Source organism: Tropicimonas sp. S265A (assembly GCF_049800835.1).
Taxonomy (GTDB): Bacteria; Pseudomonadota; Alphaproteobacteria; order Rhodobacterales; family Rhodobacteraceae; genus Dinoroseobacter.
In genome coordinates, this window is record NZ_JBNAFU010000001.1 from 1 (window position 1) to 110,609 (window position 110,609).

General features: G+C 62.3%; 109 protein-coding genes, 2 tRNA genes and 2 pseudogenes (1 of these 113 running past the window's edge). 60 read left to right on the top strand and 53 right to left on the bottom strand.

Annotation, left to right across the window (positions count from 1 at the left end; genetic code table 11):
* Window positions 1-3: 3 nt before the first annotated feature.
* From acs to ACP15N_RS00030, 6 genes are all read right to left on the bottom strand, one after another.
* Entirely contained in the window at window positions 4-1,989 is a 1,986-nt protein-coding gene (acs, locus tag ACP15N_RS00005) for an acetate--CoA ligase (RefSeq protein WP_425090164.1), read from the bottom strand.
* A 139-nt stretch (window positions 1,990-2,128) separates the two neighbouring features.
* Window positions 2,129-2,884: an ABC transporter ATP-binding protein gene (locus ACP15N_RS00010; protein WP_425090165.1), complete on the bottom strand. Its 756-nt coding sequence runs from the start codon at window positions 2,882-2,884 to the stop codon at window positions 2,129-2,131.
* 10 nt (window positions 2,885-2,894) lie between these two features.
* Window positions 2,895-3,650, bottom strand: coding sequence for an ABC transporter ATP-binding protein (locus ACP15N_RS00015; RefSeq protein WP_425090166.1), 756 nt, complete (start codon window positions 3,648-3,650; stop codon window positions 2,895-2,897).
* Between the two features lie 12 nt (window positions 3,651-3,662).
* Window positions 3,663-4,871, bottom strand: a complete 1,209-nt coding sequence (locus ACP15N_RS00020) for a branched-chain amino acid ABC transporter permease (RefSeq protein ID WP_425090167.1) — start codon at window positions 4,869-4,871, stop codon at window positions 3,663-3,665.
* Window positions 4,872-4,874: 3 nt separating this feature from the next.
* The gene (locus ACP15N_RS00025) at window positions 4,875-5,906 is read right to left on the bottom strand and encodes a branched-chain amino acid ABC transporter permease (protein ID WP_425090168.1); all 1,032 of its coding nucleotides are present in this window, start codon (window positions 5,904-5,906) and stop codon (window positions 4,875-4,877) included.
* A gap of 117 nt (window positions 5,907-6,023) precedes the next feature.
* The gene (locus ACP15N_RS00030) at window positions 6,024-7,412 is read right to left on the bottom strand and encodes a substrate-binding protein (protein ID WP_425090169.1); all 1,389 of its coding nucleotides are present in this window, start codon (window positions 7,410-7,412) and stop codon (window positions 6,024-6,026) included.
* A gap of 217 nt (window positions 7,413-7,629) precedes the next feature.
* Between ACP15N_RS00030 and ACP15N_RS00035 the strand changes: the two genes are divergently transcribed.
* The 5 genes from ACP15N_RS00035 (at window position 7,630) to ACP15N_RS00055 (ending at window position 13,571) form a co-directional block, all read left to right on the top strand.
* Window positions 7,630-8,919, top strand: a complete 1,290-nt coding sequence (locus tag ACP15N_RS00035) for a short-chain fatty acyl-CoA regulator family protein (RefSeq protein ID WP_425090170.1) — start codon at window positions 7,630-7,632, stop codon at window positions 8,917-8,919.
* A 117-nt stretch (window positions 8,920-9,036) separates the two neighbouring features.
* The gene (locus ACP15N_RS00040; protein WP_425090171.1) at window positions 9,037-9,402 is read left to right on the top strand and encodes a response regulator transcription factor; all 366 of its coding nucleotides are present in this window, start codon (window positions 9,037-9,039) and stop codon (window positions 9,400-9,402) included.
* A gap of 4 nt (window positions 9,403-9,406) precedes the next feature.
* Window positions 9,407-9,709, top strand: a complete 303-nt coding sequence (locus ACP15N_RS00045) for a hypothetical protein (protein WP_425090172.1) — start codon at window positions 9,407-9,409, stop codon at window positions 9,707-9,709.
* Window positions 9,709-12,399, top strand: a complete 2,691-nt coding sequence (locus ACP15N_RS00050; RefSeq protein WP_425090173.1) for an ATP-binding protein — start codon at window positions 9,709-9,711, stop codon at window positions 12,397-12,399. The genes ACP15N_RS00045 and ACP15N_RS00050 overlap by 1 nt, the downstream gene beginning before the upstream one ends.
* An 86-nt stretch (window positions 12,400-12,485) precedes the next feature.
* On the top strand, window positions 12,486-13,571 hold the full coding sequence (locus ACP15N_RS00055) for a FliM/FliN family flagellar motor switch protein (RefSeq protein ID WP_425090174.1): 1,086 nt from the start codon (window positions 12,486-12,488) through the stop codon (window positions 13,569-13,571).
* Window positions 13,572-13,574: 3 nt separating this feature from the next.
* Here ACP15N_RS00055 and ACP15N_RS00060 read toward each other — a convergent pair whose 3' ends face one another.
* Entirely contained in the window at window positions 13,575-14,003 is a 429-nt protein-coding gene (locus ACP15N_RS00060) for a TIGR01244 family sulfur transferase (protein ID WP_425090175.1), read from the bottom strand.
* A 131-nt stretch (window positions 14,004-14,134) separates the two neighbouring features.
* On the opposite strand from ACP15N_RS00060, the gene ACP15N_RS00065 reads away from it, so the two are divergent.
* Both ACP15N_RS00065 and ACP15N_RS00070 read left to right on the top strand, forming a co-directional pair.
* A complete protein-coding gene (locus ACP15N_RS00065; protein WP_425090176.1) occupies window positions 14,135-14,455 on the top strand; it encodes a TraR/DksA family transcriptional regulator in 321 nt (106 codons plus the stop codon).
* Between the two features lie 48 nt (window positions 14,456-14,503).
* Complete coding sequence (locus tag ACP15N_RS00070) at window positions 14,504-14,731, top strand: hypothetical protein (protein ID WP_425090177.1); 228 nt, start codon at window positions 14,504-14,506, stop codon at window positions 14,729-14,731.
* 45 nt (window positions 14,732-14,776) lie between these two features.
* Here ACP15N_RS00070 and ACP15N_RS00075 read toward each other — a convergent pair whose 3' ends face one another.
* On the bottom strand, window positions 14,777-14,992 hold the full coding sequence (locus ACP15N_RS00075) for a hypothetical protein (RefSeq protein WP_425090178.1): 216 nt from the start codon (window positions 14,990-14,992) through the stop codon (window positions 14,777-14,779).
* 147 nt (window positions 14,993-15,139) lie between these two features.
* On the opposite strand from ACP15N_RS00075, the gene ACP15N_RS00080 reads away from it, so the two are divergent.
* On the top strand, window positions 15,140-15,424 hold the full coding sequence (locus ACP15N_RS00080; RefSeq protein WP_425090179.1) for a DUF2312 domain-containing protein: 285 nt from the start codon (window positions 15,140-15,142) through the stop codon (window positions 15,422-15,424).
* Here ACP15N_RS00080 and ACP15N_RS00085 read toward each other — a convergent pair whose 3' ends face one another.
* A complete protein-coding gene (locus ACP15N_RS00085) occupies window positions 15,425-16,300 on the bottom strand; it encodes a hypothetical protein (protein WP_425090180.1) in 876 nt (291 codons plus the stop codon). It lies immediately after the preceding gene.
* A 157-nt stretch (window positions 16,301-16,457) separates the two neighbouring features.
* Between ACP15N_RS00085 and ACP15N_RS00090 the strand changes: the two genes are divergently transcribed.
* Window positions 16,458-16,533, top strand: a tRNA-Thr gene (locus ACP15N_RS00090).
* 21 nt (window positions 16,534-16,554) lie between these two features.
* Here ACP15N_RS00090 and ACP15N_RS00095 read toward each other — a convergent pair.
* On the bottom strand, window positions 16,555-17,430 hold the full coding sequence (locus ACP15N_RS00095; protein ID WP_425090181.1) for a 3-keto-5-aminohexanoate cleavage protein: 876 nt from the start codon (window positions 17,428-17,430) through the stop codon (window positions 16,555-16,557).
* A 199-nt stretch (window positions 17,431-17,629) separates the two neighbouring features.
* On the opposite strand from ACP15N_RS00095, the gene ACP15N_RS00100 reads away from it, so the two are divergent.
* From ACP15N_RS00100 to ACP15N_RS00115, 4 genes are read left to right on the top strand one after another with little or no spacing between them, the layout of a single operon-like run.
* Window positions 17,630-18,523 carry a metal ABC transporter substrate-binding protein gene (locus ACP15N_RS00100; protein ID WP_425090182.1) on the top strand — a complete coding sequence of 298 codons (894 nt, stop codon included), beginning with the start codon at window positions 17,630-17,632 and terminating at the stop codon, window positions 18,521-18,523.
* Window positions 18,524-18,526: 3 nt separating this feature from the next.
* The gene (locus ACP15N_RS00105; RefSeq protein ID WP_425090183.1) at window positions 18,527-19,441 is read left to right on the top strand and encodes a manganese/iron ABC transporter ATP-binding protein; all 915 of its coding nucleotides are present in this window, start codon (window positions 18,527-18,529) and stop codon (window positions 19,439-19,441) included.
* The gene (locus tag ACP15N_RS00110) at window positions 19,438-20,298 is read left to right on the top strand and encodes a metal ABC transporter permease (RefSeq protein ID WP_425090184.1); all 861 of its coding nucleotides are present in this window, start codon (window positions 19,438-19,440) and stop codon (window positions 20,296-20,298) included. Before ACP15N_RS00105 ends, ACP15N_RS00110 begins: the two co-directional genes overlap by 4 nt.
* Window positions 20,295-21,167, top strand: a complete 873-nt coding sequence (locus ACP15N_RS00115) for a metal ABC transporter permease (protein ID WP_425090185.1) — start codon at window positions 20,295-20,297, stop codon at window positions 21,165-21,167. Before ACP15N_RS00110 ends, ACP15N_RS00115 begins: the two co-directional genes overlap by 4 nt.
* Here the strand turns inward: ACP15N_RS00115 and ACP15N_RS00120 are convergent.
* From ACP15N_RS00120 to ACP15N_RS00130, 3 genes are read right to left on the bottom strand one after another with little or no spacing between them, the layout of a single operon-like run.
* Window positions 21,140-22,126: a glucokinase gene (locus tag ACP15N_RS00120; RefSeq protein WP_425090186.1), complete on the bottom strand. Its 987-nt coding sequence runs from the start codon at window positions 22,124-22,126 to the stop codon at window positions 21,140-21,142. The genes ACP15N_RS00115 and ACP15N_RS00120 overlap by 28 nt on opposite strands.
* Window positions 22,127-22,163: 37 nt before the next feature.
* Window positions 22,164-23,477 carry a GH1 family beta-glucosidase gene (locus ACP15N_RS00125; RefSeq protein ID WP_425090187.1) on the bottom strand — a complete coding sequence of 438 codons (1,314 nt, stop codon included), beginning with the start codon at window positions 23,475-23,477 and terminating at the stop codon, window positions 22,164-22,166.
* Complete coding sequence (locus ACP15N_RS00130; RefSeq protein ID WP_425090188.1) at window positions 23,474-24,505, bottom strand: LacI family DNA-binding transcriptional regulator; 1,032 nt, start codon at window positions 24,503-24,505, stop codon at window positions 23,474-23,476. Before ACP15N_RS00130 ends, ACP15N_RS00125 begins: the two co-directional genes overlap by 4 nt.
* A 262-nt stretch (window positions 24,506-24,767) precedes the next feature.
* Here ACP15N_RS00130 and ACP15N_RS00135 point away from each other — a divergent pair, with 262 nt between their 5' ends.
* From ACP15N_RS00135 to ACP15N_RS00155, 5 genes are all read left to right on the top strand, one after another.
* Window positions 24,768-26,126 (top strand): ABC transporter substrate-binding protein, encoded by a 1,359-nt coding sequence (locus ACP15N_RS00135; RefSeq protein ID WP_425090189.1) that lies wholly within the window; start codon window positions 24,768-24,770, stop codon window positions 26,124-26,126.
* Window positions 26,127-26,192: 66 nt separating this feature from the next.
* Entirely contained in the window at window positions 26,193-27,197 is a 1,005-nt protein-coding gene (locus ACP15N_RS00140) for a carbohydrate ABC transporter permease (RefSeq protein WP_425090190.1), read from the top strand.
* Between the two features lie 10 nt (window positions 27,198-27,207).
* Window positions 27,208-28,365, top strand: a complete 1,158-nt coding sequence (locus ACP15N_RS00145; RefSeq protein ID WP_425090191.1) for a carbohydrate ABC transporter permease — start codon at window positions 27,208-27,210, stop codon at window positions 28,363-28,365.
* A gap of 21 nt (window positions 28,366-28,386) precedes the next feature.
* Complete coding sequence (locus tag ACP15N_RS00150) at window positions 28,387-30,033, top strand: alpha-amylase family glycosyl hydrolase (protein ID WP_425091578.1); 1,647 nt, start codon at window positions 28,387-28,389, stop codon at window positions 30,031-30,033.
* Window positions 30,034-30,069: 36 nt separating this feature from the next.
* Window positions 30,070-31,191: an ABC transporter ATP-binding protein gene (locus tag ACP15N_RS00155; RefSeq protein WP_425090192.1), complete on the top strand. Its 1,122-nt coding sequence runs from the start codon at window positions 30,070-30,072 to the stop codon at window positions 31,189-31,191.
* A 110-nt stretch (window positions 31,192-31,301) separates the two neighbouring features.
* On the opposite strand, the gene ACP15N_RS00160 is transcribed toward ACP15N_RS00155, so the two are convergent.
* From ACP15N_RS00160 to ACP15N_RS00170, 3 genes are read right to left on the bottom strand one after another with little or no spacing between them, the layout of a single operon-like run.
* Window positions 31,302-32,687 (bottom strand): TRAP transporter large permease, encoded by a 1,386-nt coding sequence (locus tag ACP15N_RS00160; protein ID WP_425091579.1) that lies wholly within the window; start codon window positions 32,685-32,687, stop codon window positions 31,302-31,304.
* A 31-nt stretch (window positions 32,688-32,718) separates the two neighbouring features.
* The gene (locus ACP15N_RS00165) at window positions 32,719-33,339 is read right to left on the bottom strand and encodes a TRAP transporter small permease subunit (RefSeq protein ID WP_425090193.1); all 621 of its coding nucleotides are present in this window, start codon (window positions 33,337-33,339) and stop codon (window positions 32,719-32,721) included.
* Window positions 33,340-33,395: 56 nt separating this feature from the next.
* A complete protein-coding gene (locus ACP15N_RS00170) occupies window positions 33,396-34,409 on the bottom strand; it encodes a C4-dicarboxylate TRAP transporter substrate-binding protein (protein WP_425090194.1) in 1,014 nt (337 codons plus the stop codon).
* 98 nt (window positions 34,410-34,507) lie between these two features.
* Between ACP15N_RS00170 and ACP15N_RS00175 the strand changes: the two genes are divergently transcribed.
* The 7 genes from ACP15N_RS00175 to ACP15N_RS00205 all read left to right on the top strand — a co-directional run bounded on the left by ACP15N_RS00175 (window position 34,508) and on the right by ACP15N_RS00205 (window position 44,803).
* Window positions 34,508-35,287: an HpcH/HpaI aldolase family protein gene (locus ACP15N_RS00175; protein WP_425090195.1), complete on the top strand. Its 780-nt coding sequence runs from the start codon at window positions 34,508-34,510 to the stop codon at window positions 35,285-35,287.
* An 86-nt stretch (window positions 35,288-35,373) separates the two neighbouring features.
* On the top strand, window positions 35,374-36,828 hold the full coding sequence (gene guaB / locus ACP15N_RS00180; RefSeq protein WP_425090196.1) for an IMP dehydrogenase: 1,455 nt from the start codon (window positions 35,374-35,376) through the stop codon (window positions 36,826-36,828).
* Between the two features lie 6 nt (window positions 36,829-36,834).
* A complete protein-coding gene (locus ACP15N_RS00185; RefSeq protein WP_425090197.1) occupies window positions 36,835-38,010 on the top strand; it encodes an RsmB/NOP family class I SAM-dependent RNA methyltransferase in 1,176 nt (391 codons plus the stop codon).
* Window positions 38,011-38,132: 122 nt separating this feature from the next.
* A complete protein-coding gene (locus ACP15N_RS00190) occupies window positions 38,133-40,439 on the top strand; it encodes an ATP-binding protein (RefSeq protein ID WP_425090198.1) in 2,307 nt (768 codons plus the stop codon).
* A gap of 178 nt (window positions 40,440-40,617) precedes the next feature.
* Window positions 40,618-41,700 carry a recombinase RecA gene (gene recA / locus ACP15N_RS00195; protein ID WP_425090199.1) on the top strand — a complete coding sequence of 361 codons (1,083 nt, stop codon included), beginning with the start codon at window positions 40,618-40,620 and terminating at the stop codon, window positions 41,698-41,700.
* A gap of 145 nt (window positions 41,701-41,845) precedes the next feature.
* A complete protein-coding gene (alaS, locus tag ACP15N_RS00200; protein ID WP_425090200.1) occupies window positions 41,846-44,512 on the top strand; it encodes an alanine--tRNA ligase in 2,667 nt (888 codons plus the stop codon).
* Between the two features lie 3 nt (window positions 44,513-44,515).
* The gene (locus ACP15N_RS00205) at window positions 44,516-44,803 is read left to right on the top strand and encodes a DUF1330 domain-containing protein (RefSeq protein WP_425090201.1); all 288 of its coding nucleotides are present in this window, start codon (window positions 44,516-44,518) and stop codon (window positions 44,801-44,803) included.
* Window positions 44,804-44,807: 4 nt separating this feature from the next.
* On the opposite strand, the gene ACP15N_RS00210 is transcribed toward ACP15N_RS00205, so the two are convergent.
* From ACP15N_RS00210 to ACP15N_RS00235, 6 genes are all read right to left on the bottom strand, one after another.
* Window positions 44,808-45,152 (bottom strand): hypothetical protein, encoded by a 345-nt coding sequence (locus tag ACP15N_RS00210; protein ID WP_425090202.1) that lies wholly within the window; start codon window positions 45,150-45,152, stop codon window positions 44,808-44,810.
* Window positions 45,149-45,691, bottom strand: coding sequence for a hypothetical protein (locus tag ACP15N_RS00215; RefSeq protein WP_425090203.1), 543 nt, complete (start codon window positions 45,689-45,691; stop codon window positions 45,149-45,151). The genes ACP15N_RS00210 and ACP15N_RS00215 overlap by 4 nt, the downstream gene beginning before the upstream one ends.
* 56 nt (window positions 45,692-45,747) lie before the next feature.
* Window positions 45,748-46,077 (bottom strand): DMT family transporter, encoded by a 330-nt coding sequence (locus ACP15N_RS00220; RefSeq protein ID WP_425090204.1) that lies wholly within the window; start codon window positions 46,075-46,077, stop codon window positions 45,748-45,750.
* Window positions 46,078-46,152: 75 nt separating this feature from the next.
* Entirely contained in the window at window positions 46,153-46,881 is a 729-nt protein-coding gene (locus ACP15N_RS00225; RefSeq protein ID WP_425090205.1) for a VIT1/CCC1 transporter family protein, read from the bottom strand.
* Between the two features lie 56 nt (window positions 46,882-46,937).
* Window positions 46,938-47,171 (bottom strand): hypothetical protein, encoded by a 234-nt coding sequence (locus ACP15N_RS00230; RefSeq protein ID WP_425090206.1) that lies wholly within the window; start codon window positions 47,169-47,171, stop codon window positions 46,938-46,940.
* Between the two features lie 8 nt (window positions 47,172-47,179).
* A complete protein-coding gene (locus tag ACP15N_RS00235) occupies window positions 47,180-47,833 on the bottom strand; it encodes an alpha/beta hydrolase (protein ID WP_425090207.1) in 654 nt (217 codons plus the stop codon).
* A gap of 177 nt (window positions 47,834-48,010) precedes the next feature.
* Between ACP15N_RS00235 and ACP15N_RS00240 the strand changes: the two genes are divergently transcribed.
* The 13 genes and pseudogenes from ACP15N_RS00240 to ACP15N_RS00300 all read left to right on the top strand — a co-directional run bounded on the left by ACP15N_RS00240 (window position 48,011) and on the right by ACP15N_RS00300 (window position 57,368).
* Window positions 48,011-48,469 carry an Rrf2 family transcriptional regulator gene (locus ACP15N_RS00240; protein ID WP_425090208.1) on the top strand — a complete coding sequence of 153 codons (459 nt, stop codon included), beginning with the start codon at window positions 48,011-48,013 and terminating at the stop codon, window positions 48,467-48,469.
* A 2-nt stretch (window positions 48,470-48,471) separates the two neighbouring features.
* Window positions 48,472-49,518 carry a cysteine desulfurase family protein gene (locus ACP15N_RS00245; RefSeq protein ID WP_425090209.1) on the top strand — a complete coding sequence of 349 codons (1,047 nt, stop codon included), beginning with the start codon at window positions 48,472-48,474 and terminating at the stop codon, window positions 49,516-49,518.
* An 81-nt stretch (window positions 49,519-49,599) separates the two neighbouring features.
* Window positions 49,600-51,111: a Fe-S cluster assembly protein SufB gene (sufB, locus tag ACP15N_RS00250; RefSeq protein ID WP_425090210.1), complete on the top strand. Its 1,512-nt coding sequence runs from the start codon at window positions 49,600-49,602 to the stop codon at window positions 51,109-51,111.
* A gap of 27 nt (window positions 51,112-51,138) precedes the next feature.
* Window positions 51,139-51,342 (top strand): hypothetical protein, encoded by a 204-nt coding sequence (locus ACP15N_RS00255; RefSeq protein ID WP_425090211.1) that lies wholly within the window; start codon window positions 51,139-51,141, stop codon window positions 51,340-51,342.
* Complete coding sequence (locus ACP15N_RS00260; RefSeq protein ID WP_425090212.1) at window positions 51,339-51,539, top strand: hypothetical protein; 201 nt, start codon at window positions 51,339-51,341, stop codon at window positions 51,537-51,539. The genes ACP15N_RS00255 and ACP15N_RS00260 overlap by 4 nt, the downstream gene beginning before the upstream one ends.
* A gap of 118 nt (window positions 51,540-51,657) precedes the next feature.
* Window positions 51,658-51,858: a hypothetical protein gene (locus ACP15N_RS00265; RefSeq protein WP_425090213.1), complete on the top strand. Its 201-nt coding sequence runs from the start codon at window positions 51,658-51,660 to the stop codon at window positions 51,856-51,858.
* A pseudogene (locus ACP15N_RS00270) lies at window positions 51,855-52,163 on the top strand (heavy metal-binding domain-containing protein); the annotation flags it as partial. The gene ACP15N_RS00265 and the pseudogene ACP15N_RS00270, both read left to right, overlap by 4 nt.
* A 255-nt stretch (window positions 52,164-52,418) precedes the next feature.
* Window positions 52,419-52,988 (top strand): annotated as a pseudogene (locus tag ACP15N_RS00275) (FkbM family methyltransferase); the annotation flags it as partial.
* 4 nt (window positions 52,989-52,992) lie between these two features.
* Entirely contained in the window at window positions 52,993-53,748 is a 756-nt protein-coding gene (gene sufC / locus ACP15N_RS00280) for a Fe-S cluster assembly ATPase SufC (RefSeq protein WP_425090214.1), read from the top strand.
* On the top strand, window positions 53,748-55,031 hold the full coding sequence (locus tag ACP15N_RS00285) for a SufB/SufD family protein (RefSeq protein ID WP_425090215.1): 1,284 nt from the start codon (window positions 53,748-53,750) through the stop codon (window positions 55,029-55,031). Before sufC ends, ACP15N_RS00285 begins: the two co-directional genes overlap by 1 nt.
* Entirely contained in the window at window positions 55,031-55,528 is a 498-nt protein-coding gene (locus ACP15N_RS00290; RefSeq protein ID WP_425090216.1) for a YIP1 family protein, read from the top strand. The genes ACP15N_RS00285 and ACP15N_RS00290 overlap by 1 nt, the downstream gene beginning before the upstream one ends.
* The gene (locus ACP15N_RS00295; RefSeq protein ID WP_425090217.1) at window positions 55,525-56,148 is read left to right on the top strand and encodes a Yip1 family protein; all 624 of its coding nucleotides are present in this window, start codon (window positions 55,525-55,527) and stop codon (window positions 56,146-56,148) included. Before ACP15N_RS00290 ends, ACP15N_RS00295 begins: the two co-directional genes overlap by 4 nt.
* Window positions 56,148-57,368, top strand: a complete 1,221-nt coding sequence (locus ACP15N_RS00300; protein WP_425090218.1) for a cysteine desulfurase — start codon at window positions 56,148-56,150, stop codon at window positions 57,366-57,368. The genes ACP15N_RS00295 and ACP15N_RS00300 overlap by 1 nt, the downstream gene beginning before the upstream one ends.
* A 3-nt stretch (window positions 57,369-57,371) precedes the next feature.
* Here ACP15N_RS00300 and ACP15N_RS00305 read toward each other — a convergent pair whose 3' ends face one another.
* Window positions 57,372-58,424 carry a hypothetical protein gene (locus ACP15N_RS00305; protein ID WP_425090219.1) on the bottom strand — a complete coding sequence of 351 codons (1,053 nt, stop codon included), beginning with the start codon at window positions 58,422-58,424 and terminating at the stop codon, window positions 57,372-57,374.
* Between the two features lie 137 nt (window positions 58,425-58,561).
* Here ACP15N_RS00305 and ACP15N_RS00310 point away from each other — a divergent pair.
* Window positions 58,562-58,638, top strand: a tRNA-Arg gene (locus ACP15N_RS00310).
* Window positions 58,639-58,749: 111 nt separating this feature from the next.
* On the opposite strand, the gene ACP15N_RS00315 is transcribed toward ACP15N_RS00310, so the two are convergent.
* Together ACP15N_RS00315 and ACP15N_RS00320 are read right to left on the bottom strand one after the other, a co-directional pair.
* On the bottom strand, window positions 58,750-59,730 hold the full coding sequence (locus tag ACP15N_RS00315; protein WP_425090220.1) for a lysylphosphatidylglycerol synthase transmembrane domain-containing protein: 981 nt from the start codon (window positions 59,728-59,730) through the stop codon (window positions 58,750-58,752).
* Window positions 59,727-61,190, bottom strand: coding sequence for an alkaline phosphatase family protein (locus ACP15N_RS00320; protein ID WP_425090221.1), 1,464 nt, complete (start codon window positions 61,188-61,190; stop codon window positions 59,727-59,729). The genes ACP15N_RS00315 and ACP15N_RS00320 overlap by 4 nt, the downstream gene beginning before the upstream one ends.
* Before the next feature lie 80 nt (window positions 61,191-61,270).
* On the opposite strand from ACP15N_RS00320, the gene ACP15N_RS00325 reads away from it, so the two are divergent.
* Both ACP15N_RS00325 and ACP15N_RS00330 read left to right on the top strand, forming a co-directional pair.
* Window positions 61,271-62,863, top strand: coding sequence for a GMC oxidoreductase (locus ACP15N_RS00325; RefSeq protein WP_425090222.1), 1,593 nt, complete (start codon window positions 61,271-61,273; stop codon window positions 62,861-62,863).
* A gap of 58 nt (window positions 62,864-62,921) precedes the next feature.
* Window positions 62,922-64,376: an NAD(P)/FAD-dependent oxidoreductase gene (locus ACP15N_RS00330; RefSeq protein ID WP_425090223.1), complete on the top strand. Its 1,455-nt coding sequence runs from the start codon at window positions 62,922-62,924 to the stop codon at window positions 64,374-64,376.
* Between the two features lie 5 nt (window positions 64,377-64,381).
* Here ACP15N_RS00330 and ACP15N_RS00335 read toward each other — a convergent pair whose 3' ends face one another.
* Window positions 64,382-65,359 carry a glycosyltransferase gene (locus ACP15N_RS00335; protein WP_425090224.1) on the bottom strand — a complete coding sequence of 326 codons (978 nt, stop codon included), beginning with the start codon at window positions 65,357-65,359 and terminating at the stop codon, window positions 64,382-64,384.
* 85 nt (window positions 65,360-65,444) lie between these two features.
* Between ACP15N_RS00335 and ACP15N_RS00340 the strand changes: the two genes are divergently transcribed.
* Together ACP15N_RS00340 and ACP15N_RS00345 are read left to right on the top strand one after the other, a co-directional pair.
* A complete protein-coding gene (locus ACP15N_RS00340) occupies window positions 65,445-66,977 on the top strand; it encodes a GMC family oxidoreductase (protein WP_425090225.1) in 1,533 nt (510 codons plus the stop codon).
* Entirely contained in the window at window positions 66,974-68,449 is a 1,476-nt protein-coding gene (locus tag ACP15N_RS00345; RefSeq protein ID WP_425090226.1) for an ArnT family glycosyltransferase, read from the top strand. Before ACP15N_RS00340 ends, ACP15N_RS00345 begins: the two co-directional genes overlap by 4 nt.
* 22 nt (window positions 68,450-68,471) lie before the next feature.
* Here the strand turns inward: ACP15N_RS00345 and ACP15N_RS00350 are convergent, their stop codons facing one another.
* The 8 genes from ACP15N_RS00350 to ACP15N_RS00385 all read right to left on the bottom strand — a co-directional run bounded on the left by ACP15N_RS00350 (window position 68,472) and on the right by ACP15N_RS00385 (window position 77,352).
* Window positions 68,472-69,782, bottom strand: a complete 1,311-nt coding sequence (locus ACP15N_RS00350; protein ID WP_425090227.1) for a hypothetical protein — start codon at window positions 69,780-69,782, stop codon at window positions 68,472-68,474.
* Window positions 69,779-71,320 carry a VWA domain-containing protein gene (locus tag ACP15N_RS00355; RefSeq protein WP_425090228.1) on the bottom strand — a complete coding sequence of 514 codons (1,542 nt, stop codon included), beginning with the start codon at window positions 71,318-71,320 and terminating at the stop codon, window positions 69,779-69,781. Before ACP15N_RS00355 ends, ACP15N_RS00350 begins: the two co-directional genes overlap by 4 nt.
* Entirely contained in the window at window positions 71,317-72,306 is a 990-nt protein-coding gene (locus tag ACP15N_RS00360; RefSeq protein WP_425090229.1) for a VWA domain-containing protein, read from the bottom strand. Before ACP15N_RS00360 ends, ACP15N_RS00355 begins: the two co-directional genes overlap by 4 nt.
* On the bottom strand, window positions 72,303-72,794 hold the full coding sequence (locus ACP15N_RS00365; protein WP_425090230.1) for a DUF4381 domain-containing protein: 492 nt from the start codon (window positions 72,792-72,794) through the stop codon (window positions 72,303-72,305). Before ACP15N_RS00365 ends, ACP15N_RS00360 begins: the two co-directional genes overlap by 4 nt.
* On the bottom strand, window positions 72,791-73,768 hold the full coding sequence (locus ACP15N_RS00370; RefSeq protein ID WP_425090231.1) for a DUF58 domain-containing protein: 978 nt from the start codon (window positions 73,766-73,768) through the stop codon (window positions 72,791-72,793). Before ACP15N_RS00370 ends, ACP15N_RS00365 begins: the two co-directional genes overlap by 4 nt.
* A 9-nt stretch (window positions 73,769-73,777) precedes the next feature.
* Window positions 73,778-74,761, bottom strand: a complete 984-nt coding sequence (locus ACP15N_RS00375) for an AAA family ATPase (RefSeq protein ID WP_425090232.1) — start codon at window positions 74,759-74,761, stop codon at window positions 73,778-73,780.
* The gene (locus tag ACP15N_RS00380) at window positions 74,758-75,714 is read right to left on the bottom strand and encodes an HAD family hydrolase (protein WP_425090233.1); all 957 of its coding nucleotides are present in this window, start codon (window positions 75,712-75,714) and stop codon (window positions 74,758-74,760) included. Before ACP15N_RS00380 ends, ACP15N_RS00375 begins: the two co-directional genes overlap by 4 nt.
* A gap of 72 nt (window positions 75,715-75,786) precedes the next feature.
* Window positions 75,787-77,352, bottom strand: a complete 1,566-nt coding sequence (locus ACP15N_RS00385) for an arylsulfatase (protein WP_425090234.1) — start codon at window positions 77,350-77,352, stop codon at window positions 75,787-75,789.
* Between the two features lie 187 nt (window positions 77,353-77,539).
* On the opposite strand from ACP15N_RS00385, the gene ACP15N_RS00390 reads away from it, so the two are divergent.
* The gene (locus ACP15N_RS00390) at window positions 77,540-78,547 is read left to right on the top strand and encodes an AraC family transcriptional regulator ligand-binding domain-containing protein (protein ID WP_425090235.1); all 1,008 of its coding nucleotides are present in this window, start codon (window positions 77,540-77,542) and stop codon (window positions 78,545-78,547) included.
* Window positions 78,548-78,653: 106 nt separating this feature from the next.
* On the opposite strand, the gene ACP15N_RS00395 is transcribed toward ACP15N_RS00390, so the two are convergent.
* Window positions 78,654-79,223 carry a YcbK family protein gene (locus tag ACP15N_RS00395; protein WP_425090236.1) on the bottom strand — a complete coding sequence of 190 codons (570 nt, stop codon included), beginning with the start codon at window positions 79,221-79,223 and terminating at the stop codon, window positions 78,654-78,656.
* A 301-nt stretch (window positions 79,224-79,524) separates the two neighbouring features.
* Between ACP15N_RS00395 and ACP15N_RS00400 the strand changes: the two genes are divergently transcribed.
* From ACP15N_RS00400 to ACP15N_RS00415, 4 genes are read left to right on the top strand one after another with little or no spacing between them, the layout of a single operon-like run.
* On the top strand, window positions 79,525-81,126 hold the full coding sequence (locus ACP15N_RS00400; RefSeq protein WP_425090237.1) for a L,D-transpeptidase family protein: 1,602 nt from the start codon (window positions 79,525-79,527) through the stop codon (window positions 81,124-81,126).
* A gap of 48 nt (window positions 81,127-81,174) precedes the next feature.
* The gene (lpxD, locus tag ACP15N_RS00405; protein WP_425090238.1) at window positions 81,175-82,266 is read left to right on the top strand and encodes a UDP-3-O-(3-hydroxymyristoyl)glucosamine N-acyltransferase; all 1,092 of its coding nucleotides are present in this window, start codon (window positions 81,175-81,177) and stop codon (window positions 82,264-82,266) included.
* A gap of 54 nt (window positions 82,267-82,320) precedes the next feature.
* Window positions 82,321-82,590 carry an acyl carrier protein gene (locus ACP15N_RS00410; protein ID WP_425090239.1) on the top strand — a complete coding sequence of 90 codons (270 nt, stop codon included), beginning with the start codon at window positions 82,321-82,323 and terminating at the stop codon, window positions 82,588-82,590.
* Between the two features lie 2 nt (window positions 82,591-82,592).
* Entirely contained in the window at window positions 82,593-83,804 is a 1,212-nt protein-coding gene (locus ACP15N_RS00415) for a beta-ketoacyl-[acyl-carrier-protein] synthase family protein (RefSeq protein WP_425090240.1), read from the top strand.
* 52 nt (window positions 83,805-83,856) lie between these two features.
* On the opposite strand, the gene ACP15N_RS00420 is transcribed toward ACP15N_RS00415, so the two are convergent.
* A complete protein-coding gene (locus ACP15N_RS00420) occupies window positions 83,857-84,462 on the bottom strand; it encodes an invasion associated locus B family protein (RefSeq protein WP_425090241.1) in 606 nt (201 codons plus the stop codon).
* A 387-nt stretch (window positions 84,463-84,849) separates the two neighbouring features.
* Between ACP15N_RS00420 and ACP15N_RS00425 the strand changes: the two genes are divergently transcribed.
* Entirely contained in the window at window positions 84,850-86,442 is a 1,593-nt protein-coding gene (locus tag ACP15N_RS00425; protein WP_425090242.1) for a helicase HerA-like domain-containing protein, read from the top strand.
* Here the strand turns inward: ACP15N_RS00425 and ACP15N_RS00430 are convergent.
* Window positions 86,439-87,737, bottom strand: coding sequence for an HlyC/CorC family transporter (locus ACP15N_RS00430; RefSeq protein ID WP_425090243.1), 1,299 nt, complete (start codon window positions 87,735-87,737; stop codon window positions 86,439-86,441). The genes ACP15N_RS00425 and ACP15N_RS00430 overlap by 4 nt on opposite strands.
* A gap of 90 nt (window positions 87,738-87,827) precedes the next feature.
* Between ACP15N_RS00430 and ACP15N_RS00435 the strand changes: the two genes are divergently transcribed.
* Window positions 87,828-88,637: a metallophosphoesterase family protein gene (locus tag ACP15N_RS00435; protein ID WP_425090244.1), complete on the top strand. Its 810-nt coding sequence runs from the start codon at window positions 87,828-87,830 to the stop codon at window positions 88,635-88,637.
* Here the strand turns inward: ACP15N_RS00435 and ACP15N_RS00440 are convergent.
* From ACP15N_RS00440 to ACP15N_RS00450, 3 genes are read right to left on the bottom strand one after another with little or no spacing between them, the layout of a single operon-like run.
* Complete coding sequence (locus ACP15N_RS00440) at window positions 88,634-89,560, bottom strand: site-specific tyrosine recombinase XerD (protein WP_425090245.1); 927 nt, start codon at window positions 89,558-89,560, stop codon at window positions 88,634-88,636. The genes ACP15N_RS00435 and ACP15N_RS00440 overlap by 4 nt on opposite strands.
* Window positions 89,557-91,101 (bottom strand): hypothetical protein, encoded by a 1,545-nt coding sequence (locus ACP15N_RS00445; protein WP_425090246.1) that lies wholly within the window; start codon window positions 91,099-91,101, stop codon window positions 89,557-89,559. Before ACP15N_RS00445 ends, ACP15N_RS00440 begins: the two co-directional genes overlap by 4 nt.
* Window positions 91,091-91,228: a hypothetical protein gene (locus tag ACP15N_RS00450; RefSeq protein WP_425090247.1), complete on the bottom strand. Its 138-nt coding sequence runs from the start codon at window positions 91,226-91,228 to the stop codon at window positions 91,091-91,093. The genes ACP15N_RS00445 and ACP15N_RS00450 overlap by 11 nt, the downstream gene beginning before the upstream one ends.
* Before the next feature lie 83 nt (window positions 91,229-91,311).
* Here ACP15N_RS00450 and ACP15N_RS00455 point away from each other — a divergent pair, with 83 nt between their 5' ends.
* Window positions 91,312-91,932, top strand: coding sequence for a shikimate kinase (locus ACP15N_RS00455; RefSeq protein ID WP_425090248.1), 621 nt, complete (start codon window positions 91,312-91,314; stop codon window positions 91,930-91,932).
* A gap of 75 nt (window positions 91,933-92,007) precedes the next feature.
* The gene (aroB, locus tag ACP15N_RS00460; RefSeq protein WP_425091580.1) at window positions 92,008-93,126 is read left to right on the top strand and encodes a 3-dehydroquinate synthase; all 1,119 of its coding nucleotides are present in this window, start codon (window positions 92,008-92,010) and stop codon (window positions 93,124-93,126) included.
* Between the two features lie 104 nt (window positions 93,127-93,230).
* Here aroB and ssb read toward each other — a convergent pair whose 3' ends face one another.
* Window positions 93,231-93,740, bottom strand: a complete 510-nt coding sequence (gene ssb, locus ACP15N_RS00465; protein WP_425090249.1) for a single-stranded DNA-binding protein — start codon at window positions 93,738-93,740, stop codon at window positions 93,231-93,233.
* A 144-nt stretch (window positions 93,741-93,884) separates the two neighbouring features.
* Here ssb and ACP15N_RS00470 point away from each other — a divergent pair, with 144 nt between their 5' ends.
* A complete protein-coding gene (locus ACP15N_RS00470) occupies window positions 93,885-94,487 on the top strand; it encodes a lytic transglycosylase domain-containing protein (RefSeq protein ID WP_425090250.1) in 603 nt (200 codons plus the stop codon).
* Here ACP15N_RS00470 and ACP15N_RS00475 read toward each other — a convergent pair.
* A complete protein-coding gene (locus tag ACP15N_RS00475; RefSeq protein WP_425090251.1) occupies window positions 94,484-95,305 on the bottom strand; it encodes an enoyl-CoA hydratase in 822 nt (273 codons plus the stop codon). The genes ACP15N_RS00470 and ACP15N_RS00475 overlap by 4 nt on opposite strands.
* Window positions 95,306-95,333: 28 nt before the next feature.
* Here ACP15N_RS00475 and ACP15N_RS00480 point away from each other — a divergent pair, with 28 nt between their 5' ends.
* Window positions 95,334-95,756, top strand: coding sequence for a PaaI family thioesterase (locus tag ACP15N_RS00480; RefSeq protein WP_425090252.1), 423 nt, complete (start codon window positions 95,334-95,336; stop codon window positions 95,754-95,756).
* 45 nt (window positions 95,757-95,801) lie between these two features.
* On the opposite strand, the gene ACP15N_RS00485 is transcribed toward ACP15N_RS00480, so the two are convergent.
* Window positions 95,802-96,020, bottom strand: a complete 219-nt coding sequence (locus ACP15N_RS00485) for a DUF1127 domain-containing protein (protein ID WP_425090253.1) — start codon at window positions 96,018-96,020, stop codon at window positions 95,802-95,804.
* 93 nt (window positions 96,021-96,113) lie between these two features.
* Here ACP15N_RS00485 and ACP15N_RS00490 point away from each other — a divergent pair, with 93 nt between their 5' ends.
* The 6 genes from ACP15N_RS00490 (at window position 96,114) to ACP15N_RS00515 (ending at window position 101,860) form a co-directional block, all read left to right on the top strand.
* Window positions 96,114-97,538, top strand: a complete 1,425-nt coding sequence (locus ACP15N_RS00490; RefSeq protein WP_425090254.1) for a PLP-dependent aminotransferase family protein — start codon at window positions 96,114-96,116, stop codon at window positions 97,536-97,538.
* Between the two features lie 178 nt (window positions 97,539-97,716).
* Window positions 97,717-98,178 carry a 50S ribosomal protein L13 gene (gene rplM / locus ACP15N_RS00495; protein WP_425090255.1) on the top strand — a complete coding sequence of 154 codons (462 nt, stop codon included), beginning with the start codon at window positions 97,717-97,719 and terminating at the stop codon, window positions 98,176-98,178.
* A 1-nt stretch (window position 98,179) separates the two neighbouring features.
* Window positions 98,180-98,677 (top strand): 30S ribosomal protein S9, encoded by a 498-nt coding sequence (gene rpsI, locus ACP15N_RS00500; RefSeq protein ID WP_425090256.1) that lies wholly within the window; start codon window positions 98,180-98,182, stop codon window positions 98,675-98,677.
* A gap of 155 nt (window positions 98,678-98,832) precedes the next feature.
* Window positions 98,833-99,144: an antibiotic biosynthesis monooxygenase family protein gene (locus ACP15N_RS00505; RefSeq protein WP_425090257.1), complete on the top strand. Its 312-nt coding sequence runs from the start codon at window positions 98,833-98,835 to the stop codon at window positions 99,142-99,144.
* Window positions 99,145-99,320: 176 nt separating this feature from the next.
* On the top strand, window positions 99,321-100,790 hold the full coding sequence (locus tag ACP15N_RS00510) for an alanine/glycine:cation symporter family protein (protein ID WP_425090258.1): 1,470 nt from the start codon (window positions 99,321-99,323) through the stop codon (window positions 100,788-100,790).
* Window positions 100,791-100,903: 113 nt separating this feature from the next.
* On the top strand, window positions 100,904-101,860 hold the full coding sequence (locus ACP15N_RS00515; protein WP_425090259.1) for an endonuclease/exonuclease/phosphatase family protein: 957 nt from the start codon (window positions 100,904-100,906) through the stop codon (window positions 101,858-101,860).
* Between the two features lie 6 nt (window positions 101,861-101,866).
* On the opposite strand, the gene ACP15N_RS00520 is transcribed toward ACP15N_RS00515, so the two are convergent.
* The 10 genes from ACP15N_RS00520 to guaA form a co-directional block, all read right to left on the bottom strand.
* On the bottom strand, window positions 101,867-102,484 hold the full coding sequence (locus ACP15N_RS00520; protein ID WP_425090260.1) for a TetR/AcrR family transcriptional regulator: 618 nt from the start codon (window positions 102,482-102,484) through the stop codon (window positions 101,867-101,869).
* The gene (gene ppk2, locus ACP15N_RS00525) at window positions 102,477-103,346 is read right to left on the bottom strand and encodes a polyphosphate kinase 2 (RefSeq protein ID WP_425090261.1); all 870 of its coding nucleotides are present in this window, start codon (window positions 103,344-103,346) and stop codon (window positions 102,477-102,479) included. Before ppk2 ends, ACP15N_RS00520 begins: the two co-directional genes overlap by 8 nt.
* A 61-nt stretch (window positions 103,347-103,407) precedes the next feature.
* Window positions 103,408-104,364 (bottom strand): alpha/beta fold hydrolase, encoded by a 957-nt coding sequence (locus tag ACP15N_RS00530; protein WP_425090262.1) that lies wholly within the window; start codon window positions 104,362-104,364, stop codon window positions 103,408-103,410.
* The gene (gene metA, locus ACP15N_RS00535; RefSeq protein WP_425090263.1) at window positions 104,339-105,256 is read right to left on the bottom strand and encodes a homoserine O-acetyltransferase MetA; all 918 of its coding nucleotides are present in this window, start codon (window positions 105,254-105,256) and stop codon (window positions 104,339-104,341) included. Before metA ends, ACP15N_RS00530 begins: the two co-directional genes overlap by 26 nt.
* 38 nt (window positions 105,257-105,294) lie before the next feature.
* Entirely contained in the window at window positions 105,295-106,176 is an 882-nt protein-coding gene (locus ACP15N_RS00540) for an ATPase (protein ID WP_425090264.1), read from the bottom strand.
* Between the two features lie 36 nt (window positions 106,177-106,212).
* Window positions 106,213-107,115 (bottom strand): DMT family transporter, encoded by a 903-nt coding sequence (locus ACP15N_RS00545; RefSeq protein WP_425090265.1) that lies wholly within the window; start codon window positions 107,113-107,115, stop codon window positions 106,213-106,215.
* 109 nt (window positions 107,116-107,224) lie between these two features.
* Complete coding sequence (locus ACP15N_RS00550; protein ID WP_425090266.1) at window positions 107,225-108,376, bottom strand: OmpP1/FadL family transporter; 1,152 nt, start codon at window positions 108,374-108,376, stop codon at window positions 107,225-107,227.
* A gap of 101 nt (window positions 108,377-108,477) precedes the next feature.
* The gene (locus ACP15N_RS00555) at window positions 108,478-109,365 is read right to left on the bottom strand and encodes a DMT family transporter (protein WP_425090267.1); all 888 of its coding nucleotides are present in this window, start codon (window positions 109,363-109,365) and stop codon (window positions 108,478-108,480) included.
* 4 nt (window positions 109,366-109,369) lie between these two features.
* Window positions 109,370-109,642 carry a putative quinol monooxygenase gene (locus tag ACP15N_RS00560; RefSeq protein ID WP_425090268.1) on the bottom strand — a complete coding sequence of 91 codons (273 nt, stop codon included), beginning with the start codon at window positions 109,640-109,642 and terminating at the stop codon, window positions 109,370-109,372.
* On the bottom strand, window positions 109,633-110,609 hold the 3' portion of the coding sequence (guaA, locus tag ACP15N_RS00565) for a glutamine-hydrolyzing GMP synthase (protein ID WP_425091581.1). Its footprint extends 580 nt past the window's final position; the window shows 977 of its 1,557 coding nt (coding positions 581-1,557); the start codon falls outside the window, past its right edge; its stop codon occupies window positions 109,633-109,635. The genes ACP15N_RS00560 and guaA overlap by 10 nt, the downstream gene beginning before the upstream one ends.

The window sequence follows — 110,609 nt, forward strand, 5'->3', positions numbered from 1 at the left end:
CCCTCAGTCCTTTTTGTTCATTCTGTTGTTGATGAGGTCGTCGACGACGGATGGGTCTGCGAGGGTTGATGTGTCTCCGAGGGCGCCGAAGTCGTCTTCGGCGATCTTGCGCAGGATGCGGCGCATGATCTTGCCGGAGCGGGTTTTCGGCAGGCCGGGGGCCCATTGGATGAGGTCCGGGGCGGCGATGGGACCGATCTCGGTGCGGACCCAGGTGCGCAGCTCCTTGCGGAGCTCCTCCGAGGGTTCCTCGCCGTTCATCAGGGTCACGTAGCAGTAGATGCCCTGGCCCTTGATGTCATGCGGGTAGCCGACCACGGCGGCTTCGGCCACCTTGGCATGCGCCACCAACGCGGATTCCACTTCGGCGGTGCCCATCCGGTGGCCCGAGACGTTGATCACGTCATCGACCCGGCCGGTGATCCAGTAATAGCCATCCGCGTCGCGGCGGCAGCCATCGCCCGAGAAGTAATACCCCTTGTAGTCAGAGAAGTAGGTCTTCACGAAGCGCTCGTGATCGCCGTAGACCGTGCGCATCTGGCCCGGCCAGCTGTCCTTGAGGCAGAGCACGCCCTCGGCCGTCGTCTCGTGGATCTCCTCGCCCGAATGGGGGTCCAGGACCACCGGCTGGACGCCGAAGAACGGGGTCGTGGCCGAGCCGGGCTTGAGCGCCGTGGCGCCCGGCAGCGGGGTCAGCAGGTGGCCGCCGGTCTCGGTCTGCCACCAGGTGTCGACGATCGGGCATTTGCCCTTGCCGACGAGGTCATTGTACCAGTTCCAGGCCTCGGGGTTGATCGGCTCGCCGACCGTGCCCAGCACCCTGAGCGTGCTCAGGTCGCACTTCTCGACGAACTCCGGCCCTTTGGCCATCAGCGCGCGGATCGCGGTGGGGGCGGTGTAGAACTGGGTGACCTTGTGCTTGTCGCACACTTCCCAGAACCGGCTGGCATCGGGGTAGGTCGGCACGCCCTCGAACATCACCGTGGTGCCGCCATTGGCCAGCGGCCCGTAGACGATGTAGCTGTGGCCCGTGACCCAGCCCACATCCGCCGTGCACCAGTAGATGTCGCCCTCATGCACGTCGAAGACGTATTTCTGGGTCATCGCCGCATAGAGCAGGTACCCGCCCGAGGAATGCACGACGCCCTTGGGCTGGCCGGTGGAGCCGGAGGTGTAAAGGATGAACAATGGGTGTTCGGCCTCGACCTCGACCGGGCGCTGGACCTCGTCCGCCTCCAGCATCAGCTCGTTATAGTCGAAATCGCGCCCGTCGACCCAGGTGGTCTGCCCGCCGGTGCGCTTGACCACCAGCATCTTGACGTCGTCCTTGGTGTGCAGCAGGGCGGCATCCGCGTTGGACTTGAGCGGGGTCTGACGGCCGCCGCGCGGGGCGTAGTCGGCGGTGATCACCAGCTTGGCATCCGCGCCATTGATGCGCGCGGCCAGCGCGTCCGGCGAGAAGCCCGCGAACACGATCGAGTGGATCGCGCCGATGCGCGCGCAGGCCAGCATCGCATAGGCCGCCTCGGGGATCATCGGGAGATACAGGATCACCCGGTCGCCCTTGCGCACGCCGAGGTCTTCCAGAACGTTGGCCATCTTGCAGACCGAGCGGTGCAGCGCGGTGTAGGTGATGTGCTGCGCGGGCTCTTCGGGATCGTCGGGCTCGAAGATGATCGCGGTCTGGTCGCCGCGGGTCGCCAGGTGCCGGTCAATGCAGTTGGCCGCCACATTCAGCGTGCCATCCTCGAACCAGCGCACATGCACGTCGTCATGCGCAAAGGACGTGTCCTTCACCTTCGTATAGGGCTTGATCCAGTCCAGAGAGCGCCCATGCTCGCCCCAGAACCCCTCCGGATCCGAAACCGAAGCCGCATACATCTCAGCATAACGATCCGCATCAATATGCGCGGTTTTTACGAATTCTGGGCTTGGCGGATAAACGTTTTCGTCGGCATCCAGCATGATGTCCTCCCTGGGTCTGGCCATGGTCTGGCGATGCGCGATTTTGCGCCGTGCGGGTGGATCGCATCAAGGGGTAGGGTGACGCGGAGGCGGTTCTCAGCGTCATTCTTTGGTCGTAAATGCGCCCGCAGCACGGGCGCAGTGTTTTGTTGCTGACGGCGTGTCAGATCGCGAGGTACTCCGCGCGAAGCTCAGCGTTTTCAAGTACTTCCGCCGCGGTGCCGTCGAAGACAATCGACCCGGTATCCAGAATGACCGCGCGATCGGCCAGTTGCAAGGCGCGGACCGCGTTCTGCTCGACCAGGATCGTGGTCATGCCCTGTTCCTTGATAACGCGCAGCGTTTTCTCGATCTCGTCCACGATTACGGGGGCAAGCCCCTCGTAGGGTTCATCAAGCAGCAGCACCTTGATATCGCGCGCCAGCGCCCGGGCAATGGACAGCATCTGCTGTTCGCCCCCCGACAGGGTGACCCCCTCCTGCTTGCGACGCTCGCCCAGGCGCGGAAAGAGGCTGTATAGTCTGTCCAGGGACCATCCAATTGGCGGCGCGATCTGGGCCAGTTGGAGGTTTTCTTCCACCGTCAGTCCGGGAATGATGCGCCTGTCCTCGGGAACAAGGCCAAGGCCGACCGTGCTGGCCTCGTGGCTTTTCATGCTGTGCAAGGGCTGGTGGTCCAGCCAGATCTCGCCGTGGTTTACCTGCGGATCGTCAAGCCGGGCAATGGCCCGCAAGGTTGTCGTCTTGCCGGCACCATTGCGGCCCAAGAGCGCGAGGATCTCGCCCTCGTGGACATTGAAGTTGATACCTTGCACGATGTAGCTTTCGCCGTAGTAGGCGTGCATATCCCAGACCGACAGAAACGCCGGGGCGGTCTCGGCCTTGTTGCCTTGCTTTGAGAAATCGGGACGAACGTTCATTTCATACCCCTTAATGCGTTTCCCCGAGATACGCTTCGCGCACCTTGGGATGGCCTTTGATGTTTTCGGGCAGGTCTTCGACCAGCGGCGTGCCTTGGGCGAGTACCGTGATCCGGTCCGCAAGCGAGAAGACCACGTGCATGTCGTGTTCGATGATGCAGATGGTGATGTCGCGCTCTGTCTTGATCTCCTTGAGCAGATCGATCGTGTTGTTGGTATCGGCGCGCGCCATCCCGGCGGTCGGTTCGTCCAACAGTAGCATGCGCGGCTCCTGCACGAGACACATCGCCATTTCCAGACGCCGCTTGTCGCCGCGCGACATGGCCGCTGCGTGCATGTCACGTTTGTCCAGCATGTTGACATCGCGCAGAATGCCTTCGGCTTTCTCGAAGATGTCGCGCTGGCTGCGCACGGCACTGATCGCGTTCAATTCGAATGCACCGTCACGCTTGGCAAAACACGGGATCAAAACGTTCTCCATGACGGTCAGGTCGGCGAAGATTTCCGGTGTCTGGAACACGCGGCTTATGCCCATCTGACAGATTTCGTGCGGTTTGCGGCCCAGCACGCTTTGACCGTCGAACATCACCGAGCCGGTGTCGGGGATCAGCTTGCCGACGAGGCAGTTCAGCAAGGTCGACTTGCCTGCCCCGTTCGGGCCGATGATCGCGTGAACGGTGTTTTCCTGCACGCTGAGGTTGACGTCCGACAGGGCCTTGAGCCCGCCGAAATTCTTGCCCACACCTTTGACTTCAAGGATACCCATATCTCTGTCTCCTTATTCCGCGGGTGTGGAGGAGGGTTTCGTTTTCCCCTCGTCAGTCTTGGATTTCTTCCCGCGCCCGAACAGGCGCGCGATGCGCTGTCCGCCTTCGACCAGACCGCCGGGCAGGAAAATCACGACCATCATGAACATCAGGCCGAGGGTCAGGTGCCATCCCTTTCCGATGAAAGGATAGATGATGGCGACCACGAAATCCTCCAGGCCGTCGGGCATCCAGTAGAACCACTCGTGCAGGATGGTCGAGTTGATCTTGGAGATGATGTTTTCCATGTACTTGATCATCCCGGCGCCAAGCACAGGGCCGATAAGTGTGCCCGCACCGCCGAGGATGGTCATCAGCACGACCTCACCGCTGGCCGTCCAGAACATCCGCTCCGGGCCAACCTGCGTGTCCATCGCCACCATCAGACCGCCGGCCAGACCGGCATACATCCCCGAAATCACGAATGCGGCAAGTGTGTAGGGTTTGGAGTTCAGACCTGTGTAGTTCAGACGGTTCTGGTTGGACTTGATAGCGCGCAGCATCATCCCGAACGGCGACCGGAAGATACGGATTGCGATGTAGAAGCTGATGAGCATCACGATCGCCGCAAGATAGTAGCCCGCATTGAAGGTGAAGAGCCAGTTTCCGACGTTCAATTCAAAGCTCGAACTCATCTCGAGACCAAAGAAGTTTGCGCGCGGAGTCGCCCCTTCTGCCAAGGCACCGTCGAGAATGCGCGGGTCTGCAACCTTGGGCTGCAAGCCCGTTTCCCCGCCCGTGAGTGGTGTCAGGACAGAGTAGGCCAGCGCGAACGACATTTGCGCGAAGGCCAGCGTCAGGATCGAAAAGTAAATGCCTGTCCTGCGCAACGAGATCCACCCGACGACAACAGCGAACACGCCGGCGATCACAACCGCCATGAAGATTGCGGGAATGACGTTCATCGTCAGCAGCTTCATCATCCAGATCGCGGCGTAGGAGCCGACACCCAGGAAGGCCGCGTGCCCGAAGGACAGGTACCCGGTCAGGCCGAACAGAATGTTGAAGCCGATGGCAAAGATGCCGAAGATCACAAAGCGCTGCATCAGATCGGGATAGCCTGCATTGAACTGGGCAAGCTCGGAGCCCTCGGGGAAGGGATTCAGGATGAAGGGCGCGAGCATCGTAAGCCCGGCCACGATCAGCAAAAGGCGGGTGTCTTTAGCGTCCAGTCCGAACATGGCTTAGTCCTCCATCACGCCTTTGCGGCCCATCAGGCCCCTCGGGCGCGTGAGCAGAATGATAATCGCGACCAGATAGATGATGATCTGGTTGATGCCGGGCAGCGTCTCCAGGACGACAGCCATCGAGGCGAAGCTTTCAAGGATGCCAAGAAGGAACCCGGCCAGAACCGCGCCAGCCAGAGAGCCCATGCCACCCACAACCACCACGACGAAGCTGAGGACCAGAAAGTCCATCCCCATGTGGTAGTTCGGCGCATTGATCGGTCCGTACATGACGCCCGCCAGACCCGCGACCACCGCGGCGATCGCGAACATCACCGTGAACCGCTTGTCGATATCGATACCCAGAAGGCCCACGGTCTCACGGTCGGCCATGCCCGCGCGGACGACCATCCCGAAGGTGGTGAACTGAAGGAAGGCGAACACGGCCGCGATGATCACCATGGCGAATGCGAAGTAGACCAGACGCCAGTAGGGGTAGATGATGGTGTTCGGGTCAAACCCGAGCATGGCGCCAAAATCGAAGCTGCCTGCGAAGGCATCCGGGGCAGGTGTGGGGATCGGGTTCGCGCCGAAGAAATACTTGATGATTTCCTGAAGTACGATCGCAAGACCAAAGGTTACCAGGATCTGATCGGCATGGGGACGCTTGTAGAAGTGCTTGATGAGCCCGCGTTCCATTCCGTAGCCGACCGCAACCATGATCGGGATCGAGAACAGGATCGCAAGCGGGACCGACCAGTCGATGATGGCATTGCCTGCCGCCTCGCCGAACAGGTCATACATGTACGGGACATCCACCTTGAGCGGGTTGCCAAGAAAGTCCGTACGCGTTGGGTCAACAACCTCGTGACTGAGGGTCAGAACCCGGTTCAACGTGACAGCACAAAACGCGCCGAGCATGAACAAGGCGCCATGCGCGAAGTTCACCACGCCGAGCGTGCCGAAAATCAGCGTAAGTCCTAGCGCGATGAGCGCGTAAGCCGAGCCCTTGTCGAGCCCGTTCAGAATTTGAAGGAGTATTGCGTCCATGGTCCCCACCTGAGACTTGTGCGGAAACCCCGGGTCGCGCAGGTCTGATGCTGAGCAGTCGGTCCGGGGCGAAAAGTCGGCCGCGAGGATGCGCGGCCGACCATCGGTCTGTTTGGGTTATGCGCCCGGGTTGCAGGTGCCCAGATCGCCGCCGAAGATCGACGCGTCATACGTGACCTGCGACACCGGCGTGACTTCGACCACTTCCAGAAGGTCGAATTCGGATGTCGGGTTCTCTTTCCCGCGCACAACCAGAACGTCCTTGAAGCACTGGTGGTCTTCGCCGCGATAAAGCGTCCGCCCGTTGCCCAGACCATCGAACTCGAAGTCCTTGAGAGCTTCGCCAACAGCGCAGGGGTTGAACGACCCGGCGCGGTTAACGGCGTCTGCGTACAGCATCATTTGGCAGTACACGGTATGCGCGGCCTGGCTCGGCGGGAAGCCGTACTTTTCGCCAAACGAGCGCACGAATGCTGCCGAAGCGGCATCTGGGGCAACCTCGACACCGGCCGGTGTCGTGAAGCCCTGGGCCAGCGACCAGTGCCAGTTGGTTGAACCGAAGATCCCTTTCACGGCCTCGCCGGCACCGCTCGCCATCAGGCGGGAGTACAGCGGAACGATGATCTCGAAGTTCTTGTCGTTCACCAGCTTGTCACGCAGGCCGAACTGGACGGCGTTGGTGAGCGAGTTCACCATGTTCCCGCCGTAATGGTTCAGAACCAGCACGTCCGCCCCGGACTGCAGAACCGGCGCGATGTAGGAGCTGAAGTCGGTTTGTGTCAATGGCGTTTTCACGGCGTTGACGGTTTCCCAGCCCATCGCCTCTGTCGAGGTGCGCACGGCTTCTTCGGTCGTGTAACCCCAGTTGTAGTCTGCGGTCAGGTGATACGCCTTGCGGTCAGTGCCGTAGGCGTTTGCCAGAACAGGCGCGAGTGCCGCGCCGGACATGTAGGAGTTGAAGAAGTGGCGGAAGCCGTTGGCCTTCTTGTCCTTGCCGGTCGTGTCGTTGGAGTGCGTCAGACCCGCCATGAAGATGACGCCTGCTTCCTGGCAGAGCGCCTGGACGGCCACGGCCACGCCGGAGGATGAGCCACCCGTGATCATCACGGCGCCGTCTTTTTCGATCATCGACCGTGCGGATGCGCGGGCAACGTCTGATGTCGTGGCGGTGTCACCGGTGACATACTCGACCTTCTTGCCCAGGATGCCGGTTCCGTCCAGCGTTTTGGAGCTGAACGTGTTGATCATGCCGCCATCGCCGCCACCGTTCAGGTGCTCAGCCGCCAGGGTCAGCGCGCGCAACTGGTCCGCCCCTTCGTCAGCATAGGCCTTGGTCTGCGGTACGTTGAAACCGATGGTAACCGTGTCGCCCTGCGGGGCGTTGGTGAAGCCCGTGTGGCCATCTGCCCAGACCTGAGACGTGAAGATCGTAGGTACAGCAAGACCGGCACCAGCGGCGGCACCTGTCTTCAACACACCCCGACGGGAAATGTCGGATTTAGACATTGAAGTCCTCCCAATGTTTTTGAAGTGACCTCGGGCTCCTCTTCCCAAGGCTCACGCACCTAAGCGTTCCAGTATCAGGCACTCATTTACACCTCAGCGCAACAAGCTCCTTTTGTTAAACGATTTATTTGTAAATAAGTGGACTGTGCAGGTGCAGTATGTGTAAAGTTATTCTCAACCTGACGCAGAAAAATGCCTTTAACAAAGGAAAAATGCCGTGCCCAAGTCTGCTTTGACCGGATCGCGCATCCGCGAACGCCGCCAGTCGCTCAAGATCAAACAGGCAGAGCTTGCTGCGCAGGTTGAAATCTCCCCCTCCTATCTCAACCTGATCGAGCATAACCGGCGCAGAATCGGGGGGAAGGTCCTGCTTGATATTGCGCGAGCCTTGAAGATCGAAGCTACGGCGCTGACCGAAGGCGCGGAAGAAACGCTGCTGGAAGGGTTGCGGGATGCGGTTGCGGCATCGCGCAGGTCAACCGCGGAGTTGGACAGGTTGGAAGAGTTTGTCGCGCGGTTCCCGGGGTGGGCGCAACTGATCGCTGCGCAGCGGCGGCGGATCGTGACCCAGAACCGTACAATCGAAGCGCTGAACGATCGCCTGACGCACGACCCGTTCCTGGCCGAGGCCATGCACGAGTTGTTGTCCAACGTCACGGCCATTCGTTCGACGGCCTCCATCCTTGCGCAGACCCCCGAAATCGAAGACGCGTGGCGCGACCGGTTTCATCGCAACCTGTTCGAAGAAAGTGATCGCCTTGCCGAAGGCAGTCAGTCCCTGGTGTCCTATTTTGACAAGCAGGCGACAGAGCGCGCGGGGTTTGCAACACCACTTGAAGCGCTGGAGTCGCTGCTTGAGGAAAGACGGCATCACCTCGCCGAGTTGGAGGCGGGTGGGGTCGAGGCCATTCCCGATCTGATCGCGTCCGTCCCGCAACTCGGCACGCCGCAGGCCCGCGCTCTGGCGCAAAGCTACTTTCAAACCTATGCACGCGACGCCGGTCAACTGCCTGCGAAGGCCTTGGCCGACGAGGCCGCGCACCAGCGTGATCCGGCGCAACTTGCCCGCAAGTTCGATGTGCCCTTACCACAACTGATGCATCGACTGGCATGTCTTCCGCGCGACGTTCTGGGATGGGATGTCGGATTGGTTGTCGCCGACACCTCGGGGAGCCTTTTGTATCGCAAGGGGGTGGACGGCTTTCCCGTGCCGCGCTTCGGTGCCGCGTGTACGCTCTGGCCGGTCTACAGAGCACTGGCGCGCCCGACGGTGCCGGTTTTCGAGACGGTGGAGACGCCACCCGGGCGCAGGTTCTCGATCTATGCCTATGCCGAAGCGTACGGATCTCCGGACTTCACCGCGCCGACGGTCATGCGGTCCTACATGCTGGTGATGCCGGACCGAGAGGGCGATCAACAAACCGTACGCGAAATTGGCACGACGTGTCGCATCTGTCCCCGCGACGGGTGCATCGCCCGCAGGGAGCCGTCGATCCTGGCAGGCTGACTCCCGTGATGTCTTCAAATGTTGCCGCAAAACCGGGCGGTTCTGCCTTTGACACTGCCCAAGGATCGCGCGATACACGAACCCTATAATAATCGCCAGACGGAGGAGGGACCGCTCATGGCGAAGAAGGTTCTGCTCATAGAGGATGAACCCAACATCATCGAAGCGATCAAGTTCATCCTGTCGCGGGAGGGATGGGATGTTCAGGCGCATTCTGATGGAGCAACCGCGCTGGACGCCATCGCGCGCACCAAGCCTGATGCACTCGTTCTGGATGTGATGCTGCCCAACCGGAGCGGTTTCGAGATTCTGCGCGACCTGCGCGCCGAGCCTGATACCCACGGCCTGCCGGTGTTGATGCTGACGGCAAAGGGGCAGAAACGCGATCGCGAACTCGCCGAGAGTTATGGCGTGACGCACTTCATGACGAAGCCGTTTTCCAACCAGGAAGTGTTGGAGCGCCTCCGCGAGCTGACGGGGTAGGGCGATGGCGCGCGGGCGGCCTCCGATCTTTCTGCAACCTGAACCCTACAGGCGTCGGCGCCTGATCGACGCGGCCCGCCTGCTGCCCGTGTTCGGTACTTTTCTGGTGATCGTCCCCTGCTTGCTTCTGCCGCTTGGGTTGGCGGGCACCACCGGGTCGATGATGATCTACCTGTTCCTGGTCTGGACACTTCTGATCGTCTTTGCAGCGCTCATCACACGGTACATCAAAAAAACCGAGATACGCGAGGCGGCGCGACCATCGGACCCGCTTGCCGACTACACACCGTTCGAGGGGGACACCTGATGCTGTCGCTCAACGTCCTTGTCGCGGTATCGCTGGTATATGTGATCGTTCTGTTCTCGGTCGCCTATGTTGCGGAGCGACGCGCCGCGCTTGGCAAGGCGGGCTGGCTGCGGGCACCGATGATCTACACGCTCAGCCTTTCGGTCTATTGCACCGCCTGGACATTTTACGGCGCTGTTGGATATGCAGCCCGGTCGGGGCTCGAGTTCGTCACGATCTATCTCGGCCCGACGCTTATCTTCATCGGCTGGTGGTGGCTGCTGCGCAAGCTGGTGCGGATCGGACGATCGCAACGAATTACCTCTATCGCGGATCTCATTTCGTCGCGTTACGGAAAATCCAACGGCCTCGCGGTGCTCGTCACCGTCATGGCAGTTCTTGCATCCACGCCGTACATCGCGCTGCAACTTCAGTCCGTGGCGCTGTCGTTTTCGGTTTTCGGACCCGCCGAAGGAGCGCTCGACGTCATGGTCGATCAACGAACATCGGCAATGTGGGTGGCCATCGGTCTGGCCGTTTTCACCGTTCTGTTCGGGACGCGAAACCTTGATGCGAATGAACGGCACCATGGCGTGGTCATGGCGATTGCGGTGGAGGCTGTCGTGAAACTCGTTGCCCTGCTGGCCGTGGGCGTGTTCGTGGTCTGGGGTATGGCGGGGGGAATTGGCCCGATGCTCGACAAGATCGACCAAAGCCAGGTCACCGCGTGGCAGGTCGATGGATCACGTTGGGTCGGGTTGATTTTTGTCTCGGCCGCGGCCGTGATCACCCTGCCGCGCATGTTTCAGGTGCTTGTCGTCGAAAATGCCGATGAAAAGCACCTGAGTACGGCGAGCTGGGCCTTTCCGACGTACCTGCTGCTCATGAGTCTCTTCGTGATCCCCATCGCGGTGATGGGGTTGGAACGTATGCCTGCGGGCACCAACCCGGACCTGTTCGTCCTGACCTTGCCGCTGGCCGAGAACCAGAACGCCCTTGCTGCGCTGGCCTTTCTGGGGGGCTTTTCCTCGGCGACGTCAATGGTGATCGTTGCGGCCATCGCGCTGTCGACCATGGTCTCCAACCACATCATCATGCCGATCTGGTTGAGTTTTCAGGATGGCGGCAAGGCGGCTGTGTCCGGAGATGTCCGGCGTGCCATGCTGGTATCGCGGCGGGTGTCGATCGCAGCGGTTCTGACATTGGGCTACGGATACTATGCGCTGTCTTCCGGGTCCGAAGCGCTCGCGGCCATCGGTTTGATCTCGTTCGTCGGGGCGGCGCAGGTGTTGCCGGCGTTGATCGGGGGCATCTTCTGGCGCGGTGCGACCCGCCGTGGTGCTGCGGCAGGACTTGTCGCGGGATTGCTTGTCTGGGCTTACACGCTTTATCTACCAAGTTTCGGGACGGATGGGCCGTTTTCCGCGGCATTCATCGAGGCGGGCCCGGCCGGTATTGCGGCGCTTCGTCCGCAGGCCTTGCTGGGTCTTGTCGGTCTCGACCCGCTTGTCCATGCCCTGCTTTGGTCGATGGTTCTGAACACCGGAGCTTTCCTTGCGGTTTCCCTCATGACGTTTCCCTCCCCGATGGAGCGGCTTCAGGGCGCACAGTTCGTGAACATCTTCGAGCACTCCAATGCACCGCGCAGCTGGACCGGCGGCATGGCCGAAGCGGAGGACCTGCTGGTCATGGCGCAGCGTATCCTCGGCCCAGAAGAGGCGCAGGCGCTGTTTGTTTCGGCAGCACAGGAGCAAGGCAAAACAGGATACCTGCCGGAGCCCACACCCGAATTTCTATCGCGGCTCGAACGCGAACTCGCCGGGTCGGTCGGCGGTGCCACGGCCTATGCGATGATTGCCCAGATAAATGGGGGGGCCAGCATGTCCGTGCGGGACCTCATGGCCGTCGCTGACGAGACTGCACAGATGATGGAATACTCCAGCCAGCTGGAGGCCAAGTCCAACGAACTCGAAGCGATCGCGGGGCAGCTGCGCGACGCCAACGAAAAGCTGACCGAGCTGTCGATCCAGAAGGATGCCTTTCTCAGCCAGATCAGTCACGAGTTGCGCACGCCGATGACCTCCATCCGGTCGTTCTCGGAGATCCTGATGGAAGGGTCCCTGAGTACCGACGAACGGCGCAAGTATTCGTCGATCATCCATGGCGAGAGCATTCGGCTGACGCGGCTCCTGGATGACTTGCTGGACCTCAGCGTGCTCGAAAACGGGCAGGTGACGCTCAACCCCCAAGAAGACACGCTCGAAGCGCTGCTGGATCGGGCAATCTCGGCGACGGCGGCCACCGAACAGGCGCGCCCGATCGAAATCGAGCGCGACCGGCCCTCCGAAGGTATTTCACTTTATACCGACACGGACCGGCTGGTTCAGGTGTTCATCAACATCATTGCGAATTCGATCAAGTATTGCGATGCCGAGGCACCAAGGCTGAGGATTGCCGTGTCCGCCAGCGGTGACGACGTGTGGCTCGACTTCATTGACAATGGCAGCGGGATTTCCGCCCGCAGTGAAACGGTGATTTTCGAGAAGTTTGCAAGGATCGATGACCAGTCCAAAGCCGGCGGCGCGGGTCTGGGCCTTGCGATCTGTCGCGAGATCATGGCCAAGCTGAATGGATCAATCAGCTATCTGCGCGGGCAGGGCGGGGCGGCATTCCGTGTCACGTTGCCGGTCAAACTGTCCAAGGCCGCCTGATTTCATTCAAGGAAACCCTTCGTTAACGGCTTGCGGCGCAGTGTTGCGCGGCGTGACCAGCGTGTATGTGGCCAGAAGGGACAGTGATGGCGGGGTCGGATCAATCGAGTTTGCTGCGGCGCAAGATGGGCAGGCAACCTGCGCCCGCAGCGCCCAAGGGCGGTGTTCTGCCAGAGGTTGCCGTGATGCGCGCTGCCGCGCGGGGGGCCTATACGGCATCCGGGCTCAAGGTGGCGATGCTCGAAAGTTCCGTGCACGAATTCGACGGGATCACCCCGCTGACGGAGGCGATGGCCGAGGCGATGCTGGTGGTGCCGTTCACCGCTCCCGACGGTGCGGAAGGCTACGTCGCGCTCAGTCAGGACTTTGCGCAGTCCCTGATCGAAAAGGCGACAACGGGCAAGCTGGCACGACAACCCGTTGAACCGCGGCGCGCAAGTTCCATCGACCTGTTGCTCTGCCGCGATTTTCTGGGGCGATTTCTGGAAACATGGCGCGAGATCTCTCAGGGAACGGATCTGCTCGACTGGCTGGAGGGGTACGAACAGCAAGATCGCGCCGTTGACGTGGATCTGATGACACTCAATTCACGGGACGCGCCATACCGGATGTTTCGGGTGAAGGTTCAACTGGACGAGCAGCGCGACGCCGAGATCATGGCGGCGTTCCCGTCCGAACGCCATGCCACAAGGCAGGTGGAGGCGACCACCCCGACCGACCCCGGAACCGATTGGGGGGAGGTGTGGCGCGATGCAGTTCTGGACACGCATGCGGCCCTTGACGCGGTGCTGGTCCGCACGCCGGTGCCGCTCAAGGAAGTCAAGTCTTGGCAGGCGGGCGACATCCTCGATATTCCCAGCGCCGCGCTCGGCGCTGTCACACTTGGTCGACGCGGTGGAGCGGTGGTGGCCACGGCGCGTTTGGGGCAGGCGCAGGGCCACCGTGCATTGCGGCTGAATGCGCTGACAAAGGGCGGTAGCGGCGGCGCGGCGCTGCCCGCTGACCAGACAAGTGCACCGTCGCCGTCTTCTGAACCCACCGGGCCGCAGTTCGACGCAAATCCGCCCGCGTTGGCAGCGCAGGAAAGCGGCGTCGCCACGGCTCCGAATCCGGCCGCAGGGGCCAAGCCGCCCGAAGCCCCCGACGCGGCAGCGCACGACGTGCTGCCCTGAGGGCTACTTCTGGGCCGCGAGCATGTCGATCTGAGCACGCAACCCGTCGAGATTGTAGCCGGCAGAGGCCAAGGTGGTCATAATCTGCTCAGTCGGAAGCGTGCCGGCCTGTGTCATTGCCCACAAGATAGCCGACCGTGTGCCGGACGCGCAGTAAGCCAGCGTCTTGCCTTCTGACTGATCCATCAGTTCCGCTTGACGCGCGATGTGGTCCATTGTGAAGCCGCCACCGACCACGGGGTTCTCCGCAAAAGCAAGTCCGGCAGCGGTCGCCGCCGCGCGCAAAACATCGGCTTGCAGTTCGACTGGGTTTTCGGTGTCGGGTCGGTTGCAGATGATCGTCGTGAAGCCTGCGGCCTTGAACCCCGGCAGATCCTCCGGTGCGATTTGGGGAGCGACGGCATGGTCTGCGCCGAGCGGGTGGTAGGGCATGGCATTCCTCTTGGTGGTTGGTACGGCAGAGCTCTCAACCGTCGCTTTAGTGTCACCGTTGACCTGTATCAATGCATTGACGGTCCATTGCAGACTAGACTCAAGTCGAATGGGCCGGGAGGGGTAATCCGATGCAATTCCAAGACCGCGAGGACCAGCTCAAAACCCGCAGAACAGAACTTCTTGCGCGGTTGAAGGGGATCGACACCGAACTTGAGTCGCACCAGTCTCGCGATTGGGAAGAGTTGGCGGTAGAACGAGAGTCCGACGAAGTGCTGGAGCATCTTGGCGAAGCCGGACTGAAGGAAGTGCGATTGATCGATATGGCGCTCGATCGCATGAAAGACGGCAGCTACGGGATCTGCACGCAGTGCGGTGAGCGGATTTCTGCCGAAAGACTGAATATTCTGCCTTTTACAGGGGCTTGCAGGACTTGTGCCGGGGCTGGGTGACCCCACCTGTATGACAAGGCCCCCCGATATTCCGATAGGGAGCGAACAATGACCACCGACCAAGCTTTGAACAAAGTCTTTTCCCTGCTCGATCGCGTGCAGGCCGACCCTGCCAGCGGTATGGCGTGTCAGGCCGAACTTTCTCGTGCGGTGGCGCAGTTAGAGCAGGCCGAGGTCAGCGTACCGCCGGCACTGCACGACCTGTGCGCCAAGCTTGCCGCCGAGCGCCGTGCCTTCGAGCAGCAGGAAGCAGATTTCGACAATATGCCGATCTGACCAACCAGCACCCTCGGTGTATCAATGGCCGAGGCGAAGTCCGGATCAGGTCAGAAACACGCCGACAACGACGAGCATCAGGCCAAGCCCCGACAGGGCAAGTGCGGCAAGGTTCAATGTGACCGCTTTCTGAAGGCGCGCCTTGAGAGCGGCATCGTCTTTTTCTTGGCGCCGGGCGCGGGTGACCATCACGATGCATGCAACGAGGCCAATCAGCCCAAGCACGGTCAGAACGGTGCCGGCCGGAACGAGAAACTGCATTCTTTTCTCCGTCGAAATCTGGTCATGCGCGTAGCCCGTCGGGGGCCGGAGCGCAAGCTGTGGTGCGCACACCCACCCCTTGTCGCCGCATGCGCAACCGGATAGGCGATAGCCAAACACACGACATCCACTTCAAGGAGCGGCCCCATGGACACCCCCCTTTCCGCCAGTTCTGAACCCGCAGAGTCCACCCCCGACAGCTACCGGGTCACGGCCGGCGAATTGCGTCAGTTCATCGAACGGTTCGAACGGCTCGACCAGGAAAAGAAAGACCTCGCCGAGCAGCAGAAAGAGGTCATGGCCGAGGCAAAGGCGCGCGGCTACGACACCAAGGTGATGCGCAAACTGGTGGCCCTGCGCAAGCGTGACCCCAACGACATCTCTGAAGAAGAGGCCGTTCTGGAACTCTACAAGGAAGCGCTCGGCATGTGATCAGGGCTGAAGGAACGTTACGCCAGGCAATTCTGCGAGCTTTTCCATGTCCGTCTCATAGGCTTCGGTCAAAACCTCGATCCGATCCTGGGTCCAGTCAGGCAGATCGAAGCTCTCCTCCATCGCGTCCTCGCTGGAGTACTTGTCCAGAAACGCGATGGTGGCCCATCGCCGCTGCGCGGTAGCAAGATCCGGGCGGGCTTGCAGATACTCGTGCAAACGCGCCAGTCCCTCGGGTTTCATGATCGACCGCAGGTGCACATCGCTGCGTTCCAGCTGCGTCGTGCTGTCCACTCCGGCAACCGCTGCCATGACCTCGGGCCAGATCAGCGGGCTGTCTTCCGTGCACCAGACCGTGATCTGACAGTCCGGAACGGCTTCCGCGAGGGCGGCCACGGTGTCGCTCCAGCAGACCTTTTCAAGCGCGATGCTGCCCAGATACTCTTCGAAGCTGCCCTGTTTGCGACGCAGGAACAACGCCGGCACAAAGGCGGCGGGGTTTCGCACAGCCATGAAGAAGGACACTTGCTGGCTGGGGAACACATTCCGTAACCATACGGATTTATGTGCTATTTTCGCGTAGAGTGCGCCTTCGTCAAATACCCGCTGGGGTACGCAGATGAAATTTTCACTCGACATTACAAGCCGTCGACCATTCATGCCCTTCAGAATGAGCTCCAGAATGGCTTCTTCTTCGTCCGGGTCTGCGCTTTCCCCGCGCAGTTTGCGCACGGCATCGCCGATCACGGGGCGATACGCCTCTCCGGCGGGAACGATCGTGCCTTCGCGTGCCAGATACCCAGCGTTGTGGCGCAGGCAGTTGAGAAGAAGATCAGCTTCGGTGTTGTGCGCACCGACGTGAAAGGCGATTTCCATGAAGGACCTGTTGTGTTCTGCTCGCTCTTATCATTGGCACGGGTTGCCGCTGAGTTAAAAGTTGGAATTTATCTCAATCTTGATTGCCGGAAATTCTGGCGGTGGTGCACAGCAGGGGTTGCCAGTCTGTCACAGCTTGGCTAGTCAATGCGCGGATGCCCCTATAGCTCAGCTGGTAGAGCAACTGATTTGTAATCAGTAGGTCCGCGGTTCGAGTCCGTGTGGGGGCACCATAATCTCGCAAAAACAATAAACTATGGGGCGAGGTTCGCGCGAATATCGGCTGCGGTCGCCAGTGTTCCGCCGCATGTTTCAATGGCGGTGGTCGCCATCTCCACCCATTTTGCGTTGCTCTGGGAAGACCCGAAAGGCGCATCTTCGAGGCCGACGCGAACGTGCCCCGCGCGTTCGATGGCGTTTGGGATCAGAGGCAGGATATCAACGTGGAGGCCGGCGATCATCCACGGTGCGTCTGGCGCGACGTCGCTCAGCAGGTGGTGATAGGCGGCAAGTGCGTAAGCGGTGGGTGGAAATCCGAAAGTGAACCCTTCGGAAAACATAAACCTGTAGATCGGAGTGGGCAGTCCCGGGCGTTCATTCGCCTGGGCTGCGCCAAGACGCAAGAAGCCAGGCTCATAGATTGCGTAGCTGGGGTGGATGCTGAATTCTACAGCTTTATCAAGGCCATAGGTCAGGCCTTCCTCTGGGTTTCGGTAAAGGAAACCGGGTGTTTGCGCGGCGATCTGGTCATAGCGGGTGAATTGCGTGGAACCGGGATCGATCACGGCCCATTCGATCAGTCCCGCCTCCGCCAAGGCAACCATCACTTCGAACCGGGTTGCGGGGGACATCGGGCGCGGCGCGTCGGGGCTGCCCGAGAGCGGTAGCGTGGGGTAAACGATCACGTCCGCTACGGCGCGAATCCCTTCAATAACAGCGCGGTAGGCGTTGAAGTTCTCATACTGACGGCCGGTCTCAGGATCATAGACATGGCAATGCACGACCGACGCACCGGCCCGTGCGCAGGCTATGCCCTCAGCGATCAACTCATCAACCGTCGTGGGCATCAGCGGTTGCAGGTCGCGGGACCACGGACCGTTGAGAGCAACTTCGAGGATCGTGCTGTTCATTGGCGTTCGGCCCGGTTTTGTACGTTTTGCAGCAGTTCCCAGAACCGCGTTTTACATTTTGTAGCAGAACTTTCAGCGGTTCGACGAGCGCCCGGATGCACCTTTTGCGAACCGTTCGCAATTAATCGCTTTACTTTCTTGCGAACCATTCTCATATCCTCAACATCTGCAATTGGCCCCGCAGGGAGACAGAGACGATATGCTCAGGACACTTCTCGCGGCAACGGCTTTGACCGCAGCTTTCGCGGGCGCGGCTTTGGCCGATGACCGGTTCAAGGCGGTCACGACGTTCACCGTGATCGCGGACATGGCCCAGAACGTCGCCGGGGATGCGGCGGAGGTGGTTTCGATAACGAAACCGGGGGCCGAGATACACGGCTATCAACCGACGCCGCGCGATCTGCTGAAAGCGCAGGATGCCGATCTGATCCTGTGGAACGGCTTGAACCTGGAGCTGTGGTTCGAGCAGTTCTTCGGCAATCTGCGCGATGTGCCGGCCGCGACACTGACAGAGGGGATCGACCCGGTCTCGATCGCCACGGGCAGCTATGAGGGCAAGCCCAATCCGCACGCCTGGATGTCGCTGGATAACGCGCTGATCTACGTCGACAACATCCGCGACGCGTTCATCGAGCACGACCCCGACAATGCCGAGACGTATCGCGCCAATGCCGAAGTCTACAAGGCGCAGATCACGGACACGATCGCGCCGTTGCGCGCGCGCGTGCAACAGGTGCCTGCCGCGCAGCGCTGGCTGGTCAGTTGCGAGGGCGCGTTCAGCTACCTGGCCCGCGATTTCGGGATGCAGGAATTGTACCTCTGGCCAATGAACGCGGACGAAACCGGCACGCCGCAACAGGTGCGCAAGGTGATCGACGGCGTGCGTGAAAACAACATCCCGGCGGTCTTCTGCGAAAGCACCGTGAACAACGATCCGGCCCATCAGGTCGCGCGGGAAACCGGCGCGGAGTTTGGCGGCGTCCTGTACGTGGACAGCCTGACGGAGGCGGACGGGCCGGTGCCGACCTATCTGGACCTGCTGCGGGTCACGTCCGAAACCCTTGCAACAGGGCTGAGCCCAACGGTGAATTGACCCATGCGTGACCTTGCCCCGGACACCAACACCGACTTCGCGGGCCTGCGGGCCCGCGATGTCACCGTGACCTACCGCAATGGGCTGACCGCCCTGACAGCGGCCAGTTTCGAGGTGCCCGCAGGGTCGATTACCGCGCTGGTTGGCGTGAACGGGGCAGGGAAATCCACGCTGTTCAAGGCGATCATGGGGTTCGTGCCGGTTGCGCAGGGCGAAATCGACATTCTGGGCATGTCCGTCAAGGAGGCGCTGCGGCGCAACATCGTGGCCTACGTCCCGCAGGCCGAAGAGGTCGACTGGGCCTTTCCGGTGCTTGTCGAAGACGTGGTGATGATGGGGCGCTACGGGCATATGGGCCTGCTGCGGCGGCCACGCGCCACAGACCGCGCGGTGGTTGCCGAAGCGCTGGAGCGGGTTGGCATGAGCGCCTATCGCACGCGGCAAATCGGAGAGCTGTCCGGCGGGCAACGCAAGCGGGTGTTTCTGGCCCGCGCGCTCGCGCAGGAAGGGCAGGTCATCCTGCTGGATGAGCCTTTCACCGGCGTGGATGTCCAGACCGAGGAGGCGATCATCGCCCTGTTGCGCGACCTGCGGGACGAGGGACGGGTGATGCTCGTCTCGACCCACAACCTCGGGTCAGTGCCGGAGTTCTGCGACCGGACGATTTTGGTCAAGGGTACGGTTCTGGGCTACGGGCCGACCGAGACGACATTTACCCAGGCCAATCTGGAGGCCGCATTCGGCGGCGTGCTGCGCCACTTCGTGCTGGAAGGGTCGGAGTTGCATGACGATGACGACGCGCGCAAGGTGATGATCTTCACCGATGATGAGCGTCCGCTCGTGACCTATGACGAGGTCACGCAGACCACGTCGCCCGTACCCGCACAGCAGGCGCGCAAACCGGGCGAGGGGCCATGACCACCCTGCTGGAGCCGTTCGCCTATGGCTACATGACCAACGCGATCTGGGTCAGTGCGCTGGTCGGCGCGGTCTGTGCGTTCCTGTCGGCCTACCTCATGCTGAAGGGCTGGTCGCTGATCGGCGACGCGCTGAGCCACGCGATCGTGCCGGGAGTGGCGGGCGCGTACATGCTGGGTCTGCCGTTCGCGCTTGGCGCGTTTCTGGCGGGCGGACTGGCGGCGGGCGCCATGCTGTTTCTGAACCAGCGCTCGGGCCTCAAAGAGGACGCGATCATCGGTCTGATCTTCACCGCGTTTTTCGGGTTGGGGTTGTTCATGGTCTCGGTCAGCCCGGTGCAGATCGATGTGCAGACGATCCTGCTGGGCAACATCCTGGCGATCAGTCCGGGTGACACGGTGCAACTGGTCATCATTGGCGTGGTGTCGATGGCGGTGCTCCTGGTGCTGTGGAAGGACCTGATGGTGGCGTTTTTCGATGAGAACCACGCACGGTCCATCGGCTTACGCCCCGGGTTTCTGAAGTTCGTGTTCTTCGTCTTGCTGGCGGCCTGCACGGTGGCGGCGTTGCAGACCGTGGGCGCGTTTCTGGTCATTGCGATGGTGGTGACGCCGGGGGCGACGGCGTACCTGCTGACCGACCGGTTTCCGCGTTTGCTGATGGTGTCCGTTGCCATCGGGGCGGGGACGGCGGCGGTGGGCGCATATCTGTCCTACTTCATCGATGGGGCGACCGGCGGCGTGATCATCACCCTGCAAACGCTGCTGTTCCTGCTGGCGTTTGTGTTTGCGCCCAAGCACGGGCTTCTGGCCTCCAAGCGCCGGGCCGCGGACGCGCTGCGAAAGGGGCCGGCATGATCGAGACGCTGCTTGCCCCGTTCCTGTTTCCGTTCATGCAGAACGCGTTCCTGATCGCGGTCCTGATCGGGGTGCCCTGTGCGGTGCTGTCGTGTTTCGTCGTGCTGAAGGGCTGGTCCCTGATGGGGGATGCGATCAGCCACGCGGTGCTGCCGGGGATCGTGCTGGCCTATATCGCGGGCATTCCACTGATTGTCGGCGCGTTTGCGGCGGGTATGTTCTGCGCGCTGTCGGTCGGGTATCTGGGCGTCAACAGCCGGGTGAAGCAGGACACGGTGATGGGTGTCGTGTTTTCGGGCATGTTCGGGATCGGTCTGGTTCTTTATACAAAGACCGAAACCTCGGTGCATCTGGATCACATCCTGCTGGGCAACATGCTGGGCGTCGGGACGGCGGATCTGTGGACTGCCGGGATCATCGCTGGCGTGGTTTGCCTGGTCATGGCGGTGAAGTGGCGCGATTTCCTGCTGCATGCGTTTGACCCGGCGCAGGCCCATGCGGTGGGCTTGCGCACGGGCTGGTTGCACTACGGGATGCTGGCGCTGATTTCGCTGACCATCGTTGCGGTGCTGAAGGCGGTGGGCATCGTGCTGGCCATAGGTCTGCTGATCGCGCCGGGGGCGATCGCGTTCCTGATCACGCGGCGGTTTGAGCGGATGCTCGTCTGGGCGGTGGGGTTGACCGTGCTGGCGGGGATCGGTGGCGTTTATGCGAGCTTCTGGCTTGACTCCGCACCGGCGCCGACGGTGATCCTGATCCTGACGGCGATGTTTTTGGTCGCGTTCGTGCGGCGGATGGTGCTGGCCCGGCGCAGCACACAGATCGGGGCGGCGCAGCCCTCTCAGGAGGTGGGGCTGCCGGCCCCGTGATGCGCGCCTTGCGCAAGATAGGCCGCGCAACCGGTCAGCGCGGCGAAGTCATCCTCCAGCAGCCAGACCGGGAACTGGCGCATGAACCCGGCGAACCGGCCCTTGTTGGCAAAGGCCTCGGCAAAGCTCATCTGTTCCAGGTAGGGGCCCATTGCGCGGGCCACGCCGCCCACCAGATAGACCCCGCCGAAGGGCAGGTGGATGAGCGAGAGGTTGCCCGCAACCGTGCCCATCAACCCGATGAAAAGCTCCAGCGTGTCGAGCGCGTGGCGGTCGCCTGCGGCGGCGCGCGCCATTATCTCGGCCGCAGGCGGGACGGCGCGGTCCGGGTCGGCGGCCAGAAAGGCATGGACCCGCTCGATCCCGCGACCCGACAGGACATCCTCGACCGCCGGAAAGCCATGGGCGGTTTCGACGAACCGGCACAGGCGCAATTCGCGTTCCGTGCGCACGGGCAGGTTGGCGTGACCCGCCTCGGACGGGCAGACATGGCGCCCGCCGGGGGTGTGCAGCACGGCGGCGGCGTTGAAGCCCGTGCCGATGCCGATCATCAGGCAGGTCTCGGTCCGGGCCGGGGCGGGGCGTGCGATGACCGGGGTCAGCGCCCCCGGTGCGATATCGCCCAACGCATAGCCCTGCGCTACGAGGTCGTTGAGAAGCGCCACATGGGCGGCGCCGGTTGCGTCGCGCAAGAGCGCTTCGTCCATGCGCCAGTCGAGATTGGTGAGGCTGCCGACACCGTCGCGGGTTGGCCCGGCCAGCGCCACGCAGGCCCCTGAGACTGTACCCCCGACGCGTTCAAGGTAGGTGCGCAACACCTTGTCGAGGCTGGGATATTCGGCGTTGCGGAACTTCGTGACCGTTTCGGCACGCACCATCGTTCCATCGGCCAAGGCCACACGCGTGTTTGTTCCGCCGATATCGGCGACCAGCACGGGGGCAGTCTGGGGATGGGCCATGGTCGTCTCCGGCAGAATCGGCGCGGGTGTGTTTGCGCTAACGGCTTAACGCCTTTGCCAACGCCTCGAAAGAGGCTTTGGGGCGGCGGGCCAGCGTTTCGAAATCGACCTCGACCAGCCCGAAGCGCTTGCCATACCCGAAAGCCCATTCGTAATTGTCCATCAGCGACCAGACAAAATACCCCGCCACGGGCACCCCGTTGGCCAGCGCCGACTGGACCGAGGCAAGGTGCCGGGCGAGATAGGAAATGCGGTCCTCATCATGCAGGCCGGATGCTGCGGCCATTCCGTTTTCTGTCACGTAGAGTGGCGTGTCGCCGGTGTAGTCCTGCGCGACAGACACCAGGAAATCTGCGAGACCTTGTGGGTAAATCTCCCAATCGAGGTCGGTCTTGGGCAGGGGGCCGGGCACTTCGGCAAGACGGGGCCATGGCCCGTCTGCCGCGGCGATGCGCTTGCAGGTATAGTAGTTCAACCCGACCCAGTCGAGCGGGGCGGAGATGGCATTCATGTCCTCCTGCCAGCCCAACGGCAGGTGCGGGCCCAGCCCGTCAAGCGCGGCGTCGGGATAGGTCCCTTTGGTCAGACCCTGCAGGAAGAACCGGTTGAAGAGGCTGTCATGGCGTGCGGCGGCGGCGCGGTCGGCAGCGACGTCGCTGGCGGGCAAGGCCGCCTCCAGGTTGATGACCGCGCCGAGGTTCGGTTGCCCCCGCGCGCGCATCCGACCGATCGCCTCCGCATGGGATAACAGGATGTGATGCATTGCCCGCGCGGTGGCGCGAATGTCCCGCAGGCCCGGCGCATGGTGGCCGGTGAAGTGGCCCAGCCAGCCCACGCAGACAGGTTCGTTGATCGGGGCGACGGACCACACGCGGTCGCCGATCCGGTCCAGCAGGGTGTCGGTGTAGTCGCCAAACCACTGCGCGATATCGCGGTTGCGCCAGCCGCCAAGGTCCGCCAAGGCGGACGGAAGTTCCCAATGATACAGCGTCAGCGCGGGTTTGATGCCGCGCGCCACCAGCCCGTCGACCAGCCGGTCATAGAAATCCAGCCCCGCCGTGTTGACCGGCCCGCGCCCATCCGGCAGCACGCGCGCCCAGCTGGCTGAAAAACGATACGCGTCCACGCCAAGCGTGGCCAGCAGATCGAGATCTGCGTCGAGGCGCGAAAGGTGGTCGCAGGCGACTGCGCCATCTTCGGCGCCGATGACATTGCCGGGCACGGCGGCGAAGTCATCCCAATGGGTGCGCCCCGCACCGCCCCGGGCATGGCCTTCGATCTGGTAGGCGGAAGTCGCAGTGCCAAACACAAACCCGCCCGGAAACCGGCTGCGCGTGGGAAGCGTGGTCATTGCGCCGTCGGACACGGGCCTGTCGAAGACCCCAGCGTCAGGTCACATTCCCACAACTCCTGTGCAGGGGCCGCGTTCGGATTGGCGATTTGCGCGAGCAGGAGTTCCGCGGTGCGCCGTCCGGCATCACGGACCGATGACCGTGTGGCGGTGAAAACCGGCTCGGACGCGCCATTGCGCAGGTAGCTGATCTCGTCATCATGGGTGACGACCGAGATGTCCCGCCCCATCTGCAACCCATGCTGTGCAATAGCCCGGCGCACACCGATGGCCACGATGATCGACGAGACAAGGAACGCGGTTGGCGGCTTTGGCAGTGTCAGCATCCGGCAGGCGGAGGCGTAGCCGAAGGTCTCGGTCATCTCGTCCGACACCATCAGGTCCGGGCGCGCCGGCACTGCGGCGTCCGACAGAGCCGCTTCGAAACCGCGCCGGCGGCGGATGGCGAAGTCCATATGCTCGTCGCCATTGATCAGGGCGATGTCACGGTGTCCGAGGTCGATCAGCAGCTTGGTCGCCCGTTCGAAGGCGCGGGCGTTGTTGATGTCGAGCCAGCTGTAGTCGCTATCCTCGATCGGAGCGCGCCCGTGAAAGACAAAAGGCAGGCGCACCTCGCGCAGCAGCTCGATCCGGGGATCCTCCAGCCTTGGGGCATGGACGATCACGCCATCCACGGCCTTGCGCGCGGCCAGATCGCGATAGGCGTCCAGTTCCTTTTCGATGTGTACGTTGGACAGGATCATGTCGTACCCGGCGGCGGCATAGGTCTCACCCGCGCCGGCGATGAAGTCACCGAAAATCGGATTGACCATCTCCGTCGTGCTGGAGGTCGGGATGACGTGCCCGATGGTCATCGCGCGTCCGGTTGCAAGCGATTTGGCTTGCGACGATGGCGAATAGTTATGCTCCTTCGCGGCCGCGAGGATCCGCCTTCGCGTCGCTTCCGACACTTCGGGGTAGCCGTTGAGCGCACGACTCACCGTTGTTGGCGAGAGGCCAAGTTTCTCCGAGAGCTGTTTGAGGTTCATCAGGGCCGTAACTGGTTAGCGAGTGTTCGGTAAGTGTAAGCTGCGAAAACCGTGTTCGTCAAAAGCATAAAACACCGGCACTGACCTTGGGTCATCCGCGCAGGTTGCAAAAGAACTAGGCAAGAGTGGGATTTGTATGATTGACTTATGCCGTGGGTTTGAAGATTGTAACTGCATCCAAAGCGCTTTGGGCGATGAAATTCGTTCTGGGGCGGGATTTGAACAGGCGGCTCCGAAAGACGTGCCGCGAGGGAGGATATCGATGAAGAGATCGCTTTTGGCGAGTGCTGCGGCACTGGCCCTGTGCGCGCAGTCGGGCCATGCCGGCGGGCATTTGCCCTTTGCCGAGGGCGAAGGTGCATTCAACTGGGACAGCTATGCCGCCTATGCGGCAGCCACGGACTTGTCGGGGCAATCACTGGCTATTTTCGGCCCCTGGCTGGCGGGTGAGGCTGACGCGTTCACGGCGCTGGTCAACTACTTCAACGAGGCAACGGGGGCGCAGGCCACCTATGTGGGGTCCGACAGTCTGGAGCAGCAGATCGTTATTGATGCCGAGGCCGGATCGGCCCCGGACCTGACGGTATTTCCGCAACCGGGACTGGCTGCGACGATGGCCGGGCGCGGGTTCCTGACGCCGCTGCCCGACGGGTCGGCAGATTGGATACGCGACAACTATGCCGCCGGGCAGTCTTGGATCGATCTGGGCACCTATGCGAATGAGGGCGGCGCAGACGAGCTTTACGGGTTCTTCTTCAACGTGAACGTCAAGTCGCTGGTCTGGTACATTCCCGAGAATTTCGAGGATTTCGAGTACGAGATCCCCGAGTCGATGGAAGAATTCAAGGCGTTGATGGACCAGATGGTTGCCGATGGTCAGACACCGCTTTGCGTGGGGCTCGGGTCGGGTGGCGCGACGGGCTGGCCTGCGACCGACTGGGTCGAGGACCTGATGCTGCGCACCCAGCCACCCGAGGTTTACGATGCCTGGGTCAGCAACGAGATGCCATTTGACGATCCGCGTGTTGTCGCCGCGATCGAAGAGTATGGCAGCTTCACCCGCAATGATGATTACGTGGTCGGCAACGCCAATGACACCGCGTCCATCGACTTCCGCGAAAGCCCCAAGGGTCTGTTCGCTTCGCCGCCCGAATGCATGATGCACCGTCAGGCAAGCTTTATTCCGGCGTACTTCCCCGAGGGCACGGAACTGGGCGAGGATGCGGATTTCTTCTACTTCCCGGCCTATGCCGAGAAGGACCTCGGCACGCCGGTTCTGGGGGCGGGTACCCTGTTCGCGATCACCAACGACAACCCGGCGGCAGGCGCGTTTCTGGAGTTTCTGCAAACGCCGTTTGCCCATGAGGTCATGATGGCGCAGGACGGCTTCCTGACCCCGTACACAGGGGCGAACCCGGACGCCTATGCATCGGACACGCTGCGCAAGCAGGGGGCGATCCTGACCAATGCGACCACGTTCCGGTTTGATGGCTCCGACCTGATGCCGGGCGGCGTGGGCGCGGGCACGTTCTGGACCGGCATGGTCGATTACTCTTCGGGCGCGAAGACCGCCGCGGAGGCGGCGTCTGAGATCCAGTCGAGCTGGGACGCGTTGAAATAAAGCGCTGCGCGCCGCCCGAAATCACCCGGGCGGCGCACCATCCGATCACGGCGCGAGGAGGGGACCATGCATCCGGCATTTCAGGGACTGTTGACCATTGTCATCGGGGTTTCGGCCTGCGTGGGGTATTTCTACTTCGCCAACCAGTTCCTCGACAAAGTGCTGTACCCGGCGCGGGGGGCTAATGCGGGGCGCAACATCAACCGCGCCAACCAGATCCGTCCGTGGATTTTCCTGTTTCCCGCGATCTTCGTGCTGGGCCTTTACCTGGGCTACCCGGTGGTTGAGACCCTTCGCCTGTCGCTGACCGAGCGAGTGCCGGGCGGTGGCTACCAGTGGGTCGGCCTCGACAATTACGCGCAGATGGCTGCCGAGCCGAAGTTCTGGGAAGCGATGCGCAACAACGCGTTCTGGTTGATCGTCGTGCCTGCGATGTCCACCGCCTTTGGCTTGCTGGCAGCGCAACTGACCGACCGGATCAAATGGGGCAATCTGGCAAAGTCGATCATCTTCATGCCGATGGCGATCAGCTTTGTCGGCGCGTCGGTGATCTGGAAACTCGTGTATGACGGACGCCCGATCGAGCAAGAGCAGATCGGCATCCTGAACGCGATCATCGTGGCACTGGGGGGCGATCCGGTCACGTTCCTGACCATCCCGTTCTGGAACAGTTTCTTTCTGATGATCGTGCTTGTCTGGGTGCAGACGGGCTTTGCGATGGTGATCCTGTCCGCCGCGCTGCGGGGTATCCCCGAGGAAACCGTGGAGGCCGCGATCATCGACGGGGCCTCGCCCTGGCAGGTGTTTTTCAAGATCAAGGTGCCGCAGATCATGCCGACCGTGGTGGTGGTCTGGACCACGATCACTCTGGTGGTCCTGAAGGTGTTCGACATCGTGTTCGCGATGACCAACGGCCAGTGGGAAACACAGGTGCTGGCCAATTACATGTTCGACAAGCTCTTCCGCGCCAATGACTGGGGCGTGGGGTCGGCCAGTGCGATGGTGATCATGCTGCTGGTGACGCCCATCCTGATCTGGAACATCCGCTCCGCGCGGAAAGAAATGAAATAGGAGCGGCGTCATGGACAATATTGCAGGCACCAAATCGTCGCTCACATGGGCCGTCCACATCTCGGTCGTGGCGCTTGTCCTGTTGTGGCTGCTGCCGACACTGGGGCTGTTCGTGTCGTCCTTCCGCACGGTGGACCAGATTTCCACCAGCGGATGGTGGAAGGCGATGTTTCCGTCCGAGCAGAACCTCACGCTGCGGGCGGCGGACCCGGATGACTTCCGCGTGCAGCAAGGCGATCTGTTCGTGGTCGAGGGTAACCTGTTCGAAGATGAGGGCATCGAAGGGGCCACCATCAGCGTCTGGGGTACATCGAGCCGCAACGTGACCGCCTACACCGCAGGCGAGACCGCCGATCTGGGCGACGGAGAAACCATTACCGTGCAGGCCGATGGCGCCTATGTCTGGTCCGGCAATGACGAGCAGATGGGCGGGCGCGGCCAGCGCGTGTTCGTGACGGCAGAAACCCCGCCTGAGTTCACGCTGGAGAACTACGAGAACATGCTGCTGGACCCGGCCAATGCCGAGGGCATGACGCGCGCGTTCTTCAACACGCTGACGGTGACGATCCCGGCCACGATCATCCCGATCCTGATTGCGGCCTTCGCGGCTTACGCGCTGGCGTGGATGGAGTTTCCGGGCCGTGCGCTGCTGATCGCGGCAGTTGTCGGCTTGCTCGTCGTGCCGTTGCAACTGGCGCTGATCCCGCTGCTGAAACTGCACAATGATATCGGGATCGGCAAAGGGTACCTGGGCGTCTGGCTGGCGCATACCGGCTTTGGCATGCCGTTGGCGATTTACCTGTTGCGCAACTACATGGTCGGCCTGCCGCGCGATATCATCGAGAATGCCAAGGTCGATGGCGCGACGGATTTCCAGATCTTTACCAAGATCGTTCTGCCGCTGTCCTTCCCGGCGCTTGCGTCCTTTGCGATCTTTCAGTTCCTGTGGACGTGGAATGACCTGTTGGTGGCCAAGGTGTTCCTGATCGATGCGACGGGGCAGACCACGGTGATGACCAACCAGATCGTGGAGCTTCTGGGCACGCGTGGCGGTAACTGGGAGATACTGGCCACAGCCGCCTTCGTCTCGATCGCGGTGCCGCTGATCGTCTTCTTTGCAATGCAACGTTATCTGGTGCGCGGCCTGTTGGCCGGCTCCGTGAAGTAAGGACCAATTCGAGTGAGTGCGATGGCGGACATACGGCAGGTCGAGGCGCTTGCTTCGGACCCGGACTGGTGGCGGGGGGCGGTGATCTATCAGATCTATCCGCGCAGTTTTCAGGACGCCAATGGGGACGGTATCGGTGATCTTCTGGGGATCGTGGAACGGATGCCCTATATCGCCTCGCTTGGGGTGGATGCGATCTGGATCAGCCCGTTCTTCACCTCGCCCATGAAAGACTTCGGCTACGACGTCAGCGATTATTGCGATGTCGATCCGATGTTCGGCAGTCTTGCGGATTTCGATGTGCTGGTCGAGACCGCGCATGCGCTGGGGCTGCGGGTGATGATCGATCTGGTGCTGAGCCATACCTCGGACCAGCACCCGTGGTTTGCGGAAAGCCGCGCGAGCCGGGACAACCCCAAAGCCGATTGGTATGTCTGGGCGGACCCGAAGCCTGACGGCACGCCGCCCAACAACTGGCTGTCGATCTTTGGCGGGTCGGGCTGGCACTGGGATGCGAGGCGCGAGCAATACTACCTGCACAACTTCCTGACCTCGCAGCCTGATCTGAACTTCCACTGCGAGGCTGTGCAGGACGCATTGCTGGATGTCGCGCGGTTCTGGCTGGGGCGCGGGGTGGATGGATTTCGTCTCGATACGATCAACTTCTACACCCATGACGCGCAGTTGCGGGACAACCCGCCGCTCCCGCCAGAAGAGCGCAACGCGACGATTGCCCCGAGTGTGAACCCCTACAATCACCAGATGCATCTCTACTCCAAGAACCAGCCGGAGAACCTGGAGTTCCTCGCGAAGTTCCGCGCCGTGATGGAGGAGTTCGACAGCATCGCCGCCGTGGGCGAGGTGGGCGACGCGCAGCGCGGGCTGGAGATCCTGGGCGATTACACCACCGGAGATCAGGGCGTGCACATGTGCTACGCGTTCGAGTTTCTGGCCAAGGACAAGCTGACCGCCGCGCGCGTGGCCGAGGTTCTGGGCAAGGTGGCCGAGGTGGCTGCCGATGGCTGGGCGTGCTGGGCGTTCTCGAACCATGACGTGATGCGCCATGTCACCCGCTGGGGTCTGACACCGGCGGCGCAGCGCGCGCTGGTGACGCTGATCGTGAGCCTGCGCGGGTCCGTGTGCCTTTATCAGGGGGAGGAGTTGGGCCTGACCGAGGCGGATGTGGCGCTTGAGGATTTGCAGGACCCCTACGGCATCGAATTCTGGCCCGAGTACAAGGGGCGCGACGGATGCCGGACACCGATGGTCTGGCAGACGGACAACCTGCATGGCGGGTTTTCGAAGGTGCGGCCGTGGTTGCCGGTGTCGACCGATCATCTGCACCATTCGGTTGACGCGCAGGAGGCGATGCCCGAGGCCCTGTTGCACCATTACCGGCGCGCAATCGCGTTCCGCAAGGCACAGCCGGCCCTTGCCAAGGGCGCGTTGGAGGATCTGTCGGTGCAAGGCGATGTGCTGCGCTTTCGCCGAGTATATAACGGGGTCGAGGTCTTTTTCGCGCTCAACATGAGCGAGGCGCCCGGATTGACCGACCTGCCTGCGGGACGGTGGCTGCACATCGGGGCAGAGCTGAATTCCGCGGGCGCAGGGCCCGACGGGCGCGTACATCTGGGGCCGTGGCAGCCCGCGATCGCGATCAAGGCGTAAGGCAGGGGCCGGGGAGACCCGGAGGGGAGGACGAAAATGGCGAACCTGAAGCTGACGGGCGTTGAAAAAGCCTATGGCGAGGTGAAGGTCCTGTCGGATATCGATCTCGATATCCAGCAGGGCGAGTTGATCGTGTTCGTGGGCCCGTCGGGCTGCGGGAAGTCAACCTTGCTGCGGATGATCGCAGGGCTGGAGCGGATCACCGGTGGAACGCTTGAGATCGACGATGTGGTGGTCAACGACGTGCCGCCAGCGCAGCGCGGGATCGCCATGGTGTTCCAGTCCTACGCGCTTTATCCGCACATGACGGTGCGGGAGAACATGTCCTTTGCCCTGAAGATCGCAAAGAAACCCCAGGAAGAGATCGATGCGGCCGTGGAGGCGGCTGCCGAGAAGTTGCAGCTTGGCCAGTACCTGGACCGGTTGCCCAAGGCGCTTTCGGGGGGGCAGCGGCAGCGGGTTGCCATCGGGCGTTCGATCGTTCGGGACCCGAAAGTGTACCTGTTTGACGAGCCGCTCTCGAACCTCGACGCCGCCTTGCGCGTGGCGACCCGTCTGGAGATTGCGCAGCTGAAGGAGGCAATGCCGGAATCCACCATGGTCTACGTCACCCATGACCAGGTGGAGGCGATGACGCTTGCGAGCCGGATCGTGGTTCTGGCAGGCGGCGGGGTCGCGCAGGTGGGCAGCCCGCTTGAGCTTTATGAGAAGCCGGAAAACGAGTTCGTGGCCCAGTTCATCGGCAGCCCGAAGATGAACCTGTTGCCGGGCAAGATCGTCGCCACGGGAGAGACGACGACAGTGGAAATGGGCCATGGCGGGCAGGCGGTGTCGCATTACCCCTCTGATGCCGGTTTGATGGGGGCGACGGTGAATGTGGGTGTGCGCCCCGAGGATATGACCGAGGTCACCGATGGCGGGCCATACCTGTACGAGGGGAAGGTCAATATCACCGAGGCGCTGGGGGAGGTCACGCTGCTTTACTTCGACGCGCCCGCGGGGACCGAGCCTGCCATCGCGAAACTGCCGGGTATCCACAAGGACCTCAAAGGGCAGGTGACGCATCTGACGGCCGCGCCGGAGAAAGTGCACATCTTTCACGAGGGCGTGTCGTTGTTGTATCCGCATGGCAAGCACGTGACGTTCGCCCCGCACTAGCGGTGGTGTGATCCAAGGGAAAAGCCCCGCTTCAGCGGGGCTTTGTTGTGTCTGGCACTGCGTGCGGGTTTGCGCTGCGCGCGCAGGTATTTGACCACAGAAGAAACAGGTTAGCCGATCAGGCCCGGCAGGAAGAGCACGATGCCGGGGAACGCGATCAGAACCGCGACCGTGGCCACGTCGGCAACGAAGAAGGGCGACGCACCACGGAATACATCCTGCACGGTGATCGGCAGTTTGCTGTCTTGCGCCACGCCTGCGACCACGAAACAGTTCAGCCCGATGGGCGGCGTGATCAGACAGAGCTCCGCCATCTTGACGACAATGATGCCGAACCAGATCGCCACCTCCTCGGACGTCATGCCGAAGGCGGCCGTTTCGCGGGTCACGTCCGGCCCGCCATTGAGGGCCACCACTGCCGGGAAAGCGACGGGCAGGGTCAGGATCAGCATGCCGATCGCGTCCATGAACATGCCAAGGATCACGTAGACGCCGAGGATCATCAGCAGGATCAGGTAGGGCGAGTACTCCAGCCCGCCGATCCAGTCGGCGAAGGTTTCGGGCAGCTTGGCAAAGCCCAGGAAACGCACATAGATCAGCACGCCCCAGATCATGGTGAAGATCATGACCGAAAGCTTTGCGGCCTCCATCAGCGCGCCCTTGAGCTGGCCCCAGCGCATGCCCTGCCAGAGCGCCATGATCAGCACGACGAACGCGCCGAGTGCGCCCGCCTCTGTCGGGGTCGCCCAGCCGAAGTAGATCGAGTAGACGATGATGAAGACGACGAACAGGATCGGCAGCGCGCCGGGCAGGGACTGGAACCGCTCCCCCCAGCTGTAGCCGCGCACGGGTGGGCCGAGATCCTTGCGGTACTTGGCGAGCCCGATGACGAGCCCCGCGTAGATCAGGGCAGAGACGAGACCGGGCAAGAAACCCGCGAGCAGCAGTTTGCCCACGGATTGTTCGACGATGATCGCGTAAATCACGAGGATGGCCGAGGGCGGGATCAGCGAGGCGAGTGTACCGCCAGCCGCGACCACGCCTGCGGCAAAGCGCTTGTCATAGCCTTCCTTGAGCATTTCGGGGATGGCGATGCGGGCAAAGACGGCAGATGTCGCGACGGATGCACCGGATACGGCGGCAAAGCCTGCGGTGGCGAACACGGTCGCCACGCCGAGGCCGCCCGGCATCCAGCCGACCCAGCGCTTGGCGGCCTCGAACAGATAGCGCGTGAGGCCTGCGTAATAGGCGAGATACCCGATCAGGATGAACGTCGGAATGAGCGACAGGCTGTAGGTTGTTGACTTCGAATGCGGAACCTGCCCGGCGAGTTTCATCGCCGTTACAAGGCCGCGGTCGAACCCCTGTTTTTCCATGAAAAAGATGCAGAGGCCCAGAAAACCGATGAACGCGGTGGCGAAGGCGACGCGCACCCCGATCAGAACGAGGATCACCAAGAGGCCGCTGAGCCAGAGCGATACGTGGAAGATATCGATGCCGTCGAGCAGCGCCTTCATGTCAATGAGGTTATCCATCGACGGTTTTCGCTTCCTTGTTGGCCTGTGTGGCGGCGTCTTCGATCAGCGGCACGGCGACAGGGCGATCCGTGTTCAGTCGCCAGGCGCGCCCAAACCCCCAGATTTGCAGCACAAGACGAACCCAGAGCACGGCCATCGAGACCGGTACAATCAGCTTGGCCGGCCAGAGCGGCAGGGCAATGTCGATGGAACTGTCGGTCGAGAACATCGGCGCGTTCCAGTCGAAGCTGCGTTCAAAGTGGAACCATGTGCCGTAGATGAGCGCTGTGGTCAGCAGCAGCATGAATACGCAGGAAATCCATTCCGCCGCCCAGAGCATACGCCCGCGGAACTGGCCCACGAGGATGTCCATGCGGATATGCCCACCCTCGCGCTGGCAGAACGCGAGGCCGAGAAAGGCGAAGGTGGCCATGAACTGCTCCGTCCAGTCGACGTAGCCCGGCACCGGCGCGTTGAAGAGCTTGCGCCCGACGACGTTGTAGACCGCCAGCAGCACCAGCGCGAAGATCACCACGCCTGCGATCAGGTTCATGGCGGCTTCGAGTTTCAGAAATGTCCGGTCCGCGCGAGACAGGGCTGTCTCGTCGGCCAGCACCGATGATGTGGACATGGGGCCCCCCGCGTGTTTCCGGACCTCTGCAATGAGGCCCGGAAACCTTATTCAGATCAATCGTCTGCGCGAACTTTTTCAAGCGTTGCATAGACCAGATCGTACAGCTCCTGACCGGGCAGACCCTGATCATTCATCGTGTTGATCCAATCCTGATGCAGTGGCAGCGCCACTTCGCGGAACTTCGCGATTTCCTCTTCCGGAACAGTGACTTTCTGGACGTTCTTTTCGGCCAGCGTCGTCTCCCACTTGTCGAGAAGCTCACCATAGTTGGCAAGGTAGTAGTCCACCGCCTCCGGCACGCTTTCATCGAAGATCGCACGATGCTCGTCGCTCAGGTCGTTATAGGCGTCAATGTTGACGACGACCGGGCAGTTGACCGTTCCGGGGTTCAGGTTCTCGGTCCACCAATCCGCAATGTCGATGGTGCGGAACGCCAGATGCGCGTGTTGTGCGAAGGCGACCGTGTCGACCACACCGGATTCCATTGCGTTATACGCTTCGGACGAGGTCACGGAGGTGGGGACACCGCCGACCTTTTCAAATGCCTGACCCAGCCCGCCGGTGGCGCGGACGCGCATGCCGTCGAAATCCGCCAGCGTGGTTTTCGGCTCGCCCGTTCCGGCCAGGTTGTACTGCGGCATCGGCGAGGTCATCACCATCTTGGCATTCCACTGGGCCATTTCCTCGGCCACGGCGGGGTGGTCGTAGACGGCATGGCTGACGGCAACCTCTTCTTCCAGGTTCGCAACCCCAAGGAAGGGCAATTCCAGCACGGTGATCGCGCGGTTCTTGTCGCGGTGGTAGCCCGCGCAGAACTGCGCCATCTCGAACGCGCCGATGGAGATGCCATCGAGGTTCTCGCGGTTCTTGGAGAGACCGCCATAGGAGATGTTCATGGTGAACTCGCCGCCGGACTTTTCCTCTACGAGGTCGGCAAGCTGGTGGATATGTTCGGTGAAGGCGCGGCGGACGCCCCAGACGGAGACGTTCCATTCGGTCGCGAGCGCTTCGCCCACGAAGGTCAGAGACAGCACCGAGGCAACGGTGCCCTTGAGCAGGGTTTTCATGATTTCGTCCTCCCAGACAGGCAAATTCTGTGATCTGCTGGGGAACGACCCTAGCCGGAATGGCGGCGAGGTCCATACCCAAAAGCACGGAGGACGACGTGGCGGCACCGGAAAACAAGCTGAAACAGGCACTTGGCGCGGGCGAGGTACAGATCGGCATCTGGCTGGCATTCGGGTCAGCGGCGGTGGCGGAGCAGGCGGCGGGCTGCGGGTTTGACTGGTGCCTCGTGGACAGCGAGCACAGCCCGAATGATCCCGCGCAGGCCATCGGGCAGTTGCGCGCGCTCGGCGACCGGACGCAGGCGGTGATGCGTGTCCCTGTTGGCGAGGACTGGGTGATCAAGCGGGCGCTCGATCTCGGCGTGCAGAGCCTGATGGTCCCGATGGTGGAAACCGCCGCGCAGGCGGAAGCCGCCGTGCGGGCCATGCGGTATCCGCCCGAGGGGGTACGGGGCATGGGGCCAACCCAGGCCCGTGCGACGCGGTACGGTTTGGTGGAGGATTACGTGTCCACGGCGAACGCGCAGATCTGTTGCATTGTGCAGGTGGAGTCCGCCGCGGCCCTCGCCGCAGCGCCGGAAATCGCCGCGCTGGAGGGGGTGGATTGCGTCTTTATCGGCCCGGCTGATTTGTCTGCGGATATGGGGTATCCCGGACAGGCGGATCATCCGGCGGTGGAGGCGGCGATTGCCGAGGCACTGCCCGCGATCGAGGCGGCGGGGGCCGCGCCGGGCATTCTGGCCTTCGATGCCGAAACCAGCGCGCGCTACCTGTCCTACGGCGCGCGCTTCCTGGGCGTGGGGGCGGATGTGACCAGTTTGCGGGACGCGTTGCGCGGGTTGGCCACCCAGACCCGCCAGATCATCGGGGTCCGCTGAGGGGCCTTCGCCCCGCTATTGGCTTGCCGCCGTCCCGGATTAATGCGAGAGGGAAGCGCCAAACGATGCCCCTGCAGGAGATTGGGATGCGGATTCGCGAGGCTCTCACATTCGACGACGTTCTATTGGTCCCGGCGGCCAGCACGGTGCTGCCGTCGGATGCCGACACGCGCACGCAGGTGACCAAGTCGATCCAGTTGAACATCCCGCTGCTCAGTTCCGCCATGGATACGGTGACCGAGGCGCGGATGGCGATTGCAATGGCGCAGGCGGGCGGCATGGGCGTACTGCACCGGAACCTGACGGTGGACGAGCAGCAGAAACAGGTGCGGCAGGTCAAACGCTTTGAATCCGGCGTGGTCTACAACCCCGTCACCTTGCGCGCCGACCAGACACTGGCGGACGCCAAGGCCCTGATGGATCGCTACAAGATCACCGGGTTTCCGGTGATCGACGACGCGCGGCAGATCGTCGGGATCGTTACCAACCGCGATATGCGGTTTGCCACGGATGACAGCACGCCGGTCTCCGTGATGATGACCTCCAACGATCTGGCGATCCTGCGAGAGCCTGCCGATCTTGAGGAAGCCCGCTCGCTGATGCGGGCACGGCGGATCGAAAAAATTCTGATCGTCGACAAGAACGGCAAGCTGACCGGGTTGCTGACCATCAAGGACATCGAGCAGGCGGTGCTGAACCCGCAGGCCTGCAAGGACGAGTTGGGCCGCCTGCGCGTGGCGGCGGCCACGACCGTGGGGGATGCCGGGTTCGAGCGCACCGAGGCGCTGGTCGATGCGGGCGTTGACCTGGTGGTGATCGACACCGCGCACGGGCATTCCGAAGGTGTTGCGCGCGCGGTGGAACGGGTCAAGAAGCTCAGCAATACCGTGCAGGTGGTCGCTGGCAACGTGGCGACCGGCGAGGCGACGCGCGCCCTGATCGGCGCGGGGGCGGACGCGGTGAAGGTCGGGATTGGTCCCGGGTCCATCTGCACCACGCGGATCGTGGCCGGCGTCGGTGTGCCGCAACTGACCGCCATCATGGATTGCGCCGAAGGCGCGGCAGATACTGGCACTCCGGTGATTGCGGATGGTGGCATCAAGTATTCGGGCGATTTTGCCAAGGCCATTGCCGCCGGTGCGCACTGCGCCATGGTTGGCAGCATGATCGCGGGCACGGACGAATCCCCCGGCGAGGTCATCCTGTATCAGGGCCGGTCGTTCAAATCCTATCGGGGGATGGGGTCTCTCGGAGCGATGGCACGCGGTTCGGCGGACCGGTATTTCCAGAAAGACGCCGCCTCTGACAAACTGGTGCCCGAAGGCATCGAAGGGCAGGTGCCCTACAAGGGCTCTGCGGGCGCGGTCGTGCACCAGTTGGTCGGCGGGTTGCGGGCCGCGATGGGCTATACCGGGGCGGAAACCATCGACCAAATGCGCACACAGGCGAATTTCGTGCGGATCACCGGGTCGGGCCTGAAGGAAAGCCATGTCCACGATGTGCAGATCACCCGCGAGAGCCCGAATTACCGGCTGGGATAGGCGCGCATGACGCCCGCAGCGCGCGTGCAGGCCGCCATCGACGTTCTGGATCAGGTGCTGGATGGCGCGCCCGCGGAACGCGCGTTGACCCGGTGGGCGCGGTCCAGCCGTTTTGCGGGATCAAAGGATCGCGCAGCCGTGCGCGACCATGTATTCGATGCCCTGCGCCGACGCGAGAGCGCAGCCTGGGCCGGCGGCGGTTTGACCGGGCGCGGCCTCATGCTGGGTGTGCTGCGGTTGCAGGGGGTCGATCCGAGCACAGTGTTCACCGGCGCAGGATACGGGCCCGCGCCCCTTTCTGTTTCCGAGGCGTCATCGGTGCGCGATCCCGCCGCCGCGCCGGAGGCAGCGCAGCATGACGTGCCCGCGTGGATGTTGCCCCTGTTCAAGGAGGGACTGGGGAAGGACTGGCGTGCGGTGCTGCCGCTGTTCGTAGCGCGCGCGCCGCTCGATTTGCGGGTCAACACCTTGCGGGTGGATCTGGCCGATGCGCAAGAGGCGCTGGCGCTGGAGGGGGTCGAAACCCGGGTCATCGACGGTGTGCCCACAGCCCTGAGGGTCACGCGCGGGGCGCGGCATGTGGCACGGTCTCGCGCTTTTGCGCAGGGTCTGGTGGAGGTTCAGGATGCCTCCAGCCAGGCGGCGGTGCTGGCCTGCGGCGTGACGCAGGGCGCACAGGTTATGGACTATTGTGCGGGTGGTGGGGGCAAGGCGCTGGCGCTTGCAGCTCTTAGCAGGGCACCGGTGATGGTCCATGATGTGGATGCGGCCCGAATGGGCGATATCCCCATCCGCGCAGAACGCGCCGGGGCGCTGTGCCCGATCTGGGATGGACAGGGCCGGTTTGACCTCGTGTTCGTCGATGCGCCGTGCAGCGGCAGTGGGACATGGCGGCGCGCGCCCGATGCGAAATGGCGGCTGACGCCGGACCGGTTGGCCGAGTTGACCGCGCTGCAAGCGCAGGTTCTGAACGAAGCGGCGCAAGCGGTGGCCCCTGGCGGCCGCCTTGCTTACGCAACCTGTTCGGTTTTCGCCGACGAGAATGGCGCGCAGGTGACGGCGTTTTGTGCTGCCGACCCCGCATGGTCCGTGGTGGCGCAACACCAGTTCGATCCGCGCAGTGCAGGCGATGGGTTTTTCCTCGCCATTCTGGAACGCCAATCCGGAGCGCAACAACTTTAGGTTGAAAATGCGATCGTGTTAATCCACGGTTAAGCGGAGATCGCGTTTCTTGAAGCAGGTTAAGTGCGGAGTGCGCGTTGGCACGCTGGAAGGTCAAAGACAAAATCTCCCCGATTCTTGCGATGATACAGCGTCGCAAGAAGGCCGCCTTGGCGTGCTCGGGCGGGATTGGCATCGGCTTGGCCACGGTGCTGTTGTCCGGATATGCCGAAACAATCGGCATTCTGGTATCCCTGACACTTCTGGCCGTACCCCTATTGCAGGAGGCGCAGCGGCTTTGGGCGACGCGCCCGACCGATCCGAAACTCACTGCGGTGTTTTCGTTTCTGGAGGATGACCGCGTGCCCTCGCTCGCGTTGGACCCGGATCAGGACGTGATCTGGATGAATTCCGCTGCGCGGCACGCGTATCCGGACCTTGCGACAAAGGGCGTCGCAAAAGCACTTGAAGGTCTCAGCAAGGAGATTGCGCCGGCGGTGCGGCGTTTGCGGCGGGCGGCGTCGCTCGGACGGGTCGCGGACGAGGCTCTCGTGACCCGCCATGGGCACGTCCGGCTGGTGATGCGCGGCTACAAGGGCGATACCCATCTGCTGCGGATCGAGCCCGTCGCAATGCGCGAGGAGGCGAGCCTGTCTCACGGACCGGTGCCGATGCTCTCCGTCAGCCGGTCTGGAACGGTGCTGGCCATGAACGAAGCGCTGCGACGGCATCTGGGCAAACGTGCGCGCCGGGTGGAGGATGTGTTCGTGGCCCCCCCCGCCATCGGAGATACCAGCGCGGTGTTGCGGTCCGAAAGCGCCGACATGCCGGTGCTGCTGCACCAGCGTCCCCTCAGCGCCGGGCGGCGCGAGATTGCCGTTATCCCGACACCGGAGATGACGCCCGCGGCGCCGCTTGACGGGTTGGAGACAATCCCGGTTGCGGTTCTGAAGCTGTCCAAGACCGGCGCGATCCTCGACAGCAACCGGGCTGCGCGCCAGTTGCTGAACATGACCAACACCGGGGAGGGCGCGTTGTTTTCCGAACTCGTCACCGGGTTGGGGCGGTCGGTATCGGAATGGCTCACGGATGCTTTCCAGGCGCATCATCCCTTGCAGCCCGAGGTGATGCGGCTGCGCGACACGGCGCAGGAAAGCTATCTGCAAGTGACTCTGAGCCGGACAGATGGCCCCAATGGCGCGGCGCTGATGGCGGTTCTGCACGACGCGACGGAGCTGAAGACGCTTGAAGCCCAGTTTGTCCAGAGCCAGAAAATGCAAGCCATCGGACAGCTTGCTGGCGGCGTGGCACATGACTTCAACAACTTGCTGACCGCGATTTCGGGCCATTGCGACCTGATCCTGCTGCGCCACGATCAGGGGGATCCGGATTATGGCGACCTGTTGCAGATCAACCAGAACGCCAACCGCGCGGCGAGCCTCGTCGGCCAGTTGCTGGCATTCTCACGCAAACAGACGCTCCAGCCGGAGATCCTCGACATTCGCGATACGTTGTCGGACCTGACGCATTTGCTGAACCGGCTCGTCGGGGAAAAAGTACAGCTGACGCTGGTGAACGAACCGGACCTTGCGCATCTGCGGGCGGACAAGCGCCAGCTTGAACAGGTTTTGATGAACCTCGTGGTAAATGCGCGCGACGCAATGCCCGATGGCGGTGAAATCATCGTGGAAACCAAGTCGGTGAACCTTGACGAACCGGTGACGCGCGCGCGGGTGACCCTGCCTGCGGGCGACTACATCTGCGTCACCGTCACCGATCAGGGTGTCGGCATCCCGCGCGACAAGATCGGTAAGATATTCGAGCCCTTCTACACCACAAAGCGCACGGGCGAGGGGACGGGGTTGGGTCTTTCGACCGCCTACGGAATCGTGAAGCAATCGGGCGGCTTCATTTTCGCCGAAAGCGTTGTCGGAAAGGGCACGGCATTCGAATTGTTCTTTCCGGCGCATCATGCCGTGGCGTCCGCAACCCCGGTCGGCGTCATGCAGGACGAGGCGCGCGGCAACAGCGCCGGCGAGGGTGTGGTGCTGTTGGTCGAAGACGAAGCGCCCGTGCGGGCGTTTGCCGCCCGCGCCCTGCGTCTGAACGGCTTCACCGTGCTGGAGGCTGAGAATGGCGAGATGGCCCTCCACCTGCTGGAAAACCCCAGCCTGAGCGTCGATCTTTTCGTTTCGGATGTGGTAATGCCGGGCGTGGACGGGCCGACATGGGTACGCGAGGCGCTCAAGTCGCGCGAAGGGACGCCTGTGGTCTTCATGTCGGGCTATGCCGAGGACCTTCTGCCGGGGGCCGAAGCCGAATTGCCGAATTCCACGTTTTTGCAGAAGCCGTTCTCACTCAAGCAACTCACTGCAACGGTTCACAGCCGGATCGGCACCGGGGCTGCGCCGACCGCGCTGCCCGAGCCTGCACCGTCAGAGGTCGCCTGAGCGGCCTGAGGTGATAACCTCTTGTTAACCAATGATTGTCAGGCTGATGCCTGCAGGCCCGTTCGGCCTGTGCTTTTTCATCTTGCAATGTTCTCTTTTTGATCTCATAAAATGGGAACAAGGCAAGAACAAAGCAGTATTTGCCGGGCGCGGCCGGGCATGAAATAAGGGGCTGACCATGGCTATAGAGAGTCTTCTCGACGTGACGAACAAAGGTAATTCGGACAAGCAGAAGGCGCTCGACAGCGCGCTTGCCCAGATCGAACGCCAGTTTGGCAAAGGCTCCATCATGAAGCTCGGGGCGGACAGCCCTGTTGCCGAAATCGAGGCAACGTCAACCGGCTCGCTCGGTCTGGACATTGCCCTGGGTATCGGCGGTCTGCCCAAGGGCCGCATCATCGAGATTTACGGGCCGGAAAGTTCCGGCAAGACCACGCTGACCCTGCATTGCGTGGCCGAAGAACAAAAAAAAGGCGGTGTGTGCGCGTTTGTGGATGCCGAGCACGCGCTTGACCCGCAATACGCCCGCAAGCTGGGCGTCGATCTGGACGAACTTCTGATCTCGCAGCCAGATACCGGAGAGCAGGCGCTTGAAATCACCGACACACTGGTGCGCTCCGGTGCGGTCAGCATGGTTGTCGTCGACTCGGTAGCGGCCCTGACGCCGAAATCCGAACTCGAGGGGGACATGGGGGATGCGCAGGTGGGCGCACAGGCACGTTTGATGAGCCAGGCGATGCGGAAGCTGACGGGGTCCATCTCGAAATCCAACTGCATGGTGATCTTCATCAACCAGATCCGGATGAAGATCGGCGTCATGTTCGGATCGCCCGAAACAACGACGGGGGGCAATGCGCTCAAGTTTTACTCGTCCGTACGCCTCGATATCCGCCGCATCGGCGCGATCAAGGACCGCGACGAAGTGGTCGGCAACACGACCCGTGTCAAGGTGGTCAAGAACAAGGTCGCCCCGCCGTTCAAGCAGGTCGAATTCGACATCATGTATGGCGAGGGCATTTCGAAAATGGGCGAGTTGCTCGACCTCGGCGTGAAGGCCGGTATCGTGGAGAAGTCTGGCTCGTGGTTCTCCTACGGCGATGAACGCATCGGCCAGGGACGCAACAACGCCAAGGATTTCCTGAAGGAGAATCCAGCCGTAGCACTTGATATCGAAGACAAGATTCGTGCGGCGCACGGCCTCGACTTCTCGATGCCGGAAGGCGCTGGTGCCGATGACGATGACGATCTTGTAGATGGCTGACGCCTGACGCCCGAGACGGTTCGAAACATGCATGAGCAACGGCCCGGAGACACACCCTTCGGGCCGTTTTGCATGGGCATAGGCGGTGGACAGCGATTTGTCCCACGGCTACACCGGGTGGACCCAAGTCAGACCGGATACCCTGATGCCGAGCCTTAACGATATTCGTACCACTTTCCTTGACTATTTCGGCAGCAACGATCACGCGGTGGTCGACAGCTCGCCGCTTGTGCCGCGCAATGATCCGACGTTGATGTTCACCAACGCGGGCATGGTCCAATTCAAGAACGTCTTTACCGGGCTCGAGACGCGCGATTACACCCGGGCCACGACCAGCCAGAAATGCGTCCGCGCCGGTGGCAAGCACAACGACCTGGACAATGTCGGATATACCGCGCGGCACCATACCTTCTTTGAAATGCTGGGCAATTTCAGCTTTGGGGACTATTTCAAGGAAGACGCGATCCCCTTTGCCTGGGACCTGATCACCAAGGAATTCGGCATCAACAAGGACCGGTTGCTGGTTACGGTCTATCACACCGATAACGAGGCCGCGGAAATCTGGAAAAAGCACGCGGGCCTGCCGGATGACCGGATCATTCGCATTCCCACGAACGACAATTTCTGGATGATGGGGCCGACGGGGCCGTGCGGCCCGTGTACCGAAATCTTCTATGACCACGGCGACCATATCTGGGGTGGCCCCCCGGGCAGCCCCGAAGAGGACGGCGACCGGTTCATCGAGATCTGGAACCTCGTCTTCATGCAGTTCGAGCAGTTCGAGGACGGCACGCGTGACCCGCTGCCGAAACCGTCGATCGACACTGGCATGGGGTTGGAACGGATCGCCGCCTTGCTGCAGGGCAGCCACGACAATTATGACACCGATTTGTTCAAGGCGCTGATCGAGGCGTCGGCGCATGCCACGTCGGTCGATCCGTACGGGGATCGCAACGTGCATCACCGGGTGATTGCGGACCATCTGCGATCCACGTCGTTCCTGATCGCGGATGGGGTGATGCCCTCGAACGAGGGGCGGGGGTATGTGCTGCGTCGGATCATGCGTCGTGCGATGCGGCATGCGCACCTGTTGGGCGCGGCGGATCCGTTGATGCACCGTCTGGTCCCGGCGCTTGTCGGTCAGATGGGGCAGGCCTACCCGGAACTGGGCCGTGCGCAGGCCCTGATCGAGGAGACGCTGCTGCTGGAGGAGACGCGGTTCCGCCAGACACTGGACCGTGGGCTCAAGCTGCTGGACGAGGAATTGGCGCAGTTGCCCGAGGCCGCAGCATTGCCGGGCAAAACGGCATTCAAGCTGTATGACACGTACGGGTTTCCGCTGGATCTGACGCAGGATGCGCTGCGCGAGAAAGGCCGCGAGGTCGAGACGGACGGGTTTGATGCCGCGATGGAGGCGCAGAAGGCCAAGGCGCGGGCGGCGTGGTCTGGCTCGGGGGAAGCCGCGGACGCGAGCGTATGGTTCGACATTCAGGAAGCGCACGGGACGACGGAGTTTCTGGGCTACGACACCGAGGTTGCCGAAGGGCAGGTTCTGGCTCTGGTCGTGGACGGGGCACAAGTTGATGCGATTGCGGCCGGGTCTGAAGGGTGGGTCGTGCTGAACCAGACCCCGTTCTACGCCGAAAGCGGCGGTCAGGTGGGCGATAGCGGCAGTTATCTGACGACAGAGGACTCCGGCAGCATCGCCGATACGCAGAAGATGGGCGGCGGTGTGTTTGCGCACAAGGTGACGTGCGGCAAGACCGGGTTGAAGAAGGGAGACGTGCTGGAGTTGCGTGTGGATCACGCACGGCGCAGCGATATACGCGCCAACCATTCGGCAACGCACCTTCTGCATGAGGCGCTGCGGCAAACACTTGGTGAGCACGTGGCGCAGCGCGGCTCCTTGAATGCGCCTGATCGCCTGAGGTTCGATTTCAGCCACTCCGCGGCGCTGACTTTGGATCAGCTGGCGCAGGTCGAGGCGGATGTGAACGCCTATATCCGTCAGAATTCTCGTGTCGAGACCCGGATCATGACCCCCGACGATGCGCGCGCGCTGGGGGCGCAGGCCTTGTTCGGCGAGAAATACGGCGACGAGGTGCGTGTCGTGTCGATGGGCCAGCAGGCCAATTCCGGCAAAGGCGTTCAGGGCCAGACGTATTCACTGGAGCTATGCGGCGGTACGCATGTGCGCCAGACCGGCGATATCGGCGTGTTCGTCACGCTCGGCGACAGCGCATCCTCCTCCGGGGTTCGTCGGATCGAGGCGCTGACCGGCGCGGCGGCGTTCGCGTATCTGAGCCAGCAGGACAACCGGTTGGCGGAAACTGCGTTGAGCCTGAAGGCGCAGCCGGGCGATGTGCCCGAGCGGGTGCGCGCGCTTCTGGAGGAGCGAAAATCCCTGCAGAACGAAGTGGCGCAATTGCGCCGTGAACTGGCCATGGCTGGAGGCGCGTCCGGGGCAGCCGGACCACAGGCGGAAGATGTGAACGGGGTTCGTTTCCTCGGTCAAAGCCTGTCGGGTGTGTCGGGCAAGGATCTGCCCGCGCTTATCGATGAACATAAGGCCCGCATGGGATCGGGAGCGATCGTGCTGATTGCGGATGCGGGGGGCAAGGCTGCGGTGGCGGCTGGCGTCACGGCAGACATGACCGACCGCATCTCAGCCGTGGATCTCGTGCGCGCGGCAGTGGAGGCTTTGGGCGGCAAGGGCGGCGGTGGCCGTCCGGACATGGCACAGGGCGGGGGCAAGGACCCTGCGCAGGCCGAAGCGGCGCTCGCTGCGGCCAGAGCGGTAATCGGAGGCTGAGACATGGGCGCACTCTGGATATCGCACGTGCACGTGACCGACCCGGACCAGTATGGCGAATACGCCAAACGCGCGACCGGCGCGATCGCGGCCTTTGGCGGCGTCTTTCTGGCGCGCGGAGGGGCGTACACGCAAATGGAAGGCCCGACGCGCGAGCGCAACGTCGTGGTCCGGTTCGAAAGCCGCGCGCAGGCCGAGGCATGCTATGCCTCGCCCGCCTATCAAGAGGCGCTGAGTTTTGCCAAAGCCGCGTCCGAGCGGGAACTGGTGATCGTCGAGGAACTCGACTAGGCGGTCATCGCCCGCGGCCTCCGCCCGGTCGGCCACCGGGGCGACTGGGACGCGTGGGCTTGTGCGTCGGCGGTCGCACGTTCGGGGGCTTTGCAACGGGCGGTTTGGGTCTGTCCGGGCGCGCGGGTCTGTCGGGGCGACCCGGACGATTGTCCACATCGATGTCGATATTCACATTCCCGCCGTGGCGGTAATAGTCGTTCCAGTAGAACGGTGAATTGTACCCGTAGTTATAGCCGACACCGACGCCGACAGAGGTCACTTCGCAGCCGGCGACGGCACAGCAGATTACCACGGCACCGCCAAGTTTGACGACGCGGTTCGAAAGGGGCGTGCGCTTGGGTGTCATCGGGCGGCCCTAACGCTGGCGAAGGTTTCGTTCAACTGCGCGACAAGGGCCGGGTCGGCACCCTGTTCGGCGATGCCCGCGACGATGCCGACATTCTGCCCCGGCAAGTCCAGAACGGCGATCGTGAACGCGATGTCACGACCGTCGCGACGCCCGGTTCCCTTGATCAGATGCGCGGCCATGCCGCCGATCCGACCGGGACCTGTCGAGGTGATCTCGGGCGTCGTCGTCAGGAATTGCCCGATCTCGGCCAGGTAGGCCCGTCCTTCGGCCACGGTTCGGATGCCCCGTGGCGAGAAAGCCCCGATCCATACGTCAGGCTCTACCGTCGGATGCGCCGACATGATCTGCGGCGCGGGGCGCGCGATATCCTCATCCGGCGGGGTGATCAGGCGCTCGCCCCCGGTTTTCAGGGTCCAGAAGTCCGGGATCAACATGGAGAAAAGCGTCCGCCCGTCCAGCACGTAGCTGGCACGGACGTCGGCGGCGACAGGGGTGGCCAGCGCAAGCGCGGCACACAAGGTCAGGGCACGTTTCATGGCCCGGAGCATCGGGGCAAAGCGCGCGCCGGGTCAAGCGTTGATTGCAGCGTGGATCAATGGGTAATCGTGGATGAAAACAGATAGATAATGATCACGCCGCAGATGATCATCCCCATGCCAAGCAGCGCCGGCAGGTCGAGTTTCTGGCCGAATACGACCCACCCGACCGTGCCGATCAGCACGATCCCAAGGCCCGACCATGTCGCGTAGACAAGGCCGAGGGGCAGGGATTTGAGGGTGAGCGACAGGAAATAGAAACTGGCGGAGTAGCTGGCAACCACGAGAACGGAAGGGCCGGTTCGGGTAAATTGCTGGCTGCCTTGCAATGCGGCGGTGCCGATCACCTCGGTCACGATTGCGCAGAACAGAAAGACGTAATGCATGTTGGAAATCCGCGATCAGAGCATGTGTCCGACCTACGCTCAATTCCAGGAGTTGGCCATCTAAATCATCGTGCGTCACCCCCCGCCGACGACCCACCCGACCACATAGGCGACTAGTGCGCAGGTGCCGCCGATCAGAAGTGTTTCGGCGATGCACCGCGCCATCCGTTCGCCCGTGACTGCGCCGCGAAGAATGCCCAGCGCCAGCAGGGCGAGCGAGGTGGCGATGACCGACTGGGCAAACAGTTCCGGCCGCGGGTCCGACAGGAAGTAGGGGACAAGGGGGATCGCGCCGAAAACGACAAAGGAGACAAAGGTGAAAAGTGCATTTCTGGCCGGGTTCGCATCGCTTGGGTTCGCCATGCCAAATTCATAGGACATCATGAAATCGGCCATCAGGCGCGGGTGTCTGGCCAGTTCCTGCGACAGGCGCTCGGCGTCTGCACCGGTCACACCGCGATGGGCCAGAAGGGCGATGACCTCCTGACGTTCGGCCTCCGGTTCGGTTTCGATCAGGTGAAGTTCCTGCGCCCGGGTGGCGTTGTAGACATCCCGCTCGGACCGTGATGACAGAAACTCCCCCAGGCCCATGGCGGTTGCATCGGCGAAAAGGTTCGCCAGACCGAACAGGATAACCGCAAGCGCCCCGACCTGCGCGGCCCCCTCGGCCCCGGCACCGGTAAACCCGGCCACCACGGCAAAGGTCGTGACGATCCCGTCATTGCCGCCATAGACGATCTGGCGCACGTTTTCCTGAAGGCGGCCGATGCCGTGGACGTCGCGTCGGTGGGTCTCGATGTCCATGGCGGTGTGTCGGTCCCTGTGCTGGCACTCAAGCTGGCTGGGATGCGGTTAGCGCATCATGTCGTATCTGTCGCGGTTTTCGCCTGCGCCCGGACCTGCTCAAGGTATTTGCGGGCCCGCAACTCGGCCTGCCGCACGCGGACGGAGGTCAGGTAAGCTTCCTGCATGGTCGAGGAGGACGCGCCGAGTTGTTCGCCGACAAGGCGCACGAGTTGTTCGTCGCCAAGTTCCTCTGCCGCCGCGATCGTATCGCGGGCAAGGTCATCTGCAAGGTCTTCGATAACGCCCATGCTGCGCCTCAGCGACTGCTTTCGGTCAGGCGGCGGCGCACGTAGTCATCCACCGAACCGATCAAGGTTTCCATATGCGGGTCGCCGAAGAAGTGATCCGCCCCCTCGACTTCCTGATGGGTGATCGTGATGCCCTTCTGCTCGTGCAGTTTGCGCACGAGGCCCTGCGTATCGGAGGGCGGCGCGACCCGGTCGGAAGAGCCGTTGATGATCAGGCCCGAAGACGGGCAGGGCGCGAGGAACGAGAAGTCATACATGTTTGCGGGCGGGCTGACAGAGATGAACCCGGTGATTTCGGGACGCCGCATCAGGAGCTGCATGCCGATCCACGCTCCAAAGCTGAAGCCCGCGACCCAGCAGTGCTTGGAATTCGGGTTCATCGACTGCAGGTAATCAAGCGCGGAGGCCGCGTCCGACAACTCGCCCACGCCCTGGTCATACTCGCCCTGGCTGCGTCCGACGCCCCGGAAATTGAACCGCAGCACCGTGAAGCCCATGTTGTAGAACGCGTAATGCATGTTGTAGACGACGCGGTTGTTCATCGTGCCGCCGAACTGCGGGTGCGGATGCAGGATGATCGCGATCGGGGCGTCTTTTTCTTTCTGCGGATGGTAACGCCCCTCGAGCCGGCCCTCCGGCCCCGGAAAAATCACTTCGGGCATGTCGTCTCCGTCCCCTCTGACCGTCTTCTTTCCGGCAATTCTTGACGAAACTGCTCGGACAACCTAGAACCGTTCTAAATTACGCGGTTATGCGCTCGGTCCCAACGAAGTAAGGAACCGGGCGGGCAACGTCAATGCGAGGGATGCGTTTGCCGCGCAGGCGCAGTGGGGGAATTCATGAAACTGAGCACGAAGGGGCGCTATGCGATGGTTGCGCTGGCCGATCTGGCGGAGCATTCCACCGATCGTCTTGTCGCGCTTGGCGAGATTGCAGAGCGGCAGGATATTTCACTCACGTATCTCGAACAGTTGTTCGTGAAACTGCGTCGCGCCAATCTCGTTGAAGCCGTGCGCGGCCCCGGGGGGGGATATCGGCTGGCCCGGTCGCCGGATGCGATCCGGGTATCGGATATCTTCGAGGCGGTGGATGAGACCATCAGCGCGATGCACACGGGTGCCGGCGCATCGGGCGGCAAGTCGGGCTCACGCGCGCAGTCAATGACCAACCGTCTGTGGGAAGGTCTTAGCGCGCATGTCTACGTGTTCCTGCACCAGACGCGATTGTCGGATGTGGTCGCCAACCAGTTGGCGCCATGCCCTGCGGTTCCCAACCTGTTCGCCATCGTTGACGAGTGAGCATGGCGGGGCGCACCTATCTTGACTGGAATGCCACCGCGCCGCTGCGCCCCGAGGCGCGCGACGCAATGGTGGCTGCGATGGATGTGGTCGGCAACCCGTCCTCCGTTCATGCGGAAGGGCGCGCCGCGAAAGCCATGATGGAAAAGGCGCGGGCTCAGATCCTGTCGGCCATGGGCGCCGATGATTGTGACCTCGTTTTCGTCTCCGGCGCAACTGAAGGGGCCGCCTTGGCCTGTGCAGGCCGCGCGCTGCACTGCGCCGAGATCGAACATGACGCGGTTCTGGGGCAATGCACCGTTGACCTGCCTGTCAATGCGCGCGGCCACGTTACCGTCACAGACCCGGCGAAGACGGCACTTCAGGCGGCGAACTCCGAAACCGGTATCCTCCAGACGCTGCCAGAGGGGCTGGCGCTGGTGGATTTCACGCAAGCTTTCGGCAAGATTCCCGTGGCGTTTTCGTGGTCCGGGGCGCAGATGGGGCTGATCTCGGCCCACAAGATTGGCGGACCGAAGGGCATCGGGGCAGTAATCCTGAGGCGTGGAGTCGATTTATCAGCCCAGATCACCGGCGGCGGCCAGGAAATGGGGTGGCGGTCCGGAACAGAAAACCTGATTGGAATCATGGGGTTTGCTGCGGCAGCTCAGGCTGCACAGCAGGACCTGTCCGATGGGCTTTGGGATGAAGTTGCTGAAATTAGAAAAATTCTAGAATTGGCTCTTCACTCCGACGGCCAACAGACTATTTTTGTCGGGAAAGACTCAGATCGTTTGCCGAACACGCTGAACATCGTGAACCCCGGTTGGAAGGGCGAAACGCAGGTGATGCAGATGGATCTGGCCGGTTTCGCGGTGAGTGCGGGGTCCGCCTGTTCCAGTGGCAAGGTGCGCACCAGTCGGGTGCTTGCGGCGATGGGGTTTGATGCGGTGGATGCCGGGTCGGCCCTGCGGGTGTCGCTGGGGCCGCGGGTGACAGAAGACGAGGTGCTGCGCTTTGCCGAAGCGTGGATCAAGGCCAGAGACCGGCACGCGGCGCGTGCTGCGTAGCGAGAACGACCAAAGGATAGCCTGTCTCAAGACGGCACGGCGAAACAGAGCCCTGCATGGGCCAACAACAAGGGTGAAGCCATGAACGCACTGAACGAGGTTGAAGTCCGCGAAGGGGTTGATCGCGAGACGGTTGAGACAGTTCAGAATGTCGGCGGCGCGTACAAGTACGGCTGGAATACCGAGATCGAGATGGAATACGCCCCCAAGGGCGTGAACCCCGATATCGTGCGGCTTATCTCCGAAAAGAACGAAGAGCCCGAGTGGATGACCGAATGGCGTCTGCAGGCGTTCGCGCGGTGGGAAAAGATGACCGAGCCGAAATGGGCAATGGTCAACTATCACGACATCGATTTTCAGGATCAGTACTATTACGCTCGCCCCAAGAGCATGATCGAAAAGCCCAAGTCGCTGGATGAGGTGGACCCGAAACTGCTGGAAACCTACAAAAAGCTGGGCATTCCATTGAAAGAGCAGGCGTTGCTGGCCGGGGTCGAGGCTCCGGAGGAAGAACGCAAGGTTGCCGTGGATGCGGTTTTTGACAGCGTATCGGTCGGAACGACCTTTCAGGAAGAGCTGAAAAAGGCCGGTGTGATCTTCTGCTCCATTTCGGAAGCGATCAAGGAACACCCCGAACTGGTCAAGAAGTACCTCGGGTCGGTCGTGCCCGTGTCCGACAATTTCTACGCAACGCTGAACTCTGCCGTGTTCTCGGATGGCTCTTTCGTCTACGTGCCGCCGGGCGTACGCTGCCCGATGGAACTGAGCACCTATTTCCGCATCAACGCGGAGAACACCGGCCAGTTCGAACGCACGCTGATCATCGCCGACAAGGGCAGCTACGTGTCGTATCTTGAGGGCTGCACGGCGCCTCAGCGCGATGTGGCGCAACTGCACGCCGCGGTGGTGGAGATCATCATCGAAGAAGATGCGGAGGTGAAGTATTCGACCGTGCAGAACTGGTATCCGGGTGACGAGAACGGCGTCGGCGGGATCTACAACTTCGTCACCAAGCGCGCCGATTGCCGCGGCGACCGGGCCAAGGTGATGTGGACGCAGGTCGAAACCGGATCCGCCGTGACATGGAAGTACCCGTCCTGCATCCTGCGCGGCGATGAGAGCCAGGGTGAGTTCTATTCCATTGCCATCGCCAACAACCACCAGCAGGCCGACACCGGCACCAAGATGGTGCATCTGGGCAAGAACACGAAGTCGCGCATCGTCTCCAAGGGGATCAGCGCGGGCGTGGCGCAGAACACCTATCGCGGTCTTGTGTCCATGCACCCCAAGGCCAAGAACGGGCGCAACTATACCCAGTGCGACAGTCTTCTGATCGGCGACAAATGCGGGGCGCACACCGTGCCGTATATCGAGGTCAAGAACAACTCGAGCCGGGTGGAGCACGAGGCAACCACGTCGAAGGTGGATGACGATCAGCTTTTCTACTGCCGCCAGCGCGGCATGGATGAGGAAGAAGCCGTCGCGCTCGTGGTCAACGGGTTCTGCAAGGAAGTCTTGCAGGCTTTGCCGATGGAGTTTGCGATGGAAGCCCAACAGCTGGTTGCCATCAGCCTCGAAGGGTCTGTGGGTTAAACCCCGCAACCAACCGGAGCACCAACCGTGACCGACGATGCGCAGAAACCAACGGGCGGCGGGCGCCCCAAGTGGTACGTGCCCCTGGCTTTCGCCGTGGCGTTTACGTTGTCGTTCATCCTGGCTGAGGTGATGGGCCCGGTCGGCGCGGTCGTCGGGCTTGGCATCGGGTCGGTGCTGGGCTGGGCTGGGGCGAAGTGGATTTATCCCGTGGACCGCGAGGACGCATGAACGTCAAGTGGCTGATTACCCCCGGCGAGCCGCGCGGACCCTGGGCCATCATGACGGCTCTGATGACGTTTGGCCTCATGACGGTGACAGCGCCGCTCTGGCAGGCTGGAGGACCGATCGTTGCGGCGATCGCGGCGGTGTTTGCCGTTGGTCTGTCGTCGGTCCTGTCCAAGATCGTGCTGGAGACGCGCAACTGATGCGTTCCCCGGATTTACCCGTGTTCGGACATGCCCCGGACGAATACGGCTCATCGGTGCTGCGGCACCACACATCGAGGCGCGGGATGCCGCGCACCATCAGGGAAGGAAGACCTACATGAGCTGGCTTTATCGGGGCGGATATATCGCGGCACTGACAGTTGTGGCCATTGTCTGCATCTTTGCACCGCAAATTTTCGGCGTCTCGCCCGAGAACTTCGGACCGCTGAAAAAGTTCATCTGGACCGGCGGCCTGATCGGCATCGTCTGGTTCGGGCATGAAATGCACTACGCTTCCAGGAAAGGCCGCTCTGCGTGATTGTCACCACCACCAATTCTGTCGAAGACCACCGCGTCACCGCCTATCACGGCGTTGTCGTCGGCGAGGCGATCATGGGCGCGAATATCGTCCGTGACCTGTTCGCCAGCGTGCGGGACGTGGTGGGTGGTCGCGCGGGCGCGTACGAAGCCAAGCTGCAGGATGCGCGCAACATCGCATTGCAGGAGCTTGAGGAGCGGGCGCAGGCGGTCGGCGGCAATGCGGTGGTTGGTGTTGATCTGGACTACGAGGTTGTGGGCGACTCGATGCTGATGGTGTCGGCCTCCGGTACGGCCGTTTCGGTCAAGCGCGCGGCGGCCAACGCATCGCCGCCTGTCGCTCAGGCGCCGGCTGCCAAGCCTGCACCACCAGCGCCCCGGCCAGCCCCCAAGCCGGATGTGGACGCGGCGGAGCCGGGCTTGCCATTTTTCCCCGGGGTGGAAATCACGGTCGCCAACATCGAGGGCAAACGTGTCCTGTTCGGGACGGATATGGAACGCGACCCGATCCAGCGTAATCACCGGCGTGGTGATTTTTACGAGTATGGCGAGCTGAAGCTGCTGCGCAACCTTGTCGACCCGGGCGGCGTGTTCGTCGATATCGGGGCCAACACCGGGAACCATTCGCTGTTCGCGGCAATGTTCATGGGCATGTCCAAGGTGATCCCGTTCGAGCCCAACCCGCTGGCCTATCGGCTGCTGCAACTCAACACGCTGCTGAACAACGTGGATGATATCGTCGTTCTCGATCATCTTGGGCTTGGTCTGGCTGATCGCGAGGCGGACGGCTACGGCATGGAGGCGCGCGACCGCAACCTTGGTGCTGCACGTATGCTGGAAGGCACAGGCGATATCCCTGTTTCCACCGGTGACGCGCAGCTTGCGGACATCACGCCGACGGTCATCAAGATCGATGTGGAAGGCATGGAGATGCGTGTTCTGCAAGGCCTGGAGCAGACCATCGCGCGCGCACAACCGGTGATGCTGGTCGAGGTGGATCAGGAAAACTACGACGCGTTCGAAGCCTTGCTGGAGCGCCTGAACTACGACGTTGCGAAAACCATTCAACGGTACAAATCAAATCGGAATTATCTCGTCGTGCCGCGACGGGATGCAGGAAAGGGAGACTAGGGGAATGCTGGAAATCAAGAACCTCGCGGTGAAGCTCGAAGAAGAGGAAAAGCAGATCCTCAAGGGTGTGGACCTGACGGTCGAGCCGGGCACCGTGCACGCGATCATGGGGCCGAACGGGTCGGGCAAGTCGACCCTGTCCTATGTCCTGTCGGGGCGCGACGGCTATGAGGTGACCGGCGGAAGCGCGACGCTCGAAGGCGAGGATATTCTGGACCTCGACCCCGAAGAGCGTGCGGCAGCGGGTCTGTTCCTGGCGTTCCAGTACCCGGTGGAGATCCCCGGCGTTGGCAACATGACTTTCCTGCGCACCGCGCTCAATGCACAGCGCAAGGCCCGCGGAGAAGAGGAAATGAGCGCGGCGGAGTTCCTGAAGCTTGTGCGCGCCAAGGCCAAGACGCTGAAGATCGACGCCGACATGCTCAAGCGTCCGGTGAATGTCGGTTTCTCCGGCGGGGAAAAGAAGCGCAATGAAATCCTTCAAATGGCGCTTCTGGAACCGAAGATGTGCATTCTGGACGAAACCGATTCCGGTCTGGACGTGGATGCCATGAAGCTGGTCTCCGACGGGGTGAATGCGCTGCGTGACGAAGGCCGTTCATTCCTCGTGATCACGCACTACCAGCGCCTGCTGGACCACATCAAACCGGACGTCGTGCATATCATGGCCGACGGGCGCATCGTCAAGACCGGCGGGCCAGAGCTTGCGCTGGAAGTTGAAAACAACGGGTACGCGGACATTCTGGCGGAGGTGGCGTGATGGCCCTGCCGGACCTGAAGCAAACCGCTACGGACGCGCGACTGGCGACCCTGTCGATGCCCGTGGGCGGGGTCTGGGCCAGCGAGGCGCGCAAGGCCGCACTGGCGCGCGTGCAGTCCATGGGCCTGCCCGCGCGGCGTGACGAGTATTGGAAGTACACGGATCCCGCGCGGCTTACCGCTGCGGTGGCGCAGCCCGCCGCACTCTTTGATCCGCAGGAGGCACCTGTTTTTGGCGATGTCGATCGGCTGAAGGTCGTGTTCGTCGACGGCGTGTTCGATGCGGAGAAGTCCGACACGCTGGCCATGGACCACGTGGAGATCGAGCGTCTAGCCGAGGTCGGCTCGCACGACATCCACTGGGCCAAGGATGTCTACGGTGTGCTTGAGGAGCGCGGTCAGACACCGGTCCATCGCCCGCTTGCGGCGTTGAATACGGCGTTCGCAACCGACGGGATCGTGGTGCGGGTCACGGGCAAGGCGCCCAAGCCGATTTCCCTGGTTTATCTGCACACCGACGAGGCGTCGGACGCGATCCTGCATCACGTGGTCAAGGTCGAAAGCGGCGCGGAGTTGACCCTGCTGGAGAACGGCCCGGCTGCGGCGCGGTTCAACAAGTGCATGGAGGTCGAAATTGCCGATGGCGGCACGCTCCACCATGTGCGCGCGCAGGGGCGTGATCACGAGCGGCAGGCGGCCACGCACATGTTCGCACGCCTTGGTGCCGCGTCGGTCTTCAAGTCCTTCACGCTTACGGTAAATGGTGTGCTGACCCGCAACGAGGTTGTCGTGGAGTTGACCGGTGACGAGGGCATCGCCCATGTTGCGGGCGCTTGCATGGGCGACGGCGATTTTCTGCATGATGACACCGTGTTCATCACCCACGATGCGCTCAATTGCGAAAGCCGTCAGGTGTTCAAGAAAGTGCTCCGTAACGGGGCCACGGGCGTTTTCCAGGGCAAGATCCTTGTCAAGCAGGGCGCCCAGAAGACCGACGGGTATCAGATCAGCCAATCCCTGTTGCTGGACGATGACAGCCAGTTCCTCGCCAAGCCCGAGCTTGAGATTTATGCGGACGACGTGGCGTGTTCGCACGGCTCGACCTCCGGTGCGATCGACGAAGAAGGGCTGTTCTACTTGCGCTCGCGCGGGGTGCCGGAGGCAGAGGCGACCGACCTGATGGTCATCGCCTTTCTGGCTGAAGCCATTCAGGAGATCGAGGACGAGGATCTTGGCGCCGAGATCTTCGACCGAATTTCCAACTGGCTGTCCCGCCGGCGCTGATGGCGGTTTCGACGGAAATCATCCGCGCGTGGGGTGCCCCACGCGCGGCAATCCGCCGACAACTTGCCGGCGGCGTCAACGAGGGGCGCGCGCTCGTCTACCTCATGATCGCGTGTCTGCTGATCTTTGTCGCGCAGTGGCCACGCCTCTCGCGCGAGGCATTCCTGAACCCGGAAGTCCCGCTCGACGCGCGGATCGGGGCGGCGTTGCTGGGCTGGATTTTCATAGCCCCGCTGATGTTTTACGGCATTGCGGCGATCTCGCACCTCGTGTCGCGTCTGGCAGGCGGGCAGGGCACCTTTTTCGGCGCGCGGCTCGCGCTCTTCTGGAGCCTGCTGGTGATTTCGCCCATCGTGCTGCTTTTGGGGCTCGTCACCGGCTTTATCGGGCCGGGTCCTGCGGCGAATGCAACCAGCCTGTTGCTTCTGTTGGGATTCCTCTACATCTGGTGCAGTAGCTTGATGGAGGCTGAGCGGACCGCGCCCCAGCCAACATGACGTACCGTACAGGACCGCACATGACGTTCTCTTTGGGCAACATACTGAGCCTTGTCTTGGAATCGATCCGCAACCCGCGTGAGGGTGCGGCGACGATCCTGAATTTCGCGCCGTCCCGAGACGTGTTGCTGCAACTGCTCGCGCTGGTGGTCGTGTTGAGCGTCCTGTTCGGGCAGGCGGGCGTGCTGGTTCTGGGCGGTGGCCTGTCGGATGGCGCGCTCACCGGCCCGATCGTGCTCAGTCCGCTTACCGCGTCGATCGTTCAATTCGGTTTGCTGGTGATGTTGGTGATCTCGATCCATTCGATCGGGCGCGCCTTCGGAGGGTCGGGATCCTTTGAGGAGACGCTCCTGCTGGTCACGTGGCTCCAGTTCATCCTGCTATGCCTGCAAGTCGTGCAACTGGCGGCCCTTGTGCTGGTGCCGCCGATCGGCGGGCTGGTCGGCCTGCTCAGCATCGGTATCTTTCTGTGGCTGCTGGTGAATTTCGTGGCCGTGATCCACAACTTCCGCTCGCTCGGGTTGGTGTTCGCAGGCGTGCTGATTTCCGCCTTTGCGATCATCTTTGCCCTGAGCCTCGTTCTGTCCATGCTGGGTCTTGCTGTCCCGGGGAGCCTCTAATGTACGACGTCACCGCGATCCGCAACGATTTCCCGATCCTGTCGCGCACGGTCAACGGCAAGCCGCTGGTGTACCTGGACAACGGCGCGTCGGCGCAAAAGCCACAGGTGGTGATCGACGCCGTGACACGGGCCTATGCCGAGGAATACTCCAACGTCCACCGCGGGTTGCACTATCTCAGCAACCTCGCGACCGAAAAATACGAAGGCGTGCGCGGGATCATAGCGAAGTTTCTGGGTGTCGCCGATGAGGATCAGATCGTCCTGAATTCGGGCACCACCGAGGGGATCAACACCGTCGCCTACGGATGGGCAATGCCGCGTATGCAGGCGGGCGACGAGATTGTGCTGAGCGTGATGGAGCATCACGCCAACATCGTACCGTGGCATTTTCTGCGCGAGCGGCAGGGCGTGGTGCTGAAATGGGTCGATGTGGACACGAACGGCGCGTTCGACACCCAGAAGATCATCGATGCGATCGGTCCCAAGACCAAGCTTGTCGCGATCACGCACCTGTCGAACGTTCTGGGCACAGTGGTTGATGTCAAGGCCATCACCGAGGCGGCCCACGCAAAGGGTGTGCCGGTACTGGTCGATGGCAGCCAGGCGGCCGTGCATATGCCGGTCAATGTTGATGAGATCGGTTGTGATTTCTACGCGATCACGGGGCACAAGCTCTACGGGCCGTCCGGGTCCGGCGCGATCTTCATCAGGTCCGACCGAATGGCTGAGATGCGCCCGTTCATGGGCGGCGGTGACATGATCCGCGATGTCACGCAGGACGTGATCACCTATAACGAGCCACCCATGATGTTCGAGGCGGGCACCCCGGGCATCGTGCAAACCATCGGCCTCGGCGTTGCGCTGGAATACATGATGCAACTCGGGATGGACAACATTGCCGCCCACGAGGGCCGTTTGCGGGATTATGCCCGGACACGATTGGACGGGTTGAACTGGCTGAACGTGCAGGGTCAGACCCCGGACAAGGCCGCGATTTTCTCGTTCACGCTGGAGGGGGCCGCGCATGCGCATGACATCTCGACAGTGCTGGACAAGAAGGGCGTTGCGGTGCGCGCCGGGCATCACTGTGCCCAGCCGTTGATGGAACACCTGGGCGTGCCCGCGACCTGCCGCGCGTCGTTCGGGCTCTATAACACCGAGGCCGAAGTGGATGTTCTGGTCGAGGCGCTGGAGCTGTGTCACGAGCTTTTTGCCTGACACTCACCCGAAGAAAACGCGCCACAGGCTCAGGATGATAAGCATGTGGATCAGCGGAAACCCCCAGAACGTCACATGCCAGTCGATCCGTTTCGCGTCGCCCTCGTGCCCTGTCACCGACAGCCGCCGCAGCATGACGTTATAGGCCACGGTTACGGCACTTGTGATGAACATCGCCAGCATCAACGCATCCAGAAAGGTGACGTAGCCAAGGCGCGGCAGATCGCCTGACACTGCAAAATTGAAAGCGATGAACGCCAGCAGGTTGGCGCCTGCGATATCAATCCGGCGGCGATACTCCTCCAGAAACAGGTTTGCCCAGGAAATGGTCGTCAGGAGCAGCAGCGGGATCAAGATCCGCGTCCAGTAGTAGATCAGATGGCGATCGGCTTCGAACACCAGCGATATGCGCGAACTGTCCCACCCTGCGATGCCGCGTGTGGTGTCGACCTCCGTCCAGTGCCGGCGAATAATCCATTCTTCCTCGCCCAGAGCCGGGCCGAGACCGCTGAACCCTTCAAGATCCTCGAACACGAAGGCATCGGTTGACCGGTTCAGCAAAAGACGGACATAGAACTTTTGCGTGTCGAACGGGTGCTTGCGGAAATCGAAATCCGGAGCCTGAAGTGTCAGAACCGTTTCGCTGACATGGAAGGCATCGCCTGCGCTTGTCCAACTGACGGCGGATTGCTTGGTGAAACTGCGCGCTTGAAGGTTCTCGAAGCTGGCGGTGGGGATCCTGATGTTCTGCGCGCGGGCATAGGCGATAAAGTCCGGTGTGCTCATCACCCGGCGATCAGTGCCTTCGACATCTGGATCGAAGGCAAGGTCCGGGTCCGACCAGTCAAGACGCAGACGCGCGACGACCGTGAAGTTCTCCGATTTCTGATCGACATCGGTGATCTGCGTCAGAAAGATGCCCGCGCGCACGGGCACCGGGTCAGTCGCTGCACTGTGCGACGGTGCGAGACCGGTAAAATTCGTCGTGCCATCAACGGTTTGTGCTTCCGCCGCTGACACAAGGCAGAGCCATCCCGCAATTGCGACAGCAACCAAGCAACGCAAACACCTGACCATACTTCCCCCGGCACGACGTTACCGGCAGGCTAGGCCCGCCCGGGCCGCCAGACAAGCGATTTGGGCCAGCGATCGGTGTTGCGGGTCTTATCCAAAGCGCGTATATCGCAGCCAAGGCACCCGTAGCTCAGCTGGATAGAGCGCTGCCCTCCGAAGGCAGAGGCCAGAGGTTCGAATCCTCTCGGGTGCGCCACCCAACTTCGATCTCAGGGATTTCACGACCGGGCCGCCAACCCGTGGGCCCGCCACTGGCAACCTTGGTGACACCCCAAGCGCCGGAGTCGGGAGGCTGAAATCATTCCTGTCACGGTTTCTCCGATCCGATACGAGGGGGCGGCGTGCCGATACCGGTCATCCAGATCAGGCCGCCGCACAGTGCAAACAGCATTCCCAGTAAACCGAAAGAGACCGATGTCAGAAGGGCCGGTCCAGCCGCGACCCCGGCGCTGCCGAGACTGAACACCAGCGCAATCTCGCGTACACCCCAACTGCCGATGGAAACCGGGATCATCGCGATCAGCAGAGAGACCGGGACGAAGCCGAAAAAGACCGTCCAATCTGCGGTGACGCCGTAAGCCTTGGCAACTGCCATCACGGCAAAGACGCGGATGACATGTTGCAGGACCGCATAGACCCATAACCTGAACCGGACGGATGCCTGGAGTGCCACAAACCTCAGCTGGGTTGCTTCGTGTGCCACTTCGCGCAGTGCGCGCCAGCGCGTCCCGGCCAGCAGGTGCGCGCCCGCAGGATGCAGCAAGAGAAAGCACGTGAGTACCGTTAGTCCGACCACGACTGCGAAAAGCCAGAACTCAGCCGTTCCCCATGTATAGCGCGCGATGAACGGAAGCCCCGCGACCATGACCGGGCCGAGCGCCATCAACGACACGATGCGCGAAATCGCAGCGAGACTGACCGACCTGCGTCCGCCGGTGCCAAGGCTGTGCATTGCCATTGCCCGGTAGATGTCGTTTCCCAACATTGCGGGGGTGAGCAGCGCAAAAAACCTTCCCACAAGGCTCATGCGCAGAAACTGGAGCGCACCGACATCATGTCCGAACGCAAGTGCCACCTGTGCGAATTGTCGGGCCTCGAACAGAATAATCACGCCGACGAGGGCCACAGCCACCCCAAGCCACGCCCATCCGACATCGCGCAGGTCGTCGGCCAACGTGTCGAGATCGACGAAACTGATCGCAAGAGCCAGCAGCGTAACCGTCACCAGCACCCGCACTGCGGATTTGAGCCGTTTCGGCGCAGGTGTCGTGAGGCGGTTTACTGTCAAGACGTCGCTCTTTGCAGCAGGGCGTGCGCAAGCCTGCCAAGGTCCTTGATGTGATCGGGCAAGGCGATGTCCTGCGTGGCGGGCACCGAGCCATGAAGGGTGCAGAACCCCTTGAACCTGTGGTTTCCGGTGCGCCCAGTGTATCGTCGCGCGCTGATGGTTGCGCCCGACGGGTGATCGGCGGTGTCAATGGCCAGCAGGTCGGGGTTCCACTCGGCCACGATGTCGGGCAGGTAGTGTGCCCGTTTCCCGGGCCAGTCGCGTGCCGGGAAATGCACCTTTTGCACGATCTGGGCACCGTCCCGCGTCGTAAATTTCATGAATTCCGCCGCGACGTCGTCCAGCAGGTTGCTGTCCGGTGCAAGGATGCCGTCCTTTTCCCGCTGACGGATGTTGGCGCGCCAGTACCCGCAAAGATCGCCGTCCAGTGAGATCATCGGGGTTTCCGACCAGCGGTAGCCGCCAGACACCTCGCGCGAGACGACGTAGTCGCGCACTGCTTTGGGAACTGCCTTGGCAATCGCCATTTGCACGGGGGCAGGCACATTGCGGCGCAAGGTGCGGATCAGTCCGAAGGTTTCGCCTGAGCCCGTGCCGGATACCTCGGCCAGCGCAACCTTGAGCATCGCGGCAGACAGATGGCTTTGGGACTGGTTCGCCGCCATACCGTGAAGAGAGAACAGCACAAGCGTTCCGTCCGGTCCAATGCGCCGCATGATCTGTCCGATTGCGGCATCGAGCGCCTTGTAGACATCCAGCAACGCCGTGGCCGGGACAAGCGAGGTGTTCGTTCCGGTCTCGGGCCACAGGATATGGCCCGCCCGGTGCGTTTCGCCGAAGGCGACGATGAAAAGATCGCTCTCTACCTTGTCCATCAGGGCGCAGACAAGGTCCGCTTTCATCGCAACGCCCTTGAGGATGCCGTCATAGATTTCATCCAGATCGGCAGGGGTCTTGTCGACCGGGACTTCGAAGGCCATCGGGTGATGTGGCGCGAAAGACCGCACAAGCTTTTCGACCTGCGGGTCGTTGCACCAGAACCCGTCTACGAGGTCGTGCGAGCCCCAATTCGCGATTTCCACAGCGCCGGCGCTGTCCCCCTTGAACAGGAACGGCACGTCGAAGGACAGCACCTTCGATCCGGAGCGGGCCAGATCGCGCCAGAACGGTTCCGTGCCCCCGATCCAGTCTGGGTGGGTGCGGCGGACACGCATCCGCTCAGGATCCCATTGAATGTGGTGGTAGATCCCGTGCACATCCGGTGTCGCCCTGGCCATGAACGTGGACCAAACCGCGCCGGACAGCGGTTCCACCTCCAACCGCCTGAGGGCCTCGCCCGCCATGACAGCCGCGATATTGGGCAGGCTCGCAATGTTTTGTTCAATGAAATCGGCATCTCCGGCATCGATCCCGATCATTGTTACCGCAGGGCGACGAATGGTGCCCTTCTGATCACGCATTTTGCACCTCTCTTGCCAAGAGCATTGCAGGGATTGTCGAAAGCGGCAAATTCGTAGGGGCGAAACGAAGGGTCCCGGCGATGCTAATTCCCGCAACAGCGGTTTCTGATGCCATCGAGGCACAGGTGGTCATCGTCGGTGCTGGTCCAGCAGGCATTGCGTTAACGCTGGGGTTGGCGAAGCGGGGTGTCGATGTCGCCTTGCTGAGCAGTGGCGCGTTCGGCTCTGATTCCACGTCGGCGGATCTGTCCCGTGCGCAAGCGTTGCCTCCGCATCATGCCGATCCGGTTGCGCTTGAAGGACGACGTCTGGGTGGTCTGTCCTGGGGGTGGGGGGGGCGGTGCCTGCCTTTCGATCATATCGACTTTTCGCCCCGACCCGAGCGTGAATTGCCGGGCTGGCCCATAGAGCGGTCCGACCTGATGGCGCACGCGGAGGCCGCAGCCGCGTTTCTCGGCATCGGGTCTGCGGAGTTTCAGAGCACGGCTGGATCGGAGGGCCTGCGCCTGTCGTTGGAGCGGTGGGCGGCACGCCCAAATTTGGCGGAAAAGCACCGCGACGCCCTGACGGCACAAGACGGGCCGAGGGTGTATACCGACCTGTCGTGTTGTGGCGCCGAGTTCGACGCAACCGGCCGAGTGATCGCGTTGCAGACCTGCACGGCCGGCGGTGATCCGGTGCGGGTGACCGGCAGAACCTTCGTCCTGGCCGCTGGCGGGATCGAGACGGCGCGGCTTCTGCTTTGGTTTTTCGCGCAGAACGGGCAGACCGCGCCGGTGTGGACCGGACGTGGCTACATGGGGCATCTCAAGGCGCAGATCGCAAGTCTCGACGCCCCGTCGCAGGTGATCCGGCAGGTTGACTATCAACGGACGGCGGAGTGTTTCATTCGCAACCGATTGACGCTGCCGGAGCAAACCTTGCACGCCAAGGGGCTGCCCAACACGCACTTCTGGATCGACAACCCGACAATGTCCGACCCGTCCCACGGGATACCGGGTCTGTCACTGGCGCATCTGGCCATTTCGTCCCCGGTGATCGGGCCGCGTTTGCTGCCCGCGGCCCTGCGCACCTACTTTGCGGGGCAGGCGCCGGTATCCTGGCGCGCACATGTGCGCAATGTCCTGCGGAATCCGGCATCCGCACTGGCGTTCTGCTATGGGGTCTGGACAGGACGGCGGTCTGTGCCGGTCAGTCCGGGTAAGGTGGCCGCGACCCGGCATGGAACCTACCGCTTGAGTTGCGCGGCCGAGGAACGCCCCCGTTTCCAGAACGCCGTAATCTTGGGATCACAGCGCGATGGGAACGGGGTACCGCGCGCCGTGATCACGCGCGATTTGCACCCGGACGACGTACAAGGGTTGATCGACGCCAATCTTGAGTTGCGTTCGCAGGTTGCTTCCAGCGGCATCAATGTGCAGCTGGACTGCCCGGAAAATGACCTTGCCGAGAAAATCACGGTCGCCAGCGGAGACGGGTATCATCAGATCGGTACTGCCCGGATGGGCTGTGATGTAGGATCATCTGTGGTAGATCGCGACTGCCGCGTGCATGGCACAGGCAACCTCTATGTTGCGGGCAGTGCTGCTTTCCCGAGGTGCGGACAAGCTAACCCGACTTTCTCGATTGCGTGCCTTTCCGCTCGGCTGGCCGCGCATCTAGCAAGAAATTGACTTGTTCAGACGTACGAAGGACGTTTGGTTCGTTCTTTTTTGCGGAGGAGTTGTTTCGTTGAAGAAAATTGTCATCATCGGAGGTGGACCCGCTGGATTGACCGCGGCCCATGAGATTACCAAACGCGACGAAATCGACGCCACCCCCGTAGTCTTCGAGGCTGGCGACCGGGTGGGCGGCATTGCGCGCACCGAAGATTACAAGGGCTACCGGTTCGATATTGGTGGCCACAGGTTCTTCACCAAGATCAAGCAGGTGGAAGACATCTGGAAAGAAGTGCTGGGCAGTGACTTCATCACCGTGCAGCGGATGAGCCGGATCTACTACCGCGACCGGTTTTTTGACTATCCGCTCAAGATCTTCAACGCCTTGTCCAACATCGGGGCCTATGAATCCGTTCGGATCGCGTTGAGCTATGCGAAGTGGCGTGTCCGTCCCTCAAAGGAAGAAGACAACTTCGAACAATGGGTGATCAACCGGTTCGGCGGGCGGCTCTATATGCATTTCTTTCGCAGCTATACCGAGAAGGTCTGGGGGATTCCGCCCCGGACGATTCGGGCGGACTGGGCCGCGCAGCGCATCAAGAACCTGTCTTTGCCGAAGGCTGTGTGGAACGCCATTTCGGGTGCGAACGACACGGCCAGCCTGATCGAAGAGTTCCAGTACCCGCGCCTCGGTCCGGGCATGATGTGGGAACGAACTGCCGAAATCGTTGAAGACTCGGGCGGCAAGGTACACCTGAACAAGCGGGTCGAGAAGCTTTACAGGGACGGGCTGCGCGTCACGCATGTGGATGTTGCCTCGGTTGATGCTGCTGGCAACCAGGTGGTCGAGAATGTGCCCGCCGATCATGTGATCAACTCGATGGCACTGGACGAGTTGATCCACGCGTTTGATCCGCCGCCACCGGACGCTGTGCTGGACGCCGCCAAAAAGTTGAAGTACCGCGATTTCCTGATTGTGACGCTTGTGTTGAACAAGGCCGATCCGTTCCCGGACAACTGGATTTACGTGCACAGTCCGGAGGTGAAGGTCGGGCGAATACAGAATTTCCGCGCGTGGTCACCGGAGCTTTTGCCGGATGCGGACACGGCGTCCATCGGCATGGAGTATTTCTGCCAGATCGGCGACGACTTGTGGACGATGTCCGACGAAGACCTCAAGGACCTTGCTCGCAAGGAGCTCGAGGTGATCCGGCTGGCGAACCAGGACGACGTGATCGACGCCAAGATCATCCGCCAGCCAAAGGCATATCCGGTTTACGACACGGAGTATGCAGAGGCGCTGAAGGTTCTGGAGGAATGGATCGTGTCGCTTGAGAATTTCCAGACCGTCGGTCGAAACGGTCTGCACCGCTACAACAACCAGGACCATTCCATGCTCACCGCGCTCTACGCGGTCGATACGATCGCGGGCACGCCCCGGGATATCTGGAACGTCAATGTGGAGCGGTCCTACCACGAGGAAATGCAGACCGAGGACAGCGACGGAAACCGGATTGCGGCGGAATAGGCGGGTCAGCTGAAATAGCGATCGAGTCGCAGCTTGACGATGGCGAAGCCAAGCCCGCCGCAGAGGTAATGTACGAACAGGACCAGCACCGCGGCGGGCAGGGCCGCCCATCCGTCGATCCTGCGCACCATGTTCAGGAACCGGCCATTCACCCCGACCAATACCGCGAGCGCCGCAAGCCCGGCCACAGCGCCCCATTGGGGAGCCGCAATCATCGCCGCGACGGCGCACACCACTGCGGCCACGGCCAGAACGGAGGCGCGCGACCGGTTGCTGATGTTCAGTCCGTCGGTTCGCGCGTTCTCGGCGTCGCGCAGCAGCCGGGCCCACGGCAAGGCGCGATCGAAGAAATCGGTTTTGGCCATGCCCACAAGGGTCCAGCGTTTGTGGTGTTGGCCCTGAAGGTCCGGCAGCAGCATGGTGCGATGGCCAAGCTTGGAAAGGCGAAGCCCCAGATCGATGTCTTCCATCATGTCGAGCGTATCGTCGAACCCGCCAACCTGTTCGAACGCCGCGCGCCTGACCGCGCCGCAACCGGTCCAGAAGGAAACGACCTCGCCGGCGCTTTCGAGGTGCACGAAACGATGCAGAAGATTGCGCGCGCGGCTGACCGGTTCGGGGGCGGCGGGATCCTCATCATACGCGCCAAACACGGCTGCGAAGGATGGATGCGTGTTGAAAAAGGTCGAAACAACCTCTTTGGTGTCGGAATGAACCATCACGTCGGCATCTACGAAAAACAGGATATCGCGTGTGCTTGCGGCAGCGCCGGTATTGCGTGCCGCTGCGGCCCCGGCGTTTGTTCGGGTTTCGATCACGCGCGCGCCATAGGTGCGTGCGATCTCGATTGTCGCGTCAGTCGAACCGTCATCGACGACAATGATCTCATCCTGCGAAAACCCTGCTTCTCCAAGGGCTTTAAGGCATGTTTTGATGTAGGTTTCGGCATTGAAAGCCGGGACGATGACGTCGATACTTGCCATGAAGTCGTGTCCACTCTGCGGGCTTACCCGTGGGAGCATGGCGTTGTTGAGGCGGTCTTGCAAGACACCGGGAAGCGGGCGCTCCGTGGCTGACGCAAGCGAGGCGATGTCGTTCGACTATGTGGTCGTTGGCGCAGGAACGGCGGGCTGCATTCTGGCGGCTAGCCTTGCGGAGCGCGCGGGCACGCGTGTCGCGCTTCTCGAAGCCGGTCATAAGGCAGATCATATGCTGATCCGGATGCCGCTTGCGTTCGGCAAAGCCCTGAAGCATCCCGATCTGACCTGGCAGGTTCAGTCCCCGGTGCTTGCGTCGCTGGGGGGCCGCGTGCTCGGATTTCCACGGGGGAAGGTTCTGGGCGGCACGTCCGCAATCAACGGCATGATCCACACCCGCGGGACACCGGAAGACTTCGACGACTGGGCGTCCGAAGGTTGCACCGGCTGGTCGTTCGCCGATGTCGAGGGCTGTTTCAAGCGTGCAGAGCAACGGCTTGGGATCGCTGGGTCCATGCCAAGCCTTGCCGACACACCGGCAATCGCCGCCGCTTTTGCGAAGGCCAGTGCAGCAAGCGCGCCGGGAGTGGCCACGCCACCGCAGGTCGCCATCCGCAAGGGCCGGCGCATGTCGGCCGCACGCGCGCTGTCGAAAGCGGTCACGGTGATCAGAGACTGTCGCGTGGAGCGCGTTTTGATGCGTGACGGGCGCGTGCGCGCGGTCTCCGCCCGCATTGCAGGGCGCATTCGCACGATCGAAGCAACGGCGGAGGTGATATTGTGCGCGGGGTCGTTCCAGACGCCCGATATCCTCTTTCATTCCGGAATAGGCGATGGAGCGATCTTGCGGGCGGCGGGCATTGGCGTTGCGCATCATCTGCCGGGCGTCGGTCAGAACCTTCAGGACCATTTCGGCATCCCGCTCTCGTGGGAGGCACGCAACACGCAAACCTTGAACCGTCTGCTGCAAAGCCGCCCGCGTCTTGCGCTCGAAGCGCTGCGCTGGGGCCTTGCGGGCAAAGGCGCTTTGGCGCGGCCTCTCGCGGAGGTGCTGTTTTTTGCCAGGTCGCATGAGGACGCCCCGCGGCCGGATATCGAATTGATCCTCCGGGTCATCCACGGCTCCGGCGCGGACGGGGTCTCCGGTCAGCCGGGGTTTTCCGTGAACGCCATACCGCTCAAGCCGCTGAGCCGCGGGACGGTTGCGCCGGGGGGGGCGACCCCGGAAACCGCGCCTCGGGTCGATCCGGGGTACCTGACAGCCAATTCGGATGTCGAGGTTTCGTTGCGGGCTGTGCGCCTTGCACGGCGCGTTGCCGCAGCGGTCGACATGCACGCGTTCCGAGGTCCGGAGATCGCCCCGGGGTCGACGGTAGAGGCCGACGATGCGCTGCTGGACTACATCCGATCAAACGGAACCAGCGCATCGCATCACGTTGGCACCTGCAAAATGGGGCAGGGGTCGGACGCGGTTGTAGATCCGCTGTTGCGGGTGCACGGCGTGCCGGGGCTGCGAATTGCCGATGGGTCCATCATGCCGACCCTGCCGGGCGCCCACCCGAACGCAGCGATCATGATGATCGCCGAAAAGGCCGGTGAGATCATCGCCGGGGCTGCCCCATGACCCCGCGCACAACCTGGCTCGGACCAGTGATCCCACTGGGACTCTACCTCGTGCTGGCGGTCCTGCTCGACACGGGGACCGGGAACTGGGATGGCGTCAGGTATGCGGAGGCGGCATTCGCGTGGAATGATGATTTTCCCTACCTTGGGGACACGCACTGGGCGTTGCGGCATCCGCTGGTCATGCCAATGGCGGCAAGCCTGGGGGCCTTCGGACCCAGCACATTCGCCCTGATGCTGCCCAACCTGATTTACGGAGCGGCGCTCATCCTTGCGACCCACTTTTTTGCGTCGCGGGCCCTGGGCAATCGGGCGGCTTTTCTTGTGACGGTCCTGGTTGCCACCTCACCGTCGCTGGTGCTGCGCCCGCTGGAGATCGAGGTTCGAGGCCCTGAGGTTTTCTTCGCGGCGATGTCGCTGTGGGTGTTTCTGCGCGCCGCTGATGACGCGCCCGCGAAACCCATCGGTTTCGTCCTGTCGGGGGTGTTTGCAGGGCTCTCATGGCTCTGCCGGGAAAGTGCCGGGTACCTCGTCCCAGCGCTGTTCTTTGCCGCCGTATTCTTGGCCGCGTATGGAGATCGTCTGAGGGCGCTTCTGAGCACGGCTGCGGGGTTCGGTCTGGTCATAGCTTGCGAACTCGTAACCTACGCCCTGATCGCAGGGGACGCGTTCTATCGGTACAAGATCGATCTGGGGCACGGTGGCAACCCGGATGAGCATGGTCTGGCCGCCGACCTCGTGCGCGCCGACTATGCCGACTGGCTGCTGGAGCCCTTTCAGCGCCTGTTGCGCACCGATGTGCAGGGGGCTTTGGCCCTAATCGTGCTTGCGGCCGTGGTCTATGCGTTCCGGCGGCGCGCACGCTTCAGCAAAGCTCAGATCAAGGTAATGGTTCTGTTCGGGACGGCCGGTGCGCTGTCGTTGGCTTTTTCGGGTCTGCTGTTGAGCCTTGAGTTGCCAAGGTATTATCCGATGCTGATCTATGCGGGCTGCGTGATTGTCGGGGTGGTGCTTGCGCATTTGGTCAGGGGCCGGTCGCACTTGCCTGGTTTCGCATTTGCGGCATCCATGGCCTGCGCCGGGTTCGTTTTGGCCGAGTATCGCGCAGACTATACAAAGCGGGTCGTGGGTGCGGGGGCCGTCCTTGCCCAGAGGAGTGAAGTGCCGTTTCACGCCGACCCGAGGATCGGCAGTCGGATTACCGTAGCTCTGCGCCTTGAAGGCATGTCGGCACGTGATGCGGAGGCGCGCGTTCATGCAACCGGCAGGGAAACGCTGGAAGAGGGGGACCTTGTCCTGCATTTCGAAGCGGATCGCTGGGAACCCAAGCCCGGGTGGCAGCCCGTCGACAGCGTTGCAGTCCCTTGGAAGCTCTCACACCGCCTGCTGCGCAAAGCCCTGCCGGATGCTCTTTTACCGGATCGTCTGCACGGTGCGTCGCTGCGGGCTGCAACGTTGTACCGGGTGCAGTAGCCCGCACCCGACGCGAAAGGCCCTAGGCCGGCGTACGGGTCGGGTTCAACGGTGGAAGCTCTGTCACCGTCTGTGTCTTGGGGTGTGACCTGCGCACCTTGCGCAGACTTGCAGAGAGGTCTGACCATGCAGATTTGTTGTGATCCTCTCCCGCCGGACCGAATGCCGCGCGCCCCAGTGCATACACCGCAGCAGAGACACCGGGGTCCTGGCGAGGGTCATTGTCGGCATGAAACGCTGCCCACCTGTCGAGGGCCGGATAGAACGCTGCGCGATCTTTTGTTCCTACCGCACGGTCCAACTCAGACCAGGCAAACCCCTCAGAGGCGACATACTGCGCCCGTCGCTCGGTCATTCGGCGCCGCAACCTTGGTAAGGCCCATCGCCCTGCGAGAAAAAGCGCGCATAGCACCACGCACGCGAAGGCGCCCCACAAGGCGATTTGCCGAATGTCGCGCTGCGCTGTCTGAGTTCTGGCCAGAGGACCGTCGATCGCGTACGCCACCGATGCTGCCGTCGCAGTCTCGACCGCGCCACTTGCGATGTTGAACCACGCCAAGGAAATCTCCGGCAGCGCTCCTGATCCTCCGCCTTCGGCAACAAAAGTGACCGTTTCCGTACGTGTGCCAGTCAGTTGCCCGCGTTCATCCTTTTCCTCCAGCACCGGTTCATCGGGATAGGCCTTGAGGCCGGGCAATGCAGAAACTTCTAGCAGTGGGGGCAAAAACATAGGCGATGTCCCCTCTACCGATGCGGTCACGGTCAGGGTCAGGCTATCGCCGGGTAGCATCTCCCCTGGCGCACCTGTGACCTGAGACGTCAGTGTCAAAGCTTCTGCCGCAAAGAACGGGTCGAGCGTTTCTGCGCCTTCCGGCACGAGGCCGGTGAAGGCAAAGGCCTCCGTCGTGAGTGTGGTATCCCGCGGTCCGCCGCCCGATGGGGCACTCCAACTCACGCCGACCTCTTGCGGCGGGATGGAGAATTCTCCGGGCACCATGGGCGAGATCAGGTACCGGCGCGTGACGCCAGACCATGTTTGGCCATCGATCCGTTCGGATGTGGGGCCGGTGGAGCGCTCGGGCAAGCGGACCAGAAGATCGGGTGTCTCCAGCGTGGGCCAGACCGGGGGACCGGTGAGCTGTGTCGGCACAAGAACGGTCATGCGCAGGCTCAGGGGCTGTCCGGGAATTGCCTCTTGCTCTTCGAACTCAACGCGCAGGATCGGCGCGTTCTGGGCATCCGTCGCTGCATTGCCCGGTGGCGTCTGCGCCTGTCCGAAACCCGCGGAGAGCACAAGACCCAGCGCCACCACGCCCAAATGCACACGGCTCATTCCGCCGACCTCGCAGATTCTGGAGTGGCGTCCGGCTGCGACGCTTCGAGCGCAAATCTCTGGCGCAGGAAATCCTCGGTCCGGGTGTCCACCGTGGCCATCCACTGATCCGCCGAGAGCAGACCTGATCCGGTCCCTTCCTCAGCAACCTCCAGCTGCGTGTCCGCACCCTTGTCGGACTCGTTGTCGAACACGATGTCATCGGCGCCGATACCTTGTTCCTCGCCGGTGTCGGACTGCTCCTGCGTGGTTTCGATGAACGTGACGATCCGCTGCGCGGTGGCCAGATTCTCGGCCGCACCCGGGTAGTCCGGGTCGCGTTCCAGCGCGGTCTCGAACGCGCGAACGCCATCGCGGTAGCTGCGCGACTTGATATGGGCAAGCCCCTGAATCATGGCCGCTTGAGCCGTGTCGACCCGGTCCAGCACCTCGACCGCCGCCTCGTACTGGCCGGCCCGGTACTGCGCATAGCCGCGCCGTAGCGGGTCCGTGAACAGGTCTGCGGCGCGGGCGAAATCCCGGTCTTCAAAGGCGCGCTGCCCTTGCTGATCCGGGGTGAAAAACCAGTCCGCCAAACCATCGGCGCGCGCGGTGTGCGGCGTGGCAAGACCCCATGCCAAAGCAAGAACTGCCGCCCACCGCATCGTCCATCCGCGCCGAAACCAGAGCAATACCAGCAACCCGGCCGGCCAGGCCAACCAATGTGCCCGGTCGTTCCAGGGTTGAGACGCATCGTTGAGCATCGCGCGTTGAAAGGCCGTGTTCAGCAGCGCGTCGATCTCGCGGACGTCCCGCGCGTCGGGCGTGGCGGGGACAACCGGCACGCTCAGCGCGTCCAGCCCCCGATCCGCCATCCCCTCGGGCAGCATCGCCAGAACCGCAAGGGATTGCGATGCAGAGGACAGCGCAGCGCTGTCGGCAGGGTCCACCCCATCGGTGACGAAAAGGATCCCGCCGGGCGCAGGTTCTGTGGCCAACAGTGTTTCGGCAAGGGCGAGGGCCTGACCGGCTGCGTTGCCTTCCGCCGGCATGACCTCCGGGCTCAGCCCCGCAAGGTAAGGCTGCATGATCGCCGCGTCTTCGGTCATGGGCAGGGCGATATGCGCGCTGCCGGAATATGCGACGAGCGCAGTGCGGGCCCCTGCGCGCAACTCCAGCAGGTCGCGAATTTTCTGTTTGCCCCGCTCCAGTCGGGATGGTGCGATGTCATCGGCTTCCATCGACGGCGCGACTTTCAGAACGACGACCACCGGGGCGGCCTGGGCTGCAAACGGGTCGGGATCGCGCGACCAGGTCGGACCTGCGGCGGCAATGGCCAGACAGATCAGGGCGATGGCCACGCCATCGATGGGCTGAGCCTTGCGGCGGGTCATGCGCCCGACTGTCAACGCGTTTCGCAGATGTGGGGCGATCGCAGCGGGCAGGGCCTCGCGCGTTGCACGCGTGCGGCGCACCCGCCACCAGAGGACCACCACCACTGGCACAAGACCGAGCCAGATCGGGCGAAGGAAATGAAACGCCTCGAAAAACAGCGTCATGTCGCACCGCGTCGCATGCGGCGCGCCCCGAACTGAAGCACGCCCATCGCACCCGTTCCAAGCAGCGCTGCCACGGCCAGCGGAATCCACGCCAGGGCCGTACGCTGCCTGTAGGATTGCGTATCCACCTCGCGCGGGGCGAGTGCATCGATACGGTCGTAAACGGCTTCAAGCGCAGCCCCATCTTCGGCGAAAAAGAACGCGCCTCCGGTGCGGCGCGCAATATCCTCAAGCGTTTTGAGATCCACCTTGTCCTCGCCTTCGGCCTCTGGGTCGCCGACACCGATGGTATAAATCTCGACACCGCGGTCGGCGGCGATCTCGGCGGCATTGACCGGGCTCATGCGGCTCGCCGTATCGCTCCCATCGGACAACAGGATCAGGAGCCGCTGATCGATTTCGGATGTCTCGAACGTGCGAATTGCGAGACCGATGGCATCTCCAAGCGCTGTCTGAGGACCGGCCATGCCAACCTGCGTGCGCTCAAGTAGCGCCGCGACCGCCGCGAGATCATTTGTCAGCGGTGTTTGCAGGTACGCAGCCGAGCCGAACACGATCAGCGCCATGCGATCTCCGTCTCGTCCGGCAACGAAGCCCTGCACCACCTGGCGCACGCCGTCCAGCCGTTGGAGGCGCCCTCCGTCCGGGGTCGCGAAGTCTCGCGCGTCCATTGACCCTGAAATGTCGATTGCCAGAACCACATCGCGGGCGGCCGTAGTCACCTCGATCGGCGGGCCGAGGCGTTCGGGGCGCGCAAGGGCCAGCACAATCAGGACCCAGCACGCGATGGCCGTTGCCATTTGCAACCAGTTGCGGATGCGGACCTGGGCGCCGGTGGTGGCCTCCGCACCGGTGGCATCGATGATCCGTCGAAAAAAGGGCAATCGCAGCGCGGGCACCTGCTCGCGAAACGGCGGAACGAGGCGCCAAACGAGAAGCGGTATCGGGAGCAGGGCGAGGGCCCATGGGGTTGCAAGAGTGATCACTTCGCACCTTCCGGCGCGTGCGATCGCACCCAGGTCGCAGCAAAGTCCGTCAGGGCTGGGGATGCAGTCACCACCGGGGCCAGGTAGGGGGCGGTCACAAGTTCGTCTGCGACCTGTGGTGAAAGCGGACCATCGCCTGTGCGTTGCAGAAACGCAATCCAGTCAGAGCCTGTCAACCCGGCCACCTCGGCCCGAGGAAAGGCCGCAAGGGCGGTCCGGCGCAGGGTTGTTGCAACGTCGGCCGCTTTGGGGTGCGGCTGTGCCAGTTGCGCCAACGCGGCCCGGCGGTATGCATTTGCCCGGTGGCGGGCCCGCATTCGCAGGAGTGCAAACAGTATCAGCGCAATGCCAATTCCGGCCACGATCGCCCAGCCTGCCGTTTGCGGCACCATGGAAATCGGGTCTGGCGGTGCCGGCTCCACCAGTTCGTCAATCAGATCGACCAAGGTGGGTACCGTTGCGGCGGCTGCGTCCGTCGTGTCGGTCATCGCGGTGCCAGCCCCATCAAATGACGCACCTGCTCAAGGGTGTCTGCCCCACTGGACAGCGGCAGGACCGGGACGCCGAAGCGGCGTTGCCAATCCAAGACCTGCGCAAGGCGCCCTTCGGAAAACGCGCGCAGCGCCGTGCGGGTTGTGTCCGCTCCGGTATCGATCTGCGCCTGAAGCGTGCCGTCGGAGACGACAAGGCGCATATTCTCCGGCATCTCGTGGGCGGATGGATCCGTAATCAAGCCGAGGATCAGATCATTGCGGCGCGCCAGTCCAGCGATCAGTCGATCTGTCTCGTCCTCGATCTGGTCGAAGTCGCTGAGCACGACGATCAGGTGATCGCGTGGCGCGATGCGCGCAGTGGCGCGCAGGACCCTGGTCAAGGACATCGGCGCGACCATCGGGGCGTCGGCGCGCAACATGTCCTGTGCTGCAAGCATGGAGGTCAGGAGCCGCATCACGGCGGCCCGGGATCGTTGCGGGCGAATCTCAGCAAGTGTGTCGTCGCCGAACACCAACCCACCCACCCGGTCACCCTGGGCCAGAATTCGGAACGCAACCAGCGCAGCTGCCTCGGCGGCGGTGACCGATTTCATATTGCGCGTGGTGCCGAAGAACATGGTCATCCGCTGATCGACAACCAGCAGGGCCGGGCGGTCCCGCTCTTCGGTCATTACGCGGACATGCGGCGTGCCGGTACGCGCCGTCACCTTCCAGTCGATGCTGCGCGGGTCATCTCCGGGCAGGTAGTCGCGAAGTTCCTCGAAATTCAGCCCGCGTCCCCGCAAGCGCGACGCGTGTCGCCCGTTCAAGACCGAGCGCGCGGGCTGGCGCGGCAGAAACCGCAAGCCACTGGCCCGCGGTTCAAGGCTGCGCAGATGGTCCAGTGTCACCCGCACGCGCGTGTCCGTGCCGCGGTCTTGCGTTGCGGCCAGCGTGCCAGTTCGACTTCGTGCGGCGCGGTTTGACATGACCCGCCCTTACGGTACCGCGACCTGGCGCAGGATTTCGTCTGTGACCGCGTCCGCGCTCACGCCCTCGCCCTGTGCCTCGTAGCTCAGGCCGAGTCTGTGGCGCAGCACGTCCGGGGCAATGGCACGCACGTCTTCGGGGTCGACATAATCGCGCCCGGCCAGCCACGCATGGGTACGCCCGCATTTGTCGAGCGCGAGGGAGGCGCGGGGGGACGCGCCGACCTCGATCCAGCGTTTCAGATCATCGCCAAACGCATCCGGTGTGCGGGTCGCCTGAACCAGATCCGCCATGTAGCGCTCCATCCCGTCGGCAACATGGACCTGACCGATTTCCGCGCGCGCGGCAAAGACCGATGCTTGCGGGATTGCCGCCGGTGGCGGCGCGCCGGACGGGGTGTCAGTACCGGCAGCGATCTCCTCTGCACGGACCAGGCGGATCACCTCCACCTCGTCTTCCACCGGGGGATAGGTGATCATCACATGCATCAGGAACCGGTCCATCTGCGCTTCGGGCAGGGGATAGGTGCCTTCCTGCTCGATCGGGTTTTGCGTCGCCATGACCATGAACAGAGGGGGCATCTTGTGGGTTGTGCCAGACACCGTGACCTGCCGTTCTTCCATCGCCTCCAGCAAGGCAGCCTGCACCTTGGCGGGCGCACGGTTGATTTCGTCCGCCAGAACGACATTGGCGAAGATCGGACCGGCCTCGAACCGGAACTCCGACCCGGCGTCGGTCTGGTAATAGACTTCCGTCCCCGTCACATCCGACGGCAGCAGGTCCGGCGTGAACTGGATCCGGCTGAAGTCGCATTCGAGGTTCTTGGCCAGCGCCTTGATCGCGCGGGTCTTAGCCAGACCGGGAAGGCCCTCGACCAGCAGGTTCCCGTTGGCCAGAAGCCCGATCAGCAAGCGGTCGATGACGGCGCGCTGCCCGATGATGGACTGTCCGATCCGGTCGCGCAGCGCCTCGATATCCTCGCGTGCGCTCATTCCGGGAACACGCGCAGCCAGTCTTCGGCCATGTCGATGATGACCCATCCACGGTCGGGGCCTTCGTCTAGACCACGGTTGAGGACGCCGATATGCCCCTCCCGATCATAGGCAAATTCGCGTTCGGCATCCGTGTGATGGAGCAGCATTCCAAAGCGGGGCCCGTCCCCGGCCGTGGTGTATTCGAGCATCGCGAAATCGCCGTCCGAGTTGCCGCTGGCAAAGATCGGACGCTTGCCAATGCTGTTGTCGATGCCGACGGGCTTGCCTTCCTTGTCGTCGACAAAGTCGATCCCCGGCAGCTTCATCACCTTGCCGTCGACATACTCGGTTGGCCCGGCGGTTCCGACGACCTGTTCGGTTGGAATGTTGTAGGCTTCTTGCGCGAAGGCGCGCACGAAGTGAACGCCGCCTCCGGACACGATCCATGTCTGGAACTCCTCGTCGCGCAGATAGCGCAGCAATTCCAGCATGGGCTGATAGATCATCGCGTCATACCGCATCCCGGTGGTCGGGTGGCGCGCCGTGTCGAGCCAGGCCCGCACGTCGTCCTGAAATTCTTCGACCGACATGCCGGCGTGGCTGATCGCAAGGATTTCGAGCAAACCTTCGAGGCCGCCTTCTGCAATCGCCTCCACATCCCCTTCCGCCGCGGCGCGCAGCATATCGCTTTCGAGGATAGAGGGATCTTCTGCGGCCCGTTCCTTTACGCGTTCAAGCGCGTAGATCAGCTGGAAGTAAACGGGTTTTTCGGCCCACAGGTTTCCATCATTGTCAAATGTCGCGATCCGGTCGGCGGGGGTCACGTAGTCCGGCGAGGCCGGATCGGTGACACGCTCCACGAACTCGATGATGGCGGCTTTGGTATCGGTCTCTGCCCAGGACGGCAACGGGTCGGCGAATGACGGGGCAGCACAGACGGCGATGGCGGCTGCAAAAAGAATGGGGCGCATGGGGGCCTCCTGCAATATCAGACAGATGGGGCCACCCCTGCGAGAGAGGCGGCCCCAAAAAATGGGTGTCGCTTAGCGTGCGCCGGATGCGCCTTGCGTAATCATCTCGGCTGCGTCGCCAATCGTGAAGCTGCCGGGCTTCTGGCGCGGCGGATATTCCTCGAACGTGGCAAGGAAGCGCCCGATGTAATCTGCTGCCGGCAGCAGCAGATAGGCGCGGTCGATATACCAGTCCCAGTAGGTGTTGGACGTGATGTTGGACCGCTCATAGGGATCGCGGCGCAGGTTGAACAGAAGCGGGATCCGCAGCGCAGTCCACGGCTCTGCCCAGGCTTGCAAGGTCTGCGGCGCGCGGTGCTCAAGGAAAATCGCCTTCCAGTCGTTCCAGCGCAGGGCCGTCAGATCACCGTCATCCGAAAAGTAGAAGATCTCTTCGCGGGGCGTGTCGTTCTCTTCACCCAGCAGATAGGGCAGGGTATTGTAGCCATCGAGGTGCACACGGTAGTCGCGTCCGCCGCCGACTTCGGCCACGGTGATCCCTTCGAGCAGGTCTTCCTTGACCGTTTCGTTGCCGGCCATCGCAAGGAAGGTGGGCAGCCAGTCCATGTGGTGCATGATGGCATTGGACACGCGCCCTTCTTCGATCCGTCCGGGCCAGCGCACCATCGCGGGCACGCGCCAGCCGCCTTCCCAGTTGGTGTTCTTTTCACCGCGGAAAGGGGTCATCGCCGCATCCGGCCAGGTGTTCATGTGCGGACCGTTGTCGGTCGAGTAGAACACGAAGGTTTCGTCTGCGATGCCCAGCTCGTCCAGCAGGTCGAGGAACTGGCCGATATGCATGTCATGTTCAATCATGCCGGCCGTGTATTCATCAACGTGCTTGCCGACGATTTCGTTGGCCATTTCCCGACGTTCGTCGCTGACATGGGTGCGGAAGTGCATCCGCGTCCCGGACCACCACACGAACCAGGGCACATCGGCCTCTTCCTGGCGCTTGATGAAATCGATCGCGGCGGCGACGGTTTCGTCGTCCACGGTTTCCATACGCTGGCGCGTCAGCGGACCAGTGTCTTCGATCGTGCCATCGGCGCTTGACTTGATGACGCCGCGCGGACCAAACCGTTCGCGGAACTCGGGGTTGGCAGGATAGTCTTCGTTTTCGGGTTCTTCTTCGGCGTTCAGGTGGTAGAGGTTGCCAAAAAACTCGTCAAATCCGTGGTTTGTCGGCAGCATCTCATCTCGGTCGCCAAGATGGTTCTTGCCGAATTGGCCGGTTGCGTAGCCTTCTGCCTTGAGCAGGCCAGCGATCGTCGGGTCTTCAACCTGCATCCCCTCCGGCGCGCCGGGCATCCCGACTTTCGACAGGCCGGTTCTGAACACCGACTGCCCCATGATGAAGGAGGACCGTCCGGCGGTGCATGACTGCTCGCCGTAATAGTCGGTGAAGATCATGCCTTCTGCTGCGATCCGGTCGATATTCGGCGTCCGGTATCCCATCAGGCCCATCGTATAGGCAGAGATGTTGGACTGGCCGACATCGTCGCCCCAAATCACCAGAATATTAGGTTGTTCGGCTTCTTGCGCCGAAAGCGGACTGGCCAATGCTATGGCTGCCGCGATTGTGACAAATAACTTCATAAAGGGTCCCCTTACTTTCCGTACAGTGTCGCGTCTTGGTCGGTTCCGGCACGCGTGAGTCTGCGCGCGACGCAGTGAGATTGTACCTTCCTACACTTGCCCAACCAGTCTTCTCATGCAACCTTGGGCTACGCTTGCCATTTTACGTCAGACAGCCGGGGTTTTTCCTGTGTCACTTGCCATACCGATGACGCGTGCGACCGGGATGGGACCGCTGCCGCAGCTGCTTGAGGTGCAGGAGAGTTCGAAGGCCGTGCATCGCGCCTTTGCGGACGCGGGCTTGCCGATCAGCCTGATTTCGGATCGTCAGCATTTGGTTCCGCTACACGCGCTCATTCGCCTGTTCGAACGGTCGGCGCAGCTGTCCGGAGATCCGGTTTTCGGGTTGCATGTCGGATTGGAAATGGCGCCGCAGGAATACGGGCTCTGGCTGCGTTATAGCTTGCAGGCACCGACCCTGAGACAGGGCATTTCCCGTTTGGCCAGGTGTCTGGTCCTGCATCAGTTCGGTGGGCAATTGAGCATGGAGCCGCGCGGCGCAGGCCGAGTTGCCTGGCGGTATTGGCACAGTGACATGGGCGATCCGTGCGCGGCGCACCACGCCGATCATGTCGTTCCGGTGATGATCCAGTTTGCGCAGGCCTATCTTGGCCAACACTGGCGCCCCGAGCGGATTAAGGTCGGTTATCCACGAGACCGGGCGTTCAGCTTGCGCGAAGACGCCTTGGGCGTGCCGTGGTGTGCCGGACAGCGCTCGGTCGCGCTGGTGTTTCCGGCCCGGTGCCTCGCAGCGCGCGCGCGATCGGAAAATTCCGTTCGTGCTGACGCTCCGCTGCTGACCTCTATCGAAGTGCTGGCCGATCAGAGGCGGCAGGAGGCGCGCGATCCGCTGGCATCGGTTGAAGCGATCATTACGCTGAGGTTGCTGGATGGCCAGACCGATATCGGCGGTGCAGCCGAGGCGTTGGGGGTAGGGCCACGCAGTTTGCAAAGGATCCTTGCGCGCGATGGGGTGAGCTACCGCGCGGTTCTGGAACGGGTCAGGATGAAGCGCGCTAAGGCTCTGATTTCCGAGACAGAGCGCCCGTTGACCCACATCGCGTTCGATATGGGCTACAGTGATCCCGCGCATTTCAGCCGCGCGTTTTCGCGGTATTTCGGCTATCCGCCGTCTCGACTGCGCACCGCAGCATGACCGCCGCTGGTGTGGTGCCGTAGGGGGGCAAAACAGAAAACGCCTCGCGAAATTGCGAGGCGTCTGCTGAAATCGGCGGGGGATGGTGCCGATGGAAAAGTTTGGATCAGCGGCCCCAGGTGCGTACCGGGCCACAATCCATATGCACGAAACTGGATCCGGAATACTTGCCGACGCCGCCCGCGCGACAGGCGGCTGCCGCTGCCGCGATTTGTCTGACGCTGCGTGAGCCGAGGCGCAGGTCCGCGGCTTGTCCTTGCATGTGCAGCGAATTGCGCGCCACGCCGCGCGATTTGGACCGCAGCATCGCGTTGGTCTGCGGGCTGCGATAGCCGGACAGCAGCAGGTAGGGTTCATCCGTGTCGAGCATGTTGTGGGCCGCGGCCATGATGTCGATGGTCCGCAGGTCAATCTCGCTCACCGCGTCGCGCCGCCAGTCCCGCATCAGGAAGTTGATCTCCTTGAGGGCGTCGGGAATGTACTGGCCTTCGACCCAGTAAATCGTGTCGATTGTTTCACCGGTGCGGCCAGAGTGCATCTTGAGACGACGAATGTCGCCTCCACCGCGTAGAAAACCGAATGCATTGGCGGTGACAGGCGCGGCTGTGATAGCGGTTGCCGCAAATGCCCGTAGTACCCCACGCCGTGAGAGGCGGATACCCGCTTTATCGCTCATAGGTCTTGCCCCATAGCCTTGGGCCGCTTTGTGCGGCCTCTCAGTAAATCGTCCCCAGATGTGTGAGCGAAATTACACAAAAAAGGGTAAACGCCAAGCCATTGCACGTGAAACAATCCGGTTGTGCCTTTTTTGAGCGGTTTTCTGCCCAAAAAACATGCTCGGGGCGTGAGGCAGGCGTGGCATGCGGGCCGCGATGGACCAGAAAAATCACGCATGTGAAACACATGTTTTTTGCGTCTGGTTATCTTTTTGTGATTTGGTAGGGCCAGATAGCAGTACTTTTGACGGAGCAATTCGCATGTCGCAGTTTTCCATCGCCCATCGATCCAGACTTGTTGGCCTTCTGGTGCTTGCAATGTCGGTGTGCCTGGGTGCTGTCGTGCAGGCCGACAGTTTTGCCTACCGCCAGGCCGTGGCCGAGGCGGCCGTCGGAGATGAAACCGTTCTTGCCTTTTATGCGGAGCGCGATTTTGCGCCCGTCTGGACCGCGCCGGATGCGACGGACCACCGCAAAGCCCTGTTGCGCGCCTTGCAGTCGGCCCCTGTTCACGGGCTTCCGGCAGACCGTTATGATGCGGAGGCGTTGCACGCTGCGTTTGCGGCAGCCGACAACCCAAGGGCGCGGGGCTTTGCTGAAATCCTGGCGGCGCGTATGTACCTCGCTTATGCGCAGGACGTGCATAGCGGCGCGCTTGACGCGTCTCGTATCGATGCAGGTATCGTGCGCGAGCAACCGCGCCGCGACCGGGCCGACTTGCTGCACGCGTCCCTCACCGCGGATCCGCACGCCATGATGTCTGCCCTGCCGCCGCAGAGCGCGGGATATACCCGGCTGCTCAAGGCGAAACTGGACCTTGAACGCGCCATTGCCGCAGGCGGATGGGGGCCGAAGGTACAGGGCGGCAAGCTGGAGCTTGGCGATACCGGTGCGCAGGTCGTTGCACTCCGCAATCGAATGATCCGCATGGGTTATCTGCGCCCGACTGCGCAGGCCAGTTACACCAATGACCTGAAGGCCGCCGTGTTGCAGTTTCAGGCGGACCATGGCCTTGCCGAGGACGGTGTCGCAGCCAAGGTCACCCTTGGCGAGGTGAACATTTCTGCGACCGAGCGACTGAAATCCGTGCTCGTGGCGCTGGAGCGTGAACGCTGGATGAACCGTGACCTCGGCGACCGCCGGATCATGGTCAACATCGTCGATTTTCATGCGCGTGTGATCGAAGACAATGCTGAGGTGTTCCGCACGCGTGTCGTGGTCGGCAAGAACACTTCGGATCGCCGGACGCCCGAGTTCTCGGACGAGATGGACCACATGGTGATCAACCCGACATGGAACGTGCCGCGGTCCATCGCCACCAAGGAATACCTGCCGAAGTTCCAGAACGACCCGAATGCGCACAGCTATCTGCGGCTCGTGGATGCCTCCGGTCGGACCGTGAGCCGGGACAGCGTGGATTTCACTCAGATGACCGCGCGGAATTTCCCGTTCGACATCAAACAACCGCCGTCACGGTCGAATGCCCTAGGGCTTGTGAAGTTCATGTTCCCGAATGAGCACAACATCTATCTGCATGATACACCTGCCAAGTCCCTCTTCGGTCGGGAGAGCCGCGCCTACTCGCACGGCTGCGTCCGGGTCGCGGACCCGTTCGATTTTGCCTACGAGTTGCTGTCCAAGCAGGAAGCCGACCCCGAAGGCGCGTTCAAGTCGACGCTCGCCACCGGAAAGGAAACCTGGGTTTATCTGGATGAGCCGCTGCCGGTGCACTTGTACTATCAGACCGCCTTTGCGCCTGCGGACGGGCATGTCCAGTACCGCCGCGACGTATACGGTCGCGACGCGCGCATCTGGAAGGCCCTTGCCGATGCCGGGGTGGCGCTGCCTGCGTTTGACAGCTAAACCCGCGCCACGCGGTGGAGCAGCGCCGCAGGCAGAGGGGGTCAGGCGATGTCCTATACACTGACGCAGATCGCGGACGCGCTTGGCGCGAAGGCCGTGGGCAACACGGTTCTCACGGTCACTGGCGCGGCAGAACCGCAGGCGGCGGGGCCCGAGCACCTCGCGCTGGCGATGGACCCCAAATATGCCGACGGGATTGCGAAAGGGGCAGCGCGCGCAGCGCTTCTCTGGAGCGATGCGCCGTGGGAGGATCTGGGGCTAGAGGGCGCGGTTCTGGTCGGGCGGGCACGGTATGCCATGTCGGGTCTGACAACGTTGATGGATCCCGGACCGGAGATCGCGCCGGGTATTCATCCGGCTGCCGTGGTCCATCCCGACGCGGTGATCGGTGAGGGGGCCGCCATAGGTCCGTTTGTTGTGATCGGGCGCGGAGTGCGCATCGGCGCACAGGCGCGGATCGCAGCGCAGGTCAACGTGGCCGAAGACGCGCGGATCGGTGATGATGTGCTGCTTCATGCGGGCGTCCGGATCGGATCGCGGGTGCAGCTTGGCGACCGGGTGATCGTGCAGCCGGGGGCGGTTTTGGGGGCGGATGGCTTCTCGTTCGTTACGCCGGAAACCTCTGCGGTCGAGGAAGTGCGCAAGACCGTTGGCAATCGCGGCGCTGCCAAAGGACAGAGCTGGACGCGGATTCACTCGCTCGGCGCGGTGGAGATCGGCGACGACGTCGAAATCGGTGCCAATGCCTGTGTGGACAAGGGCACGATCCGCAACACCACTATCGGGCGTGGAACGAAACTCGATAACCTCGTGCATGTCGGGCACAACGTGCAGATCGGAGAGGACTGCCTTCTGTGCGGCCAGGTCGGCATTGCCGGTTCGTCAAGGATCGGCAACCGCGTGGTTCTGGCCGGTCAGGTCGGTGTGAATGACAATATCTTCGTCGGAGACGACGTGATCGCTGGCGGCGCGACCAAGATTTTCACCAACGCCCCCGCCGGGCGCGTTCTGCTGGGCTACCCCGCGATGAAGATGGAAAGCCATGTGGAAACCTACAAGGCCCTGCGCCGCCTGCCGCGCTTGATGCAACAGGTCGCAGCGCTCAAGAAATCAGTTTCCAAACCGGGTGAGAGTGATTAAGTCAGCCGCAGCCGAGGGTGGCGGCGCAGGTAAGTCCGGGTAGGGAAGGTCGCAATGGCAGAAGCGGTAAAAGATCAAGTAATCCAGATCATTGCGGATCAGGCGGTGTTGGAGCCGGGTGACGTCAAAATGGATGCAACGCTGGAAGATCTTGGCATCGACAGCTTGGGCCTTGTGGAATCGATCTTCGCCATCGAAGAGGCTTTCGACATCCAGGTGCCCTTCAACGCCAATGATCCCAGCGAAAGCGATTTCGACATCTCCAGCGTTGCGGCCATCGTGAATGCGGTTGAGGGTCTGGTTGCCGATCAGCGAGGCGCCTGAGGGTGCACCGCGTCGTTATTACCGGTCAGGGCACGATCAATGCGCTCGGAACCGATGTCCCCCGAACGCTCGAGGCGCTGCGCGAAGGGCGCTGCGGCATCTCCGAGCTGGAGTTCCGTGATGTGGACAGGCTGTCCATCCGCATCGGGGGGCAGGTCAAGAACTACGACCCGGAGGCCGCCTTCAATCGCCAACAGATTGCCCTCTACGACCGGTTCACCCAGTTCACCCTGATCGCGGCACAGCAGGCGATCCGCCAGTCCGGCCTCAGTTTTTCAGGCGAGTTGGCGGCGCAATCCGGCGTGGTTCTGGGCACGGCGGGCGGCGGCGTGAACACGTGGGATGACAATTATCGTGCCGTGTATGAGGAGGGGAAGAACCGCGTTCATCCCTTTGTCGTGCCCAAGCTGATGAACAATGCGGCCGCGAGCCATGTTTCGATGGAGCATAACCTCAAGGGCCCCAGCTTTACGGTGGCGACGGCCTGCGCAAGCTCCAACCATGCGATGGGACAGGCGTTTCAGTTCGTCCGGTCCGGCCTGAGCAAGGTCATGATCACCGGCGGTTCGGAGTCGATGCTCTGTTTCGGGGGCGTCAAGGCGTGGGAAGGCTTGCGCGTGATGTCCAAGGATGCGTGCCGCCCCTTCAGTGCCAACCGCAATGGCATGGTTCAGGGCGAAGGCGCGGCGATCTTCGTTTTCGAGGATTACGAGCACGCCAAGGCCCGGGGCGCAGAGATTCTGGCTGAGGTGATCGGGTTTGCGATGACGTCGGATGCGGCCGATATTGTCATGCCGTCCAAGCAGGGGGCGTCGCGCGCGATCTCGGGTGCAATCAAGGACGCCCGCGTTTCCGCTGATCAAGTCGGGTACATCAACGCCCACGGCACCGGAACGGCAGCCAATGACAAGACCGAATGCGCCGCGGTCGCCGATGCGCTTGGGCACCATGCCGACAAGCTGATGATCTCGTCAACCAAGTCGATGCATGGCCACCTGATCGGCGGCACCGGAGCGGTGGAACTGCTGGCCTGTGTCATGGCCCTGACCGAGGGCGTGATTGCCCCGACCATCGGCTACGAGGAACCGGACCCGGAATGCGCGCTGGATGTCGTGCCGAACGAGGCGCGGGAGGCCCAGGTGGACGTGGTGTTGTCGAACGCGTTTGCGTTCGGGGGCCTCAACGCCGTACTGGCTCTGCGCAAGGCCCCCTGAAGCTGAGTGTCAGGCGCGTCTCACGCCTGACCAAGGCGCACAGGCTTCTGCGTTACTCGCCAGCCGCGACAGTATCGAACGCGCGCGTGAACCCCCGCAGCGAAGAGGTCAGAGCCACTTCGCGGTCCGGTGCCGACAACGGAGTGATCGCAAGTCCTGCCTCACCGCCGGCCTTGAGGGCGTCGACATCCGCGTCGCCCAGACGAAAGCGGACGTAACATCCGTTCGGGTTGCACCAGGTGAACGGGATCGACTGTGCGGGGCTGCCATCAATCGAGAACCGCAGACCCGGCGGCAACAGCGTCTCCAGCGGGGTCACGATCGTTGCAAGGGCTGCGCCATCAGCGTCCGGCGTGGGCAATATGGTAAATTCGGCTACCGAATTGCCGTTGGCGTCCAGCAGGAGCTGGTATAGCTGGCACACATCCGGGGTATTCGCGATCGGCGCGGCCACGCAGCGCACGCGCCAGTCTCCGATATCGTCCAGAAAATAGGGTTGGGTCCGCTGTGGTGCAGGCTGTGCCTGATCTGCGCCAGCCTCCGCCGATGGTGTTTCGGGTGCCGTTTCGTCCTGCGCCATCGCTGCGAACGGCACGGACATCGCAAGCAGGGCTGACGCGGCGACGCGGGCCCAGGGGCGCATTTCGGTGGGGATCATTTGCTCTCAATCCTCTGACTGCTTTGGGTCTGGCGCATCCCTAGCATGGGGGCCACAGACTGTCAGGGGCGATTTCCCGACATCCTCGGGATCGTGAGGCTGTCAAAAACCAGCGCCGGAGGCCTGGAGGGGCGAAAAGAAAAAAGGGCCTGATAACAGACCCTTTTCCCTTGTTCTTTGCTCCCTGTCGGACTTGGCCGACTTATCTGTCGTGGACGCTAGAATCTTCTTATCCGGCGGTCAACAGGCCAATCCTCACTTTTGCGCCATTTTTCGCCGAAGGCGGCGGCAAAAAAAAACCGCGCCAGTGGGCGCGGCAAGTCGACAGGGAGGAAGTAAACCAAACCGGGCGGAACTGCCCGATCGGTGCGTTCAGGCTAGCAGACAATGGTTAACAATGTATGGTGGCGCGAAACGGCGGAGGACCCGATGCATCTGGAAGACATGATTTTTGTCGGCGGCGGCGATAAGGCCTACGCCACGCCACAGTATCTGCGGCTCGATACGGCCAACCGCCATGGTCTGATTGCAGGGGCGACCGGTACCGGCAAAACGGTCACGCTTCAGATCCTTGCCGAAGGGTTTTCAGCCAAGGGCGTGCCGGTGTTCTTGTCAGATGTCAAAGGAGACCTGTCCGGACTGGCCAAGGCCGGGAGTATGCAGGCAAAGCTGCATGGGCCGTTTATGGAACGTGCGCAAACCATTGGCATCGCGGAAACTTATGGGTACGAGGCGTTTCCCGTCACGTTCTGGGATCTGTTCGGCGAGGCCGGACATCCCGTGCGCACCACGGTGGCCGAAGTTGGCCCGTTGCTGCTCAGCAGGCTCCTGGAATTGAGCGAGGCGCAGGAAGGCATCCTGAACATCGCGTTCCGTGTGGCGGATGAACAAGGCCTGGCTTTGTATGGTCTCAAGGACTTGCAGGCGCTTCTTGTGTGGTTGGGTGAGAACCGGGCGCAGTTGAGCCTGCGCTACGGCAATGTGTCGGTGCAGTCCATCGGCGCAATCCAGCGCCGCTTGATGGTTCTGGAAAACCAGGGGGCGAACAAGCTGTTCGGGGAGCCTGCGCTGGATCTGTCGGACATGATGCAGACGGATGATGATGGGCGCGGACGGATCAACATTCTAGCCGCAGACAGGTTGATGGGCGCACCGCGGCTGTACGCGACGTTCCTGCTCTGGATGCTGTCGGAATTGTTCGAAACGCTGCCGGAGGTAGGCAACCCGGATAAACCCAAGCTCGTGTTTTTCTTTGATGAGGCGCATCTGCTGTTCGACGGGGCGCCAAAGGCGCTTGTCGACAAGGTCGAGCAGGTCGCCCGCCTGATCAGGTCCAAGGGTGTGGGTGTCTACTTCATCACCCAGAACCCGGACGACATCCCCGAAGACGTACTGGGGCAACTCGGCAATCGTGTTCAACACGCGTTGCGCGCCTTTACGGCGCGGGACCGCAAGGCACTGAAGGCGGCAGCCGAAACCTATCGCGACAACCCCGACCTGGATATCGAAACCGCAATCCGGGAGGTCGGCACGGGCGAGGCGGTGACATCGCTTCTGGAACGCAAGGCAATTCCAGGCATGGCGCAACGCACGCTGATACGTCCTCCATCCTCGCAGCTCGGCCCGATCTCGGAAGCGGAGCGCGCGGGCGTCATCGCGGGCTCTCCGATAGCCGGAAAATACGAGGCCGAGATTGACCGCGCATCGGCTTTCGAGGTGTTGCAGGCGCGTGCGCAGGCCGCCGCCGAAGCCGCCGAAAAGGCCGAGGCGCAGGAAGAAGAGCTTGCAATGGCGCAGCGCGAGTACCAGGCCGCGCGCCGCTATTCGGGAACACGCGTTGCCAGATCGACATCGCGCAAGACGCGCCGCAATGACAGCCTGGCCGACGCGCTGACCTCTGTCGTGATCAAGGAGATGAAAGGCACCACGGGTCGCCGGATCGTGCGCGGTATCCTCGGTGGGCTTTTCCGTGCGCGTTAGGCGTCGACGAGCGGGCGGATCTTGAGCTTCGTGAGACGGTTGTCCTTACGAGACGAGACCTCGAAGCGGAACCCGTGGAAGCTGAAGCACTGGCCCACCGTGGGGATCATCTGGGCCTCGTGGATGACCAGACCCGCAACGGTGTTGGCCTCGTCATCCGGCAAGGTCCAGTCCGTAGCGCGGTTCAGATCGCGGATCGTCATCGCTCCGTCGACAAGGAAATTGCCGTCCTCCATCGCGCGCACGGGGTGTTCGGCGGCCGGATCAAACTCGTCCGTGATCTCGCCGACGATTTCTTCGAGGATGTCCTCCAGCGTCAGCAGACCCTGCAAGTCGCCGTATTCGTCGATGACCAGCGCAAAATGGGTTCGGCGGCGCAGGAACTCCTTCATCTGCTCGTCCAGCGTGGTGGTTTCCGGCACGAAATACGGTTTCATCGCCACGTCCATGACCTGAAAATCCGCCAGTTCCTTGGCAGACGCGTCCGGGCCGCGGATCAGCTTGTCCATCGCGCGGCTCAGATCCTTGGCGTGGATCACGCCGATAATGTTCTCGCGGTCATTGCGGTAGACGGGCAGGCGCGTGTACGGGCTCTCCAGGCACTGGCTCAGGATCGTATCAACGGGTTGATCGGCATCGATCATCTCGATCTTGGACCGGTGGAGCATGATTTCCTCCACGGTACGCATGTTGAGGTCAAGCGCGCCCAACAGGCGATCGCGCTGCTCTTTCTCGACCGCGCCTTCTGAATGGCCGATCCGCAGGGCGCCCTCGATCTCCTCGTGCACCGACAGCATGTTGTCACCTGCATCGATCCGCAGGCCAAAAACACGCAACACCGCCCGGACGATCACGCGCACGGCGGCAACCAGCGGTGCCATGACCGCGATGATTACGCGTACGATCCCTGCGGCACGGGTTGACGCTGCTTCCGGATTGGTGATCGCGTACGTCTTGGGCAGCACCTCGGCAAAGATCAGAACCAGTGCGGTCATCACCAGCGTGGCCACGGCCACCCCGTTTGCGCCAAAGACCTTGGTGAAGACGGCGGTGGCCAGGGATGTGGCCAGAATATTGGCCAGGTTATTGCCCAGAAGGATGCCGCCGATCAGGCGCTCGTTGTCTTCTTTCAACTCAAGAGCGCGTTCTGCTCCCTTGTTGCCCCGGTCGGCCATCGCCCGCAACTTCCCGCGCGAAGCGGCGGTCAACGCGGTCTCGGAGCCGGAAAAGAAACCCGAGAAACACAGCAAGATCAGGATCACGCCGACCGAGACCCAGAAGGCCGTGTCAAACATCGTCGTTTCCATTTTTGCGCTCGCTTTCCCTTTGCCTAGCTTGGTTATGGGGGTAGTCCTGTAAGGGTTCAAGGCAAGTGGCGCAGCGACATGGAAATTCAGGATTTCGGAACGCTTTCGGGCTCCGTGCTGCTGTACGGTGGGCCGTATTCCAACCTTGCAGCGACCCGCGCGCTTCTGTCGGTCGCCGAGACCAACGGGATTGCACGGTCCAACCGGATTTGCACCGGCGACATCGTAGCATACGGCGCGGACGCGACGGAGGTCTGGCAGGAGGTGTCGGCCCGCGGTGGCAGGGTTATCGCGGGCAATTGTGAACAGCAACTCGCCGCGCGCGCCGAGGGCTGTGGCTGCGGGTTCGAGGCCGGAACGACCTGTGATCTGCTGTCAAAGGGATGGTACGATCACGCGCGTGCCGTACTGCCAGAGGCGGCCCTACAATGGATGGGGCAGGTGCCCGACATCGGCGTGTTTCGCCACGCCGGACGGCGGGTTGCCGTGATCCATGGGGGCGTCACGGATGTGTCGCGCTTTGTATGGCCAAGCTCAGACGTCGGTGTTTTCGATCAGGAAATCAATGCACTGGTGGCGAAAGTGGGTGCGGTGGATGTGGTTGTCGCTGGCCATTGCGGGATCGCGTTTCAGCGCCAGATTGGCGATGTGTTGTGGCTCAATGCAGGAGCGATTGGCCTGCCGCCCCATGATGGCCGCGCCGAGACACGATTTGCCATGCTTGACCCGAAAGGCCGCATCATGATCGAACGGCTCTCCTACAACCCGGCGCCGACGGTGGCATCTATGGCGCGCGCCGGTCTGACACAGGGCTACCATGCGACGATGACGTCGGGAGTCTGGCCATCAGAGGATGTTCTTCCGACGGAGTTGCGTCGGGACGGCTAGGGCTGTTTGGCAAGCGGATGATGGGTCAGGACCAGATCGCGCAGACGCGCGTCCAGGACGTGGGTGTAGATCTCGGTGGTTGAAACATCGGCATGTCCTAGAAGCGCCTGAATGGACATCAGGTCCGCGCCGTTGGCCAGAAGATGCGTCGCAAAAGCATGACGCAACGTGTGCGGCGAGATTTTCGTTGGATCGAGACTGGCCGCCAGCGCCAGTTCCTTGATCAGCGCATAGAACCTGTGGCGTGTCAGGTGGCCGGCCTTGCCATGCGACGGAAAAAGAAATCTCGACGCAGCCGCACCGCGTTTTTCGACCTCGGCCTCGCGGGCGTCGCGCAGGTCAAGCCAGGCCTTGATCGCTTCGCGCGCGGGCGGAGACAGGGGAACCATGCGTTCCTTGCCACCCTTGCCGCGCACCAGCATCATCTCGGGGTTGCCACGCACGGCGGCAACAGGCAGCGCGACGAGTTCGCTGACCCGCAGCCCCGTCGCATAAAGCACCTCCATCAGGCACGTATTGCGCGCGACCTCTAATGGGCTGCGCCCGTGCCGACGCGCCTCGCTCAAGAGCGCGTCGACCTCAGCCTCGTCTAGCGTGGCCGGCAGGTGCTTCGCCCGTCCGGGCCCCTTGATCTGCAAGGTCGGGTTGTCCGCGCGCCAACCTTCTTCGTAGGCAAAGCGAAAAAATTGCTTGAGCGCCGACAGACGCCGCGCGCGGGTGGATCGTGCCAACCCTTCGGCTTCGCAACGGATCAGGTAGGCTTCGACCTGTTCACGGGAGGCGCGGATCAGGCTGGAGCCCTTGGCGGTCTGATAGGTCACGAAATCCATCAGATCGCGGGCATAGGCGAGGCGGGTATTTTCCGCCGCGTTCAGTTCCGCGGCCTGTGCTTCGAGAAACGCGTCGATCTGATAGGCGCTCATGCCCGCCCCTCCTGTAGCACCAGCGCGAGCGCGATCTCGCGTGCGGCGGATTCAAACCCGAGCTGTCGGAGGATCTGAAGCGCGGTCTGCGTATCGCCGGGGTCCGGTTGGGCCTGGCCCAACATGCGCAGGGCGCGCAAGGTCGCCTCGCCAAAGCGTCCTTCGCTGACCAACTGCCGATATGGCGATGGAAGCTGTTGGGACTGACCTTCGGCAAACGCCGATGCAACTGCAGTTTCCAGGGGTGTGTTCGCCAGCGCGACGGCGCCCTTGCCGCGGGCCAATGCTGCATGCAGGGGGTTTGTCAGCATATCCGCGAAAGCTTCGGCTTCCGGGGTAAGCGTGACCATCTCGCGGGCCAGTCGACCGGCGTCGCCTTCCAGATCAAGACGCGCAACGCGCAGGCCGTAGACGCTTGCAAAGGCGTCAAACAGCCCGGCTCGGCGCAGGACGCGCGCGGCCTCGGGCATGGTGCGGGCCACGCGGTCGGCGTCATTGGCCAGAAGGGCGATGTCGAATTGCTGCAAGGCATCGACACGGTCCCACACGCCGCCCGAAGCAGCCGGTTCGCGTTCGAGATAAAGCGCGAAAAGCTCCCGGGGGGTGATCCCCCCGGAGCGCGTCAGACGTTCCGCCGCTTCGAGCCGGGTTTTCCAGCCTTGCGTGCGCCCCAGCAGCGCGTGGTTGAATGCCAGCGGCAGCGTGGCAGGGGCGGGCGCTTCGCCAAGGGCGGCGCGCATGCGGTAATCAAGCGGCGTGATCGGGCGCTGAACCGGTGGAAACGGGTCTTCTTCGAAGAGGTCGGGGTCCAGAAACCGCGCCATCAGATCCGCCTCGACAGGGGTCAGCGCCCCGAGTGCACGGGCCGTCTCCAGGCTCAGCGCGGCCGCCGGCCAGTCGCGATTGCGCGCAAGACAAAAGATACGCGCGGAAAAGGTCGGCGCGACATCCGGGGTCGCCCGCAGGGTGGCGCAGGCCCGGTTTTCGGTGCGTCGCAAAAGCGAGATGTCGAACCACCTGCGGAACACATCCGGGTCCGCCGTGACGCCGGCGCGCTCGACCAGCGCCTGGGCATCCTCCAGCGCGCCAATCTCAAGCAGGGCGTCCAGACGGGCCAGAAACAGCACGTGGGAGACATCGGCATCGACCGGCGGGTCGAGTTCTGCAAGCAGGATGCGTTTGAGGAACCGGCGCGCCGGGGGGATCAGATCCGGGCTTTGGGCGCGGACCAGCGTTGCCAGCGTTTCAGCCGGGGTGGGACCCCAGAAATCCCGTGGCAACCCGGTGACATTGCGCGGCAACAGACCGACGCCGTCAATGGCCATCTGTCCAAGCGGCGCAACCTCGATCCGCTCGGGTGCGGCGGATCTTGCGATGTCGTCGCCTTCCGGTCCGGGCGCCACCGGAGCCTGGATGACGTCCGACAGCCAATCGATCGCGGACATGGGGCCACCGGCGGCTTGCGCGTCTTGTGCCCGGACAGGCGCGCCAAGTGTCATGCAAACCGCCAGTAACGCGCAGATGCGCATGTCAGTTGTCATTCAGGTCCACAGGGATGGTCGTGGTTTCAGCATCTGGCGACAAATCGCCGAGGTAGCCATAACCCAGAAGCCCGACCGCTCCCAAAAGGACCAGCACAAGGAGTGCGATGAAGAGTTTACCAATCACTTTTGGTGTCCTGCCTCTCGTTTGACTGCCGAATTATTGTTTTGCTTATGGTATTTCGTGACGCTTCCCGCCATTCAAGGGGGATGGTATCACAAAGCGCTGAAAATGGGCAGGAGTTGCAAGAATTGGCCGATGCGGGGCTGACACTGTGCAAGCCCGTCGTGCTGGTTGGCATGATGGGCGCGGGCAAGACAGCCGTGGGCACGGCGCTTGCGGCCCTGCTGGATGTTCCGTTCCTCGACAGTGACCGGGAGATCGAAGCCGCCGCCAACTGCACAATTGCAGAGATTTTTGCGCGGGATGGCGAGGTTTTCTTCCGCGACCGGGAGACCGAAATCCTCACGCGTCTGTTGCAGGCGGCGCCGGGTGTCTTGTCCACGGGCGGCGGCGCATTTCTGGCCGAGCGCAACCGGGCCGTCATCGCGAAGCATGGGATTTCAGTATGGCTCGACGCGGATCTCGAACTGCTCTGGTCGCGCGTGCGTCACAAGACGACACGCCCTCTGCTGCTGACCGATGATCCCAAGGCGACCCTGACCGAAATCTACGAAACGCGGGTGCCCTTTTACGCCAAAGCAAGCCTTCGGGTGAAAGCTGCGCCTGAACTGAGCATCGAACAGATGGCCCTGCGCGTCAAAGACGCGCTGGTCGCAACACCTGGTGTCGTGAAAACGATGCCCGTGGGCACTGCGTCGCGGGGCTGAGGGGTGGAGCCTGTGCGGCGCGCTTGCTAGGACAGCGCGGACACGGGTTTTCGGAAGGTGCGCAGGATGTCGGAGTTGCGGGAAACGGTGCATGTCCCCCTGGGAGAGCGTGCCTATGATGTGGAGATCGGACCGGGTCTTCTGCTGGAGGCGGGGTCCCGGATTGCGCCACGTCTTGCCCGTCCACACGTGGCCATCTTGACCGATGAGACGGTTGCCGACCTGCATCTGGACACGCTTCAGCGCAGTTTGAGCGCGGCAGGTATTGCGTCCGAGGCGCTCGCGCTGCCACCGGGTGAAGGGACAAAAGCCTGGCCCGAGTTTTCGCGGGCCGTGGATTGGCTGCTTGCGCAGAAGGTCGAGCGGCGCGATCTGGTTGTCGCATTCGGCGGCGGCGTGATCGGAGACCTTGCGGGGTTCGCGGCTGCCGTACTGCGCCGCGGTGTCGGCTTCATCCAGATCCCGACTTCGCTTTTGGCCCAGGTCGACAGTTCGGTTGGTGGAAAGACCGGGATTAACTCGGTGCATGGCAAGAACCTCGTTGGCGCCTTTCATCAACCGAAACTGGTGCTGGCGGATACCGATGTGCTGGGCACGCTGACGCCGCGCGATTTTCTGGCGGGATACGGGGAGGTCGTGAAGTACGGGCTCCTCGGGGATGCGGTGTTCTTCGAGTGGCTGGAAAAACAGGGGCCCGTGCTTGCGGCAGGGGACAGGGCCGCACGGGTGGAAGCCGTACGCCGGTCGGTTCAGATGAAAGCGGACATCGTGGTGCGCGACGAGACTGAGCAGGGCGACCGTGCGCTTTTGAACCTGGGTCATACGTTTTGTCATGCGCTGGAAGCGGCGACCGGGTATTCCGACCGCCTGTTGCATGGCGAAGGCGTGGCCATTGGCTGTGCGCTAGCGTTCGAATTGTCGTCCCGGCTGGGTCTGTGTTCGCAAGAGGATCCAAGCCGCGTCCGCGCGCATCTCAGGGATATGGGGATGAAGACCGATCTGCGCGATATTGAGGGGACGTTGCCGGATGCGGAGGGGCTGCTCGACCTGATGGCGCAGGACAAAAAGGTCTTGGATGGTCAGTTGCGGTTCATTCTGGCGCGTGGCATCGGCGATGCGTTTGTCACTGCCGATGTCCCGAGGCAGGCCGTAAAGACCCTGCTGGAAGACGCGCTGGCGGCACGCCCGCACTGAGCGGCGCGCGGCCTGCGGGCCGCGCATTGTCTTGACCTCGCCCGGTTGTCACCGGGCTCAGGATGCCTCCGGCGGAGGTAGTTTCACACAAAAGAAGCTTGGGATCAGAACGGAATTTCGTCTTCGAGGTCGCTGCCGCCTGCAGGGCCGCCACCACCATATCCGCCGCCCTGGCCGCCACCACCCTGACCGCCGCCATAGCCACCGCCGGACTGGTCCGGCACGTAGCCGCCACCACCCCCACCCATGCCGCCACCGTCACCGCGACCATCCAGCAGGGTCAATTCGCCCTTGTAGGGTCGCAGCACCACTTCGGTGGAATATCGGTCCTGTCCCGATTGGTCCTGCCACTTGCGGGTTTCGAGCTGGCCTTCGAGATAGACTTTCGAGCCCTTGCGCAGGTACTGCTCGGCGATGCGCGCCAGAGGTTCCGAGAAGATTGCAACGCTATGCCATTCGGTCTTTTCACGGCGTTCGCCGGTGTTGCGGTCTTTCCAGTTTTCGGAGGTTGCGATGCGCAGGTTGCAGACCTTGCCCCCGTTCTGGAAGGTGCGCACCTCGGGGTCGCGGCCCAGATTGCCCACCAGAATGACCTTGTTTACCGACCCTGCCATAGCTGCCTCCCATCGAATCTGCGCCTGAGCTGTTCCTCTCTGTTACAGCACCGCAGCATGGTAAAGAAAAGCTGAAAGCGCCCGTCTTGGCCTCTCGGGGCTTTGAGCCTATAGTGCTGCCAACAAAAGGGCTGAGGAGAGATCATGCAGGCGCGTTGGGCGATCGCCATGGGGGTGACCGTGGCTTTGCTGCTGGGCGCGATGCCCGCGGCTCCGGTGTCGGCGGATGTCACGGTGTCGAGCAAGTCCCGTGCTTCGCAGTTTCGGGCGCAAACGCGTGTGCTGGATACACGGGGTGCGACACAATACAAGCATTCCACTCGCTTGCGGCCGGATTCGTTGCGCAACGAACCTGCGCTGCCGTCCTACCGGGGTGCCTATAACGGGCCCTACCTTGACCTGGCGCGGGCGGCTGCGCGACGACACGGGGTGCCGGAGGATCTGTTCCTGCGGCTTGTGCAACAGGAGAGTGCGTTCAACGCGAGTGCCGTGTCGCGTAAGGGCGCTATCGGTCTGGCGCAGCTGATGCCGGGAACGGCCGCGATGCTCGGGGTGAACCCGCGCGATCCACGACAGAACCTTGATGGCGGTGCCCGTTACCTGCGGGCTCAGTATGACCGGTTCCGCAGTTGGCGGCTCGCGCTTGCGGCCTACAACGCCGGGCCCGAGGCGGTGCGCGAGCATGGCGGGGTGCCGCCCTATAAAGAAACGCAGAACTACGTGCGGCGCATCCTCGGCGCGCTTTAGTCTTCGGCCCAATCCGGCGCGCGTTTTTCCAAGAACGCATTGATGCCTTCGTCGGTGTCGCGCAGCCCGATGTTCTGGACCATGACCTCTCCGGTATAGGCGTAGGCGTCGGCCAAACGCAGCTCGGCCTGGTCGTAGAACGCGCGCTTGCCGATGGAAACGGCAGCCCTCAGTTTGCCCGCAATCCGGTCCGCCAGGGCGCGTGTGGCGCTCTGCAACTCCGCATCCGGAACGGCGTGATTGATCAATCCGAGTTCGGCGGCTCGTTCGGCCGGGATCATTTCACCGGTCGTCAGCATTTCGAACGCGGCTTTGCGCCCGATGGTCCGGCTGAGCGCGACCATGGGCGTGGAGCAGAAAAGACCGATATTCACGCCGTTAACGCCGAACCGGGTCGACCGTGCGGCAACCGCAAGGTCGGCCGTCGCCACAAGCTGGCACCCGGCTGCCGTGGCAATGCCGTGAACCTGCGCAATAACCGGTTGGGGCAGAGCCTGCAGCCCCATCATCATCGCAGCACAGCGATCGAACAGGGTTTTCAGCGCCGCTGCACCGCCGTCCGCCTCGGCGCGCTTGGCCTGCATCTGCTTCAGATCATGGCCCGCGCAGAAGGCGCGCCCGGTCCCGCGCAGGATCACCACACGTGTTGTGCTGTCTTGCGCCAACAGATCGATCTGATTTTGCAGGGCCGTCAGCATCTCATCCGACAAGGCATTCAGCCGTGCGGGCGCATTCAGCGTCAGGGTCGCGATGCCATCCGCATCGTCGCGCAACAGAAGATCGTCCATGCTCTTGTCCTTCCTCCGGTTCCGGGCCAACTCTAGGCAGCAAAACTGGGGAGGGGCAATGACACTCGCGATGGATGCAGGTGCGCTGGATGCGTTTCTGAAGGCAGAGTTTCCGCAGGTCGGTGACGATTTCGACATTCTGGAGGTCACCGAAGACCGGCTACGCGTCGGGTTGCGCGTGGCGGATCGGCATTTGCGCCCCGGTGGAACGGTGTCCGGGCCGACCATGTTCGCCTTGGCAGATGTGGGGATTTACCTTGCGATCCTGTCGCGGATCGGGCCCAAGGCCTTGGCTGTGACAACCAACTGTTCAATTGATTTCATGCGGAAGCCCGAGGCGGGCAGGGGGATGATTGCCGAAGCGCGCCTTCTGAAGCTGGGCCGGGTTCTGGCGGTCGGGGACGTCCTGCTGTTTTCCGAAGGGCAGGATGCGCCGGTGGCGCGCGCCTCGCTGACGTATTCGATCCCGCCCAAGGCCTAAAAAGACTGGCCCCGCGGGGCCGGTAAGTGGGGAGCGTTGTGTGGGTTAGAACAGGCGTCGGATCTCGCGGTCCGCGTCCTCGCGGGTCAGCCCGATATCACGCAGATGGTGGTCGCTGAGATCGCGCAGGCCGCGCTTGGTCTTTCGCTGCATGTCCCAGACAGTGACCGCCACGGCGACGCGCAGTGCGATCTGCGCCAGTGCGGGCAGGCTCGGGGCGGACGTCAGGAGCGCGAGGCGCGCTGCGTGGGGGGACCGTGTCATCTGGGATCTCCTTAATTGTATTGACACAAATGTCTCAGTTGAGACAATAATGTGATACAATTGGTTTCATCGTGACGCTAAGGAAACATTGTAATGGGTACAATTTGGGCGCCAGAATTGCAGCAGGCGTTGTCCGAGGCGAGCGGCCCGAAATACAGGATGCTCGCAAACGCGATTGAAACCGCGATCTCCAAAGACATTCTGAAAGCCGGGGACAAGCTGCCACCCGTGCGCGATCTGGCGTATCGGCTGTCAATCACCCCCGGAACTGTTGCGCGTGCCTACACGCAACTAACCGACCGAGGCATTCTTGAGGCCGGGGTCGGGCGGGGCACATTCGTTGCGCAACCTGGTGCACAGCCAGTTCTGGACACGCGCACGCTCGAACTGGATGCGGTTGTCCATAACGAGGGCGGTGACGTTTTCGAGGTCAACCTCGTCTCACCGCATTTGCCCAATGTCGGACAGGCGCGCTTTATCCGGTCGGTCCTGAGCCGCGTTGCGGAGGATCCACCGTCAGGTGTGATGCACTATCCGGGGTTTCGGACCGGCGCTGCTGCACGCGCAGCCGTTGCAAGTTACCTCGCACCTGTGGCTCTGGGCGCGCTTCACTCAGAAGACATCGCGCTCGCACACGGTGCACAGAACGGGATCATGATGGTCATGCAGGCCGTCCTCTCTGGTCCGAAGCCCATAATACTGGTCGAAGAGCTGGCCTACCCGGGATACCGGCGCGCGGCGGAGTTGTTGCGAGCCGAAGTCGTGCCTGTCCCGATTGACGCACATGGCGTGATACCCGAAGCGCTGGAGGCTACGGTCAAGTCCACAGGTGCCCAGATCCTGTGCATGTCTGCCGAAGTTCAAAACCCGCTGTTGTTCAGCGTGCCCACGCAACGCCGCAATGAAATTGCGGATGTCGCACGTCGGACAGGCCTGCACGTGCTTGAGGATGACACCTATCGTCTGGGTCCCGTCGCGGGGCCGTCGATCCGGTCGCTGGTCCCGGAGCGGGGCTGGTTTGTTTCTTCCCTGTCGAAATCGCTCAGTCCCGCTTTGCGTCTGGGTTTCGTCGTCCCGCCGGAGGGGCATGCAGGTGCGCTGCGCCGGGTTGCGGAAACCGGTTTTTTCGGACTTGCGACGCCGATGTCCGATCTGGCGGCACTCCTTTTGACCGATCCCCGGCTGCCGGTGCTGCAACACGCTCTGCGGGAGCAGGTGGCGGACTATATCCGGGCCATGGTGAATATTCTCGGAAGCCACGATCTGGTGTGGCGCGAGGATGCATTGTTCGTCTGGCTCACGCTGCCGCGCGGGTGGCGGGCCAATGCCTTTGCGCGCGCAGCGGAGGAGCAGGGAGTTCAAATCCGCACGGCAGAAGATTACGCGGACCGAAACAGTCATGCGCCGCATGCGATCCGTCTGGCTGTCAACGCTGGTGTGAGCCGAAAAAGCTTCGAAGCGGCGCTCGAGCGGCTGCGCGAGTTGCTTGATCATCCACCGCAAGAAATCATCGTTTGACGCGCTATATGTGGGGTAAAATGATACCCAATTTTTAGAGCTCTGTTTTTGCTTACTTTTTTCGAAACTTTTGCCGTTGACCTGCATCCAAAAACCCTTAGAACACAGCAATCGATTTCTCGCAGAGGCCATCCGTCGGATGCCCCGCGATCCATATGGTCTCAACAGGACTGACGCTATGAAAACCTTTACCGCTACCCCGGCGGATATCGACAAGAAATGGATCCTGATCGACGCCGAAGGCGTTGTTCTGGGCCGCCTCGCGTCGATCATCGCCATGCGCTTGCGCGGCAAGCACAAAGCCACCTTCACACCGCACATGGACATGGGCGACAACGTGATCGTCATCAACGCCGAGAAGGTGCAGGTGACGGGCGACAAGCGCAACAAGCCGAACTACTGGCACACCGGATATCCGGGTGGGATCAAGTCCCGCACGACCGGTCAGATCCTTGACGGTGCGCACCCCGAACGTGTCGTCATGCAAGCCGTGAAGCGCATGCTGCCTGGCGGCCCGCTGTCGCGTCAGCAGATGACGAACCTGCGCGTCTACGCAGGCACCGAGCATCCGCACGAGGCCCAGCAGCCCGAGGTGCTCGACGTGGCCTCGAAGAACCCCAAGAACACCCGGAGCGCGTGAGATGGCTGAAGAAATCAAATCCTTTGATGAGCTGACCGCTGTTGCCGAGGGTGGCAGCGCGGCAGTGGTTGCCGAAGCACCCGAAACGCCGCGCGAACCCGTTCGCGATGAACTCGGTCGGTCCTATGCCACCGGCAAGCGGAAAGACGCGGTCGCCCGCGTTTGGATCAAGCCGGGCTCCGGCAAGATGACGGTGAACGGCAAGGACATGCCCGCGTATTTTGCGCGCCCCGTGTTGCAGATGATCCTGCGCCAGCCGTTCCAGGTGGCCGGGGTCGAGGACCAGTTTGACGTGATGGCGACCGTCAAGGGCGGTGGCCTGTCCGGTCAGGCCGGCGCAGTGCGCCATGGTGTGTCCAAGGCGCTGCAGCTCTACGAGCCGTCGCTGCGTGGTGCACTCAAGGCCGCTGGCTTCCTGACCCGCGACAGTCGCGTGGTGGAGCGTAAGAAGTACGGCAAGCGCAAGGCGCGCCGGAGCTTCCAGTTCTCCAAGCGCTGATACTGCCAAAACAGTCTTCGAAAGGGCCCGCTGTATCGCGGGCCCTTTTCTTTTGCGCGCCACGCGCTTGACGCTCTGCGCGTAATCAGGTTGCCTTTGCCCCGTCAGTGCGCCCCGCGCCTGTGATCCAGATCCCGCTGATGAGGAGCCCATAGATGTATCTGACGATGAATCGTTTCCGGGTGAACGCCGATCAGACCGAGGCGTTTGAGGCTGTGTGGAAATCCCGCGACAGCCACCTGAAAACGGTCGACGGGTTCGTATCCTTCCACCTGATGAAGGGGGAGGAGGCGGATGGCGTGCGTCTCTATGCATCACACACGATGTGGCGCGACCATGCCGCGTTTGAGGCCTGGACCAAGTCAGAAGCGTTCCGTGCGGCCCACAAGGGCGCCAAATCCAGCGCAGATATGTATGATGGTCCACCGGTTCTGGAAGTGTTCGAAAGCGTGCAGGAACTCTCCTGAAGCTGCAGCGCACTCATATTTGCGCCCACGGCGCAAACCCGGTTGATGCCGCCTAATAATTAATCAGTTCAGTCACGATTTCCCGGATTTCGTTACGAAACCAGGTGGGCGCTAGGTGAAATGCCACTTATGCGGGACCGTTAGTCTTTGGACTCATCCATTGGAGGCCCCGTAAGATGACATTTCTAGATCCTCTGTTTGGCTTGATTAACGATTTGACATGGGGATGGGCGCTTATTCCCATTCTCGTGATTTTCGGCGTGTTCTTTACCGTTGCCAGCGGTTTCGTTCAGTTTGGGTTTTTCAGGCGCATGTTCGGCGTGCTGACCGGCGACGGAGAGACCTCTGATCCCACCAAAATCAGCGCGAGAGAGGCGTTGTTCGTGTCTGTCGGCGGCCGGGTGGGCGGCGGAAACATCGCAGGCGTCGCAGTGGCCATCACCGCCGGTGGCCCGGGGGCCGTGTTCTGGATGTGGGCTATTGCGCTGGTGGGCATGTGCACCGCACTGATCGAGGCCACACTGGCGCAAACCTTCAAGCAGACCACGCCCGAGGGCGACTATCGCGGCGGTCCGGCGCGCTACATCATCCATGGACTGGGGGAGAAGTACCGCTGGCTTGCGGTCATCTACGCGGTCTGCCTGATCGCGTCTTTCGCCATCGGATTCAACGCATTTCAGGGAAACACGGTTGCCGGCGCCGCCCTGGACAGTCTCGCCATTCCGCGTGTCTACACCGGCGTGGCATTGGCCGTTGCTACAGGGTTCATTATCTACGGCGGCATTCACCGCATCGCGAAGACCGCTGATGTCGTCATCCCGATCATGGCGTTCGGCTATATCGGCATGGCACTGTTGATCATCGCTCTCAACATCACCTCGTTGCCCAGTGTGATCATCGACATCGTCGCCAACGCCTTCGGCTTTCGTGAGGCGGTGGCGGGCGGCATGGGCGCGGCAATCGCCCAGGGTTTGCGTCGCGGTCTGTTCTCGAACGAGGCGGGTCTCGGGTCCGCACCCAACGTGGCCGCGACCGCCTATGTCAAGCACCCGGTCAGTCAGGGCATCACGCAAAGCTTTTCGGTCTTCATCGACACCATCATCATCTGTTCGTGCACGGCTTTCGTGATCCTGCTGGGTGATGTGTACCAACCCGGCGCCGAAGGGGTCGATGGCGTGGCCCTGACCCAGCAATCCATGGTCAGTCACGTCGGGGCCTGGGCGCAGTATTTCCTGACCTTTGCGATCCTGCTTTTTGCGTTCTCGTCCATCATGTACAATTATTATCTGGGCGAAAATGCACTGACCTTCATGACAGAGAATCCAAACGCGCTGCATGTCTTGCGCGCCGCGATCATCGGGATTGTCTTTCTCGGTGCGGTCGCCCCCGGGGCGACGGCGGTCTTCTCGTTCTCGGATCCGATGATGGGCATCCTGGCGGTGGTCAACCTGCTGGCACTGATGATGCTGTTCCCCGTGGCGATGCGCGTTGTGTCGGACTTCCGCGCGCAATTGGCCCAAGGGATCGCCAAGCCGGTCTTCGATCCGGCGGATTTCCCGGACCTGGACACGGATCCGACGGCATGGCCCGATGCGGCAACGGTGCCCAAGCCAGATCCAGCGGGTGGTATCGTGGCAACAGGCTAACAGCACGGACGCGCCGCGCCATCCGGTTCGGCGCGTCCCATCGCGGATGACCTTCACATGCGCGCGCCGGAATGGTACGCGCTGCGGCACATGTGTGTTGGGAAGGCTGTCAGGTGAGTTTTCGGTCCGCTCTTGCCGGTGCAACGGTCACGATCGCCCTTGGTGCCATCGCGCTGGCCGCCTTTTCGTGGTCGACCGCCACGGGAACCGCAGTGGGTCCCCTAGTTCGGATCTTTGACGCTCTGTCGCCTTGGTTACTGGCCGTCGGGGGCGCCTTTGCGGGCGCGGCGCTGCTGCTTGGAGCGCGCTGGCTTGGCGCGACCCTGCTGCTTATCGCGGTTCTGTGCGGGGCGGTTGGCTACGCATCGTATCGGTCGGTTACGGTTCCGCTTGCCGACAGGGTGCCAGAGGACTTCAGCGTGCTGTTTTTCAACGTCGAGAACACCAACACCGCATACGCTTCGCGGATCATCGAAGCGACCGTCGCCGAGAAGCCCGACATCGCTGTTTTCGCCGAAGCCGGAGCCCTGGCGGGAGAGATCGAAAAGTTGGAGGCAGCATACAGCTTCGTAACGCCGTGTACCTCGCGCGACTGTCAGCTTGTGCTGGCTACCGACTTGCCCGTGCTGCGGTCGTGGTTTCTAAGCCTCAATCCGATCTGGCCCGGGCGTTATGGCGTCATGGAGATCGAAACGCCCGCCGGGACGCCGATGTTCGTCGTCGCAAACCACCTGACGAAGCCGTGGATGTCCGGTGTGTCCGAGATGGAGCTTCACCAGCTTCTGGCGCAATACCGATGGCTGCAAGGTCCTGCTCTGGTTGTCGGAGACTTCAACATGCCCCCGTGGAGCTACCCGTTGCGGCAGATACTGGACGAAAGCGGTTTCCGGGCCTTGCGCGCACAACCGGCGTCTTGGCCCGCAAGCGGCGGGCCGTTTGCCCTGCCGATCGACCTTGCGCTGGTCACGGGCGGTGTGCAGGCAACCGGAGTAGACCCCTTCGGGCAGGGGTTGAACTCCAACCATCTCGGCTTTGTCGTGGATGTCGCGGTACCTGCGCCGGATGGCTGACGGGCATTACTTGTCCGGCGCAATAAGACCCAGACCGCGCAGATAGATCCCGATGCCGGATTCCAGCAAGTCTTCGGGCGGGAAGGGGGCTTTCGCGCCCGGCGCGCCCCGCGCAAACAGTTCCACGACCCCATGGCTCATGGCCCAGATGTGAGCGGAAAACATCGCTGCCGGGGGGCGTTTGTCTTCGGGAATGTGTTTGGACAGCTCAATCGCCGCGCGTTCCAACACATCGCGGGACCGGGCCGAGGCGCTGGCCAGTTCCGGCGTGATGCTGTTGGAAATCCCGCTTTCGAACATGGCCATGTAGTGGCCGGGGTGTCTGCGCGCAAATGCGAGGTAGGCGCGTCCCGTCGCCTCGAACGCCGCAAGCGCCGAGGGGGTGCCGTTGTTGAACGCATATTCCATCAGATCCGCGAAAATGGCGTGACCCTGCAAGGCACATTCCGCGATCAGGTCTTCGCGCCCTGAGAAATGCCGGTAGACGGCCGCGGGTGTCACACCTGCGCTCTTGGCGGCTTCAGACAGGGTAAATCCGGTCGGACCCTTTTCCTCGATCAGCTTGAGCGCTGCATCGACGAGGGCCTGACGCAGGTTGCCGTGATGATAGCCGCGCTTAGGCATCCCAGAGGTCGACGCCTCCGACGATCTTGGGGTCCGGTTCGGCGACCACATCGGGTTTCTTGCCGTCGTAATCGATGCCGGACAAAACATGCCGGATCGCGGCAAGGCGGGCGCGGCGCTTGTCGTCCGTGCGAATGACGGTCCACGGCGCGGTATTGAGATCCGTGCGCAGGAACGTTTCCCGTATGGTTTCGGTATAGAGATCCCAGCGGTTCAGCCCTTCGACATCGATGGCGCTGAGCTTCCATTGCTTGAGCGGATCCTTCTCACGGGCCAGAAACCGGCGCAGTTGTTCGGCGCGCCCGACATTCAGCCAGAACTTCACGAAATAAATGCCTTCGTCGACCAGCATCGTCTCGAAATCCGGGACCTGTCGAAAAAACGCGGCGCGCTGGGGTTCCGTGCAAAACTCGAAAACATGTTCCACCACTGCGCGGTTGTACCAGCTGCGATCAAACAGAACCATTTCACCTGCCGCTGGTAACTGCCTGATGTAGCGCTGAAAATACCATTCGCGCGCCTCCCGGTCCGTGGGTTTGGACAAGGCGACGACCCGCGCATTCCGGGGGTTCAGGTTCTCGCGGAAGCGTTTGATGGTGCCACCTTTTCCAGCCGCATCGCGCCCTTCGAACAGCACACAGACACGCGCGCCGCTCTCCTTGATCCAGGCCTGAAGCTTGACCAGTTCGATTTGCAGGTCCTTCAAGGTCTCTTCGTAGGCGTCCCGGTCCATCCGCTCCTGATACGGAAACTCGGGGTCCAGGACGTCCTTTTTCCCGTTCGAGGCGATGGCCTCGCGCACATCCTTCGGAGCGCTCTCCTCATAGAAACGGGTGATCGCGCCATCGAAGGGCAGGGTCATGGGATACCTCGCGGGGCCGGTGTCGGAGTCTGTCGCCGGGGCAGTATGCCGATTGGGGCGGTCAGCGCAATCCGGCGCGCCGGGCCACACGGTCGACAGCGCGCACGACATCGTCCGTAGCCGCGTGGTGTGGCATGTGTCCAATACCCGGCAACAGTGTGAGTTCCGCATTGGGCAGAAGCTGCGCCATGGGCTGTGCATGCACGGCAGCCGGCACGGTCCCGTCGGCACTGCCATGCAGGACCTCAACCGGGACAGTCACGGTCGGATAGGCTTCTGACATCACCTCAAGATTGCGCTTCAGGCGATTGATCTGGCGGGCATTTTGCCGGATCGAGTCGGTGTTCAAGGCCAGATCCACGCCGACATAGTCAATGTAGCCCGAGGGCAGCGCGTTGGGTCGGAACAGTCGCGCGCCGATGCTGTCCGCATCCGAGACATCCACCGAATTGACCAGCAAGGGCACGACCGTTGCGCCACCGATGCGGCTCCCGGCGATGGAATACCACGGACCCAGACCGCCGGGCCACGGCATCGTTGCCCCCGCCAGGCTGACAACACCCGCGACCTGGTCCGGGCGTTCCAGCGCCCAGGCCATCGCGACCGAACCACCGTAGGAGTGACCGAGGATAATCGCGCGCCGAATGTTGAGGCTATCCAGCACCTTGGCCATGTGGCGTGCCTGTTCCTGCGGGCTCTCGCCGCGCGGGTTGAGCGCATCCGAAAATCCGAGCCCCGGGCGGTCGAAGGCCAGTACGCGGTAGCGATCGTCTAGGCGGTCGGCGAGCTCGAAGGTCATGTCCCGCAGGTTTCCGGACGCCCCGTGCAGAAGCACAACCGCCGGCCCGCGCCCGGTATCTGTATAGTGCACCTGTTTGCCATCGATCTGCGCAAAGCTGCCCAAGGGCGGGGTCGCAACCCGTGTCACGGTGTCCTCCGATCCCGAACCGCCACACCCGATCAGCGTCAGAAACGCTGCGAAGAGGCCTGCCTTAAGTGCCGATCTGCTCAATATCATAAGATGTGGTCTGGTATATCTCGTTGATCCAGTTTCCATATAGAAGGTGCGCGTGAGATCGCCAGCGGTTCAGCGGTGTTCTCGCAGGATCGTCATCGGGATAGTAATTGTCCGGCACATTGATCGGCGTGCCGTTTTCCACATCGCGGTCGTATTCCTGTTTCAGCGTGCCGCTGTCATACTCGAAATGGTTGAAGATATAGAGCGCGCGGTGCGCCGGATCCTCGATCAGGCATGGGCCGACCTGGTCCGATCCGAGCAGGGTTTTCAGGCCGGGTTTGGCATCGATCTCGGGTTGGCGCATTTCCGTCCAGCGGCTGACAGGGATGACGAAATCATCCGAGAACCCGCGCAGGAATGGCGAGGCCGGATCGAGGTTCTGATGACGGAAGCACCCGAACGCCTTGCGCGGCAGCAGGTGTTTCTCGACCCCGTGGAAATAGTTGATCATCGCCATGCCGCCCCAGCACACGCCGAAAGTGGACAGAACATTCGTTTGTGTCCAGGCAAACACCTCGCACAGTTCGTCCCAGTAGGTGACATCTTCAAAGGGCAGATGCTCGATCGGCGCACCGGTGATGATCAGCCCGTCGAACTTGCGTGATTTGACCTCCTGGAAGGACTTGTAGAACGCCTCCATATGCGCGGCGGAGGTGTTGCGCGTCTCGTGTTCCGTCATGCGGATCAACGTCAGGTCGATTTGCAGGGGTGTTGCCCCGATCAGGCGCGCAAACTGCGTCTCTGTCTGGATTTTCTTGGGCATCAGGTTCAGCAACCCGATCTGCAACGGTCGGATGTCCTGCCGTGCAGCGCGATCCTCGCCCATGACCATCACGCCTTCTGCGTTCAGAACGTCAAAGGCGGGCAGGGTTTCTGGAATCTTGATGGGCATTGGGAGGACTTTCGGGGTAGCCGTGTGGGAAGGTGCACTTAAGCAGCCGTGACTGCGTTGCCAAGAGCGCGCGCGATCAGCGCATCAAGGTCCACTGGATCGCGCAGCGCACTGATCTCGTCCGCGTCGACCGTGACCCCCCAGTTTTCCGCCATGGCCGCATAGCGCGGCTGTCGGTGGGCCATCGCTTGCGCATAGGTCCAGCGGATAAAGGCATCCGGGTCCACCCGAGCCTCCGGCGCGCCGGTCTCTGCCAGATAGTCGGCCCACATCCGGTCGAGGAAATCAGGTGCATATGCCATTGGTTTGGGGTCGCGGTCGAAACGGCGCACAAGCTCTTCGGTATGGGCCGCGTCACCCTTGATCCAGACCATCAGCGTGTGTTGCGACAGGTGCGACAGGACCGGGTCCGCGGGGTCAGACGGCTCGACCCATTCGCAGATCGACCCGCCTGTGTCACAGACGAAATTCGGATAGCCATAGAGCGCCTCAGCCCGGTCGATGAACGGCCCCGTATCCAGCAGCGCCGATAATTCCGCCTGCCGGAACAGGGCCTGTCGGCGGCGATACTCCGCAATGGGCAGACCACCCTTGTCCGGATCTCCGGGCTTGCCAAGATAGGTGGAGACTGGCGACAGATTGTGGAAATTGATGTTGGAACCGATGTAAATCGAGTCCGACATCAACAGGTCGCGCAGAAACGGGTTCTTCATCGCCTCGCGCTTGAAGTTGTCGACGATGTGCTCGCCCATGTACCGGGTGCCGATGCGGTAATCGATGGAATAGTGAAACCAGTTCCCGCTTTCGCGTAGCATATTGGACACGTGCGTCTTGCCGAGCCCCGACATGCCGAAGAAGAGGATGCGCTTCTTGGGAGCCTCCAGCCAGTCCGCGGCTGTTTGATAGAGCTTCGCAACCATGCGGCTCGCCTTTCGCGCTGTCTCAGGTCTGAGCGTTCAAGCGGAAAGCAGTCGGCGGGTCAAGCGCCCATCCAGAACCAGCAGACCCAGCGCGAGCAAGGCAAACCCAACGTAGTCCGATGCACCAAGCGTTTCAGACCGGACCAGCGCGCCCAGTGTGATTGACACCGGAACGACCATCAACGTGCAGAGCAAGACGTTGCCGGATCCTGCCATGCCGAGCACCCGGTAGTACAAAAGGTAGGCAAATGCAGTCGCGATCAACGCGTAGTAGGCCACAGCCGCATAGGTGGCCGGATGGCGCGGCAGGCTTGGCGCACCATCCACGACGAGTGCGATGGGCACCATGACTGCGGTCGACGCAACAAGCATGCATGTCGCCGCGACCACGGGGGCGACGCCACCGAGTTGCCCGCGCGCCCATGCCCCGGCGCAGGCATAAGACACCGTTCCGGCAAGAACGGCGATCTGCGCCAGCGAGGTCACGGAGAACGCCAGCAGGTTTTCTATGCCGATGGCCGTAATCACGCCTGCAAAGCCCAACCCAACGCCGATGATCCGTTTCGGTGTGAGACGCTCATCCGCAAACACCAGGGCTGCAACCAAGACACCGAACACCGCTGTCGTGGCGTTCAGGATTGCCGTCAGTCCGATGGGGATGTGCAACTGCCCCCATGCCATCAAAAGAAACGGCACCACGTTGTTGAGCAGCCCCATCACCGCGAATTTCGCCCAGAGGCCCGGGGCACGGGGCAGTGCCTGCCCGCTGATCCGCAACCAGATCAGCAGAGCGACGGCTGCAAATGCAACGCGGTAGGCGACTGAGGTGACAAAGGGGATCTCGTCCAGTGCGGTTCTGATCGCAAGGAAACTGCCACCCCATATCAGCGACAGCAGGAGCAGTTCTGCCCATGCTCGGGCGGAAAGGGTTTTTTGCATCATCATGCCCCGGCTCTAGCGCAGGGCGTGCGCCTGCGCGATCCGAAACCTGCGCAAACAAAAACCCCCGCGAGAGGCGGGGGTTTGCGTGGCAGAAAGACCGGCGCGGTCAGAAGTAGTATCCGACCCGGATGCCGTAGCTGATGGAGGTGTTGTCCTGGAAATCCGAAACGGGATCGCCGGGCTGTCCCACCGGGCTTTGCGAGATCGCATCGCCCAGCCAGCTGTATTCGACGCCCGCGCTGATTTTCATTTTCTCTTGCGAGTACGTCACGCCAAGGCCAACGCCCGTGCGCCCGTCAACAGGGCCGAGGTTGCCGAAGATGTCACCAACATCAGGCTCGTAGACGACGGAAAACGCGCCGGACCAGTTTTCGCTGAACCGACGTCCGACACCCAAGCGATACGTGATCGAGTCGCTCTGGTAAGAAGCCAGCGGATAGGTGATCCCGAACGGATTGCCCGCCAGAACTGCTTGGCTGTATACATCCGGGTTGATTTCGAACTCGCTCCAGTCGACCCAGCGAATTGACCCGAAAACCAATGTGTCTGCTGCGACGCCGGTCTGGAAATCCAGCGTGACAGACTGAGGGATCTTTGTATCGAACTCGCCGGGAATGGAGACAATTCCACCGGCCAGAGGATTGAAGATCGTCTCAACACCCTCGAAGCTGTGTTCGATCTCGGAGTTGTACATCAGCGACACGCGCAGGGCTATGTCCGGGCGCTCGTAGGCGACCCCGAAGGAGTAGCCGTACTCGAGGTCATTGTTGGTCGACAGCGAATAACCCGGGATGGAGGGCAGCGACACGTTGCCTTCGACCCGCTGCGCGCGCAGGCCGCCGATAGCGCTGAAGCCGTTGCCGAACTTGTACCGCAGGTAGCCGGTCAGAGCGGTCGACTCGAGATCGGCCGTGGACCCGGCGAAAGGGTGGTTGGTGCCAGTGGGGTAGCGGACAGTTGCGCCGACAGGCTGGTCGATGATGAACCCGAGAACGATGTTTTCGTTCAGATCGGTCTTGAACGCGCCAGATGCGATGTTCTCGCCGCCAAGCATGTTGCCGGTCTTGATCGATGGCAGTGCCACGAGGTCACCGCTGACATCGGGGTCAAGCCGACCGAAGCCCAGTTCTGCGTATGTTCCTTCCTCAAAGAGAAAAGCGATGCCCTGATTGGCGCGCTCAACCCCTCCCGCGTGTGCGGTTCCGGCCATTGCAACCGAAGCTGCCCCTCCGGCCAGTATCCGATGTAGTCTTGTCATGTTTTTTGTTCCCTGAGATCGCGTCATTTGGTGCGCGGTGAGGGCGACGCTATGCCAGATGGAAAAAATCAGTCAACTTGTAACGCCGCGTCAAAGCGCTTTTACTTCAGCTTTCTGGCAGAAAAGACGCCCAGATTGATAAAATTACCAGTCAGGATAAGAACACTGCCGCCGACAATAGCCCAAGTCAGCGGTTCTTGATAGAACGCAAGGCCGACGAGCGCCAATGCTGGCAGTCGCAGAAAGTCCATCGGCATGACAATGACCGCAGGTGCGATGCGCAGTGCCGAGGTCAGACAGAAATGCGCGGTGAGCCCAGCGACGGCAACGGCCAGCAGCCAGGGCGCTGTGTGCAGCGTTGGCCAGGTCACCTGACCGTCGATGCCAACCGCGATCACCCCGAAGATGGCCTGAATGAGAGTCAGCCAGAACAGGATGGAGGTGATCGTTTCCGTGCGCGTGAGGGCTTTGGTGAATATCGCGGTGATGGCAAAGCAGATCGCGGACCCGGCAGCCGCCGCCAGTCCGGCGCTGAACCCGCTGGCCTGAGGCTGAGCCACCAGCAGGACGCCGCCGAAACCGATGATCGCCGCAAGACCACGTTTCAGGGTCAGCTTCTCTCCGAGAAAAAGCGGCGCCAGAACCGTGACCCAGAGCGGGGAGGTGAATTCAAGCGCGATGACCTGCGCGAGCGGGGCAACAGCGACCGCGTAGAACCACAGATTCTGTCCGGTGAAGTGAAAGACATTGCGCGCGGCGTGGGTGCGAAGGTGCGTTCGGTTGATCTGATGCAGTGTTCCGGCTGCCCCGGCCACGCCCACAACAATTCCAATCCCGATCAGCGAGCGGAACATCATGATCTCGAACGTGTCATGCGTTGCGCTGAGGCTGCGGCCGGCCACAGCCATGACCGAAAAGCTCGTAATGGCCCCAAGCATCCAGAGGGCGGCGCGGCCAACCTCGCCGGATGGGGCAGCGGAAGAATGCATCTGGTCAGTCTTCCTTCTGCACCGTGATGTCGCGTGGGATGTGGCGCGTCAGGTCCCACCAGCGGGACGCTCGGGTGCGGCTCTGATGACTTTTCACTGCGGCGGCATTGGTGAAGTGCTCGGCAACCTCGAACACGTCGGGCGCAGTTTCGGTAACGTCGAGTGAGACGCAGCCAGTTTCGGCGCGGCTGAGACGGATGTGCTCGGGCAGGGCCTTGCGGACGATTTCCGCGTCTTCGCCGTCACATTTCAGCGTGCCTGCCAGCCTTACTCCCATTCAATCGTGCCCGGAGGCTTGGATGTGATGTCGTAGGTCACGCGGTTGATGCCCTGTACCTCGTTGATGATGCGCGTTGCAGTCTCTCCGAGAAACTCGTGGCTGAACGGATAGTAATCCGCCGTCATGCCGTCGACGGACGTGACCGCCCGCAACGCGCACGCATAATCATAGGTCCGTCCATCCCCCATCACGCCCACGGTGCGCACCGGCAGGATCGCGACATAGGCCTGCCATATCTCGTCATACAGGCCGTGCTTGCGGATCTGGTCGATATAGACGGCATCCGCCTTGCGCAGGATTTCAAGCTTGGGGCGTGTGATTTCGCCGGGGCAGCGGATGGCCAGACCCGGGCCGGGGAACGGATGGCGCCCGATGAAAGAGGCGGGGAGCCCCAGTTCATGCCCCAGCGCACGCACCTCGTCCTTGAAAAGTTCGCGCAGCGGCTCGACCAATTGCATGTTCATCCGTTCCGGCAGGCCGCCGACATTATGGTGCGACTTGATCGTGACCGATGGTCCCCCGGAGAAGCTGACCGACTCGATCACATCCGGATAAAGCGTGCCTTGTGCCAGAAAATCGGCCCCGCCGATTTCGGCGGCGTACTTCTCGAACACCTCGATGAAGAGGCGTCCGATGATCTTGCGCTTGGTCTCGGGGTCCGATTGTCCGTCGAGGGCCGAGAGGAACAGCTCCGACTCGTCGGCATGGATCAGCGGCAGGTTGTAGTGTTCGCGAAACATCGTGACGACTTCGTCGGCTTCGTTCAGGCGCATCAGTCCGTGGTCAACGAACACGCAGGTCAGTTGGTCGCCGATCGCCTCGTGGATAAGAACAGCCGCAACGGAGCTGTCGACGCCGCCAGAAAGTGCGCAAATGACTTTCTTGTCGCCAACCTGATCGCGAATGGCCTGAATGGCCTGTTCGCGATAGGCCCCCATGGTCCAATCGCCCGTGAACCCGGCAG

What these genes read in the sequence shown, in the direction of transcription:
- ACP15N_RS00550 (WP_425090266.1), bottom strand. Translation starts at nt 108,376, where the DNA reads ATGACAAGACTACATCGGATACTGGCCGGAGGGGCAGCTTCGGTTGCA.
- ACP15N_RS00100 (WP_425090182.1), top strand. Translation starts at nt 17,630, where the DNA reads ATGCTCAGGACACTTCTCGCGGCAACGGCTTTGACCGCAGCTTTCGCG.
- ACP15N_RS00020 (WP_425090167.1), bottom strand. Translation starts at nt 4,871, where the DNA reads ATGTTCGGACTGGACGCTAAAGACACCCGCCTTTTGCTGATCGTGGCC.
- rpsI (WP_425090256.1), top strand. Translation starts at nt 98,180, where the DNA reads ATGGCTGAAGAAATCAAATCCTTTGATGAGCTGACCGCTGTTGCCGAG.
- ACP15N_RS00245 (WP_425090209.1), top strand. Translation starts at nt 48,472, where the DNA reads ATGGCGGGGCGCACCTATCTTGACTGGAATGCCACCGCGCCGCTGCGC.
- ACP15N_RS00165 (WP_425090193.1), bottom strand. Translation starts at nt 33,339, where the DNA reads ATGTCCACATCATCGGTGCTGGCCGACGAGACAGCCCTGTCTCGCGCG.
- ACP15N_RS00540 (WP_425090264.1), bottom strand. Translation starts at nt 106,176, where the DNA reads ATGGTTGCGAAGCTCTATCAAACAGCCGCGGACTGGCTGGAGGCTCCC.
- ACP15N_RS00560 (WP_425090268.1), bottom strand. Translation starts at nt 109,642, where the DNA reads ATGGGAGTAAGGCTGGCAGGCACGCTGAAATGTGACGGCGAAGACGCG.
- ACP15N_RS00370 (WP_425090231.1), bottom strand. Translation starts at nt 73,768, where the DNA reads ATGTCAAACCGCGCCGCACGAAGTCGAACTGGCACGCTGGCCGCAACG.
- ACP15N_RS00470 (WP_425090250.1), top strand. Translation starts at nt 93,885, where the DNA reads ATGCAGGCGCGTTGGGCGATCGCCATGGGGGTGACCGTGGCTTTGCTG.
- lpxD (WP_425090238.1), top strand. Translation starts at nt 81,175, where the DNA reads ATGTCCTATACACTGACGCAGATCGCGGACGCGCTTGGCGCGAAGGCC.
- sufC (WP_425090214.1), top strand. Translation starts at nt 52,993, where the DNA reads ATGCTGGAAATCAAGAACCTCGCGGTGAAGCTCGAAGAAGAGGAAAAG.
- ACP15N_RS00050 (WP_425090173.1), top strand. Translation starts at nt 9,709, where the DNA reads ATGCTGTCGCTCAACGTCCTTGTCGCGGTATCGCTGGTATATGTGATC.
- alaS (WP_425090200.1), top strand. Translation starts at nt 41,846, where the DNA reads ATGCCGAGCCTTAACGATATTCGTACCACTTTCCTTGACTATTTCGGC.
- ACP15N_RS00390 (WP_425090235.1), top strand. Translation starts at nt 77,540, where the DNA reads ATGACGCGTGCGACCGGGATGGGACCGCTGCCGCAGCTGCTTGAGGTG.
- ACP15N_RS00545 (WP_425090265.1), bottom strand. Translation starts at nt 107,115, where the DNA reads ATGCAAAAAACCCTTTCCGCCCGAGCATGGGCAGAACTGCTCCTGCTG.
- ACP15N_RS00355 (WP_425090228.1), bottom strand. Translation starts at nt 71,320, where the DNA reads ATGACGCTGTTTTTCGAGGCGTTTCATTTCCTTCGCCCGATCTGGCTC.
- ACP15N_RS00110 (WP_425090184.1), top strand. Translation starts at nt 19,438, where the DNA reads ATGACCACCCTGCTGGAGCCGTTCGCCTATGGCTACATGACCAACGCG.
- ACP15N_RS00440 (WP_425090245.1), bottom strand. Translation starts at nt 89,560, where the DNA reads ATGAGCGCCTATCAGATCGACGCGTTTCTCGAAGCACAGGCCGCGGAA.
- ACP15N_RS00510 (WP_425090258.1), top strand. Translation starts at nt 99,321, where the DNA reads ATGACATTTCTAGATCCTCTGTTTGGCTTGATTAACGATTTGACATGG.
- ACP15N_RS00080 (WP_425090179.1), top strand. Translation starts at nt 15,140, where the DNA reads ATGGACACCCCCCTTTCCGCCAGTTCTGAACCCGCAGAGTCCACCCCC.
- ACP15N_RS00095 (WP_425090181.1), bottom strand. Translation starts at nt 17,430, where the DNA reads ATGAACAGCACGATCCTCGAAGTTGCTCTCAACGGTCCGTGGTCCCGC.
- ACP15N_RS00220 (WP_425090204.1), bottom strand. Translation starts at nt 46,077, where the DNA reads ATGCATTACGTCTTTCTGTTCTGCGCAATCGTGACCGAGGTGATCGGC.
- ACP15N_RS00300 (WP_425090218.1), top strand. Translation starts at nt 56,148, where the DNA reads ATGTACGACGTCACCGCGATCCGCAACGATTTCCCGATCCTGTCGCGC.
- ACP15N_RS00235 (WP_425090207.1), bottom strand. Translation starts at nt 47,833, where the DNA reads ATGCCCGAAGTGATTTTTCCGGGGCCGGAGGGCCGGCTCGAGGGGCGT.
- ACP15N_RS00320 (WP_425090221.1), bottom strand. Translation starts at nt 61,190, where the DNA reads ATGCGTGATCAGAAGGGCACCATTCGTCGCCCTGCGGTAACAATGATC.
- ACP15N_RS00060 (WP_425090175.1), bottom strand. Translation starts at nt 14,003, where the DNA reads ATGCCCTACCACCCGCTCGGCGCAGACCATGCCGTCGCTCCCCAAATC.
- ACP15N_RS00030 (WP_425090169.1), bottom strand. Translation starts at nt 7,412, where the DNA reads ATGTCTAAATCCGACATTTCCCGTCGGGGTGTGTTGAAGACAGGTGCC.
- ACP15N_RS00120 (WP_425090186.1), bottom strand. Translation starts at nt 22,126, where the DNA reads ATGGCCCATCCCCAGACTGCCCCCGTGCTGGTCGCCGATATCGGCGGA.
- ACP15N_RS00085 (WP_425090180.1), bottom strand. Translation starts at nt 16,300, where the DNA reads ATGGAAATCGCCTTTCACGTCGGTGCGCACAACACCGAAGCTGATCTT.
- ACP15N_RS00170 (WP_425090194.1), bottom strand. Translation starts at nt 34,409, where the DNA reads ATGAAAACCCTGCTCAAGGGCACCGTTGCCTCGGTGCTGTCTCTGACC.
- ACP15N_RS00430 (WP_425090243.1), bottom strand. Translation starts at nt 87,737, where the DNA reads ATGTTTGACACGGCCTTCTGGGTCTCGGTCGGCGTGATCCTGATCTTG.
- ACP15N_RS00045 (WP_425090172.1), top strand. Translation starts at nt 9,407, where the DNA reads ATGGCGCGCGGGCGGCCTCCGATCTTTCTGCAACCTGAACCCTACAGG.
- ACP15N_RS00425 (WP_425090242.1), top strand. Translation starts at nt 84,850, where the DNA reads ATGGTTAACAATGTATGGTGGCGCGAAACGGCGGAGGACCCGATGCAT.
- ACP15N_RS00375 (WP_425090232.1), bottom strand. Translation starts at nt 74,761, where the DNA reads ATGAGCGCACGCGAGGATATCGAGGCGCTGCGCGACCGGATCGGACAG.
- ACP15N_RS00480 (WP_425090252.1), top strand. Translation starts at nt 95,334, where the DNA reads ATGACACTCGCGATGGATGCAGGTGCGCTGGATGCGTTTCTGAAGGCA.
- ACP15N_RS00530 (WP_425090262.1), bottom strand. Translation starts at nt 104,364, where the DNA reads ATGATATTGAGCAGATCGGCACTTAAGGCAGGCCTCTTCGCAGCGTTT.
- ACP15N_RS00145 (WP_425090191.1), top strand. Translation starts at nt 27,208, where the DNA reads ATGGACAATATTGCAGGCACCAAATCGTCGCTCACATGGGCCGTCCAC.
- recA (WP_425090199.1), top strand. Translation starts at nt 40,618, where the DNA reads ATGGCTATAGAGAGTCTTCTCGACGTGACGAACAAAGGTAATTCGGAC.
- ACP15N_RS00325 (WP_425090222.1), top strand. Translation starts at nt 61,271, where the DNA reads ATGCTAATTCCCGCAACAGCGGTTTCTGATGCCATCGAGGCACAGGTG.
- ACP15N_RS00400 (WP_425090237.1), top strand. Translation starts at nt 79,525, where the DNA reads ATGTCGCAGTTTTCCATCGCCCATCGATCCAGACTTGTTGGCCTTCTG.
- rplM (WP_425090255.1), top strand. Translation starts at nt 97,717, where the DNA reads ATGAAAACCTTTACCGCTACCCCGGCGGATATCGACAAGAAATGGATC.
- ACP15N_RS00190 (WP_425090198.1), top strand. Translation starts at nt 38,133, where the DNA reads ATGATACAGCGTCGCAAGAAGGCCGCCTTGGCGTGCTCGGGCGGGATT.
- ACP15N_RS00225 (WP_425090205.1), bottom strand. Translation starts at nt 46,881, where the DNA reads ATGGACATCGAGACCCACCGACGCGACGTCCACGGCATCGGCCGCCTT.
- ACP15N_RS00040 (WP_425090171.1), top strand. Translation starts at nt 9,037, where the DNA reads ATGGCGAAGAAGGTTCTGCTCATAGAGGATGAACCCAACATCATCGAA.
- ACP15N_RS00385 (WP_425090234.1), bottom strand. Translation starts at nt 77,352, where the DNA reads ATGAAGTTATTTGTCACAATCGCGGCAGCCATAGCATTGGCCAGTCCG.
- ACP15N_RS00505 (WP_425090257.1), top strand. Translation starts at nt 98,833, where the DNA reads ATGTATCTGACGATGAATCGTTTCCGGGTGAACGCCGATCAGACCGAG.
- ACP15N_RS00210 (WP_425090202.1), bottom strand. Translation starts at nt 45,152, where the DNA reads ATGACACCCAAGCGCACGCCCCTTTCGAACCGCGTCGTCAAACTTGGC.
- ACP15N_RS00070 (WP_425090177.1), top strand. Translation starts at nt 14,504, where the DNA reads ATGACCACCGACCAAGCTTTGAACAAAGTCTTTTCCCTGCTCGATCGC.
- ACP15N_RS00230 (WP_425090206.1), bottom strand. Translation starts at nt 47,171, where the DNA reads ATGGGCGTTATCGAAGACCTTGCAGATGACCTTGCCCGCGATACGATC.
- ACP15N_RS00155 (WP_425090192.1), top strand. Translation starts at nt 30,070, where the DNA reads ATGGCGAACCTGAAGCTGACGGGCGTTGAAAAAGCCTATGGCGAGGTG.
- ACP15N_RS00075 (WP_425090178.1), bottom strand. Translation starts at nt 14,992, where the DNA reads ATGCAGTTTCTCGTTCCGGCCGGCACCGTTCTGACCGTGCTTGGGCTG.
- ACP15N_RS00265 (WP_425090213.1), top strand. Translation starts at nt 51,658, where the DNA reads ATGAGCTGGCTTTATCGGGGCGGATATATCGCGGCACTGACAGTTGTG.
- ACP15N_RS00010 (WP_425090165.1), bottom strand. Translation starts at nt 2,884, where the DNA reads ATGAACGTTCGTCCCGATTTCTCAAAGCAAGGCAACAAGGCCGAGACC.
- ACP15N_RS00025 (WP_425090168.1), bottom strand. Translation starts at nt 5,906, where the DNA reads ATGGACGCAATACTCCTTCAAATTCTGAACGGGCTCGACAAGGGCTCG.
- ACP15N_RS00455 (WP_425090248.1), top strand. Translation starts at nt 91,312, where the DNA reads ATGGTATCACAAAGCGCTGAAAATGGGCAGGAGTTGCAAGAATTGGCC.
- ssb (WP_425090249.1), bottom strand. Translation starts at nt 93,740, where the DNA reads ATGGCAGGGTCGGTAAACAAGGTCATTCTGGTGGGCAATCTGGGCCGC.
- ACP15N_RS00485 (WP_425090253.1), bottom strand. Translation starts at nt 96,020, where the DNA reads ATGACACGGTCCCCCCACGCAGCGCGCCTCGCGCTCCTGACGTCCGCC.
- ACP15N_RS00395 (WP_425090236.1), bottom strand. Translation starts at nt 79,223, where the DNA reads ATGAGCGATAAAGCGGGTATCCGCCTCTCACGGCGTGGGGTACTACGG.
- ACP15N_RS00345 (WP_425090226.1), top strand. Translation starts at nt 66,974, where the DNA reads ATGACCCCGCGCACAACCTGGCTCGGACCAGTGATCCCACTGGGACTC.
- guaB (WP_425090196.1), top strand. Translation starts at nt 35,374, where the DNA reads ATGCGGATTCGCGAGGCTCTCACATTCGACGACGTTCTATTGGTCCCG.
- ACP15N_RS00520 (WP_425090260.1), bottom strand. Translation starts at nt 102,484, where the DNA reads ATGCCTAAGCGCGGCTATCATCACGGCAACCTGCGTCAGGCCCTCGTC.
- ACP15N_RS00215 (WP_425090203.1), bottom strand. Translation starts at nt 45,691, where the DNA reads ATGAAACGTGCCCTGACCTTGTGTGCCGCGCTTGCGCTGGCCACCCCT.
- ACP15N_RS00350 (WP_425090227.1), bottom strand. Translation starts at nt 69,782, where the DNA reads ATGAGCCGTGTGCATTTGGGCGTGGTGGCGCTGGGTCTTGTGCTCTCC.
- ACP15N_RS00420 (WP_425090241.1), bottom strand. Translation starts at nt 84,462, where the DNA reads ATGATCCCCACCGAAATGCGCCCCTGGGCCCGCGTCGCCGCGTCAGCC.
- ACP15N_RS00185 (WP_425090197.1), top strand. Translation starts at nt 36,835, where the DNA reads ATGACGCCCGCAGCGCGCGTGCAGGCCGCCATCGACGTTCTGGATCAG.
- ACP15N_RS00125 (WP_425090187.1), bottom strand. Translation starts at nt 23,477, where the DNA reads ATGACCACGCTTCCCACGCGCAGCCGGTTTCCGGGCGGGTTTGTGTTT.
- ACP15N_RS00555 (WP_425090267.1), bottom strand. Translation starts at nt 109,365, where the DNA reads ATGCATTCTTCCGCTGCCCCATCCGGCGAGGTTGGCCGCGCCGCCCTC.
- ACP15N_RS00410 (WP_425090239.1), top strand. Translation starts at nt 82,321, where the DNA reads ATGGCAGAAGCGGTAAAAGATCAAGTAATCCAGATCATTGCGGATCAG.
- ACP15N_RS00490 (WP_425090254.1), top strand. Translation starts at nt 96,114, where the DNA reads ATGGGTACAATTTGGGCGCCAGAATTGCAGCAGGCGTTGTCCGAGGCG.
- ACP15N_RS00015 (WP_425090166.1), bottom strand. Translation starts at nt 3,650, where the DNA reads ATGGGTATCCTTGAAGTCAAAGGTGTGGGCAAGAATTTCGGCGGGCTC.
- acs (WP_425090164.1), bottom strand. Translation starts at nt 1,989, where the DNA reads ATGGCCAGACCCAGGGAGGACATCATGCTGGATGCCGACGAAAACGTT.
- ACP15N_RS00295 (WP_425090217.1), top strand. Translation starts at nt 55,525, where the DNA reads ATGACGTACCGTACAGGACCGCACATGACGTTCTCTTTGGGCAACATA.
- ACP15N_RS00065 (WP_425090176.1), top strand. Translation starts at nt 14,135, where the DNA reads ATGCAATTCCAAGACCGCGAGGACCAGCTCAAAACCCGCAGAACAGAA.
- ACP15N_RS00285 (WP_425090215.1), top strand. Translation starts at nt 53,748, where the DNA reads ATGGCCCTGCCGGACCTGAAGCAAACCGCTACGGACGCGCGACTGGCG.
- ACP15N_RS00335 (WP_425090224.1), bottom strand. Translation starts at nt 65,359, where the DNA reads ATGGCAAGTATCGACGTCATCGTCCCGGCTTTCAATGCCGAAACCTAC.
- ACP15N_RS00105 (WP_425090183.1), top strand. Translation starts at nt 18,527, where the DNA reads ATGCGTGACCTTGCCCCGGACACCAACACCGACTTCGCGGGCCTGCGG.
- ppk2 (WP_425090261.1), bottom strand. Translation starts at nt 103,346, where the DNA reads ATGACCCTGCCCTTCGATGGCGCGATCACCCGTTTCTATGAGGAGAGC.
- metA (WP_425090263.1), bottom strand. Translation starts at nt 105,256, where the DNA reads ATGCCCATCAAGATTCCAGAAACCCTGCCCGCCTTTGACGTTCTGAAC.
- ACP15N_RS00205 (WP_425090201.1), top strand. Translation starts at nt 44,516, where the DNA reads ATGGGCGCACTCTGGATATCGCACGTGCACGTGACCGACCCGGACCAG.
- ACP15N_RS00135 (WP_425090189.1), top strand. Translation starts at nt 24,768, where the DNA reads ATGAAGAGATCGCTTTTGGCGAGTGCTGCGGCACTGGCCCTGTGCGCG.
- ACP15N_RS00140 (WP_425090190.1), top strand. Translation starts at nt 26,193, where the DNA reads ATGCATCCGGCATTTCAGGGACTGTTGACCATTGTCATCGGGGTTTCG.
- ACP15N_RS00365 (WP_425090230.1), bottom strand. Translation starts at nt 72,794, where the DNA reads ATGACCGACACGACGGACGCAGCCGCCGCAACGGTACCCACCTTGGTC.
- ACP15N_RS00435 (WP_425090244.1), top strand. Translation starts at nt 87,828, where the DNA reads ATGGAAATTCAGGATTTCGGAACGCTTTCGGGCTCCGTGCTGCTGTAC.
- ACP15N_RS00150 (WP_425091578.1), top strand. Translation starts at nt 28,387, where the DNA reads ATGGCGGACATACGGCAGGTCGAGGCGCTTGCTTCGGACCCGGACTGG.
- ACP15N_RS00260 (WP_425090212.1), top strand. Translation starts at nt 51,339, where the DNA reads ATGAACGTCAAGTGGCTGATTACCCCCGGCGAGCCGCGCGGACCCTGG.
- ACP15N_RS00380 (WP_425090233.1), bottom strand. Translation starts at nt 75,714, where the DNA reads ATGCGCCCCATTCTTTTTGCAGCCGCCATCGCCGTCTGTGCTGCCCCG.
- ACP15N_RS00445 (WP_425090246.1), bottom strand. Translation starts at nt 91,101, where the DNA reads ATGACAACTGACATGCGCATCTGCGCGTTACTGGCGGTTTGCATGACA.
- ACP15N_RS00290 (WP_425090216.1), top strand. Translation starts at nt 55,031, where the DNA reads ATGGCGGTTTCGACGGAAATCATCCGCGCGTGGGGTGCCCCACGCGCG.
- ACP15N_RS00115 (WP_425090185.1), top strand. Translation starts at nt 20,295, where the DNA reads ATGATCGAGACGCTGCTTGCCCCGTTCCTGTTTCCGTTCATGCAGAAC.
- sufB (WP_425090210.1), top strand. Translation starts at nt 49,600, where the DNA reads ATGAACGCACTGAACGAGGTTGAAGTCCGCGAAGGGGTTGATCGCGAG.
- ACP15N_RS00130 (WP_425090188.1), bottom strand. Translation starts at nt 24,505, where the DNA reads ATGAACCTCAAACAGCTCTCGGAGAAACTTGGCCTCTCGCCAACAACG.
- ACP15N_RS00240 (WP_425090208.1), top strand. Translation starts at nt 48,011, where the DNA reads ATGAAACTGAGCACGAAGGGGCGCTATGCGATGGTTGCGCTGGCCGAT.
- ACP15N_RS00055 (WP_425090174.1), top strand. Translation starts at nt 12,486, where the DNA reads ATGGCGGGGTCGGATCAATCGAGTTTGCTGCGGCGCAAGATGGGCAGG.